At 74.3% G+C, this 81,998-nt stretch carries 65 protein-coding genes, 2 tRNA genes, 8 pseudogenes and 1 riboswitch; of the genes and pseudogenes, 28 read left to right on the forward strand and 47 right to left on the reverse strand.

Annotated elements, in window-relative coordinates; genetic code table 11:
• Together L6E17_RS28435 and L6E17_RS31230 are read right to left on the reverse strand one after the other, a co-directional pair.
• Positions 1-956 (reverse strand): annotated as a pseudogene (locus L6E17_RS28435) (hypothetical protein); the annotation flags it as partial.
• Complete coding sequence (locus L6E17_RS31230) at positions 953-1,483, reverse strand: hypothetical protein (protein ID WP_308315946.1); 531 nt, start codon at positions 1,481-1,483, stop codon at positions 953-955. The gene L6E17_RS31230 and the pseudogene L6E17_RS28435, both read right to left, overlap by 4 nt.
• 125 nt (positions 1,484-1,608) lie before the next feature.
• Between L6E17_RS31230 and L6E17_RS28440 the strand changes: the two genes are divergently transcribed.
• Both L6E17_RS28440 and L6E17_RS31720 read left to right on the forward strand, forming a co-directional pair.
• Positions 1,609-2,148, forward strand: a complete 540-nt coding sequence (locus tag L6E17_RS28440; RefSeq protein WP_236243525.1) for a WcaF family extracellular polysaccharide biosynthesis acetyltransferase — start codon at positions 1,609-1,611, stop codon at positions 2,146-2,148.
• A 207-nt stretch (positions 2,149-2,355) separates the two neighbouring features.
• Positions 2,356-3,294: pseudogene (locus tag L6E17_RS31720) on the forward strand (glycosyltransferase); the annotation flags it as partial.
• Here L6E17_RS31720 and L6E17_RS28455 read toward each other — a convergent pair.
• From L6E17_RS28455 to gmd, 3 genes are all read right to left on the reverse strand, one after another.
• Positions 3,273-4,007 carry a hypothetical protein gene (locus L6E17_RS28455; protein ID WP_236243526.1) on the reverse strand — a complete coding sequence of 245 codons (735 nt, stop codon included), beginning with the start codon at positions 4,005-4,007 and terminating at the stop codon, positions 3,273-3,275. The pseudogene L6E17_RS31720 and the gene L6E17_RS28455 overlap by 22 nt on opposite strands.
• A gap of 20 nt (positions 4,008-4,027) precedes the next feature.
• Entirely contained in the window at positions 4,028-6,745 is a 2,718-nt protein-coding gene (locus L6E17_RS28460; protein WP_236243527.1) for a DNRLRE domain-containing protein, read from the reverse strand.
• Between the two features lie 475 nt (positions 6,746-7,220).
• Positions 7,221-8,234 (reverse strand): GDP-mannose 4,6-dehydratase, encoded by a 1,014-nt coding sequence (gene gmd / locus L6E17_RS28465; RefSeq protein ID WP_236243528.1) that lies wholly within the window; start codon positions 8,232-8,234, stop codon positions 7,221-7,223.
• A gap of 304 nt (positions 8,235-8,538) precedes the next feature.
• Between gmd and L6E17_RS28470 the strand changes: the two genes are divergently transcribed.
• The gene (locus L6E17_RS28470; RefSeq protein ID WP_374109172.1) at positions 8,539-9,525 is read left to right on the forward strand and encodes a GDP-L-fucose synthase family protein; all 987 of its coding nucleotides are present in this window, start codon (positions 8,539-8,541) and stop codon (positions 9,523-9,525) included.
• A gap of 16 nt (positions 9,526-9,541) precedes the next feature.
• On the opposite strand, the gene L6E17_RS31725 is transcribed toward L6E17_RS28470, so the two are convergent.
• From L6E17_RS31725 to L6E17_RS28485, 3 genes are all read right to left on the reverse strand, one after another.
• Positions 9,542-10,330, reverse strand: a complete 789-nt coding sequence (locus tag L6E17_RS31725; protein WP_374109173.1) for an exopolysaccharide biosynthesis polyprenyl glycosylphosphotransferase — start codon at positions 10,328-10,330, stop codon at positions 9,542-9,544.
• A gap of 947 nt (positions 10,331-11,277) precedes the next feature.
• Positions 11,278-11,907, reverse strand: coding sequence for an ATP-binding protein (locus L6E17_RS28480; RefSeq protein ID WP_374109174.1), 630 nt, complete (start codon positions 11,905-11,907; stop codon positions 11,278-11,280).
• Between the two features lie 165 nt (positions 11,908-12,072).
• Positions 12,073-12,441: an STAS domain-containing protein gene (locus tag L6E17_RS28485; protein ID WP_071283264.1), complete on the reverse strand. Its 369-nt coding sequence runs from the start codon at positions 12,439-12,441 to the stop codon at positions 12,073-12,075.
• A gap of 225 nt (positions 12,442-12,666) precedes the next feature.
• On the opposite strand from L6E17_RS28485, the gene L6E17_RS28490 reads away from it, so the two are divergent.
• The gene (locus L6E17_RS28490; RefSeq protein ID WP_236243531.1) at positions 12,667-13,596 is read left to right on the forward strand and encodes an RNA polymerase sigma factor SigF; all 930 of its coding nucleotides are present in this window, start codon (positions 12,667-12,669) and stop codon (positions 13,594-13,596) included.
• A gap of 505 nt (positions 13,597-14,101) precedes the next feature.
• A pseudogene (locus tag L6E17_RS31235) lies at positions 14,102-14,422 on the forward strand (class I SAM-dependent methyltransferase); the annotation flags it as partial.
• A 597-nt stretch (positions 14,423-15,019) separates the two neighbouring features.
• On the opposite strand, the gene L6E17_RS31240 reads toward L6E17_RS31235, so the two are convergent.
• A complete protein-coding gene (locus tag L6E17_RS31240) occupies positions 15,020-16,828 on the reverse strand; it encodes a sialidase family protein (RefSeq protein WP_236243532.1) in 1,809 nt (602 codons plus the stop codon).
• 1,064 nt (positions 16,829-17,892) lie between these two features.
• On the reverse strand, positions 17,893-18,156 hold the full coding sequence (locus L6E17_RS28510; RefSeq protein WP_236243533.1) for a hypothetical protein: 264 nt from the start codon (positions 18,154-18,156) through the stop codon (positions 17,893-17,895).
• A 233-nt stretch (positions 18,157-18,389) separates the two neighbouring features.
• Here L6E17_RS28510 and L6E17_RS28515 point away from each other — a divergent pair, with 233 nt between their 5' ends.
• Positions 18,390-18,569: a DUF6480 family protein gene (locus L6E17_RS28515; protein ID WP_236243534.1), complete on the forward strand. Its 180-nt coding sequence runs from the start codon at positions 18,390-18,392 to the stop codon at positions 18,567-18,569.
• A 139-nt stretch (positions 18,570-18,708) separates the two neighbouring features.
• Positions 18,709-19,574: pseudogene (locus L6E17_RS28520) on the forward strand (oxygenase MpaB family protein); the annotation flags it as partial.
• A 325-nt stretch (positions 19,575-19,899) separates the two neighbouring features.
• Here the strand turns inward: L6E17_RS28520 and L6E17_RS28525 are convergent.
• Positions 19,900-20,475 (reverse strand): fasciclin domain-containing protein, encoded by a 576-nt coding sequence (locus L6E17_RS28525; protein WP_236243535.1) that lies wholly within the window; start codon positions 20,473-20,475, stop codon positions 19,900-19,902.
• Positions 20,476-20,604: 129 nt separating this feature from the next.
• Between L6E17_RS28525 and L6E17_RS28530 the strand changes: the two are divergent.
• Both L6E17_RS28530 and L6E17_RS28535 read left to right on the forward strand, forming a co-directional pair.
• Positions 20,605-21,783: pseudogene (locus tag L6E17_RS28530) on the forward strand (MerR family transcriptional regulator); the annotation flags it as partial.
• 201 nt (positions 21,784-21,984) lie between these two features.
• A complete protein-coding gene (locus L6E17_RS28535) occupies positions 21,985-22,422 on the forward strand; it encodes a hypothetical protein (protein WP_236243536.1) in 438 nt (145 codons plus the stop codon).
• 267 nt (positions 22,423-22,689) lie between these two features.
• Here the strand turns inward: L6E17_RS28535 and L6E17_RS28540 are convergent, their stop codons facing one another.
• The 5 genes from L6E17_RS28540 to L6E17_RS28560 form a co-directional block, all read right to left on the reverse strand.
• Positions 22,690-23,325 (reverse strand): sigma-70 family RNA polymerase sigma factor, encoded by a 636-nt coding sequence (locus L6E17_RS28540; RefSeq protein WP_236243537.1) that lies wholly within the window; start codon positions 23,323-23,325, stop codon positions 22,690-22,692.
• Between the two features lie 402 nt (positions 23,326-23,727).
• A complete protein-coding gene (locus L6E17_RS28545; RefSeq protein WP_236243538.1) occupies positions 23,728-25,101 on the reverse strand; it encodes a deoxyribodipyrimidine photo-lyase in 1,374 nt (457 codons plus the stop codon).
• Positions 25,102-25,659: 558 nt separating this feature from the next.
• Positions 25,660-26,013 (reverse strand): DUF3140 domain-containing protein, encoded by a 354-nt coding sequence (locus tag L6E17_RS28550; protein ID WP_236243539.1) that lies wholly within the window; start codon positions 26,011-26,013, stop codon positions 25,660-25,662.
• Positions 26,010-26,237: a DUF2945 domain-containing protein gene (locus L6E17_RS28555; RefSeq protein ID WP_236243577.1), complete on the reverse strand. Its 228-nt coding sequence runs from the start codon at positions 26,235-26,237 to the stop codon at positions 26,010-26,012. The genes L6E17_RS28550 and L6E17_RS28555 overlap by 4 nt, the downstream gene beginning before the upstream one ends.
• Before the next feature lie 271 nt (positions 26,238-26,508).
• Positions 26,509-26,985: an MSMEG_6728 family protein gene (locus tag L6E17_RS28560; RefSeq protein WP_236243540.1), complete on the reverse strand. Its 477-nt coding sequence runs from the start codon at positions 26,983-26,985 to the stop codon at positions 26,509-26,511.
• Positions 26,986-27,233: 248 nt separating this feature from the next.
• Here L6E17_RS28560 and L6E17_RS28565 point away from each other — a divergent pair, with 248 nt between their 5' ends.
• Both L6E17_RS28565 and L6E17_RS28570 read left to right on the forward strand, forming a co-directional pair.
• Entirely contained in the window at positions 27,234-27,791 is a 558-nt protein-coding gene (locus L6E17_RS28565) for a MarR family winged helix-turn-helix transcriptional regulator (protein ID WP_374109175.1), read from the forward strand.
• A gap of 286 nt (positions 27,792-28,077) precedes the next feature.
• Positions 28,078-30,198, forward strand: coding sequence for an MMPL family transporter (locus L6E17_RS28570; RefSeq protein WP_236243541.1), 2,121 nt, complete (start codon positions 28,078-28,080; stop codon positions 30,196-30,198).
• A gap of 292 nt (positions 30,199-30,490) precedes the next feature.
• On the opposite strand, the gene hutI is transcribed toward L6E17_RS28570, so the two are convergent.
• The 4 genes from hutI to hutU form a co-directional block, all read right to left on the reverse strand.
• Positions 30,491-31,759, reverse strand: coding sequence for an imidazolonepropionase (gene hutI, locus L6E17_RS28575; protein ID WP_236243542.1), 1,269 nt, complete (start codon positions 31,757-31,759; stop codon positions 30,491-30,493).
• Between the two features lie 89 nt (positions 31,760-31,848).
• Positions 31,849-33,201, reverse strand: coding sequence for a formimidoylglutamate deiminase (locus L6E17_RS28580; RefSeq protein ID WP_236243543.1), 1,353 nt, complete (start codon positions 33,199-33,201; stop codon positions 31,849-31,851).
• Complete coding sequence (locus L6E17_RS28585; protein WP_236243544.1) at positions 33,192-34,463, reverse strand: allantoate amidohydrolase; 1,272 nt, start codon at positions 34,461-34,463, stop codon at positions 33,192-33,194. Before L6E17_RS28585 ends, L6E17_RS28580 begins: the two co-directional genes overlap by 10 nt.
• A complete protein-coding gene (gene hutU / locus L6E17_RS28590) occupies positions 34,460-36,124 on the reverse strand; it encodes a urocanate hydratase (protein ID WP_236243545.1) in 1,665 nt (554 codons plus the stop codon). Before hutU ends, L6E17_RS28585 begins: the two co-directional genes overlap by 4 nt.
• A gap of 114 nt (positions 36,125-36,238) precedes the next feature.
• Between hutU and L6E17_RS28595 the strand changes: the two genes are divergently transcribed.
• The 4 genes from L6E17_RS28595 to L6E17_RS28615 all read left to right on the forward strand — a co-directional run bounded on the left by L6E17_RS28595 (position 36,239) and on the right by L6E17_RS28615 (position 40,141).
• Complete coding sequence (locus L6E17_RS28595) at positions 36,239-37,567, forward strand: diaminopimelate decarboxylase (protein WP_236243546.1); 1,329 nt, start codon at positions 36,239-36,241, stop codon at positions 37,565-37,567.
• Positions 37,568-37,999: 432 nt separating this feature from the next.
• Positions 38,000-38,371, forward strand: a complete 372-nt coding sequence (locus L6E17_RS28600) for a hypothetical protein (RefSeq protein WP_071265928.1) — start codon at positions 38,000-38,002, stop codon at positions 38,369-38,371.
• Entirely contained in the window at positions 38,371-39,627 is a 1,257-nt protein-coding gene (locus L6E17_RS31730; RefSeq protein ID WP_374109176.1) for a roadblock/LC7 domain-containing protein, read from the forward strand. The genes L6E17_RS28600 and L6E17_RS31730 overlap by 1 nt, the downstream gene beginning before the upstream one ends.
• Positions 39,628-39,766: 139 nt before the next feature.
• Complete coding sequence (locus L6E17_RS28615; protein ID WP_236243548.1) at positions 39,767-40,141, forward strand: hypothetical protein; 375 nt, start codon at positions 39,767-39,769, stop codon at positions 40,139-40,141.
• Between the two features lie 12 nt (positions 40,142-40,153).
• Here the strand turns inward: L6E17_RS28615 and L6E17_RS28620 are convergent, their stop codons facing one another.
• The 3 genes from L6E17_RS28620 to L6E17_RS28630 form a co-directional block, all read right to left on the reverse strand.
• On the reverse strand, positions 40,154-40,720 hold the full coding sequence (locus tag L6E17_RS28620; protein ID WP_236243549.1) for a hypothetical protein: 567 nt from the start codon (positions 40,718-40,720) through the stop codon (positions 40,154-40,156).
• 80 nt (positions 40,721-40,800) lie between these two features.
• Positions 40,801-41,652, reverse strand: coding sequence for a MurR/RpiR family transcriptional regulator (locus L6E17_RS28625; protein WP_236243550.1), 852 nt, complete (start codon positions 41,650-41,652; stop codon positions 40,801-40,803).
• Between the two features lie 761 nt (positions 41,653-42,413).
• Positions 42,414-43,802 (reverse strand): cystathionine beta-synthase, encoded by a 1,389-nt coding sequence (locus tag L6E17_RS28630; protein WP_236243551.1) that lies wholly within the window; start codon positions 43,800-43,802, stop codon positions 42,414-42,416.
• 154 nt (positions 43,803-43,956) lie between these two features.
• Between L6E17_RS28630 and L6E17_RS28635 the strand changes: the two genes are divergently transcribed.
• The 4 genes from L6E17_RS28635 (at position 43,957) to L6E17_RS28650 (ending at position 48,927) form a co-directional block, all read left to right on the forward strand.
• Positions 43,957-45,006, forward strand: a complete 1,050-nt coding sequence (locus L6E17_RS28635; RefSeq protein ID WP_236243552.1) for an SGNH/GDSL hydrolase family protein — start codon at positions 43,957-43,959, stop codon at positions 45,004-45,006.
• A gap of 184 nt (positions 45,007-45,190) precedes the next feature.
• Positions 45,191-46,414 carry an acetyl-CoA C-acetyltransferase gene (locus L6E17_RS28640; protein WP_236243553.1) on the forward strand — a complete coding sequence of 408 codons (1,224 nt, stop codon included), beginning with the start codon at positions 45,191-45,193 and terminating at the stop codon, positions 46,412-46,414.
• A gap of 399 nt (positions 46,415-46,813) precedes the next feature.
• Positions 46,814-47,755 carry a hypothetical protein gene (locus tag L6E17_RS28645; protein ID WP_268985764.1) on the forward strand — a complete coding sequence of 314 codons (942 nt, stop codon included), beginning with the start codon at positions 46,814-46,816 and terminating at the stop codon, positions 47,753-47,755.
• A gap of 170 nt (positions 47,756-47,925) precedes the next feature.
• Positions 47,926-48,927, forward strand: coding sequence for an IS630 family transposase (locus L6E17_RS28650; RefSeq protein WP_236240391.1), 1,002 nt, complete (start codon positions 47,926-47,928; stop codon positions 48,925-48,927).
• Here L6E17_RS28650 and L6E17_RS28655 read toward each other — a convergent pair whose 3' ends face one another.
• Positions 48,928-49,296: a hypothetical protein gene (locus L6E17_RS28655; RefSeq protein WP_236243555.1), complete on the reverse strand. Its 369-nt coding sequence runs from the start codon at positions 49,294-49,296 to the stop codon at positions 48,928-48,930.
• Between the two features lie 99 nt (positions 49,297-49,395).
• On the opposite strand from L6E17_RS28655, the gene L6E17_RS28660 reads away from it, so the two are divergent.
• Entirely contained in the window at positions 49,396-49,626 is a 231-nt protein-coding gene (locus tag L6E17_RS28660) for a DUF4287 domain-containing protein (RefSeq protein WP_236243556.1), read from the forward strand.
• Between the two features lie 81 nt (positions 49,627-49,707).
• On the opposite strand, the gene L6E17_RS28665 is transcribed toward L6E17_RS28660, so the two are convergent.
• Positions 49,708-50,583, reverse strand: a complete 876-nt coding sequence (locus L6E17_RS28665; protein ID WP_236243557.1) for a Bax inhibitor-1/YccA family protein — start codon at positions 50,581-50,583, stop codon at positions 49,708-49,710.
• A gap of 543 nt (positions 50,584-51,126) precedes the next feature.
• Between L6E17_RS28665 and L6E17_RS28670 the strand changes: the two genes are divergently transcribed.
• A complete protein-coding gene (locus L6E17_RS28670) occupies positions 51,127-51,576 on the forward strand; it encodes a hypothetical protein (protein ID WP_236243558.1) in 450 nt (149 codons plus the stop codon).
• 166 nt (positions 51,577-51,742) lie between these two features.
• On the opposite strand, the gene L6E17_RS28675 is transcribed toward L6E17_RS28670, so the two are convergent.
• Positions 51,743-51,823: transfer RNA gene (locus L6E17_RS28675), tRNA-Leu, on the reverse strand.
• A 392-nt stretch (positions 51,824-52,215) separates the two neighbouring features.
• Here L6E17_RS28675 and L6E17_RS28680 point away from each other — a divergent pair.
• Positions 52,216-52,986, forward strand: a complete 771-nt coding sequence (locus tag L6E17_RS28680; protein WP_374109177.1) for an ABC transporter ATP-binding protein — start codon at positions 52,216-52,218, stop codon at positions 52,984-52,986.
• A gap of 109 nt (positions 52,987-53,095) precedes the next feature.
• Entirely contained in the window at positions 53,096-55,627 is a 2,532-nt protein-coding gene (locus L6E17_RS28685; RefSeq protein ID WP_236243560.1) for an ABC transporter permease, read from the forward strand.
• 318 nt (positions 55,628-55,945) lie between these two features.
• Here L6E17_RS28685 and L6E17_RS28690 read toward each other — a convergent pair whose 3' ends face one another.
• From L6E17_RS28690 to L6E17_RS28755, 14 genes and pseudogenes are all read right to left on the reverse strand, one after another.
• Positions 55,946-57,256 carry a cyclopropane-fatty-acyl-phospholipid synthase family protein gene (locus tag L6E17_RS28690; protein ID WP_236243561.1) on the reverse strand — a complete coding sequence of 437 codons (1,311 nt, stop codon included), beginning with the start codon at positions 57,254-57,256 and terminating at the stop codon, positions 55,946-55,948.
• Between the two features lie 814 nt (positions 57,257-58,070).
• A complete protein-coding gene (locus L6E17_RS28695) occupies positions 58,071-59,450 on the reverse strand; it encodes an NAD(P)/FAD-dependent oxidoreductase (protein WP_236243562.1) in 1,380 nt (459 codons plus the stop codon).
• A gap of 527 nt (positions 59,451-59,977) precedes the next feature.
• A complete protein-coding gene (locus L6E17_RS28700) occupies positions 59,978-60,892 on the reverse strand; it encodes a Ppx/GppA phosphatase family protein (RefSeq protein ID WP_236243563.1) in 915 nt (304 codons plus the stop codon).
• Positions 60,889-61,428 (reverse strand): DUF501 domain-containing protein, encoded by a 540-nt coding sequence (locus L6E17_RS28705; protein WP_236243564.1) that lies wholly within the window; start codon positions 61,426-61,428, stop codon positions 60,889-60,891. Before L6E17_RS28705 ends, L6E17_RS28700 begins: the two co-directional genes overlap by 4 nt.
• A 35-nt stretch (positions 61,429-61,463) precedes the next feature.
• Positions 61,464-61,940 carry a septum formation initiator family protein gene (locus L6E17_RS28710; RefSeq protein WP_236243565.1) on the reverse strand — a complete coding sequence of 159 codons (477 nt, stop codon included), beginning with the start codon at positions 61,938-61,940 and terminating at the stop codon, positions 61,464-61,466.
• Positions 61,941-62,055: 115 nt separating this feature from the next.
• The gene (gene eno / locus L6E17_RS28715; RefSeq protein ID WP_236243566.1) at positions 62,056-63,345 is read right to left on the reverse strand and encodes a phosphopyruvate hydratase; all 1,290 of its coding nucleotides are present in this window, start codon (positions 63,343-63,345) and stop codon (positions 62,056-62,058) included.
• Between the two features lie 299 nt (positions 63,346-63,644).
• Positions 63,645-63,782 carry a LysM peptidoglycan-binding domain-containing protein gene (locus L6E17_RS31735; RefSeq protein WP_374109178.1) on the reverse strand — a complete coding sequence of 46 codons (138 nt, stop codon included), beginning with the start codon at positions 63,780-63,782 and terminating at the stop codon, positions 63,645-63,647.
• A 188-nt stretch (positions 63,783-63,970) separates the two neighbouring features.
• A pseudogene (locus L6E17_RS31740) lies at positions 63,971-64,361 on the reverse strand (transglycosylase family protein); the annotation flags it as partial.
• 3 nt (positions 64,362-64,364) lie between these two features.
• Positions 64,365-64,543: riboswitch (cyclic di-AMP (ydaO/yuaA leader) on the reverse strand.
• A 259-nt stretch (positions 64,544-64,802) separates the two neighbouring features.
• Positions 64,803-65,786 carry a transglycosylase family protein gene (locus tag L6E17_RS31245; RefSeq protein WP_308315947.1) on the reverse strand — a complete coding sequence of 328 codons (984 nt, stop codon included), beginning with the start codon at positions 65,784-65,786 and terminating at the stop codon, positions 64,803-64,805.
• Between the two features lie 178 nt (positions 65,787-65,964).
• A complete protein-coding gene (locus tag L6E17_RS28735; protein ID WP_236243568.1) occupies positions 65,965-67,233 on the reverse strand; it encodes a cytochrome P450 in 1,269 nt (422 codons plus the stop codon).
• 365 nt (positions 67,234-67,598) lie between these two features.
• Complete coding sequence (locus tag L6E17_RS28740; protein WP_236243569.1) at positions 67,599-68,573, reverse strand: nucleoside triphosphate pyrophosphohydrolase; 975 nt, start codon at positions 68,571-68,573, stop codon at positions 67,599-67,601.
• Between the two features lie 48 nt (positions 68,574-68,621).
• Positions 68,622-69,272 carry a SurA N-terminal domain-containing protein gene (locus tag L6E17_RS28745; protein WP_236243579.1) on the reverse strand — a complete coding sequence of 217 codons (651 nt, stop codon included), beginning with the start codon at positions 69,270-69,272 and terminating at the stop codon, positions 68,622-68,624.
• Between the two features lie 124 nt (positions 69,273-69,396).
• Entirely contained in the window at positions 69,397-69,825 is a 429-nt protein-coding gene (locus L6E17_RS28750) for a GtrA family protein (RefSeq protein ID WP_236243570.1), read from the reverse strand.
• Positions 69,822-70,802: a glycosyltransferase family 2 protein gene (locus L6E17_RS28755; RefSeq protein ID WP_236243571.1), complete on the reverse strand. Its 981-nt coding sequence runs from the start codon at positions 70,800-70,802 to the stop codon at positions 69,822-69,824. Before L6E17_RS28755 ends, L6E17_RS28750 begins: the two co-directional genes overlap by 4 nt.
• On the opposite strand from L6E17_RS28755, the pseudogene L6E17_RS31250 reads away from it, so the two are divergent.
• From L6E17_RS31250 to L6E17_RS28765, 3 genes and pseudogenes are all read left to right on the forward strand, one after another.
• Positions 70,756-71,832: pseudogene (locus tag L6E17_RS31250) on the forward strand (YfhO family protein); the annotation flags it as partial. The gene L6E17_RS28755 and the pseudogene L6E17_RS31250 sit on opposite strands and share 47 nt — an antisense overlap.
• 77 nt (positions 71,833-71,909) lie before the next feature.
• Positions 71,910-73,466 (forward strand): YfhO family protein, encoded by a 1,557-nt coding sequence (locus L6E17_RS31255; protein ID WP_308315948.1) that lies wholly within the window; start codon positions 71,910-71,912, stop codon positions 73,464-73,466.
• Entirely contained in the window at positions 73,451-74,416 is a 966-nt protein-coding gene (locus L6E17_RS28765) for a class I SAM-dependent methyltransferase (RefSeq protein ID WP_236243572.1), read from the forward strand. Before L6E17_RS31255 ends, L6E17_RS28765 begins: the two co-directional genes overlap by 16 nt.
• A gap of 180 nt (positions 74,417-74,596) precedes the next feature.
• Here L6E17_RS28765 and L6E17_RS28770 read toward each other — a convergent pair.
• From L6E17_RS28770 to L6E17_RS28795, 7 genes and pseudogenes are all read right to left on the reverse strand, one after another.
• Positions 74,597-76,211: pseudogene (locus tag L6E17_RS28770) on the reverse strand (serine/threonine-protein kinase).
• A complete protein-coding gene (locus tag L6E17_RS28775; protein ID WP_236243573.1) occupies positions 76,208-76,867 on the reverse strand; it encodes a hypothetical protein in 660 nt (219 codons plus the stop codon). Before L6E17_RS28775 ends, L6E17_RS28770 begins: the two are co-directional and overlap by 4 nt.
• Positions 76,868-77,283: 416 nt before the next feature.
• Positions 77,284-78,462 carry a methyltransferase domain-containing protein gene (locus L6E17_RS28780; protein WP_236243574.1) on the reverse strand — a complete coding sequence of 393 codons (1,179 nt, stop codon included), beginning with the start codon at positions 78,460-78,462 and terminating at the stop codon, positions 77,284-77,286.
• A gap of 13 nt (positions 78,463-78,475) precedes the next feature.
• Positions 78,476-78,607: a hypothetical protein gene (locus L6E17_RS30760; RefSeq protein ID WP_268985756.1), complete on the reverse strand. Its 132-nt coding sequence runs from the start codon at positions 78,605-78,607 to the stop codon at positions 78,476-78,478.
• Positions 78,608-78,684: 77 nt separating this feature from the next.
• Positions 78,685-78,781: transfer RNA gene (locus L6E17_RS28785), tRNA-OTHER, on the reverse strand.
• A 105-nt stretch (positions 78,782-78,886) separates the two neighbouring features.
• A complete protein-coding gene (locus L6E17_RS28790) occupies positions 78,887-80,104 on the reverse strand; it encodes an IS110 family transposase (RefSeq protein ID WP_236238829.1) in 1,218 nt (405 codons plus the stop codon).
• A gap of 301 nt (positions 80,105-80,405) precedes the next feature.
• Complete coding sequence (locus L6E17_RS28795; RefSeq protein WP_236243575.1) at positions 80,406-80,981, reverse strand: hypothetical protein; 576 nt, start codon at positions 80,979-80,981, stop codon at positions 80,406-80,408.
• A gap of 108 nt (positions 80,982-81,089) precedes the next feature.
• On the opposite strand from L6E17_RS28795, the gene L6E17_RS28800 reads away from it, so the two are divergent.
• Positions 81,090-81,923 carry a helix-turn-helix transcriptional regulator gene (locus L6E17_RS28800; RefSeq protein WP_236243580.1) on the forward strand — a complete coding sequence of 278 codons (834 nt, stop codon included), beginning with the start codon at positions 81,090-81,092 and terminating at the stop codon, positions 81,921-81,923.
• A partial coding sequence (locus tag L6E17_RS28805; RefSeq protein WP_236243581.1) for a DUF397 domain-containing protein occupies positions 81,920-81,998 on the forward strand: 79 nt, incomplete at its 3' end. The genes L6E17_RS28800 and L6E17_RS28805, both read left to right, overlap by 4 nt.

An 81,998-nucleotide genomic window follows, 5' to 3' on the forward strand; every position in this document is an offset into this window, starting at 1 on the left:
GCGATGGCGATCTTGCCGGTGGCCTGGAGCAGCGGTCCCCGTACGAGGATGAAGGAGTAGCCCGCCACCAGGGGCGCGGTGATGAGCAGCAGGCTGCCGGAGGGCGAGCCGCGCACCGCGCGGCGGGCCACCCGGCGGTCGACGCGGGCCGCGGCGTACCCGAGGGCGGCGAGGCCGACCGTCATGCCCACCGGGCCGAAGTCGATCCACAGCTCGGCCCAGACCGGCGACGACAGGTTCGTGTTCACGGCGCCCATCCACTCGCCCACGGTCACACCCGTGTCGGACGGCTTGTCCTCCCACAGGGAGCGCGGTACGGCGAACAGCAGCGAGCCCGTGAGCTGGTAGCCGTACGAGTGCCCCTGGCCCGACTCGACGTACGTGATGGTGTTGGCGAACATGCCGACCTGGTCGTAGTCCTTGAGGGCCAGCGGCTCCAGGAAGGACGTCGTCTCGATCTGCCGGGTGTTGTTCTCGTCGTACCGGAAGCGGTCCATGAACGGGAAGAGCAGCAGCGCCACGATGACGCCGAGGCTCAGCGACGTGCGGTACATGGCGGCGCTGGCCGGGAAGGCCGTGAAGAGCAGCGCGAACATCACCGTCAGGAACCAGTAGCGGGGGTTCGAGACGGGGTTGTTGACGACGATGTTGAGGACCGCGAGCGCGCCGAACACGGCGACGACGGACCAGGTGCGCCGCGCCCGGCGCGAGGTGATCATCCAGCGCAGGTAGACGAGCAGTGCGATGAGCGGCGGGACCGTGCCGAAGCCGCGCAGGAACGCCTGACCGGCCTGGCCGCCGCCCTCGGTGGCGACGCCGGTGTCCTCGATGGTCTCGATGATCTCCTGGCGGCTGCTGAAGAACACGGAGGGGCCGCCGAGCTTCACGATGAGCAGGGCGCCGCACACGAAGGCGAACAGCGCCAGCAGGTACGTCCGCCGGCGGTGGATCATCACCGGCCGGTCGTCGGGCGCGACCTCCCCGGCGGGCGCGGCTCGCCGGGGGCGCGCCGGCGCCACGGCGGCCGGTAGCGGGCCAGCAGGGCGCCCACGTCGAAGGCGAAGCAGCCCAGCAGCACCAGGGAGACGGCCTGGACGAGGTCCTCCCGCGGGCCGACCACGGGCGTCGGCACCCGGCCCAGTACCGCCTGGGCGAGCGGGGCGACGCCCATGGCCATGTAGCAGAACATCCAGAAGGTGGCCTGGAGCAGCTTGCGGCGGGCGGTGAGGACCATGGCGGAGAGCCGTACGCCGCAGTACACGGTGAGGACGAGCTGCAGCCAGAACGCCGCGTCCCTGGGGCCCTCGCCGGGCTGGGAGACCACCACGAGCGGCAGGAAGCAGGACAGGCCGAGGACGAGGGGCACGGCCAGCGCGCGGGACAGCAGGGTCCGCGGCCGGAACGGCGGCGGCAGCGGCACCAGCCCCCTCCCGGCGGGCGCCGCCGGGCGTACGGCAGGCGGCGTGGTGGTGTCGGCCGTCACTTCTGTTCCCCCCGTCGCCCGCTTCCGGGCGCAGTCTAACGAGGCCCTCGGGACCTGCCGGCCCCGCAGCCGCTAACCTGTTGCTCCGATTTTCACACCGTGCGCACAGGGGGGAGTCCGGCGGTATGCGCGATCTGTCCGCGTTCACGCTGGCCGGGTACGACAAGGGCCGGGGCAAGCTGACGCAGGCCCTGTGGTTCGCCGTGCTCAACCTGGTCTTCATGGCCTGGTGGTGCCCCGCCCGGCTGCGGGTGGCGCTGCTGCGCGCCTTCGGCGCCACGGTGGGGACGAACGTGTTCATCCGCCACAAGGTCCGCGTCCTGTGGCCCTGGAAGCTGAGCATCGGGGACAACACCTGGATCGGCGAGGGCGCCTGGCTGCTCAACCTTGAGCCGGTCACCATCGGCGCCGACGTGTGCGTGTCCCAGGAGGCGCTGCTCTGCACGGGCAGCCACGACCACCGCGCCGCCGACTTCCGCTACCGCAACGCGCCCATCACCGTCGAGGACGGCGCCTGGGTGGCGGCCCGCGCGACCGTGCTGGCCGGCACCCGCGTCGGACGGCACGCCGTCGTGGGCGCCGGAGCCGTGCTGCACCAGGACCTGCCCGAGCTGACCCTGCACACCGCGGACGGCGCCCGCCGCCCCGTCAAGGAGCCCCAGTGAGCGCCGTACCGCCCCGCACGCCCCTGCGCGTGCTGCACGCCGTCACGCTGCACTCCCCACCGGGGCGTTCGGCGGCCCGGTGCGGGTCGCCCTGAACCTGGCGCACGGCCTGCGGGAGCGCGGCCACGAGCCGCGCCTGCTGGCGCTGGCCGACGGCTTCGGCCCGACCCCGCCCGCCGACGTGGAGGGCGTCCCGGCCCGGCTGTACCCGGCGAAGCGGCTGCTGCCGCTCGGCTTCAGCGGCATCACCTCCCCGCCCTGCTGGCCGAGGCGCGCGGCCTCGTGCGGGGCGCCGACGTGGTCCACGTGCACCTCGCACGCGACCTGGTGACCCTGCCGGTGGCGCTGGCCGCGCTGCGCGCCGGGGTGCCGCTGGTGCTCCAGACCCACGGCATGGTGGACCCCAGCGACAAACTGCTGGCGAAGGTGCTGGACGCGCTGGCGGTGCGGCGCGTCCTGCGGGGCGCGGCGGCCGTGCTGCACCTGACCGCGCACGAGCGGCGCGGCCTCGACGCCGTGCTCGGGGAGCCGCTCGGCAACGCCGTGCCGCTCGTCAACGGCGTGCCCCGGCAGGAGCCGCGGCCCGCCCCGGAGGGTGCGCCGCGCATCCTCTACGCGGCCCGGCTGCAGGCCCGCAAGCGGCCCTGCGACTTCGTGGCCGCCGCGCCCGCCGTGCTGCGCCGCCACCCGGACGCCCGGTTCGTCATCGCGGGCCCCGACGAGGGGGAACTGCCCGCCGTGCGGCGGCTCGTCGACGAGCTCGGGCTGCGGGAGCAGGTCGACTACATCGGTGCGCTCGGCTCCGCCGAGGTGCTGGACCAGCTGCGCGCCGCGCACGTGTACGTCCTGCCGTCGGTGGAGGAGCCCTTCCCGATGTCGGTCCTGGAGTCGCTGTCCGTGGGCACCCCGGCCGTGGTGACGGAGTCGAACGGGCTCGCCTCGGCCGTGCGGGACGCCGGTGCGGGCCGGGTCGTGCGGGACGCCTCCGGTCTCGCGGACGCGGTCGTGGAGCTGCTGGAGCCCGCGGAAGCGCGGAAGGCGTCGGCCGCGGCGCACGCGCTCGCGACCGACGCCTTCTCGATCGGCGCCGTGGTGGACGACCTGCTGGAGGTCTACGGCCGGGCCTACGCCCGCAGCCAGGCGTAGCAGCCGCTGGACTCGAACCCGGCCGCGCCGGACGGGATGGTCAGCGTGTGCTGCCCGTCCTTCGCGTCCGGGGCGGGCCCGGAGGTGAGGATGCCGCCCTTGGCGTCCGTGACCTGCCAGGTGCAGGACGGGCCGGACGACGCGGTCCGGTAGCGGCCGGGGGCGGGCTTCTCGTGGCTGCCGTCGGCGTAGCCGCCCTTGGCCGCGTCGAGCACCGGCTGCTGCTCGGGGCACAGGTGGGCGACGGCGTCCTCGGCGTCCCGGACGTCACCGGCGACGACCGCGGCGGCTGCCGCGTCCTTGTCGTGCTTCGCGGTCCGCTCGATCCGCTGGCACGACTCCTTCCCGAGGTCGAGCACGGCGGCGGGCTCCACCGACTCGGGGACGCGCCCGCTGAGGAACTCCTTCTCCTTCTCGGAGAAGGAGCCCGTGGCGGGCTTCAGCTTCCCGTCCGCCACGGTGTCCTTCTTCGGCTTCTGCGACGCCTCGGACGCCTCGGACGCCTTCGGCTCCGGCGCCTCCTCGGCGGGGGCGTCCAGCTCCTTCTCGACCCGTTCGGCCGCGGAGAGGCCGGGCGAGGCCGGCGCCGAGGCGCCGGCCTTCCCGTCCCCGTCCGGGTCGGCAGAGCAGCCGCTCACGGTGAGCGCCGCCGCCAGCAGCAGCGCGGCCGCCGCGGCGGGGCGGCCCGGCCGCCGGAGAGGGGAGATGCGCATGTGTCGCTCCTGCACGCGGGCTAGTTCGGCGTGAACGTGAGGACCAGCTTCGGCGTGCCCGCCGAGGAGGGTGCCTCGCTCGACCACAGCCACAGCGAGTCCGTGCCCTCCGCGGTGAGCGCCAGCTCGTACGTGCTGCCGAGGGCGGCGCCGACGGCGGTCGTGTCGAGCTGGACCGAGGCCCCGGCGTTGGGGCCCGACGGAGGCGTGAGCGTGCCGAGCGTCTCCGTGCCGAGGGCGGGCCGGTTCGCGTAGGTGACGCCGTCCTCGGTCCAGTCGCCGGTGACGGTGGTGACCTTCACCGGGTCGGTCGACCCGGCGTACGAGGAGGAGTCGGTGCGCACCTCCAGTGCCGCGCCGACCAGCTTGGTGCCGGCCGGGGCCGCGGGCAGCGGGAACCGCAGGTACGTCTCGTACGCGGAGCTGCCGCGCACCGCGAGGGACGTGGCGCTGCCGTAGTTGGTGCCGGACGCGCCCGCGTTGACGTAGGTGTCCTCGGCGGCCTGCACCGTGGTGACGGTGTCGCCCGCCACGGCGGCCTTCGCGTGGTGCGCGGCGACCTGGGTGCCGCTGAGCACCGTCGGGTAGACCGCGACCTCGTCGATCTGGCCGGCGAAGTAGTTGCTCGACGGGCGGGACGGCCAGCTGCCGATCTGGTCGCCGCCGACGTGCCAGTAGCCGAGGTACTTCTCGTGGCCGCTGTAGCCGTTGGAGCCGATCTTCTTGCCGTCGACGTACAGCGTCATGCCGTCCGGGCCCTGGGTGCCGACGACGTGGTGCCACTTGCCGTCGTTGTAGGTGCCCCAGGTGGAGAGGGTGCGGGCCCGGCCGTCGTAGGCGCCGAAGTACAGCTGGCCCCAGTTGTTCATGTAGATGTGCTTGTCGTAGCGGCTGCTGAAGCGGGTGGTGTTGTTGCCGAAGCCGATCAGCTTGCCGCCGCGGGACGTGGTGGTCTTGAACCACGCCTCGATGCTGTAGCTGTCGCCGACGCTGACGCGGCGGTCGGTGTACAGCTTGTCGTTGGAGCCGTCGAACGTGTAGGCCTTGTTGCCGCCGGCCAGCGCGCCCGCCTGGCCCTGGGTCGGGCCGCCGTACTGCAGGCCGCTCAGGTCGCCGGCGGAGGAGTCCGCGACGTAGGGGCTGGTGGTGTCGTCGAGCCGCCAGTACATCCCTGCGCCGTCGCCGGTGATGGCGGTCGGGTAGGGCTCCTCGGAGGCGGCGACGGTCGCGGTGACGGTCGCGGACAGGGCGCTGACGTTGCCGGCGCCGTCGGTGGCGGTCACCCGGTAGGTGTGGGAGCTGCCGGGGGCCAGGCCGGTGTCGGTGAAGGACACCTGCGGGCGGTGCCAGGGCAGCGACTCGGCGTCGATCGTGGCGATCGGGGTGGCGGCGCCGTTGCGGTAGAGCCTGTACGTCAGCTTGCTGTCGTCGAGGTCCATGCTGGCGCGCCAGCGCACCTGCACCTCGCCGGGCTTGGTGCTGGCGGCGCTCGCCACGGGGGTGGTGGGCTTGCCGGTGTCGCCGGTGGAGGCGAAGCGGGTGAGGCCCTGCGCGGGGGCGCCGTTGACGGTGGTGAACTCACCGCCGGACCACATGTACTCGACGCCGTCCTTGGCGCTGATGGTCATGACGCGGGGGCCTATGCCCTCGCCGAGGCCGTCGTTGGTGTCGGGGAACCAGCCGAGCTTGCCGGTGGACGTGGTCCGCTGGGCCAGGAAGTGGTAGCGGCGCCCGTCGGGGAACTCGTTCTCGCTGGAGCAGTTGTGCGCGTGGGAGGCGCTGTAGAGGACGCCGCCGTGGGACTCGACGGCCTGGGTGGCGCCGAAGCAGCCGTCACGCCAGCGCTGCTCGTAGGTCCCGAGGTCCAGGGCTATTCGGCCGTCGAAGCCGCCGGTGCCCTCGTTGGCGGTGTAGAAGCCGGTCTCGTCGACGTCGATGTCCTTGACGACCGAGACGTTCTGGATGAAGCCGTCGGGGTACGTCTTGACGTTCGCGCCGGTGGTGGCGTCCACCACGGCGAGGGCGTGCGAGGCGGCGCCGTTGACGTAGAAGAAGTCGCCGCCGAGCAGGACGTGCTTCCCGTCGGGCGTGAGCTCGACGGCGCGGCCCGGCTCGTCGGCGTTCGCCGTGAAGGGGCGCAGGGCGCCGGTGGCGGCGTCGACGGCGGCGAACCGCTCCCGGGTCTCGCCGTTGACCTGGCCGAAGTCGCCGCCCGCGTACACGGTGTCGCCGCTGACGGCGAGCGCCCGCACGGTTGCGGGGAAGACGGCGTGGAAGCCGTCCTTGGGGGTGCAGGTGGCGATGTCGATGGCGGCGGCGCTGGACACCGACTTGCCGTTGACCGCGCCGAAGTAGCCGCCCACGTACAGGGTGCTCTTGTCCGGCGAGACGGCCAGGGCCCGCACGGTGGCCGTGCCCTGGCTGACGGTGAAGGACAGCGAGCAGTCGGTGGGCGCACCGGTCGCGGCGTCCAGCGCCACGAAGTTGAGCGCCTCCTGCGCGGTGCCGGAAGCGCCTTCCGGCGGCCGCACGGCGGAGAAGGTGCCGCCGGCGAAGACCACGCCGTCCGCCTCGGCCATGGCCCAGACGATGCCGTTGGTCTGCCAGGTCGGCAGGTCGTCCGCGGTGAAGCCCACCGGCGGAGTGAGCGCGGTGGCCTGCGGCGCGACGGCCACACCGAGGCCGCCCGCTGCCACGGACAGGGCGAGGGCGACGGGCAGCCCTCTTGTTCTCTTCATGTACCCCCCAAGACGACAACGTCCTGTGCTGTGGGCGGCGGTCCGAGGTCGGCGGCGCGGCTCTCGCGTGCGCTCGGATACGGACGGTCCACCCGGTCAGAATGAATGAGCCGTAGAGTAACGTCTGTTCGGCCAATTCCGGCCATCTGTGACGCAAATCCACAGCTTGGTTGCGTATAAAACGAGTCAATCACGTGATACGACCGCGCGCAGCCCCGCGTTCACCGGCCGCGCCCCGCACGCCCGCGGCCGCTCCCGCCCGCCACCAGCGGCAAGGTCCTCCGGGACGCCGCCGGACGACCGGACGGGCACACAGAGGCGCATGAGAGCACCTCCGCAGCGCGCGAAGGGCACCCGCGCGCCCCCTTGGCGATGACAGACCCACCGCCCCGCCCGTGCCGCGTGCGGCCGGGCGGGGCGGTGGGCCGCGGCGGCGCGGCTGCGGGGCGGCGGGGCGTGCCCGGCCGCCGCCGGCTCAGCGGTCGACGCGGACCGCGACTCCCGACAACTCGTCCTGGACCTGGCGGATATCGGCGTCCACCATGATCCGGGCCAGGTCCTCGACCAGCACCTCGGGCTTCCAGCCGAGCAGCCGCTCGGCCTTGCTCGCGTCGCCGATGAGCGCGTCCACCTCACTGGGGCGCTCGTACTTCGCGTCGTACCGCACGTGCTCTTCCCAGTCGAGCCCCGCGTGGCCGAAAGCAGTCTCCAGGAACTGACGCACCGTGGCCGCCACGCCGGTGGCGACGACGTAGTCGGTGGGCTCTTCCTGCTGGAGCATCCGCCACATCGCGTCCACGTACTCGGGCGCGTAGCCCCAGTCCCGCACCGCGTCGAGGTTGCCGAGGTAGAGCTCCTTCTGGAGCCCCGCCTTGATGCGGGCGACCGCACGCGTGATCTTGCGGGTCACGAAGGTCTCGCCGCGGCGCGGCGACTCGTGGTTGAAGAGGATGCCGTTCACCGCGTACATGCCGTAGGCCTCGCGGTAGTTGACCGTGGCCCAGTAGCCGTACACCTTGGCGACGCCGTACGGGCTGCGCGGGTGGAACGGGGTCTGCTCGTTCTGCGGCGGCGGCGTCGAGCCGAACATCTCGGACGACGACGCCTGGTAGACGCGGGTCTCGATGCCGGAGGCGCGCACCGCCTCCAGCAGCCGCAGCGCGCCGAGCCCGGTGACGTCGCCGGTGTACAGCGGGGCGTCGAAGGAGACCCGCACATGGGACTGGGCACCGAGGTTGTAGACCTCGTCGGGCTGGATCTCGCGCAGCAGGTTCACCAGCGCGACGCCGTCGGACAGGTCGGCGTGGTGCAGCACGAACCTGCGGCCCTCCTCCTGGGGGCCCTGGTAGATGTGGTCGATCCGCTCGGTGTTGAAGGTGGAGGACCGCCGCACCAGGCCGTGCACCGTGTACCCCTTGGACAGCAGCAGCTCCGACAGGTACGAGCCGTCCTGCCCGGTGACCCCCGTGATCAGTGCGGTCTTGCTCATGCGTGGTTCTCCTCCCGGGCGGGCCGCGGACCGGCTCCGTCCCTGGCGTTCAGTTGCGGTGGGTGGGGTGGGTTCTGTGGTGCGGCGCACGGCGGCCCGTACCCGGCGGTGCGCGGCGGCCCGTACCCGGCGGTGCGCGGCGGCCCGTACCCGGCGGTGCGCGGCGGCCCGTACCCGGCGGTGCGCGGCGCGGCCTGCTCCCGGGCCGGGGCGCCGACGCCCGGTGCGGTGTCATATGCACGGACATAGGCGATAGATGCGTCACATCCGGACTCCGGGTGTGGCGCGGGGCCGCGGGCCTGGCATGATCCGGCACATGACCGACTCGCAGGCGGCCACGCCGCCCACCACCCCGTCGTCGCCCCTCCTGCCGGCCCGAGCCCGGATATTCGTGGCCGGGCACCGCGGGCTCGTCGGCTCCGCCATGGTCCGGCGCCTGACCGCCGACGGCCACGAGGTGATCACCCGCGGCCGCTCGGAGCTCGACCTGCGGGACGCCGCGGCCACGGCCGCCTTCCTCGCGGACACCCGGCCGGACGCGGTGGTCCTGGCCGCGGCCAAGGTCGGCGGCATCATGGCCAACAGCACCCAGCCCGTGCCGTTCCTCGAGGACAACCTGCGGATCCAGCTCAGCGTGATCGCGGGCGCCCACGCGGCCGGGGTGGCCCGGCTGCTGTTCCTCGGCTCGTCGTGCATCTACCCGAAGCACGCGCCGCAGCCGATCAACGAGGACGCGCTGCTGACCGGCCCCCTGGAGCCGACGAACGAGCCGTACGCCCTCGCCAAGATCGCCGGCATCTGCCAGGTGCAGTCCTACCGGCGCCAGTTCGGCGCCTCCTACATCTCGGCGATGCCGACGAACCTCTACGGCCCCGGCGACAACTTCGACCTGGAGACCTCGCATGTGCTGCCGGCGCTGATCCGCCGCTTCCACGAGGCGCGCGAGGCCGGCCGGGACGAGGTGACGCTCTGGGGCTCGGGCACCCCCCGCCGGGAGTTCCTGCACGTCGACGACCTGGCGGACGCCTGCGCGACGCTCCTCGCCCGGTACGACGGCGACGCCCCGGTCAACGTGGGCTGCGGCGAGGACCTCACCATCCGGGAGCTGGCCGAGACGGTCGCGGACGTGACCGGCTTCACCGGCCGCATCGGCTGGGACACCTCCAAGCCGGACGGCACGCCCCGCAAGCTGCTGGACGTCTCGCGGCTGGCCGGCCTGGGCTGGAAGCCCGGCATCGCGCTGCGCGACGGCATCTCGTCGACCTACGCCTGGTGGCTCGGGCAGCGCTGACCCCACGGCGCGGCCCTCAGTACGCTCCGCGGCCGTCGACGACGGCGCGGAGCGTACGGCTCATCACATCGAGATCGCTGCTGAACGACCAGTTGTCGACGTAGTGCAGATCGAGCTGGATCGTTTCGTCCCAGGACAGGTCGGACCGGCCGCTGACCTGCCACAGGCCGGTCATGCCCGGCTTCACCCGCAGCCGGCGCAGGGCGGCCGCGTCATAGCCGGCGACCTCGTCCGGCAGCGGCGGGCGCGGACCCACCAGGGACATGTCACCGAGCACCACGTTGACGAGCTGCGGCAGCTCGTCCAGGGACGTCCGGCGCAGGAACCGGCCGACGCGGGTGACCCGCGGGTCGCGCCGCATCTTGAACATCAGCCCGTCGTTCTCGTTGTGCGAGGCCAGCTCCGCCTTCAGCTTGTCGGCGTCGAGGACCATGGTGCGGAACTTCCACATGGTGAACGGCCGCTGGTCCCGCCCGACCCGCTGCTGCCGGTAGAACGCCGGTCCGCGCGAGTCCAGCCGTATCAGCACGGTCAGCAGCAGGAACACCGGCGACAGCAGCAGCAGCCCGGCCGCCGCGCCGCCCCGGTCCATGACGGCCTTCAGGAACGCGTGGACGCCACCGGCGCGCGGCCGCTCCACCCGCAGCACGGTGAGGCCCGCCACGGACGCGGCCGTCAGCCGCTTCGCGGAGGTCTCCACGAGGCCGGGCGCCAACGCGACCTCCAGGCCCTCGTCGTGCAGCGCCCAGCACAGCTCGCGCAGCCGGTCGCCGGTGAGCAGGGGGCCCGGTGCCAGCAGCACCACGTCGGCGCCGTGCCAGCGGGCGTAGCCCACGAGCCGCTCCCCGCGCCGCCCTGGCCCACGTCCAGGCGGTCGCCGTGCCCGAGCGCGACCGGTGCCATCGGGTCGCGGCCCTCCGGCGGGCCGTCGCCGACGACGACGGTGCCCACCACGGCGTAGGGGTGGTCGGTGCCGGAGGCCAGCCGCCGCACGGCGCCCTCCAGCGCGCCGGGCTCCCCGACGACGAGGACCCGGTCGACCGCCTCCGCCGCGCGCCGCACGGCCGTGAGGTGCCGGTGGACGGCCCGGCGGGCGATGAGGGTGCACACGAGCGCGGGCGTGAGCGCGAGCAGCGCCGCGTACGGCTGCGGGGTGCGGGCGGTGGCCACGCTGAGCACCGCCAGCACGGCGACGAGGATGAGCCAGTCGTGCAGCACCGGCAGGGCGCCGCGGGACTCGCCGAGTTCGAAGAGCCGGTAGCGGCGGCGCAGGGCCTGCACGCCCACCCACGCGGAGGCGGCCACGGCCGCGTACCGCACGGGGTGCGGCTGGTCGACCCGGCCGAACACCAGCAGCACCGAGGCGGCGGTGACGCCGGCGTCCACGGCGAGCAGCACCGGCAGGTACCAGCGCGGCTTCGCCAGGCGGCCGGCGGTCACCGGCTGCGTCCCCGCACCGGTGCGGGCACCGATGGGCCGTGCCGTGCGGAAGCCGTGCGTGTGAGTGTTTGCCAAGATTGTCAGCCCCCCCAGGCCAGGAAAAGAGACCGCCGCTCAGGACGCGGCTCCGGTACTCACATTTCCTTCACGGGAGGGCACACTACGGCACACGACCGCCCCGCAGAACACGTTCTCGTGTAAGGCTCCGTATACACAACGTTTCCGGACACCTCGTCGCGGAGGGCGCTCATACGCGGCGCGTACCGCGAGTACGCAGGTGGCCGTGGGGTGTTCGAAAAGCGGCGGCGGCTGCTACGCGGGGGCGGCCAGCTCGGCCCAGACCGTCTTGCCGGGGGCGTCGGTGGCGCGGATCACACCCCAGTCCAGGCAGAGCCGCTGGACGATGAACATGCCGTGGCCACCGGGCCGGCCCGCCCGGTGGGGGGTGCGGGGCGCCGGCTGGCCGGCCCCGTGGTCCGCGACCTCCAGCCGCAGCACGCGGCCGCCGCGGACGACCCGCAGCTCCTCGGGGCCCTCGGCATGCAGGCAGGCGTTGGTGACCAGCTCGGAGACCACGAGCAGGACGTCCTCGGCGGCGGCCCGGCGCTCGGCCGTCGCGGCGGGCAGCCAGCCCCAGTCGTAGAGCGCCTGCCGGGTGAAGTCCCTGGCGAGCGGGACGACGCCGCTGGCCCCGTCGAGCGCGAGCGAGCGCGTCTCGGGGGCGGCGCCGGAGCCGGGGGCGTCCGGGGCGGGAGCCGTACGGTCGTCCGCGGCCGGACCGGGACGCGCGGTGCCGGCGCGGCCCGCGCGGGCACCCGCGTCCGGGCCCGCCGGGGCGCCGGAGGGCATGCCGGAAGGTGTCCCGCGCCGCGAGGACGGAGCACCGGAGCCGCCCGGCCGCGGGCCGAGTCCGCTCGGCGGTTGCTGCTGCGCCGCACCCATCAGCGCGTCACCTCACCGATTCACCAGGTCGCCGCCGTCGTCGACGTCGACATCGTTTAACAGAGAGTGTGAACCCTCGGTGGAGCACCGGGGGTCCTTCCGTGTCCTTCGGCGTGCTTCTGCCCGACCGTTTCCGGGCGACACCCACCAGATGGGTCGACCGCGCTACAGAGTGAGCGCGGCCTCCAGTGAGGGGTGCACGGTGAAGACCGCCTCGGCGCCGGTGATCTCGAAGACCCGGGCCACCGCGGGGCGCATCGCGGCGAGGTGCACGCCGCCGCCTCCCGCCTCGGCTTTCAGCCGGGCACCGAGCAGCACGTTGAGGCCGGTGGAGTCCAGGAAGGCGAGCTGTGAGCAGTCGACCACGAGGCGTGTGCAGCCGCGGGCGAGTGCGGCGTCGAGGGGCTCGCGCAGGAGGTCCGCCGTGTGGTGATCGAGCTCACCCACCGGCGTGAGGATCTCGCTGGGGCCCTCCGTGCGAACCCCGACGCTGAGTCGGCCCTGATGTGCGCTGCCGACCGTCTCGCGGCCCATTCCGCCCCTCTTCGCCGATCCGTTCGGGTCGGGTGAACCCTACGCCGAATCCGGACCGGTCGGTAGTCGAAGCCCCCCGCAAAGGGTATATACGGCATGAACGACACTTGCATCGGTCCGTGGAAACCCGGTAGGGCTAGTAGGGCACACCCGACACGGCCGGCTTGGAGGCGCCGCACACCGCAGGCACACGCAATGGGCTTCGGCGGCCATATGCCGACAACCATGGAGGACACCATGTCACCCCGGCTCGACGAAACGCGTACCCACGACGCGCCGTCGGCAACTCCTTCCCACCCGTTCCACTCCGACACCGACCCCGCGTCCCCGTCCGGCACCGACCTCGGCGCCGAACTGGGACTTCCGGAGATCCCCCCGTACGACGAGGTGGACCCGCTCGACGCGCGAGCCCTGTCCAAGACCCTCTTCGCCCGGCTGGAGAGCCTCGAAGAGGGCACGCACGAGTACGCCTACGTGCGCAACACGCTCGTCGAGCTGAACCTCGCCCTCGTCAAGTTCGCCGCCTCCCGCTTCCGCTCGCGCAGCGAGCCGATGGAGGACATCGTCCAGGTCGGCACCATCGGCCTGATCAAGGCGATCGACCGGTTCGAGCTGAGCCGCGAGGTCGAGTTCCCGACCTTCGCCATGCCGACGATCATCGGCGAGATCAAGCGCTTCTTCCGCGACACGTCGTGGTCCGTGCGCGTGCCGCGCCGGCTCCAGGAGCTCCGCCTGGACCTGGCCAAGGCGGGCGACGAGCTGGCCCAGCAGCTGGACCGCTCCCCGACCGTGGCGGAACTGGCCGAGAAGCTCGGCATCAGCCAGGACGAGGTCGTCGAGGGCATGGCCGCGAGCAACGCCTACACCGCGAGCTCCCTCGACGCACAGCCGGAGGAGGACGACTCCGAGGGCGCGCTGGCCGACCGGATCGGGTACGAGGACCACGGTCTGGAAGGCATCGAGTACATCGAGTCGCTCAAGCCGCTGATCGCCTCGCTGCCGCCCCGCGACCGGCGGATCCTGTCACTGCGCTTCGTGGCCGGCCTGACCCAGTCGGAGATCGGCGAGGAGCTCGGCATCTCCCAGATGCACGTGTCCCGCCTGCTCTCCCGCACGCTCGCGAAGCTGAGAAAGGGCCTCACCCTGGAGCAGTGACCCGCGGTCGCCCCTGACCGAGGAATCCCGGGGCCCCGCTCCCGGACACCCGGACGCCGTCACGGCGCACCACGGGGGTCCGGGAGCGGGGCCCCCGGTCGTGCCGGAGGGACCCGTGAGGCCGCGTCGGGCGATCGGCGTCCGCGAGCGCGGCAGGCCTCGCCGCGGCGCGGGAATCCTCATGGACGGGCCGGGTGGGGCGGCGCACGGTCGGGCCCGCCCGCAGATCCTTCTCCCGGGCCGGGCAGGGTGCGGGGCCCGGTGCGCGAGGCCGGGCGGGGTGCCGGGGCCGGGTGCGGGGCGGGGCGGGGTGCCGGGGCCGGGTACGGGGCGGGGCCGTCGTCCCCTGCTTCGGCGGCCGGTCCCGGCGGGGCCGTACGGTCGCCGTATGACAGCCACACCGCCCTCCGAGGCCTTCCTCCGCTCCTTCCACGCCGCCAGGCCCGCCGTGACCGCCGAGGCGTTCGGCGGTGCGCGCGGGCCTGACGGGCGCTCGGGCTACGAGATGCTGCGGGACCTCGCGGCCGGGAGCCGCTCCGGGCTGGACCTCGGCTGCGGGGACGGGCTGCTGCTGGAGCTGCTCGCCGAGGCGCCGGGGGCGCGGCGGCTCGCCGGGGTGGACCTGTCCCCGGAGGCGCTCGCGCTGGCCCGGGCGCGCACGGCGGGCGCCTCCGCGGACGTCGTGCTGGCCGAGGCGCGGGCGCAGCGCCTCCCCTTCGCCGACGGCGTCTTCGACGCGTGCGTGTCACACATGGCGCTGATGCTCATGGACGACCTCGAGCGCGTCGCCGCGGAGGTGGCCCGGGTGCTGGCGCCCGGCGGTGTGCTGGCCTGCGTCGTGGGCGGCGGCGCGGTGGGCGGCGAGGCGTACGCGCTGTTCTCGCGGCTCGTGCGGGACGCCGTGGCCCGGCTGCCCGAGAGCGCCCGCATCCCCGCGCTGGGCGACCCTCGGGCCCGCAGCCGGGAGGGGCTGGTCGGGGTGCTGGAGGCGGCCGGGTTCGGGCCGGTCGGATGGGAGACCGTGCCCGTCGACCTGAGCGGCCCGCTGGAGGACGTGTGGGAGGCCCTGTCCGGGATCTACGACCTGGGGCCCATGGGGGCGGCGGACGTGGAGGCGCTGCGCGAGGCGTTCTTCGCGGCGGCCGCTGAGCTGCGGACGGGGGCGGGGGCCGTGCCCTGCGGGCTGCGGGTGCATGTGGTGACCGCGCGGCTCGCCGGGCGGGGTGACCGCGCGGCGGGGCCGCGGTCGCGAGACCGCGGCCCCGCCGGGGCGGATGCCGCCTCGGGCTTCGCGCCGGGCGGCGGCCCGGGGCGGCGCGTGCCGCCCGGACGGCCCGGCGGCTGGGGGCCGCCCGGTCGGGGCCGGCAGGGCTGTCCGTGCGGCGCCTGCCGGCGGGGGCGGGTCAGGTCGGGTGGGCGGTCGTCACCACGTCCTCAGTTCGTAGAAGCCCCGGCCGAACGTCGCTGCCACCAGGCGGTTGCGGGACGGGTCGTACTCGATGTCGTCGACCGGGACCCTGGGCATGCCGCGGCCCAGCCGGAACCAGTGGCCGCCGCCCGTGAACGACGTGAAGACCCCCTGGTCGGTTGCCGCGTACAGGATCCCGGCGCGGGCCGCCACCAGGTCGTTCACCGGTGCCTCCGGCAGGTTGCCCGACAGGTCGCGCCAGGTGCGGCCGCCGTCGGTGGAGCCGTACACGTGGGCCAGCGGCGAGCCGGAGCGGTACGCGGAGTGCGTGGTCCACACCCGGTCGGGGTCCTTCTCGTCGACCACCACGCGGGTGACCCAGGGGCGGCCCTCCGCCAGCTTCGTCCACGTCCCGCCGAGGTCGCGGGTCACCCACACCCGGCCGTCGTCCGTGCCCGCGTAGACGGTGCGGCCGTCCCCCGCCGGGGCGAGGGAGGTGATCGTGCCGTAGTTCGTGTAGACGGGGTCGTCGCCCGGCCCGCCGGACAGGTCGCCGCTGATGGCCTGCCAGGTCACACCGCCGTCGGTGGAGCGGTTCACGACCTCGGAGCCGTAGTAGAGGATCTTCGGGTCCCGGGGGTCGAAGACGACCGGGGTGAACCAGTTGCGCCGCTCGTACGTCGTGGCGTCCGCGAAGTACGTGAGGGTGTCGCCGCCGTCGGTGGAGCGGAAGCAGTTGCCGTACTGGTAGCAGGCGAAGACGTTGTCCTTGTCCCTGGGGTTGATCAGGTTCTCCTCCCCGTCGCCGCCCAGGTACTCGTCGAACCCGCCGTCCGGGGCTCCCCAGGAGCGCAGGCTGCCGTTGTCCTGGGAGCCGCCCGAGATCCGGGTGGGGTCCTGCGGGGTGATCGCCGCGCTGTAGAGCTGGGTGTACGGCTGGTGGCGCGACGCGACCCAGCCGCCGTCGCCGCGCGCGTCGGAGCGGTACACGCCGCCGTCGTTGCCGAGGTAGACGCGGCCCGGCCGGCGCGGGTCCCACACCATGGCGTGGTGGTCGACGTGGATGCTGGTGGCGTCCGCCGACCACGTGCGGCCCGCGTCCTTGGTGGTGAGGAGGGGGACGCCCGCGACGTGCACGTGGTCCGTGTCCGCCGGGTCGATCCACACCTTGCCGAACCACCAGCCGAAGCTGGACTGCGACGCCGTCAGTTCGGGGTCGTCGGGGGTGCGCGCCCAGGTGTCGCCGCCGTCGGTCGAGGAGTAGAAGCCCTCGAAGGGGCCGCTCGTCTGGTTGACGAGGGCGTACAGGCGGTCACCGGCGACCGCGAGGCCGATGCGGCCCACGTCGGGGCCTCGGGCGGGCAGGCCGCCGCCGAGGCGCTGCCAGGTGCGGCCGTCGTCGGTCGAGCGGAAGACCCCGGAACCGACGCCGCCGTACGTGCGCAGGCTCGGCGTGCGCCGGTGGTCCCACAGCACCGCGTACAGCCGGTCGCCGTCGACGACGATCTCCGTGGCGCCGGTGAACCCGTTCTCGCCCGCGAGGATGCGCTCCCAACTGGCGCCGCCGTCCTCGGAGCGGTACACACCGCGGTCGCCGCCGGCGTTGTAGAGGGAGCCGGCCGCGGCGACGTAGATGCGGCGCGGGTCGGCCGGGTCGATGGTGATGGCGCTGATCGCACCGGAGTCGCGCAGCCCCAGCCGGGTCCAGTGCGCGCCGCCGTCGGTGCTGCGGTACAGGCCGGTGCCTTCGTACGTGATGCTGCCGCCGCCCGGGTTCGGCTCGCCGGTGCCGACGTACAGCGTGCCGTCCGGGGCCGCGGCCACCGCGCCCATGGCCTGCGTGAGGTCGTCGGGCCAGACGGAGTGGAAGGTGTCGCCCGCGTCCGTGCTGCGCCACAGGCCCCCGCTGGCGGCGGCCGCGTAGAGCGTGTCGGCACGCCGGGGGTCGAGGGCCAGGGAGACGATGCGGCCGCCGATGTTCGTCGGCCCGACGGACTTCCAGCGCCCGCCGACCGCGGGGAGCCGGGCGGCCTCCGCGGCGGCCCGGTCGTACGCGTGGCGGGGCAGCGCCTGGCCGGGGAGCGTCTTCTGGACATAGCGGTACTCGGCGGGCGCCGACGGGCCGCGGACGGGCCGGTAGACGTCCTCCGGCGGGACGTCCGCAGCAGCGGCGGCCGGTAAGGACCCCGCTCCGCGCGGCGCCCCTCGGCTGCGGCCCCGGCGGCCGGCGGCGATCCGGCGGCGGCGGCGCCGCGGTGACCGGTGGCGCCGCGGTCAGCGCCGCTCCGGCGACCGCGGCGAGCAGCCACGGAAGCAGACGTCTGCGCGTCGGTCTGCGCATGGACAACCCTCCCCATCGTCATGCCCGTTTCAAACGGGAACGACGGTACGGGTGGGGAGGGGCGAGCAGAAGAGCGCGTGTCAGCCGCTGCCGGCTGTTGTCGGCGGCTTGTCGGCGGCTGTCCGCGGCTGTCGGCGGCTGTCGGCGGCTGTCGGCCGTTGTCGCTCTGGGCGGCTCTCGGCCGTTGTCAGCCGTTGTCGGCCGTTGTCGGCCGTTGTCGGCCGTTGTCGCTCTCGGCGGCTCTCGGCGGCTCTCGCTTTCGGCGGCTCTCAGCCGCTGCCAGCGGCTGTCGGCTGCTGTCGACCGCTGTGGGCCGCTGCCCGGGAGGGGCGGACACGCCATGGCGCCGCCGGCTCGCGAGGGCGGGCCGGCGGTCGGTGCCGGGAGGTCGGGTGGTGTCGGGTGCGTCCGGCGGGTGGTGTCGGGGTGGGTACCGGGGGCTGCGTCGGGGTGGGTACCGGGGGCTGCGGGCTGCGCCGTTTGTCGTGCCGGACGCCGGACCTGCGCAGTGGGCACCCGCCCCCGCCGGGCCGCGCGCGGTGCCGTGTCAGGCGGCCTGGTGGCGGCTGCCGGGGAACTGGGTGACCTCCGCGGCGGCCTCGTCGCGCTCGTAGTTGGCGAGCGCGAGCCCCAGGGCGAAGAACGTGGGAGCCCACTCGCCGACGAAGATGCCCCACCTGTCGGCCCGCTCAAGGTCCTCGCGCCGGTTGGAGGTCAGCCAGGACACCAGCGACAGGCCGATGGACCCGGCGGCGGCGAGGTAGGCGTGCTCGCTCCGGACGCCGGCGTCGTGCAGCTTCTTCACGAACATGGGTGCCTCCTGGGATCAGTACGACTCGTGCCGGATTGCCTTCACGAGGTGTTCGGGTTCCACACCGAGGACGGATGCGAACAAAAAACTGCGAATCGGTCTTTTCATCACCCGAGTGCGCTCCGGGCGGCAGCGCACCGGTTCGACGCACGAACGCTGCGGGCTGCGCGCCCGCCGCTCCCGGGCCATCGTGGAGCCATCGGCAACGACTCAGCCGCGGGAGAGGAGGAGTCATGTCCGTCCCGTTCGTTCCGCCGCAGGAGACCCCGCCCGTCGAGGGTTCCACCTCGTCGGCCCACACCGAGCCGCCCGACCGGGGGGTGTGGGAGCACCCCTGGCTGCTGATGGCGCTGGTCCTCGTCGGCAGCGTCGCCTTCGCCGGCTTCTTCGCCGCGCGCATCGCCGGGTTCTGAGCCCCGGACCCGCCTCCGTACGCCTCCGCCCCTGTCCCCCCTGCCCCTGTCCGCCCCCGCCGGAGCCCGTGGGCCGTCCGTACGGCGCGGCCGCCCCGCGGGCCCTCCGGCTGTCGGCCGCGCGGAGCATACTGGCGTCATGGTCTGGCCACCACCGGTCGTCGGCAGGGCCCGGGAACGGGCCGGCGAGGTCCTGCTGCAACGGGTCGCGGGCCCGTCGGCCGAGCAGACGCGCGCCCGCGTGCACGCCACCCCGGGGCCGCGCTGGTTCGCCCCCGACCGCCCCGTGCGCACCGTGCACCGGGACGCGTCGATGTACGTCGGCGGCCTCGCCGCGCTGCTGCTCCAGTCGCTGCACCCGGTCGCCATGGCCGCGGTCGCGGCGCACTCGGGGTACCGGGGCGACCCGTGGGGGCGGTTGCAGCGCACCAGCGCGTTCCTGGCCTTCACGACGTTCGGCACGGCCGAGGACGCGGAACGGGCGGTGGAACGGGTCCGGGCCGTGCACGCGCAGGTCCGCGGGCGCACCCCGGACGGCGTGCCCTACCGCGCCTCCGACCCGCACCTGCTGACCTGGGTCCACATCGCGGAGGCCGAGTGCTTCCTGCGGGCCCACCAGCGGTACGGGCGGCATCCGCTGGACCGCGCGGGTGAGGACGGCTACGTCGCGGACATGGCGCGGGTCGCCCGGCGGCTCGGCGCGGACGATCCGCCGGCCACCCGGGCCGGGCTGACCGCGCGCATCGCCGCGTACCGGCCGGAACTGCGCGCCACCGCCGAGTCCCGGGCGACGGCGCGCTTCCTGCTGGCGCAGCCGCCCCTGCCGGCCGCGGCCAGGCCGCCGTACGCCCTGCTCGCGGCCGCCGCGGTGGGCTGCTGCCGCCGTGGGCGAGGACGCTGCTCGACGTGCCGTACGCCACCCGGCTGCTCCTGCCGGTCGCCCGCCCCGGGGGCCGTGCGCTCACCGCGGCCATACGGTGGGTGACGCCGCCGCCCCCGGCGCCGGCACGGGACGTGGCGGACGCAGCGGATGCGCCGGGCGCGCGGGGCTCCGGTGGGGCCGGGGCGGCGCCCCGTCCCCGCCGCCGCCCGGTCGCCGCAGGAGAGCCGGCCGGAGGCCGCGTCACCGCCCGACTGAGGGCGCCGCACCCGCGGGCCCGCCTCGAAGGGCCCGCCTCTGCGGGCCTGCTTCTGCGGGCCCGCCCCTGCCCGACGCGCGCAACGGGGCCCGGTACCGCGGCGAAGCGCGGCACCGGGCCCGGGCGAGGGGTCACTGCCCCGGCCACGGGGTGGGCGGCCGGGCAGCGGGGTCAGTGCCCGGTGCGCGGAGTCACTTGGGAATGAGCACGGTGTCGATGAGGTGCACGGTCGCATTGGACGTGGCCACTCCGCCGCACACGATCTCGGCGGTGTCGTTGACCTCGTACATGTCCCCGGAACCCTGGGTGGTGAGCTTGCCGCCCTCCAGGGTCGTGAACGAACCGTCGGCGAGCTCGCTCTTCTCGACGGGCTCTCCGACCACGTGGTACGTGAGGATGTCGGTCAGCTGCTCCTTGTCGGCGAGGATCGCGTCCAGCTCGGCGTCCGGGATCTTGTCGAAGGCGTCGTCCGTCGGCGCGAACACCGTGATGTCCTGGGCGTCGTTCAGGGTGTCGACGAGGTCCGCCTGCTGGAGGGCGGCCGTCAGCGTGGACAGCTCCGGGTTGGTGGACGCCGCGGTGGCGACCGGGTCGTCCGCCATCTCCTGCGGGCTGCCCTGGCCCTCGCGGGGAAGCGCCGAGCATCCGGGGCCGAACGTGCCCTCGTGCTCGTTCGCCCCCGCGCTGGGCGCCAGGACGACCAGGGAGACGGGCAGGGCCGCCGCGGCGAGGGCGGCGGCTGCACGACGCTTGATCGGGTTGTTCATGACCACTCCTCCCGACGAGTGGGGACGGGGATCGCCCCCGTGGTGCGCGTCGGCTGTCACAAGGGGTTCGCCGGGCGGCACGACCGCGGATGCAGGACAGCGGGACATTACTCGCATCGTTTCTGCGCCATATGCTCGTCGTATGGGCGACAGCACGCACGGACTGACCACGGGCGCCGTGGCCCGGCGGCTCGGCGTCTCCCCCACGACCCTGCGCTCGTGGGACCGCCGCTACGGAATGGGCCCCGCCACCCGCGAGGACGGCAGGCACCGCCGCTGGTCCGCCGACGACCTGGCGGTGCTGGAGGAGATGTGCCGGCTCACCGCCTCCGGGGTGCCCCCGGCCGACGCCGCCCGCGCGGCCCTCGCCGGGGCGGCAGGGCGCAGCCTCCACGGCGGGGCGACTCCGCGGACAGGCGGCGCCCCGCAGCGCGGCGGCGATTCCACGGGGCGGGGCGACTCTGCGAGGCGAGGAGACTCCGCGGGGCGGGGCGACTCCGCGGGGCCGTACGGCACGGCGCCCCCGCGGACGGTGCGGCCCCGGGAGCGGACGCCGCCCCCGACGGCCCCGCCGACCGCCGTGCGCGTCCCGGCGCCGGCGGGGCCCCGGTGCGGCGGGGCGGACCCGGCGGCGGGCTCCCGCTCGGCGACGTACGCCAGGAGTGCCGCGGCCTCGCGCGCGCCGCACTGCGCCTCGACAGCGCGGCCCTCGACGGCCTGCTGCGCCGCGTGGTCGCGGAGCACGGGCTCGTCGACGCCTGGCAGGAGGTCATGATGCCGACGCTGCACGCGGTGGGCCGCAAGTGGGAGACCTCGGGCGACCGCTACGTCGAGGTGGAGCACCTGCTGTCCTGGCACGTCTCCAGCGCCCTGCGCGAGGTCGTCGCGTCGGCGCCGGAACGGGCCGCCGTCCCGCCCGTACTGCTCGCCTGCGTGCCCGCGGAGCAGCACACGCTGCCACTGGAGGCCCTCGCCGCGGCGCTCGCGGAACGCGGCCTGCCGGTCCGCATGTTCGGTGCGGCCGTGCCGCCGGAGGCGCTGGACTCGGCCGTCCGGCGCACCGGCCCGGTCGCCGTGGTGCTGTGGTCGCAGGCGAGGTCCACGGCGAGCCGCGCGCTGGCACGGCACCTGGCGGGGCACGCCTTCGGCGTGAAGGGGGCGCGGACCCGGCCGCTGGTGCTGCTGGCCGGGCCCGGCTGGGCGGGGCAGACGCTGGAGGCGGGCATGGCGCGGCCGGTCGGGCTGCGGGACGCCACGGACGCGCTGTGCCGCCTGTACGAGCCGCTCGTGCAGGCGTCGTCCGCCTGACGCCGCCGTTGCCCGGCGGCCGACGGCACCCGGCCTGAGGCCCTCGCCGGTCCGGCGGCAGCATGCCCCTCAGGGTCTCCCTGTCCGGGGCGGACGTCCGGGATGCGCCGGTGCTGGGCCGACAGGGTGACACCACCGCATCCCACCGGGTCCGTGCGGGCGAAAGAAGAACGCGCCGGGCACAGCGGAGGGAGCGGGCACGTGGGAAACGGACACCTCGATCCGGCCATCCTGGGCGCGATCGCCGCGGGCGTGCGGGCCCCTGCCGGCTACGGCCCGGTGGAGCGGCGCCACCTCGGCGGCTGCCCGTCCTGCGCCGCGGAACTGGCCGCGCTGCGGCGGATCGCCGCGGGCCGCGCGTACCCGGCGCCGCCGGAGCGCGTGTGGTCGGGGATCGTCGGCGGGCTCGCGCGCCCCGGTGCGGCCCTGGCGGAGCCCGCAGGGCGCAGGGCGCCCGCGGCGCGCGCCCCCGCCCGCCTCCGCCCCCTGCTGACCGGCGCCGTGCGCCTGGCCGCGGGGGTGGCGCTGGGCATCGGCGCGGCCGCCGTGGCACGCCGGTTCGTCCGGCCGCGGGCAGCAGCGCGGAGCCCGGCACCGGCGCGGCGCCGATGCGGCCGCGCCCGCCGCCCGCGCGGCTGACGCGCACCCGCGCGACGGGACGGGCCCCCGGACGACTGACGCCCTCCGAGCGCCGACACGGGGGCACGGGCCGGTGCGGGCCCGTGTCGGTACGAGTCGGTGCCAGACCGGGGGCGTTCCTCGCAGCCGCTCTCCGTACGCGGGCCGAAGGTCGCCGGGGCGCGGCGCGTACGCCGAGAAGCCCGCCGGGATCGCTCCCTCGGGCTTTCGCGACACGGCGTGCGCCCGCCCGCCGCCGCGGTGCGGGGGCAGCGGGCGGGGTGGCGCCTACCTGGCCTGCCGGGCGGGTGCCTGCTCGGACTCCAGGCTCTGCCGCAGCCGCTGGAGGCCCCGCCGCGCATGGCTCTTCACGGTGCCGAGGGGCAGGCCCGTGCGCCGGGCGATCTGGGTCTGCGTCAGGTCCGCGAAGAACGCCAGGGCCAGCACGTCCCGCTGCACGCGCGGCAGCCGCTCCAGTTCGTCGGTCAGCAGGACGTGGTCGACGACCCGGTCCGTGTCGTTCGGCGCGACGGCGGAGCCGGGCAGCACCGCTCCGGCCGCGGCGACGAGTGCGAGGCGCCGGGTGCGGGCCGAGAGCGCGTCGGCGATCTTCCTGCGGGTGATGCCGACCAGCCACCCCGGGAGGGCGCCGCGCTCCGGCCGGTAGCCGGCGCGGCCGTGCCACGCCGCGAGGAACACCTGCTGGGTGACGTCCTCGGCCTCCCGGGCGTCGCCGAGCGTGCGGGTGGCGAGGGCCAGGACGAGACCGCCCCAGCGTTCGTAGGCGAGGGCGAGGCACCGCTCGTCACCCCGTACGAGCCCTTCGCCGATCGCCGCGTCGGACACGGCGCCGCGGCCCGCCGCCTCCTGCGCCGACCCGACGGGCGCCGGGGCGTTGCGGTCCGTGCCTCGTGGTGCCGTCATGGCGACTGCTCCTCCCGCCGGTACGGGCCGGCCGGTGGTCCGGGCGCCCCCCTCAGGGCGAGGGCTGAGCGCCCCGGGGGCCTCGATGGGTGCCCCCGGCCCGCCCAGGCTCCGGCGGCCGGCGGGTGGTGCTCCAGTCGCATCGTTCTTGCGTCGTCTTCCGGTGCGGCGGCGTCGGCTGCCGCGGCGACGGAGGTGTGCACGGGCACAGTCACGGTCATGGGCGCGGTCATCGCGGGTCGCCTCCGGGGGTCCGGTCGTGTCGGTCGTCCCCTCATACGGCTGCGGGCCTGCCCGAGTGCGGCCGCGGGTCTGCCCGAGTGCGGCTGCGGAGCCGCGCACCATGGGGACGCGGGGCTGTCCGGGCTGCCACCGGAGGGGGCCGGTGCGGCCGCACGCCGGTCACGTCCGGCCGCGCGCCTGCCGGAAGCGCGCGAGACCGTCGGCCAGGCCCACCACCGGGTCGGGGTAGTCGAGGGCCGCCCGCTCGCGCGCCGCCCACTTCCACGGCTCGTGCACCGCGGCCCCGGGGACGTCCGCGAGCTCCGGGACCCAGCGGCGGACGTAGGCGCCGTCGGGGTCGTACTTCTTGCCCTGGAGGACGGGGTTCAGCACGCGGTGGGGGCGGGTGTCGGTGCCGGTGCCTGCCACCCACTGCCAGTTCAGCTGGTTGTTGGCGATGTCGCCGTCCACCAGCAGGCCGAGGAAGTGCCGCGCGCCCTCGCGCCAGTCGACGTACAGCGTCTTGGTCAGGAAGGACGCGGCGAGCAGTCGGCCCCGGTTGTGCATCCAGCCCTCGTGGGCGAGCTGCCGCATGGCGGCGTCGACCACGGGATAGCCGGTGCGTCCCTCCCGCCAGGCGCGCAGGTCCGCCTCCGCCTCAGGGCCCCGGCGCCAGCGGTCGCCCCTCGGCCGGTAGTCGGCGCGGGACGCGTCGGGGCGGGCGTGCAGCACCTGGTGGTGGAAGTCCCGCCAGCACAGCTGCCGTACGAACGCCTCCGCGCCGGGACCGCCCCGCCCCCGGGCCCGGTGCACCGCCTCCACCGCCGACACCGCGCCGAAGTGGAGGTACGGCGAGAGCCGGGAGGTCGCGTCGCCCGCGAGGTCGTCGTGCCGCTCCTCGTACGCGTCGGCGTGCCGGTCGAGCCACCGCGTCAGCAGGCGGCGGCCCTCCGTCTCGCCGCCGGTGGCGAGGCCCTCCGACACGGCGTGGACGGCCGACCGGGACGGGAGGTCGTCGGACCGTACGCCGGTGGGCACCCGGACCGCCCGGGGAGCCGCGAGCGGGGCGCGCACCGCCTCGCGGGTCCAGCGCCGGTGGTACGGGGTGAACACGGCGAAGTGGTCGGAGCCGGCCGGGGTGACCGCCCCGGCGGGCACCGCCGTGACCACCCCGTCGTGCACGTGGAGCCTGCGCCCGTCGGCCCGCAGTGCGCGCGCGAGCCGTTCCTCGCGGTCCCGGGCGAACCGGCTGTGGCCGGCGGCGACGTGCACGTCGCCCGCCCCGGTCCGCCGGGCCGTGTCGAGGACCTCCGCCACGGGGTCGCCGGTGCGGAGGACGAGCCGCCCGCCGCACCGCCGCAGGCCCGCGTCGAGGTCGGTGAGGCAGTCCGTGAGGAAGGCGGTCCGGTTGGGCGCGGCGAAGCCCGCGCGGTCCACGGCGGGGTCCCGGACGAACAGCGGCACCACCTCGTCGGCGGACGCGAGCGCTGCCCTCAGGGGCGGGTGGTCGTGGAGGCGGAGGTCCGAGGTGAACAGGACGACCGAGGTGTTCATGGCACTACTCCGACGTTCGTGGCACTTCCGGGACGCCCTCCGCGGCGGGTGCGGGGCGGCCCGCGGCGTGCTCCGCGATGTGCTCTGGCGCTGCTGCCGCTTCGGCATCCGGTGACCGGCCGGATGCGGACCGGCGACCGGTCACCTGTCCGGGTGGCCCGCGACGCATCCGGGGCGGCCTCGGGACGCACGGCGGGTGGCGGCGGGTGGGAGCGGGTGGGGGCGCCGCTGCACGCACCGGCCCCACGGCGGGCGAGGTGGCGCCGCTGCACGGCGGCCTGCGGCGGGCGAGGTGGCAACGCTGCACGCGCCGCCCGAGGCCGGGCGAGATCGCGCCGCTGCACGCACCGGCCCGCGGCGAACGTGGTGCGACGCTGCACGCCCCGGACGCACCGCGAGGCCGGACGCACCGCGAGCGCGGTACGCCGCTGCACCCGCCGGACGCACCGCGAGCGCGGTACGCCGCTGCACCCGCCGGACGCGCCGCGGGCGAGGCGAGGTGCGCGGCTGCACGCGCCGGCTCACGGCGGGCGGACACGCCGCCGCGACCCGCCGCCGTCACGTCTTCTTCTGCGGGTCGTGGCCCCAGTTCATCAGCGAGTACCGCCACGGCGTGTCGGTGACATCGCCGTCGGGGCGCTGGGCGAGGTGCCGGTGGACGTAGCCCACCACCTTGCGCATGTGGGCGAGGTCGTCGTCGGTGAGCTCGTCCTTCCGGGTGCGCAGCAGGGCGGCGATGCGGCGTCCCGAGGCGTGCCCGGTGCTCTCGCCGCCGCCGTCCGGCTTCTGGCCGACGCTCTTCGCCTCGTCCGTCTCCAGCCACCTGTCGAGCTCGCCGGCGGTGAGGTTCACCGCCTCGTCGAAGGCCGCCAGCGTCTCGTCCCGCTCCGCACCGCCGTCCCGGCGGGTCACGAGCGCCGTCCCTTCTTCCGCAGCGCCTCCGGCTTGTGGACGGCGGACCGGCCGCTCTTGTCGCTCTCGACCTCGTACTGCGGCTCCTCGGTGGACGCGTCGACGGTGCGGCCCGCGGCCTTCCTGCGGTCGGTGATCTCCCGCTTGACGGTGCCGCTCACCGTGCTGCCGTGGCTCTTCCACGTGATGTCGTCGCCGGTGTGCAGCTTCTTGCGCCGGGCCATCGCGCTCACCTCTCCGGTTCCTGGTTCGATCGACTTCCTCGCGTGTTCCCCGATATGTCCTCTTCGTTCGTTCCGGGAGGTACGGAGGCGGGGGTACGCAGGCGGGGCGGCTCGGCCGTGGCGGCCGACCGCACGCGCGGGGCGTGCGCCGGGGCGCACGCGGACCACGGCGCCGCGGCCAGGCGGCCGGGCGGCCATGCGCCAGGCAGCCGCACAGGGACGCTCCGCCGCCCGCCCGGCCCGGTCGCCCGACCCGGCCGTACGGGCCCGCCTACAGCGCTCCGGGGTCGCGGTCCGACGCGGGCCAGACGTACCCGAGGCCGGCCGGCACACCGGGGAACAGCTCCGCGTAGAACTCCGGGTCCTTGCGCAGCAGCGCCGACTGGTGGCTGGTGTGGAACGCGCTGTCGCCCAGCCACGGCGGCAGCTCACCCCGCGCGGCCAGCTCCTCCTGCTCGCGCACCCCGGCGTCCGGGTGCAGCGCCCGGAAGCCGGCGAGCAGCGACGCGGCGCAGGTGTCCCGGTGGCCGCCGGCCGTCCACGTACCGCAGATCTCAAGGCCGTAGCGGACGAGGGCCTCCTCGTACCCGGCCCACATCCGGACCGCCGGGTGCCGCCGCCAGCCGTAGCCGGGCACCGTCAGGCCGCGGAGCACCTGGAGCGCCTCCACCCGCTGCTTGCCGAGCCGGCGCCGGTCGAGCACCCGGGCGCTCGCCGCGAAGGACGGGTACGGCAGGAAGGTCTGCACCCCCGTGTGTACCGCGCGGCACCGCCCGCCGCATCCGCGCGCCCGCCGCGGCCCCTGCGGAGTGCGCCCGCTCGCCCGTACGCCCCTGTGCGGCTGCCGGGTGCCCGCGCGCCCGTCCGGCCGACTGCCCGTAGGCCCGCGGACGCCCGCACATCGCGTCCGCCCGCCGCCTCGGCCGAGGGCCCCCACCCGCGCCGCCCCCACCGCCCGGGCCGCGGCAGCCGGTGCGGCCTCTATAGGCTGGCGCCGTGACCAGCGCAGAACACGGGACGGGGCCGGAGCGGCGGACGGGCGACGGGCGCCCGGAGCCGGCGGGCGCGGGACCCGGCGCGGGGTCCGGACCGGGGTCAGGCGGGGGAACCGGACCGGCGGCGGTCGACCTGCCGGCCTTCGCCGTGCAGCTGCGGCGGACCACCCGGGAGGTCAACCGCCTGGTCCACGGGTTCGCGGCCGCCCAAGGGCTGCACCCCACCGACATCCAGGCGCTCACGGCCGTGCTGGACAGTCCGGAGCCGCTGACTCCTGGTCGGCTGCGCGAACACCTCGGACTGACGTCGGGGGCCGTCACCGCCTGCCTGGACCGGCTGGAGAAGGCCGGCCACATCCGCAGGTCGCGGGAGAGCGCCGACCGCCGGGTGGTCCACATCCACTACGTCGCCGACGCCCGCACCGCCGCGCGACGCTATTTCCGCCCGCTCGCGGAGGCCACCGGACGGGCCCTGGAACGCTTCGACGAGGACGAACTCGCCGTCGCGCTGCGGTTCCTCGCGGCGCTGAACGAGGAACTGGGCGAGCTGCACCCCTGACCGGGCGCGGCGGCGCCGCATCCGTCCGCCCCGCCCCGCGGGAAGGACCCTCGGCGGAGGGTACCGACGGAACCGGCCGACCGGCCCTTCCGGACGCTTCGGCCGTATCGCGGGGACGGGAGCACGCCGGCCCCACAGGCGCGGCGCACACCCCGACGGCACCCCCTGGGGTACAGACCGGGAAGTGCCCTGTGCCAAGATTTATTTCAATGATTGAGATTGTTAGTCGTTGAGATAGCAGTCGACACAGACCCACACCGCACCGCACCTCACCCCTGGAGCGTCCATGCCCCGCCGACCACGCAGGTTCCGGCTCCTGCTGCCCGCCGTCCTCGCCCTCGTCTGGCTGGTCGTCGGCGGCGCCCTCGGCCCGTACGCCGGGAAGCTCGGCGAGGTCGCCACCAACGACCAGGCCGCGTTCCTGCCGCGCAGCGCCGAGTCCACCCGGGTCATCGAGGAGCAGGAGGCGTTCCGGCAGGAGGAGACCCTGCCCGTCCTCGTCGTGTGGACCGCCGAGGACGGCGGCCGCCTCCCCCAGGAGCGGGCGCGGGAAGCCACCCGCGCCCTGAGCGCCCTCCAGGGCAGCTCCCAGGTCGCGGGAGCGCCGTCGCCCGCACTGCCCTCGGACGACGGCGAGGCGCTGAGGGCCGCCGTGCCCCTGCGCCCCGACCTCGGCGACACCCTGCCCGAAGCGCTGGACACCGTGCGCGACGCGGCGTCGGACGTGCCCGGCACGACTGTCTGGCTCGCCGGGCCCGCCGCCACCCAGGCCGACCTGTCGGGCGCCTTCGCCGGGATCGACGGGCTGCTGCTCGCCGTCGCGCTGGTGACGGTGCTGCTGATCCTGCTCGTCGTCTACCGCAGCGTGCTGCTGCCCCTGGTCGTCATCCTCAGCGCCATCTTCGCCCTGGCGCTGGCGTGCGCGGTCGTCTACGTCCTCGCCGACGGCGGCGTCGTACGGGTCGACGGGCAGGTCCAGGGCATCCTGTCGATCCTGGTCATCGGCGCCGCCACCGATTACGCCCTGCTGCTGACCGCGCGGTACCGCGAGGAGCTCGCCGCACCCGGCGGGGAGCGCTTCGGCGCGATGCGCGCGGCGCTGCGCGAGTCCTGGGGGCCGATCGCGGCCAGCGCCGCGACCGTCGCCCTGGGGCTGCTCGCCCTGCTGCTCAGCGACCTCACCAACAACCGCGCCCTGGGACCCGTCGGCGCCATCGGCATCGTGTGCTCCGTGCTCAGCGCGCTGACCTTCCTGCCCGCCGCCCTGGTCCTGCTCGGCCGCGCCGCCTACTGGCCGGCCCGGCCGAAGCCCGGCGCCGCGGACGGGTCGGCGTCCGGGCTGTGGCAGCGGGTCGCCTCGCTCGTCGACCGCGCCCCGCGCAGGGTGTGGACCCTGACGCTGGTGGGCCTGCTGGCCTGCGCCGCCTTCGCGCCCACCCTGCAGTCGAAGGGCGTGCCCCTCGACGAGATCTTCGTGAACGACGCCCCCTCGGTCGCCGCCCAGGAGACGCTCGGCCGGCACTTCCCCGCGGGGGCCGGCAACCCGGCCGTGATCATCGCGGACGCCGACGCGGCCGACCGCGTCACGGCCGCCGCCCGGTCGGTCGAGGGCGTCGACTCCGCGGTGCCCGTGGACGGCGCGGGGCGGCCCGCCCCGGCCGAGCCCCTCGTGGTGGACGGCCGCGTGCGGATCGACGCCACGCTGAGCGCCGCCGCGGACAGCGACGCCGCCAAGGACGCGGTCGCCCGGCTGCGCACCGCCGTGCACGCCGTGGACGGCGCCGACGCGCTGGTCGGCGGCTACACCGCGCAGCGCTACGACACGCAGGTCACGGCCGAGCGGGACCGCGAGGTGATCGCGCCCGTGGTGCTGCTGACCATCCTGCTGGTCCTCGTCGTGCTGCTGCGCTCGCTGCTGCTGCCGGTGCTGCTGGTCGCCACGGTGGCGCTGAACTTCGCCGCCACCCTCGGGGTCGCCGCCCTCGTGTTCGAGCACGTCCTCGGCTTCACGGGGACCGACCCCTCCGTCCCGCTGTACGGCTTCGTGTTCCTGGTCGCCCTCGGGGTGGACTACAACATCTTCCTGATGTCCCGGGTCCGCGAGGAGTCGCTGCGGCTGGGCCTGCGGGAGGGCGTGCGGGTGGGACTCACCACGACGGGCGGGGTCATCACCTCGGCCGGCGTCGTGCTCGCCGCGACGTTCGCCGCGCTCATCGTGATCCCGCTGGCCTTCCTGGTCCAGCTCGCGTTCATCGTCGCCTTCGGCGTGCTGCTCGACACGCTGGTCGTCCGGTCGCTGCTCGTGCCGGGCCTGGTCCGCGACCTGGGGCGGACCGCGTGGTGGCCGAGCACGCTGAGCCGCCGACGCGAGGCACCGGAGCCGGCGAAGGCGACAGCAGCCCGGTAGGCGACCCGGCCAAAGGCGACCCGGCCGAAGGCAACTCAGTCAAAGGCAGCTCGGCCAAAAGCAGCTCAGCCGAAGGCGACCCGGCCAAGGCAGCCCGGCCAGAAGCGGCCCGGCCAAGGGCGGCCCGGCCGAAGGCGGCCCGGTCCCTACGGTTCCGCGGACGCTCGTCGTCGCCTGCGGGGGCGCCGGGCGGCTCCGTGGCCCCACGGGTCCGAGCCGCCCCTGACACCACGCCCGTTCCCCCCGCCCGCTTCGCCCGGCCGGGGGAACGTGCGTCAGGGCGCGGGCGGGGTCACGCCGGTGCGGCGGCGACCCGCTCGCCCGCGCGCCACACCTCCGACACCAGCGGCACGCCCGGCCGGTACGCCAGGTGCACGTGGGAGGGGGCGTCCAGCAGCGCCAGGTCGGCGCGGGCGCCCACGGTGACGCGGCCGACGTCGGTGCGGCGCAGCGCGGCCGCCCCGCCCGCCGTGGCGGACCACACGGCCTCGTCGGGCGTCATGCCCATGTCCCGTACGGCGAGGGCGATGCAGAACGGCACGGAGGACGTGAAGGACGAGCCCGGGTTGCAGTCCGTGGACAGCGCGACGGTCACGCCCGCGTCCAGCAGGCGGCGGGCGTCCGGCCACGCGGCGCGGGTGGAGAACTCGGCGCCGGGCAGGAGCGTGGCGACGGTGGAGGAGTGCGCGAGGGCGTCGACGTCCGCGTCCGTGAGGTGGGTGCAGTGGTCGGCGCTGGCCGCGTCGAGCTCCACGGCGAGCTGCACGCCGGGGCCGTACGAGAGCTGGTTGGCGTGGATGCGGGGGTGGAGCCCCCTGGCCCGTCCCGCCGTGAGGATCGCGCGGGCCTGGTCGCCGTCGAAGGCGCCCTTCTCGCAGAACACGTCGATCCAGCGGGCGTACGGGGCGCAGGCGTCCAGCATCTCCCCCGTCACCAGAGCGACGTAGGCGGCCGGGTCGTCGGCGAGGTCGGGGGAGACGATGTGCGCGCCGAGGTAGGTGGTCTCGCCGGTGTGGCGGGCCGCGATGCGCAGCGCGCGGGCCTCGTCCTCCACGGTCAGGCCGTAGCCGGACTTGGTCTCGAAGGTGGTGGTGCCCTGGCGGAGCGCCTCGCGGAGGTAGCGGGCGAGGTTGGCTTCCAGTTCCGCGTCGGTGGCGGCGCGGGTCGCGGCGACGGTGGTGCGGATACCGCCCGCCTGGTAGGGCCGGCCGGACATGCGGGCGTTGAACTCGGCGGTGCGGTCGCCCGCGAAGACGAGGTGGGAGTGGGAGTCGACGAAGCCGGGGACGGCGGCCCGTCCGGCGGCGTCGACCCGGTTGTCAGTGGCGGGTGCTTTGCTGGTTTCACCGACCCAGGCGATGCGGTCGCCGTCGATGACGACGGCCGCGTCCTGGATCAGGCCGAGGGGGGATCCGTCACCGAGGGAGGGGTCGTTCGTGACCAGACTGGCGATGTGGGTGATGAGCGTGGTCGCCGTGGCTTTCGGCGCGACGGTGCTGTTCGTCGCGTCGGGACCGGCGGTCGCCGGGGGGATGTTCATCGGCTCGTTGCCGCTGTTCATGACGAGGGGGGTCTCCTTCGGGCGGGTCGGCCGGGTGGGGCGGGGCGGCCGGGCGGTCCCGGGCGCCCCGTCCCGCGGGGCGGGCCGGTTCAGTCGTACAGGGCGGCGATGGACTCCGCCAGCGCCCGCGCCACGTCCGGCACCAGGGCGTGGGCCCCGTCCCGTACGACGTGGCGGCCCGCCACGACCGTGTGCCGCACCTCTGCCGCGGACGCGGCGAATACCGCCGTCTCGGCTGCCAGACGGGGTGGCGGCCCTGCCGTCCTGACGGTGTCCAGCGCGACCGTCGTGAAGTCGGCGAGCGCGCCGGGCTCCAGGCGGCCCGCATCGTGCCAGCCGAGGGCGGCCTGGCCGTCGGCGGTGGCGGCGCGCAGCAGCGCGGCGGCGGTCCAGTGGCCGCGGGTGCGGGTGCGGAGCCGTTCGTCCAGCTCCATCGCGCGCGCCTCCTCCAGCAGGTCGATGACCGCGTGGCTGTCGGAGCCGAGCGACAGGGGGCTGCCCGCCCGCTGGAGCGCGGCGGCCGGGCCGATGCCGTCGGCGAGGTCCCGCTCGGTCGTCGGGCACATGCACACGCCGGCGCCCGCGGCGCCGAGGACGGCGATGTCCTCGTCCGTCAGGTGGGTGGCGTGGACGGCGGTGGTGGTCGCCCGCCAGAAGCCGGCGTCGTGGAGCAGCCGGGCCGGGGTGCGGCCGTACACGGCGCGGCACGCCTCGTTCTCGGCGGGCTGCTCGGAGAGGTGGATGTGCACCGGGAGGCCGTCGGTGCGGTCCGCGAAGACGGCGTAGCCGTCCTCGTCGGAGAAGGCCCGCACGGAGTGGACAGCGGCCCCGATACGGGCGTGCTCGCGCGGCTTGAGCGCGGACCACCGCTCGTACCACCCGTCGGCGGTGCCGTCGCCGAAGCGCAGCTGGGGGCCTTCCAGCGGGCGGTAGCCGTCTGCGGTGAGCCCGCCGTGGAGGTAGGCGGTGTCGAGGAGGGTGATGCGGATGCCCGCCTCGGCGGCGGCGGCGATCAGCGCCTCGCCCATGGCGTTGGGGTCGGCGTAGGGCGTGCCGCCCGGGGCGTGGTGCAGGTAGTGGAACTCACCGACGGAGGTGATGCCGGCGAGAGCCATCTCGGCGTACACGGCGCGCGCGAGGGCGTGGTACGTGTCGGGGGTGAGCCGTGCCGCCGCCTGGTACATGGTGTCGCGCCACGTCCAGAACGTGCCGGAGCCGACCTGGACGCGGCCGCGCAGGGCCCGGTGGAAGGCGTGGCTGTGGCTGTTGGCGAGGCCGGGGAGGGTGAAGCCGCGCAGGACAGCGGCCCCGGGCGGCGGGGCGGGTGTCCCCTCGCGGACCGCGGTGAGGCGCCCGTCGGCGGTCTCCAGGACGACCCCGGGGGCGACGCGGCCGTCCGGCAGCCAGGCGTGCTCGGCCCAGTAGGCGGCGGTCAGCGGCATGCCAGGCCCTCCAGGACGTCGGCGAGGGCGTGGACGCCCGCCACGCAGTCGTCCTCCGCGGCGGTTTCGGCCGGGGAGTGCGAGACGCCCGTGGGGTTGCGGACGAACAGCATCGCCGTGGGGATCGTGCCGGACAGGATGCCCGCATCGTGGCCGGCGCCCGTGCCGAGGACGGGGACGGGGCGGTCGCCGCCGAGGATCGCGGCGAGTTCGTCGCGCAGGGCGTGCGCGAACTCGACGACGGGGGTGAACGACTCGCGGACGACGGCGAGGTCCACGCCCTGGCGGGCGGCGGCGTCCCGGGCGGCGGCCTCGATGGCGGCCGTGACGGTGTCGAGGGTGTCCTGGTCGGCGGCGCGGGAGTCGAGCCAGCCGCGGACGAGGGAGGGGATGGCGTTGACGCCGTTGGGTTCGACGGCGACCTTGCCGAAGGTGGCGACGGCACCGGCGAGTTCGGCTTCCCGGCGGGCCGCGAGGACGGTGTCGGCGTACGGCAGCATCGGGTCGCGGCGGTCCGCGAGCCGGGTGGTGCCGGCGTGGTTGGCCTCGCCGCGGAAGTCGTACCGCCAGCGGCCGTGCGGCCAGATCGCGGAGGCGATGCCGACGGGGTCGCCGGACAGGTCCAGGGCCCGGCCCTGCTCGATGTGCAGTTCGACGAACGCGCCGATGCGGGCGAGGCGTTCCGGGTCGGGGCCGATGGCGGAGGGGTCGTACCCCGCGGCCTCCATGGCCTCCGGGAGGCTGGTCCCGTCGCCGTCGCGCAGCGCGTACGCGGCCTCCTTGGTGAGCCGGCCGGCGCTGAGCCGGGAGCCGACGCAGGCGAGGCCGAAGCGGGCGCCCTCCTCGTCGCCGAAGTTGACGACGGCGACGGGCCGGGTGAACTCCGCTCCCCGGGAGCGGAGTTCGTCGAGGGCGGCGAAGGAGGACACGACGCCGAGGGGGCCGTCGAAGGCGCCGCCGTCGGGCACCGAGTCCAGGTGGGACCCGGTGACGACGGCGTCGCCCGCGGCGGGGTCGCCGAGCCAGGCCCACTGGTTGCCGTTGCGGTCGGTCTCGTAGGCGAGGCCGCGGGCCTGGGCCTGCTCCTGGAACCAGGTGCGGCAGTCGGCGTCCGCGCCGGTCCAGGCGTAGCGGCGGTAGCCGCGGGTGCCGCTGTCGCGGCCGATGCCGCGCAGGTCCGCCCACATGGTGTGGAAGGAGTCGCCGGCAGCCGGGGGGCGGGTAATGCCGTCGGCGGTGTGCCGGTGGTCTTCGACGGTCATCCGGGCTCGCCCTCCCGCATCGGGACGCGGACGCCGCGCTCGTCGGCGACGGACTCGGCGATGTCGTAGCCCGCGTCGACGTGGCGGATGACGCCCATGCCGGGGTCGTTGGTGAGGACGCGGCGGACCTTCTCCCCGGCCAGCGGCGTGCCGTCGGCGACCGTGACCTGCCCGGCGTGGAGGGAGCGGCCCATGCCGACGCCGCCGCCGTGGTGCAGGGACACCCAGGACGCGCCGGAGGCGACGTTGACCATGGCGTTGAGGAGCGGCCAGTCGGCGATGGCGTCGGAGCCGTCGAGCATGGCCTCGGTCTCCCGGTACGGGGAGGCGACGGAGCCGCAGTCGAGGTGGTCGCGGCCGATGGCCAGCGGGGCCTGGAGCTCGCCGGACGCCACCATGTCGTTGAAGCGCTCGCCGGCGCGGTCGCGCTCGCCGTAGCCGAGCCAGCAGATGCGGGCGGGCAGGCCCTGGAAGTGGACGCGTTCGCCGGCCATCCTGATCCAGCGGGCGAGGGGCTCGTTCTCGGGGAAGAGGTCGAGGATCGCCTGGTCGGTCTTGGCGATGTCCGACGGGTCGCCCGACAGGGCCGCCCAGCGGAAGGGGCCCTTGCCCTCGCAGAACAGGGGGCGGATGTAGGCGGGGACGAAGCCGGGGAAGGCGAAGGCCCGGTCGTAGCCGGCGAGCCGGGCCTCGCCGCGGATGGAGTTGCCGTAGTCGAAGACCTCGGCGCCCGCGTCCATGAAGCCCACCATCGCCTCGACGTGCCGGGCCATGGACTCCCTGGCGCGGGTGGTGAAGCCGGCCGGGTCCTTGGCGGCGGCGTCCGCCATGTCCTCGAAGGCGGTGCCGACCGGCAGGTACGCCAGCGGGTCGTGGGCGCTGGTCTGGTCGGTGACGATGTCGATCGGCGCGCCCATGGCGAGGAGCTGGGGCACCAGTTCTGCGGCGTTGCCGAGGACGCCGACGGACAGGGGGCGGCGGGCGTCGCGCGCCTCCACGGCGAGCCGCAGGGCGTGGTCCAGGCTGTCGGCCCGCACGTCGAGGTAGCGGTGCTCGATGCGGCGCTCGATGGCGCGCGGGTCGCAGTCGATGCACAGCGCGACGCCGTCGTTCATGGTGACGGCGAGCGGCTGGGCGCCGCCCATGCCGCCGAGGCCGGCGGTGAGGGTGATGGTCCCGGCGAGCGTGCCGCCGAACTTCTTGGCGGCGACGGCGGCGAACGTCTCGTAGGTGCCCTGGAGGATGCCCTGGGTGCCGATGTAGATCCAGGACCCGGCGGTCATCTGCCCGTACATGGTGAGGCCGAGGGCCTCCAGGCGGCGGAACTCCTCCCAGTTCGCCCAGTCGCCGACCAGGTTCGAGTTGGCGATGAGGACGCGCGGCGCCCACTCGTGGGTCTGCATGACGCCGACGGGGCGGCCCGACTGGACGAGCATCGTCTCGTCGGCCTTGAGAGTGCGCAGCGTGCGCACCATCGCGTCGAAGGAGCGCCAGTCGCGGGCGGCCTTGCCGGTGCCGCCGTAGACGACGAGCTTGTCGGGGTGCTCCGCGACCTCGGGGTCGAGGTTGTTCTGGAGCATCCGGAGGGCGGCTTCCTGCTGCCATCCCAGGGCGCTCAGCTCCGTACCGCGCGGGGCTCGTACCGGGCGGGGTCCTGACATGGCGTGCCTCCTGGCGTGACCGTCCGACTGTCGATGAGGTATTCACATCCTGCTGTAATGAATAGTTGTAGTCAACAGCTGCGCGGCGGCCCGCCGGGTGTTTCGCTGGAGGGCATGGCCTCCGACCACCGCGACCGGGCCGTACGCGCGGCCGTCGCCCACGGGCTGCTCTCCGAGTCCGCGCCCGTCGCCGCCCTCCTGGACGTCTCCGGCGTCCGCGCCTCGGCCGCCGCCCTGCGGGCCGCCTTCGCCGCGGTGACCGCCCCCGGCACGCCCGTGCTGCACGCCTTCGCGGTCAAGGCGTGCCCGCTGGTGCCCGTCCTGCGCCTGCTGCACACGGAGGGGCTGGGCGCCGAGACGGCGAGCCCCGGCGAGCTGGCGCTCGCCCGCGCCGCGGGCGTCCCCGCGGACCGCACCGTCCTGGACTCCCCCGCCAAGACCACCGCCGAACTGCGGGAGGCCCTCGCACTGGGCGTCGCCGTCAACGCCGACAACCCGCAGGAACTGGCCCGCCTCGACGCCCTCCTCGCCACCGGCCCCGCCCCGCGCGGCCCGCTCGGCCTGCGCGTCAACGCCCAGGTCGGACCCGGGACCATCGGCGCGCTGTCCACCGCCACCGCCACGTCGAAGTTCGGGGTCGCCCTGCGCGACGAGGGCGCGCGGGAGTGGATCGTGCGCGCCTTCCTGGACCGGCCCTGGCTCACCCGCCTCCACACGCACTCGGGCTCGCAGGGGCTGGCCCTGCCGCAGATGGCCGCGGGCGTGCGGGCCGTGTACGGGCTGGCCGAGGAGATCAACGCGGCCGCCGGGCACCGCCGCGTCGACACGGTCGACATCGGCGGCGGCCTGCCGGTGGACTTCTCCTCGGACGCGGTGTCGCCGACGTTCGGGCAGTACGCGCGGCTGCTCGCCGCCGAGGTGCCGGGGCTGTTCGACGGGCGGTACGGCCTCGTCACCGAGTTCGGCAGGTCGCTGCTGGCCAAGCACGGCACGGTGCTGGCGCGCGTCGAGTACACCAAGACGTCCGGGGCCCGCCCCATCGCCGTCACCCACGCCGGCGTCCAGGTGGCGACCAGGACCGTCTACGACCCGGTGGCCTGGCCGCTGCGCCTCGCGGTGTACGACGCCGCGGGCGTCCCGCGGACCGGCCCGCCGACCGACCAGGACGTGGCGGGGCCCGCCTGCTTCGCCGGCGACCTGCTGGCCGTGGCGCGGCCGTTGCCCCCGCTCGCGCCCGGCGACGTGGTGGCGGCGCTCGACACCGGCGCCTACTACTTCGCGCACCACTACGGGTACAACTCGCTGCCCCGGCCCGGCGTGTACGGCTACACCGTGCGGCCCGACGGCACCGTGCACTTCGCGACCGTACGGGCGCCCCAGCGGCCCTCCGACATCGTCGACGAGGCGGGCGGCGACCGGCCGGACGCCCTGCTGGCGGAGTAGGACGGACCGGCAGGACCGCCGAACACGGCGGCGGGCGCGGGGCAGATGAACGGCAGGCGCGCGGGGAGCGGACAAGCACGGCGGCGCGCGGGGCAGATGAACGCGGCGGGGCGCGCGGGGCAGACGAACACGGCGGCGGGCGCGGGGCAGATGAACACGGCGGGCGCGCGGGGCGGACAAGCAGGGCGGCGGAACACGGCGGGACGAGGCAGGCGGGCAGGGCGGCGGAACAGAGCGCGGCGGAACGGGGCAGGCAACGGATCGCGGCGGGACGCCGCAACGGGCGGGCAACGGAGCAGAGCGGCGGACCCTACCGCGCCCGGGGCACGTTCCACTGGAAAATGCCCGAAGTCCCTCCCTGAGGCTCGACGTTGCGTAACCTCTCCGTCACCGACACACACCCGTGACGCACACCTGGGGAGGGATTCGCGCGTGCCCGGAATCGACGAATGCCTGCTGGAGGCGATGACCCTACCGGGTGCGCGCGGCGCGGCCCTCGTCGACTGGACCAGCGGACTCGCCCTCGGAGCGGTCGGCGAATCGCCGGTCGGCGACCACGGCCGGAGCGCGGCGGAGGCGGCCGAACTCGCCCGCACCGCAGCGGAGTACGAGTGCTTCGCCGCCCAGGACGCCCCCGCGGAGGACGTCATCGTCGGCTCCGGCAACGGATACCACGTGCTCCGGTTCGTCGTCACGAACTTCGAGAGCAGCCTCTTCCTCCACCTGTGGCTCGACCGGGACACCGGGAACCTCGCCCTGGCCCGCCTGCGCCTGCGGGACCTGGCGGAACGGCTGGTGCTGTGATGACGGCGACCGTCCTCTCCCCCCTGCTGCGGCGGCTGGCCGCCGACCGCGCGACCGGCGCGCTCGTCCGGGACCACGGCACCCTGTACCTCGTCGACGGGGCCGTCGTGCACGCCGAGAGCCCGTACGCGCCCGGCCTCGACGCCCTGCTCGGCACGGCCGCGCCGCGGCCGCCGATCGGCGCGGGCGAGCGGGAGATCTGCCGCCTCGGCGCGCTCTACGACGCGGCGTTCTTCGCCCTGGCCCCCGGCCGCGGCCCCGCCCGCTTCCGGTACGGGGACGCGGCGCCCGGCTACGGGGACGCGGCGCCCGGCGTCCCGGCCCCCGGGCCGGGCCTCCCCGGCGCGGTGCCGCCGGGGCGCCCGGTCTCCGCCGCCGACGTCGAGCGGGAGACCCTGCGCCGCAGGGCCCTCCTGGACCGCGTGTGGCCCCACCCGGCCGTCGACACCGCGCCCGTCGTGCCCGCCCGCATGCCCCGCGGCCGCACCGCCGGCGTCCGCGGGCGCGCCCTGCTGGCCCGCGCGGACGGGCGGCACACCCCCACCCAGCTCGCCCACACCCTGGGCCGCCCCGCCTTCCACACCCTGCTGGAGGTCCGGCGGCTGGCCGCCGCAGGGCTCGTGGAGACCCCGCAGGCCACCGCACCGCCGCCCCCGCCGGCGGCAACGACCCCACCCGCACCGACCCCGCGTGCCCCGCACGGGACACCCGGCACCCCCGCGCCCCCATGGCCCCGACTCTCGCCGCTCCCGACGTCGACCTGCTCCGCCGGGTCCGAGACCTTCTGGAGGCACGCCTGTGAACACCGCCTCATGAGGCGCGCCCTGCGGCAGCGCGCCGAGAAGCGCCAACTGCTGTCCGCCGAGCCGTACGTCCTCGGGGAGCTGCGGCGGCTGCGGTCGCGCGTCCCCCGGCTGACCGGGGCGCTCGCGGCCTGCGACGGCTTCGTGCTGGCCCAGGACGTCCCCGGCGGCGACGCGGACGCGGTCGCCGCGCTCACCGCCGCCGCCGTCGGCGCCGCCCGCGGGCTGGCCGACACCGCCGCGGTCGGGGGCCTGCGCGAACTGCTGCTCCGCGGCGAGCACGGGTACGTCGCCGCGTACGCGGCGGGGGGCGCCGCCGTCCTCACCCTGCTCGCCGAGCCCGGGGTGAACGTCGGCCGGCTGCACTTCGAAGGGCGCCGGTCGGGCGCCCTCATCGGGGAGCTGGTGGACGGCGCCCTCGTAAGGCCGGAGCCGCCCCCGCACGCCCCCTGAAGCCATCCGCACACCGGACACCGAGCCGACCCCACAGGCCGACCCGCCCGGCACACCGAGCACACCCGGCCCACCGGGCGCACCCACCATGCCCGACACCCGGCACACACCCAGCACACGGACGAAAGGAAGCACCACCATGGCCAACGCGGAGACCGCCCTCAAGGAAGCCATGACCGCGATAGACGGGGCGGTCGGCGCCGCACTCGTCGACTACACCAGCGGCATGGCCCTGGGCACGGTCGGCGGCGGCAAGGACCTCGACCTCACCGTCGCCGCCGCGGGCAACACCGACGTGGTCCGCGCCAAGGTGCGGACGATGGAGATGCTCGGCCTCCAGGACGAGATCGAGGACATCCTCATCACCCTCGGCGGCCAGTACCACCTGATCCGGCTGCTCAAGGGACGCGGCACCAGCGGCCTGTTCCTGTACCTGGCGCTGGACAAGGGCCGCGCCAACCTGGCCATGGCCCGCCACCAGCTGCGGCGGATCGAGGCGGACCTGGACGTCTGAGCGGTACGGGCCTCAGCGGCGCCGTGCCCCTCCCGGTACGGCGTCGCCCGCGGCGACGCCCGTGGCCCTGAACTCCTCGACCCTCGCACCGACCGGGGCCCCGCCCCTGGTCAACCGGTCCACCGACACCCACAGCAGCTGCTCGGCCGCGCTCTCCCGGCGCCCGAGCCACAGCGCCTTCAGCCACAGCCCGGTACCCAGCCCGGCCAGCAGCAGGCCGAGCGCGCCCGGCACCGCCACCGAGGACGCCACCGCGGCGGGAAAGGCGAGCAGCAGCCACCAGCGCCGCCCCCGCCGCCAGTTCCGCAGGGTCACGGCACGGTCCTGGAGGATGTCGGCGCGGGCGGCCCGCCCGGCGCCCTCGGCCAGCCGCACGTACCGCCCGCGCCGTACGAGGGGCACGGCGGCCGCCGCGACCAGGAAGAGCAGCGCCCCAGTCAGCAGACCGATGCGCCGCCCGGTCAGCCCGGGCAGCAGCGCCCCGACGGCCGCCCCCGACAGCCCCGCCCACACCAGGGGCGCGGCCCCCGCCCGTACCACCACGGCCACTCTCGCCAGCGCCTGCCGTTCGCGCGCCACTGCTCCGCCTCCTGTCCGGTTCCGTACGTCTCGGCGGCGGAAGGTTACCCGCGTTCGGTGAGAGTCCCCTGAGAAAACCGCTACTCGACGAACAGCCCGCGGGCCGCCGCCCGTGCGTCGAACTCCTCCAGCCGGGCCTGCGCGTCCGGCAGCCCGTCGCACATCGACTCCAGCAGCACCCGGCCCAGCAGCATCGGGGCGCACGCCGTGTCGAAGGCGAGCGCCGTGCCGACGGCCGCGGGCAGCAGCAGGTCGCTGTGCGCGGCCACGGGCGCGAACGCCGAATCGGCGACGGTGACCGTGGTCAGCCCGGCCCCCTTGGCGTACGCGAGGGCGTCGACGACCTCCCGCGGATGCCGCGGCAGCGCGAAGCAGAGCAGCACGGACGCCCCGGCCCGTACGGCGGCGTCGATGCGGTCGATGAGCATCGAGCCGCCCTCGTCGAGGAGCCGCACGTCCGGGTGCACCTTCGCGGCGAAGTACGCGAAGCCCCCGGCCTGCGGCGACGACGCCCGCAGCCCGAGGACGGGCAGCGGACGGGACGAGGCGAGCAGGCGGCCGGCCCGCTCGACGGGCTCGGGGTCGGCGAGCAGGTCGGCGAGGTGGCGTAGGTTCGCGATCTCGGCGCGGACGGCCTTCTGGTACTCGTTGCCCTCGTCTCCGCCGTCGCCCGCCGCGGCCTCGGGCCCGCCCGGCGCGGCCTCCTCCCGCAGGTACTTGCGCAGTGCGGGATACCCGTCGAAGCCCAGCGCCACCGCGAAGCGGGTGACGGACGGCTGGCTGACACCGGCCAGCTCGGCGAGCTCCACGCTGGACAGGAACGGCACGTCGGCGGCGCGCCGCACCATCCAGTGGGCGATGCGCCGCTGGGTCGGCGTCAGCCGGTGGCCCTCGAACAGCGCCTGCAGCCGCGCCCCCGGACCGTCGTTCATGGTGCTCCCCTTCTCCGTCACCGCCTCACGCAGTATTCAGATTCCCACGCCTCTGCATGCACCTATGCAGCCGGGCCCGCACGGCACGGGCACGCACCGCGGCGCGCCGGGGCACCGGGCGCGAAGGGAGGGACGCGGCCGCCGCCAGGGGCCCGGCGGCCGGGAGGAGGGATGCGCTGCCGCAACCGCGGCCGGGCGCGGGCACAGGAGGCGCGGGCGGCGTCAGGCACCGGGCGGGTCCAGGGGCCCGGGACCGGCGCGGGGCGTTGGCGGGGCCGCCGCTGCCGGGCGCGGTCCCCGCTGCGGAGGGCGGGAGGAAGATCGTGCGGGGACCGCCGCACCCCCGGTCTCCGGGGGGCGGGACGACGGCGGTCCCCGCGGGGGACACGGGCCCGGGTCAGGGCCGGTCTCCGCGTCCGGCGGCGTCGTGACGGAGGCCCGGGAGCCGCTCCGGAAGTCCGTGACGCCGACAACTCAAAGGTGCCGGAGGCGTGTTAAGCCGGTGCTGCCGGTACGTGACGTGCGCGTACCGATTGCGCGAAGGCCCGCCGCGGCAGTCCGGCCGGCGCAGGCCCGCAGCCGACAGTCGGCAGTCGGCAGTCGGCAGTCGGCAGTCGGCAGTCGGCAAGATGCTGTCCGCCTCGCAGTTCCCGGTCCACCGCCGCCCGGCCCCGCCCGCCGCCGCACAGCGCGTGCGGCGGCGGGCGAGAAGGCGAAGGGGCCCAGAGGAACCACGCGGGACCGACAGGAACCGCGCGGGATTACTTGGCGTCGCGCGCCAGGAACGCCAGCAGGTCCTGGCGGCTGACCACGCCGGTGGGCTTGCCCTCCACCAGGACGATCGCCGCGTCGGCCCGTCCGAGCACCGCCATCAGGTCCTCGACCGGCTCACCGGAGCCGACCTGCGGCAGCGGGGCGCTCATGTGCTTCTCCACGGGGTCGTTCAGGGAGGCCCGCTGGGTGAAGAGGGCCTCCAGCAGCTCCCGCTCCACCACGGAGCCGACGATCTCGGCGGCCATGACGTCGGGGTGGCCGGCGCCCGGCTTCACGACGGGCATCTGCGACACGCCGTACTCGCGCAGCACCTCGACGGCCTGGCCGACGGTCTCCTCGGGGTGCATGTGCACCAGCGTGGGGATGGCGCCGCCCTGCTTGTCGCCGAGCACGTCGCCGACGCGCGCGGACGGGCCGGCCTCCTCCAGGAAGCCGTAGTCCGCCATCCACTCGTCGTTGAAGATCTTCGAGAGGTAGCCGCGGCCGCTGTCCGGCAGCAGGACCACGACGACGTCGTCCGGGCCGAGCTTCCTGGCCGCCTCCAGTGCGGCGACGACCGCCATGCCGCACGAGCCGCCGACCAGCAGGCCCTCCTCCTTGGCGAGGCGGCGGGTCATCTGGAACGCGTCCTTGTCGGAGACCGCGATGATCTCGTCCGTGACGTTCTGGTCGTACGCGGTCGGCCAGAAGTCCTCACCGACGCCCTCCACCAGGTACGGGCGCCCGGAGCCGCCCGAGTAGACGGAGCCCTCCGGGTCGGCGCCGATCACCTTCACCTTGCCGTCGCTGACCTCCTTCAGGTAGCGGCCGGTGCCGGAGATCGTGCCGCCGGTGCCGACACCCGCCACGAAGTGGGTGATCCTGCCGTCGGTCTGCTCCCACAGCTCGGGACCGGTGGTCTCGTAGTGCGAGCGGGGGTTGTTCGGGTTGGAGTACTGGTCGGGCTTCCATGCCCCCGGCGTCTCCCGCACCAGCCGGTCGGAGACGTTGTAGTACGAGTCGGGGTGCTCGGGGTCCACGGCCGTGGGGCAGACGACGACCTCGGCGCCGTACGCCCGAAGCACGTTGATCTTGTCCGTCGACACCTTGTCCGGGCAGACGAAGACGCACTTGTAGCCCTTCTGCTGGGCCACGATCGCCAGGCCGACGCCCGTGTTGCCGGAGGTGGGCTCCACGATCGTGCCGCCCGGCTGGAGCTCGCCGCTCGCCTCCGCCGCCTCGATCATGCGCAGGGCGATGCGGTCCTTGACCGAACCGCCGGGGTTGAAGTACTCGACCTTGGCCAGGACGGTCGCCTGGATGCCCGCGGTCACACTGTTGAGCTTCACCAGCGGGGTGTTGCCGACGAGGCTGATCATCGAGTCGTGGTATCGCACCGTTAAGTCTCCGGGGTCTCCGTAGTGGTCAAGCCAGCGTAAGCCGAGTGGATGCGTAGGCGGGCGCGGTTACGGGGCAGGAACCTCAGAGGCGGTGTTCACGCACGGTGTGCACAGTGGTACGGAGAGCCGTTACGGGAGGAGGTGACCGCCCATGTCGAGGGCACGGGTGGCACGGCGGATCGCCGCGGGCGCGGCGTACGGGGGCGGCGGCCTCGGTCTGCTGGGGGTGGCGGCGGTGGGGGTGGTGCTGGCCGAGGTGCAGCTGGCGAAGCGCTCGGTGGGCGGCGGGGTGGCCCCGCTGCCCCCTGCCGCGGACGGGCTGTACGGCCGCGTCTTCGACGGCGTACCGCTGCGGCTGGCCATGCTCGGCGACTCCACGGCGGCGGGCCAGGGGGTGCGGCGGGCGGGCCAGACCCCGGGGGCGCTGCTGGCGTCGGGCCTGGCGCAGGTGGCGGAGCGGTCCGTGGAGCTGCGGAACGTGGCGCTGCCGGGGGCGCGCTCGGACGACCTGGAACGGCAGGTCACGCTGCTGCTGGCGCTCCCGGGCCCGGTCCCGGACGTGTGCGTGGTCATGATCGGGGCGAACGACGTCACGCACCGGATGCCGCTGACGGCTTCGGTGCGGTACCTGTCGGAGGCGGTGCGGCGGCTGCGGGACGCGGGCGCGGAGGTGGTGGTCGGCACGTGCCCGGACCTGGGCACGATCGAGCCGGTCTACCAGCCGCTGCGGTGGCTGGCGCGGCGCCTGTCCCGGCAGCTCGCGGCGGCGCAGACCATCGTGGCGGTGGAGCAGGGCGGGCGCACGGTGTCGCTGGGCGACCTGCTGGGCCCGGAGTTCGCGGCGAACCCGCGGGAGATGTTCGGCGTGGACAACTACCACCCGTCGGCGGAGGGGTACGCGACGGCGGCGATGGCGGTGCTGCCGTCGGTGTGCGCGGCGCTCGGCGTGTGGCCGGAGCCGGACGTGCTGGAGGCGGACCGCCGCGAGGGGGTGCTGCCGGTCGCGCAGGCCGCGGCGGAGGCGGCGGCGGAGGCCGGTACGGAGGTCATCGGCGTACGGGCCCCGTGGGCGCTGCTCAAGCACCGCAGGCGCCGGCGGCTGGAGACCCCGGCGCCCGCCCCGGAACCCGCCGGGGCGCACGCCGCGGAAGCGGCGGGACCGGAGCAGCCGGGAGCCCCGTCCTCGGAGCCCGGCCGCTGACCCTTTCTGCCCGTGCGCCGGCGGCACAGGGCGGCGGGCGGGCCGTGTGGGGGCTGGCCTCCGCGGCGTACTGAGCGCATGCTTAGAAGTGCGGTGGGGGTCACACGCTCCGGACGGTGACCCCACGCGCTACGGAGAGGTAACTTCCCTCTCAGTTGCCCACCCCTTCCCCTGGAGAGCCGTGATGCCCGAAGCCGTGATCGTCTCCGCCGCCCGCTCCCCCATCGGCCGGGCCTTCAAGGGCTCGCTGAAGGACCTTCGGCCTGACGACCTGACCGCCACGATCATCCAGGCGGCGCTCGCCAAGGTCCCCGAGCTCGACCCGCGCGACATCGACGACCTGATGCTGGGCTGCGGTCTGCCCGGTGGCGAGCAGGGCAACAACCTCGCCCGGATCGTCGCCGTGCAGATGGGCATGGACCACCTGCCCGGCTGCACGCTGACCCGCTACTGCGCCTCGTCGCTCCAGACGACCCGCATGGCGCTGCACGCCATCAAGGCCGGTGAGGGCGATGTCTTCATCTCCGCCGGCGTGGAGACCGTCTCCCGTTACGTGAAGGGCAACTCCGACACGCTGCCTGACACGCACAACCCGCTGTTCGCCGAGGCGGAGGCCCGTACCGCGGAGCGTGCCGCGAACGGCGGCGATGAGGTCTGGCACGACCCGCGCGAGGACGGCCTCGTCCCGGACGCCTACATGGCGATGGGCCAGACCGCCGAGAACCTGGCCCGGCTGAAGGGCGTGTCCCGGGAGGAGATGGACGAGTTCGGCGTGCGGTCCCAGAACCTCGCCGAGCAGGCCATCGCGAACGGCTTCTGGGAGCGCGAGATCACCCCGGTGACCCTCCCGGACGGCACGGTCGTGAGCAAGGACGACGGCCCGCGCGCGGGGGTGACGCTGGAGGGCGTGCAGGGCCTGAAGCCGGTGTTCCGCCCCGACGGCCGGGTCACTGCGGGCAACTGCTGCCCGCTCAACGACGGCGCCGCCGCGCTGGTCGTCATGTCGGACACGAAGGCGCGGGAGCTGGGCCTGACTCCGCTGGCCCGGGTGGTGTCCACCGGCGTCTCGGCCCTCTCCCCGGAGATCATGGGGTACGGCCCGGTCGAGGCCAGCCGGCAGGCGCTGAAGCGCGCGGGCCTGACGATCGACGACATCGACCTGGTGGAGATCAACGAGGCGTTCGCCGCGCAGGTGATCCCGTCGTACCAGGACTTGGGCATCCCGCTGGAGAAGCTGAACGTGAACGGCGGCGCGATCGCCGTGGGCCACCCCTTCGGCATGACCGGCGCCCGCATCACCGGCACGCTGATCAACAGCCTCCAGTTCCACGACAAGCAGTTCGGCCTGGAGACGATGTGCGTGGGCGGCGGCCAGGGCATGGCGATGGTCATCGAGCGGCTGAGCTGAGACGCAGCGCAGCGGAGTCGAAGTTCAGCGCGACCGTCAGCCAGGGCGGCTGAGCTGAGACGCAGCGCAGCGGAGTCGAAGCTCAGCGCGACCACCGACCGGTGCGGCGCAGTCGGGCGGTGGCTCCGCTGGTGCCCGTGAGGCGTGGGGCGACCTGCGCCGAATGACGCCCGGCTAACCCTTCCGCGTCCCTGCCGTGACCGAATCTCCCCCAGGATGTGACCTACATCCCGGGGGAGATTCGTTTTTGCAGGTCACAGGCGTGGAAGCGGGGAACCGCGGCGGAAGAAACCGGCGCAATTCGTGACGTAAGGCACTGACAAGGGGGCGAGTTCCACGACAAGCTGATGTAGGAAGTGCGGGGGATCGATTGAAACCGGGAGTAAGTCAGTGAGCGCCATGTCTTTCGCCCTGCTGCTGACGACGGCCACCGCCACGGCTGTGGGCGCCGCCGCCTTGTTCACGGCCCGCGGACTGCGCCGGCAGATGGCCGCGCTGCGCGAGGAGCTCGCCGCGGCCCGGCCGGCTGCTGGTCCCCTGCTGCCGTCCGTGCCGCACGCCCGTACGGACGGGGCGCCGGCTGCCGAGGCGGCGGCCACGGCCGACGAGATACGCACCGCCGTCGCCGAGGCGCTGGCCGAGGAGCGGGAGCGCGAGCTGGCCGAGGCCCGGGCGTTCTGGGCGGCGCAGGAGGCGCGGGACGCCGCCGACTCCCCCGCGTCCCTCCTGGGCGGGGCCTCCGCCCTGCAGGCCGCCGACGACGAGGGGCCGTACTTCGTGCCCCGCCAGGCGGACTTCACCGGCCTGGAGGCGCTGGACCTGGACGACCCCGCGTACCCGGAGGGCACGGACCCGCTCGCCGGTCTCGCGGAACTCGCCGACCTGACCGCGGACCCGCTGGCCGACCTGCCGGAACTCGCCGCGGCGGGCGAGGGCGTGACCGACCACCCCGAGGACTCCCCCGAACTGGCCGCGGCCCGCCGCCGCCACCCCTCGCACCCCGACTTCGTGCCGGTGCGGACGCCCGTCGCCACCGACCACGAGCGCACGGTGTCCCGCCTGGAGGAGCTCGCCGCGTCGCGGACGGCCCTCACGGACGTGCGGCCCGGGCCGCTCGGCACCCTGGATGTGTACGTGTTCGCGGACGGCACCACGCTGTGCATGACGCCCGGCCACCGGGAGACCGCCGAGCGCCTCGCGGAGGCGCTGCGCGACGGAGCCACGCCCGTCCTGCTGGGCGGCTCCGGGGTGTCCGGCGCGTACGCCCTGACGTTCTCCTGCGGCGCCGGCACGGACGAGAACGTGTACATCCTCGCGGACCGCGTCATCGCCTCGCTCTGACTACCAGCGCCCTGCCGCCCGGTGAACCTCGTGGATGCGAGACGCCGGAATAGAACTACGGGCAGCTCTATTGATCAGAAACGGTTTGGGTTCTGGGTCGTTGGGTGGGTGTGAGCGATCTGGTGGGGGACGCGCGGCATCTGTCGCCGTCGGCGCAGGAGGCCCTGCGGCTGCGGGCGGTGGCCGCTCTGATGGCGGGGCGGGACCGCGAGGACGTGGCGGCAGTGTTCGGGGTGTCGCTGAAGGCGGTCGACGGCTGGTGGGCGAAGTGGCAGGCCGGTGGTCGGGAGGCCCTGGTCATGCGTCCTCGGGGTAAGCCGGTCGGTGTGCACCAGGTGCTCGGGGAGGCCGAGCAGGCCGCGGTGCGGCAGGCGGTCCTGGACCACCGGCCGTGTGACGTGGGGCTTTCCGGTCAGCTGTGGACACGGCGGCTGGTGGGCGAGCTGATCGCGAAGCTGTACCGGGTGCGGCTGACCGAGGTGGGGGTGGGCAAGTATTTGAAGCGATGGGGGCTGTCCTTCCAGCGCCCGGACAAGCGGGCCGTCGAGCAGGACCCCGAGGCCGTCCGGCGCTGGCATGAAGAGACCTGGCCGAAGATCCGCGTGCAGGCGAAGAAAGACGGCGGCGAGATCCTCTTCGCCGACCAGGTCGGCATCCGATCCGACCAGGTCACCGGCCGCACCTGGGGTGAGAAGGGGAAGACGCCCGTCGTGCGGCGGAGCGGGAACCGGTTCTCCGTGAACGCGATGTCGGCGATCAGCACCAAGGGCCGGATGCACTTCATGGTCTTCACCGAGTCCTTCACCGCCGAAGTGATGTGCCGCTTCCTGGGCCGGCTCGCCGGCCACTTCGACCACAAGGTCCACCTCGTGGTCGACGGTCACTCCGCGCACCGCTCGAAGAAGGTCCGCGACTGGCTCGCCGCCCACCCCGATGATGTAGAGCTGCACTTCCTGCCCCCGTACTCGCCCGAGCTGAACCCCGACGAGCTGGTCAACGCCGACCTCAAGCACAGCCTGCCCAAGCAGCACCGGGCCCGCGACCAGGCCGAACTCGCTGCCGAAACCCGCCGCTTCTTCCGCAGGCGTCAGCGTCAGCCGCACATCGTCCGCGGCTACTTCGGTGGCCCACACGTCCGCTACGTCATGGACGAGAACCCCATGAGTTTCTGATCAATACAGCCCCGCTCTCCTCTTTGCTTCTTTAACCAGTTCCACGGCCTGGGCCAGTTCCTCCCGGAGCCCTTCTTGAGACCCGGCTTCCACGCCGTCCCTGTGCGTGGACGCGGCAGCCCCCAGCCACGCCTCCGCAAAGTCCGCACCGGCAACGAGGAGCTGATCCGCGACAGCGAAGATGCCGGCATCCGGCATCGCCCGAGGTGCTGTTCCCGGGTCCTCTAGCCGCTGCGCACGCGAGGCCAACTCTCGGGCGAGCGCAAGCCCTTCAGCTGCTGCGCCACGCTGGAGGCGGCTCTGTGGGGCCGTACGGAGACGATCCGCAAGACGGCAGATGGCCTCTGTCAGCTCAGTCGTTTCGTGCACACGGCGACCCTACGCGCCGAAAAGGCACTGTTGCCAACGGGCGAACACTCAGGCACCGTGACGTGAAGGAGCACACGCGCACAGCCTCCGGAGGCGCCGATGTCCCATGTCTTCTCCGAAGAGACCCATCAGAATCTGCTCTCTCGCATCCCCCGCTGCACCGGCCGCGAAGTGGCCGAGTGGCTCCGCGCCGTCGAGGAAGGCCCCTCTCTCAGCCGCTTCGAGGAGAAGGTGAGCTGGCTCCGGGTCGAGCACAACCTGGCCTACGGTCACGCCAAAGCGATCATCCACGAGTACGACCTGAGGCGCGCGGCGCGCAAGCTGCTCTGACACCGGGAAAGGACGACAACGGCGGAGGGCCCGCCCGGCGCGATGCCGGGCGGGCCCTCTCACACTTCCGGGACGGGACGGTCAGTCGTCGCCGGAGAGGATCTGGATCAGCCGCAGGAACTCCAGGTAGATCCAGACCAGCGTCATCGTGAGGCCGAAGGCCGCGAGCCACGACTCCTCGCGGGGGGCGCCGTAGGTGATGCCGTCCTCGACCTGCTTGAAGTCCAAGGCCAGGAAGCAGGCACCGAGGATGATGCCGATGATGCCGAACATGATGCCGAGGCCGCCGCTGCGGAAGCCGAGGCCGTCACCGCCGCCGAAGACGGCGAACAGCATGTTCACGGCCATCAGCAGCACGAAGCCGATCGCCGCCGCCATGACGAAGCCGTAGAAGCGGCGGGTCACGCGGATCCAGCGCATCTTGTACGCGATCAGCACGCCGGCGAACACCGACATCGTGCCGAGCACCGCCTGCGGGACGGCAGCGGTGCTGACGTGTGTGGCGACCGCATTGGAGATGACGCCCAGGAAGACGCCCTCGAAGGCGGCGTACGCCAGGATGAGCGCCGGGGTCGGCCTGCTCTTGAACGACTGAACCAGCGCGCAGACGAGCGCGATCAGGGCCGCGCCGATGGCAATGCCGTACGACATGCCGATGTTCGCCGCGTCGACCGGCAGCAGGAACCAGGCGAGCGCGGCCGTGACGAAGACCGTGCCGAGCGTGATGGCGGTACGCGACACCACGTCGTCGATGGTCATGGCGCCGGAGCGGGCCGGGGCCTGCGCCGGGGCGCCGACCATGGCGTCCTGGGCGTAGGGGTTGGTGGCGTACGGATTCGTCGCGTAGGGGTTCGTTCCAGCGGCGGGGCCCCCGGCCTGCTGCTGCGCGTTGAAGTTCGCGTAGCCGTTGTCGCGGCTGAATCCCCGTCGCGAGAAGACCGGGTTACTGCTCCTCATCTCACTCCTCCATGGCCGCCGTGCGCGGCCTTGCGACAAGAGTAATGGGGACGCAAAAGAAACACCCTAGTGCTCCAGGAGGATCTTTCCGGCCGAACGTATCGATCACATATCGGCCGCGGCCCGCGAGCCGCCGCCGGAGGCCCCCGCAGCCACGCAGGAAGGACATTCCGGAATTCGCGGATCCACCCCCGAGGTGACACCCAGTGAGACGCACCACACCCCACCCACCCCGGACTTCCGCTCCCCGCACACCGGCTCCGGCACCGACACGCGGGCCCCCATGCCCGGCCCTCTGCCCTCGGTGCGCGCCGCCCGTTCCACCGGACGCTGGCGGCACCGGCCCTCCCGGTCGGCCGGCCGCAGACGGCTGCCGGCTGCTGCTGCGCGGCGGCACCCGGCGGCGCCGCGCGGGATGCGGCGCCGGGCCGCCGGAGGCACTCTGTCGGCATGGCCCCCGACCGCCCTCCGCCAGGCCCGCCCGCCGGACCCGTCCGCCCCCGGCCGGGAGCGCCTGCCCCGTCCCGCCGGGCCCGTACGGCGGTGACCCACAGCGCTGCGGCCCTGGCCGGTCTGGGCGCGGGACTGCTCATCGGCCTCCTTGCCGCCCCCGGCGGCGACGGGGCCCCCGATGGGCGGCCGACCGCGACGGCCATGGTGACCGCCACCACATCGCCACCCGGGACCTCGGCCACGCGGCCCCCGGACACACCTCCGCGGGCGTCCGGCACACCGGACGGCGAGATCCCTGGGGACGGCACGTTCCTGGTCGGGGAGGACATTGCGCCGGGCGTCTACCGGAGCAGCGGCCCCGCGGACGCGGCGACGGGCTTCTGCTCCTGGTTCCGGCTCAAGGGGACGACGGGCGCGCCGGAGGACATCATCGCCGCGCACACCGGGCAGGGACCGGCCACCGTCACGGTGCTGCCCGGTGACCGGGCTTTCCAGACCCAGGGCTGCGCGCCCTGGAAGAAGGCGGCCGAAGCCGGGTGAGCGGATGCGCACCTCTCGCGGGCGACGCGCTCGCAGTGGGGGCGGGGCGGGCGCTCCGGGCGGGGGTGCGCGGGGCGGGGCCGGGCCCCGGTGGCGGCGGGGCGGGCGAGCGGACGGGAGGCGCGGGGGCGGGCCGTTCGCGCTGGTCACAGCCCTGCGAGAAAAGTGCCCGGAGCCGGACTCGAACCGGCACGGCCAGAGGCCAGCGAGGTTTAAGCTCGCCGTGTCTGCATTCCACCACCCGGGCTACGCGCGGCTCCGCGTCAGCACACGAGCCTATCCGGGCGAGGTCCCCCGAACAGCGGACTTACGGCTCGATGTTGTCTTATTTTATTGAGGTCTGAGGGGGCGTCAGCAGGCGCGGGGGGCGTTGCGCAGCAGCGGCGCGGGGTTCGCGGCCGCACATCCCGCCCCCGGGGAATGACGGAAAGTCGCCGTCCGTCACGGCGCGTCTCGATACGTGACCGACCGCGCCGGGTCTCAGGGTGGCCGTCATACCTCAGGAGGAGGGAGCCGCCGCCCGGTCCGACTCCAGTCGGCCCCGGGAACGGGCACGGGGGCGGACGTGCGGCGGGGTTCCGGCGCGGACGATGGAACACGTCCTCGAAGAACGCCTTGTGTGACAGGAGCCCCCTCGTGATCCCCACCTCGACCGCCCCCCGCGCCGCGACCTCGGTGGCCGCCCGCGCCCAGGATCTGAGCAAGGTCTACGGAGAAGGGGAGACCCGGGTGGTCGCTCTCGACCGCGTCACGGTGGAGTTCCCGCAGGGCGAGTTCACCGCGATCATGGGCCCGTCCGGCTCCGGCAAGTCGACGCTGATGCACTGCGTGGCCGGTCTGGACAGCTTCACCTCCGGTTCGGTGCGCATCGGCGACACCGAGCTGGGGTCCCTGAAGGACAAGCAGCTCACCCAGCTGCGCCGGGACAAGATCGGCTTCATTTTCCAGGCGTTCAACCTGCTGCCGACGCTGACCGCGCTGGAGAACATCACCCTCCCGATGGACATCGCGGGCCGCAAGCCGGACCGGGAGTGGATGGACCGGGTCATCGACATGGTCGGCCTGTCCGGCCGGCTGAGCCACCGGCCGGCGCAGCTCTCCGGCGGCCAGCAGCAGCGTGTGGCCGTGGCGCGGGCGCTCGCCTCCCGGCCGGAGATCATCTTCGGCGACGAGCCGACCGGCAACCTCGACTCGCGGTCCGGCGCGGAGGTGCTGGGCTTCCTGCGCAACTCGGTGCGGGAGCTGGGGCAGACGGTCGTGATGGTGACCCACGACCCGGTGGCCGCGTCGTACGCCGACCGTGTGATCTTCCTGGCGGACGGCCGGATCGTGGACGAGATGCTGCGGCCCACGGCGGACGGCGTGCTCGACCGCATGAAGGAGTTCGACACGAAGGGCCGTACGAGCTGAGCCGCCCCTGCTGAGCCGTACCCGCCGCGCCGTACGGGCCGGCCCCGACCCGAGCCGTACGCGCCGATCCGCACGCCCCGGACCGCCACCCACACCAGGACCCGAAACCATGTTCCGTACCGCTCTGCGCAATGTGCTCGCGCACAAGGCCAGGCTGCTGATGACCGTGCTCGCCGTGATGCTCGGTGTGGCCTTCGTCAGCGGCACCCTCGTCTTCACCGACACCCTCAACAACGCCTTCCGCAACCAGACCGCCAAGAGCTACGACGATGTCGCCGTCGCCGCGACCTCGTACGCCGATCCCGACAGCGCCACCGAGGAGCCCGGCATATCCGAGGCCACACTCGGCAGGATCGAGGGGCTCGACGGCGTCGCCTCGGCCACCGGCCGCGTCCAGGGCTTCGCCGGCGTACCGGACGAGGACGGCAAGCTGATCGGCGTCGGCTGGTCCAACAAGGGCTCCAACTTCGCCCCCGGCGCGGACGGCAAGGACCCGCAGTACGCGTTCGTCGACGGCGGCGGCCCGACCGGGGCCGGCCAGATCGCGCTCGACAAGGCGACCGCCGAGACCGGCGGCTACAAGGTCGGCGACTCCGTGCGGGTCGCCACCAACGGCCCGGTGAAGGAGTACACCCTGAAGGGTGTCTTCACCACCGACGACGGGGCCGTCACCGCAGGCGGCAGCCTGGTGCTGTTCGACACCGCGACCGCCCAGCAGCTGTTCCTCAAGCCCGGCTACTTCGGGGAGGTCACCGTCGTCGCCGCCGCGGGTGCCGACGACGGGAAGATCCTCGACGCGGTCGTGCCGCTGCTGCCCGACAACGCCGTGGCGCAGACCGGCCAGGCGCTCGCCGACCAGCAGGCCGAGCAGATCGAGGAGGGCCTCGGCGCGTTCAACCAGATCCTGCTGGGCTTCGCCGGCATCGCGCTCTTCGTCGGTGTCTTCCTCATCGCGAACACCTTCACGATGCTCGTCGCGCAGCGCACCAAGGAGGTCGCGCTGATGCGGGCCGTGGGCGCGTCCCGCAAGCAGATCACCCGGTCGGTGCTGATGGAGGCCGCCATCGTCGGCCTCGTCGCCGCCGCCGCCGGCTTCGCCCTGGGCATGGGCCTCGCGGTCGGGCTGCGCAGCGCCATGGCCGCCTTCGACCTGAAGGTGCCGGGCGGTCCGCTGGTGCTCTCCGCCACCCCGGTCGTCGCCGCCGTCGCCGTCGGCGTCCTCATCACGATGCTGGCCGCCTACCTGCCGGGCCGCCGCGCCGCGAAGATCCCGCCGGTCGCCGCGATGAACAGCATGCACGCCGCGCCGAGCCAGCGCTCCCTCGTCGTGCGCAACACCATCGGCGCGATCATCGCCGGCCTCGGCGGCGCCGTGGTCGTGCTGGGCGCGGTCAAGGGCAGCGAGGCGGGCCGCTGGCTCATCGCCGGGGGCGCGTTCCTCACCCTCATCGGCATGATCGTGCTGATCCCGCTGCTGTCCCGGCCCGTCATCGCGCTCATCCGCCCGCTGTTCGTCCGCCTCTTCGGCATCTCCGGCCGGCTCGCCGGGCTGAACGCGGTGCGCAACCCGCGCCGTACCGGCGCGACCGCCTCCGCCCTCGCGATCGGGCTCACCCTGGTCACCGGGCTCTCGGTGATCGGTGTGACCGTCGGCCAGTCCATCGACCGGATGACCACCGACCAGATCAAGGCCGACTACATGGTCCAGATGGCCGGCGGCGGCTTCCTCGACCCGTCGGCGCTGACCGCCCTGGAGAAGGCGCCGGGCGTCGCCGCGGTCTCCCCGCAGCAGGCGGCCTACCTGGAGCTGGACGGCCACTTCGCGTCCGCGTCCGCCGTCACCGCCGGCGCCCTCGGGCAGGTGCTGCACGTCGAGACCGTCGACGGCTCCATGGACTCCCTCGCCCAGGGCCGGATCGCGGTCGCCGAGAAGACCGCGAAGGCGCGCGGCTGGAAGGTCGGCGACACTCTGAAGACCGTCTTCAACGACGACAAGAAGGGCGAGCTGACCGTCGGCGCCGTCTACAAGGACTCCGAGCTGCTCTCGCCGGTCGTCGTGGACACCTCCGTCGTCAACCCGCACGACGTGAAGCCGTACATCCCGCAGATCTACGTGAAGATGGACGGCGGCGAGTCCGCGGCCAACGAGAAGGCGCTGATCGGCGCGCTGGGCGACAACCCCGCGATGACCGTCCTGGACAAGAAGGACATCCGCGACCAGATCGGCGGCTTCATCAACATGATGCTGAACATCGTGTACGGGCTGCTGGGCATGGCCCTGCTGATCGCCGTGCTCGGTGTGGTCAACACGCTGGCGATGTCGGTCTTCGAGCGCCAGCAGGAGATCGGCATGCTCCGGGCGATCGGCCTCGACCGCCGCCGGGTGAAGCGGATGGTGCGTCTGGAGGCCGTGGTCATCTCGCTGTTCGGCGCGGTGGTCGGCATCGGTCTCGGCACGTTCCTCGGCTGGGCCGTCGGCGAGACCATCAAGGGCAGCCTGCCGGACTACGCGCTGGTGCTCCCGTGGGGCCGCATCGGGATCTTCCTGCTGCTGGCCGGCCTGGTCGGCGTCCTCGCCGCGATGTGGCCGGCGCGCAGCGCGGCCAGGCTGAACATGCTGAACGCGATCAAGGCCGAGTAGCCGCTGCCGCTCCCCGCGTACCGCAGGCCGAGGGCCGGGTTCCCGTTCACGGGAGCCCGGCCCTCGTGCCGTACGGGCCGGGCTCCCGCGCCGCCGACGCCGACGCGCCTGCGCCGCCGCCCAGGGTCGGCCGGTGCCGCGCTGCCAGGCGGGACGGGCCGCTCAGGCGGTCGGCGCGGTGCGGACCGCCGGTGCGGCGCCGCCGGCCCGGGCCGCGCCGTCAGTCCCCTGGCCGTCCGCCTCGACCGCGGCAGGCCGTCCCTTCCAGTGGCAGGCCGTCCCTTCCGGTGGCAGGCCGACTTTCCACGTGGCAGGCCGTCAGGCGGTGACGCCACCACCCCAGGTGCGGCTGCGCAGCGGCATGCCGGAGGCGCCAGTGCCGGGACCCGCGGCGGGGGTCTTCACGGCGAGGATCTGGTTGACGCCGATCCGGCCCCGTTCGAACGACACGGCCGAGGCCGCCATGTAGAGCCGCCACACCCGGGCGCGGGCCGGGGACGTGAGGCGTACCGCCTCGTCCCAGCGGTCCTCCAGGCGTGCCACCCAGCGGCGGAGCGTCAGCGCGTAGTGCTCCCGCAGCGCTTCGAGGTCCCGGACCTCGAAACCGGCCTCCTCCAGCAGCGCGGTGGTGCGGCCCACGGGCGCGAGCTCCCCGTCGGGGAAGACGTACGCGTCGATGAACGGGTCGACGCGGTACGCTCCCTCGTCCGGCTCCGGGCGGCGGGAGATCTGGTGGTTGAGGAGCCGGCCGCCGGGCTTCAGCAGGCCGTACAGGGTGTCGGCGTACTGCCGGTAGGCGACCGCGCCGACGTGCTCGGCCATCCCGATCGACGAGATCGCGTCGTACGGCCCGTCGCGCACGTCCCGGTAGTCCTGTACGCGGATCTCGATCCGGTCCGCGAGCCCCTCGTCGGCGATCCGCTTGCGGGCGTATCCGGCCTGCTCGGTGCTGAGGGTGACACCGACGACGGTGACGCCGTGGTGGCGGGCGGCGTGCAGGGCCATGGAGCCCCAGCCGCAGCCGACGTCGAGCAGCCGGTCGCCCTCCTTGAGGCCGAGCTTGCGGCAGACCAGTTCCATCTTGTCGTGCTGGGCGGTCTCCAGGGTGCCGCCCTCCGTCCAGTAGGCGCACGAGTAGACCATGGACGGGCCGAGGACGAGTGCGTAGAAGGCGTTGCCGACGTCGTAGTGGTGGCTGATCGCCCGCCGGTCCCGCCCTCTGGTGTGCAGCGGGCCGCGGCGGCGCCGGACCTCCTCGGCCGGCGGCGGGGGCGGCGGCCACGGGCCGGCCAGCCGCAGCAGTTCCGCGGCGGCCTCCCGGACCCGCGGGTCCCGCACGCTCGGCGCGGTGTGCGGCCCCTCCCAGACGGGGCCGGCGATACGGTCCAGCGCGTCGTACAGGTCGCCCTCGACGTCCAGGTCGCCGGCGACCCAGCCCCTGGCCAGGCCGAGTTCGCCCGGCTTCCACAGCAGCCGGCGCAGGGCGCGGCGGTGGCGGACGACCAGGACGGGCACGTCGCCGCCGGGCGGCCCCGCCTCGCTGCCGTCCCAGGCGCGGACCCGCAGGGGGAGCGGAACACCCGTCAGGTCCTCGGCGAGCGCGGCCAGCCGGGAAGCGGTGTCGGACATGGTGCACACCTCCATGACGCCATCGCAGGAAATGCTCAGCACCAACGAAAACACCCCGGGCCGCAGGAAAGCAGTCCCCAAACCACGCGAAGTCGCAGCCCTCCGCACGCCACGCCCCGGAGCGCCGCGCCCCCGCACGCCCGGCTCACCGGGTCCCCGCACGCTCACCTTCACGCCCGCGCACGGGCCGCCCGCAGGTCGGAGCGATCGATCCCCCTCGGCGGCCGGCGCGGGCGGTCGTCCCGGGGCTGGTCCCGGCGGCACTCGCGGGGCCGGCAGGCGGTCGTCCCGGGGCTGGTGCGGGCGGCTCCTCCCGGCCTTCGGTCCGGAGGGTCGTCCCGGGGCCGGGCATGGGCGATCCTCCCCGGGCGCCGAGCGCGGGCGATCCCGCCAGGGCCGGGCGTGGGCGGTGCTGCCGGGGCGAGGCATGGGCGACCCTGCCGGGGCCGAGCACGGGCGATCCCGCCGGGGCAGGCGCGGGCGATCCCACCAGGGCCGGGTGTGGGCGGCCCTTCCCGGGCTCCGGGCGTGGACGCCCCTCCCCGGACGCCGAGCGTGAGCGATCCCGCCAGGGCCAGGTGTGGGCGGTGCTGGTGGGGGCGGTGCTGGTGGGGCCGGTCCGGGCGGTCCGGCGGGTCCGTTGCGGGTGCTGCCCGCGGGTGCCTCCGTACGCCGGCGCCCCGCCGGTCAGCGGCATGCAGCGGCCCGCGGGGGCTCCGTGAGGCGCCCGGGGGCCGGGGCGCCTCGGCGGCCGCGGGTACGCCGAAGGGCCGCCCGCACCACGGATGGCGGGCGGCCCTTCAGAACGGCCGGATCAGGAGGCCTTGGCCTTCTCCGGCTTCGCCGCCGCGGGCGCCGGCGCCGGCTTGGCCGCCTCGTAGAACTCCTCGCGCGGCGACTCGATCGCGCCGAGCGACACGACCTCGCGCTTCAGGAACATCGCGAGCGTCCAGTCCGCGAAGATGCGGATCTTGCGGTTCCAGGTCGGCATGGCCAGACCGTGGTAGCCGCGGTGCATGTACCAGGCGAGACGGCCCTTGAGCTTGATCTTCATCTTGCCCATGACGATCATCGCCACGCCCTTGTGCAGGCCGAGACCCGCGACGGCACCCTTGTTGGCGTGCTCGTACTCCTTCTGCGGGAAGCCCCGCATGCCGGAGACCACGTTGTCGCCGAGGACCTTGGCCTGGCGCAGCGCGTGCTGGGCGTTCGGCGGGCACCAGGCGTTCTCGTTGCCCGCCTTGCGGCCGACGAGGTCCGGGACCTGGGCGTTGTCGCCCGCGGCCCAGATGTAGTCGGTGCCCTTGACCTGGAGCGTCGGCTCGCAGTCGACGTGGCCGCGGGGGCCGAGCGGGAGGCCGAAGCGGGACAGCGCCGGGTTCGGCTTGACGCCGGCGGTCCACACGATGGTGTTGGAGTCGACCTCCAGGCCGTTCTTCAGCACCACGTGGCCGTCGACGCAGGAGTCCATGGAGGTGTTGAGGTAGACCTCGATGCCGCGGCCCTCAAGGTGCTCCCTGCCCCACGTGCCGAGCTTGGGGCCGACCTCGGGGAGGATCTTGTCGGCGGCGTCCACCAGGACGAAGCGCATGTCCTCTCGGGACACGTTCTTGTAGTACTTGGCGGCGTCGCGGGCCATGTCCTCGACCTCGCCGATGGTCTCCGCACCCGCGAAGCCACCGCCGACGAAGACGAAGGTCAGCGCCCTGCGGCGGACCTCCTCGTCGGTGGTCGAGTCGGCCTTGTCGAGCTGCTCCAGCACGTGGTTGCGCAGGCCGATGGCCTCCTCGATGCCCTTCATGCCGATGCCCTGCTCGGCGAGGCCGGGGATCGGGAAGGTGCGGGAGACCGCGCCCAGCGCGACGACCAGGTAGTCGAACGGCAGCTCGTACGCCTCGCCCACGAGCGGGGCGATCGTCGCGACCTTCCGGTCCTGGTCGATGGTGGTGACCCGGCCGGTGAGGACCTCGGCCTTGGGCAGCACGCGTCGCAGCGGGACGACGACGTGCCGCGGCGAGATGCTGCCGGCGGCGGCTTCGGGGAGGAAGGGCTGGTACGTCATGTACGAGCGCGGGTCGACGACCGTGACGGTCGCCTCGCCGTAGCGCATCTTCTTCAGGATGCGGCGAGCTGCGTACAGGCCTACGTACCCACCGCCTACTACGAGGATCCTGGGACGCTCCGTGGTGCTCATGCCATCGAGTATCCACCCCCATCCGAGGGGTCGCTCGTGCGCCCCTTCACAAGGTCCGACGCGACCTCTGCTACACTGCGCCGCCCACGTGACCGATGTCATGGCACGGGCCGGGAACCACGGTGTGACGGAAGACGTTGTCCACCTCCCCCTCACCCCCCGTGAACTGGCCCGGAGAGGTCTTGGCAACCGCGGAGGGGCCCTTCGGTTCACCCGTCGGAAACCCGCTTCCGCTTACGGAACACGGGCGTGAAGCGGCCCTGACAGGTGATCGCAAGGGCCTCCATGACCCCGACGACCCCCTTCAGGGCCCTTTTCCTTGTGAAGAACTTCACGAACCTTTTCCGACGGGCCGTCGGACGGGGGTCAGTACCCCTTTCCCATGGCTGGCGGGCACCCCTGCGGCAGGCCGCGCACGTGTAAGACCACACCGGGGGCGCCGACGCCGGGGACACCGGCAGGGGGTGCCCCCGACCCGCCCGCCGGTGCCGGGCGGACGCCGCCGCCCCGCGTTCCTCCCCCGCCCCCTACACCAGCGAGAGGGCGATCCCGTCCAGGATGTCGTGTTCGGACACGACCACCTCGCGGGCGCCGACCCGCTCCATGACCTCCCGCAGGACCAGCGCCCCGGCGATGATCACGTCGACCCGGCCCGGGTGGATGACCGGGATCGCGGCGCGCTCGTCGTGGGTCATGGCCAGGAGCCGGTCGGTGACCTCCGCGACCTGCTCGGCGGAGATGCGGGAGCCGTGGATGACCGAGGAGTCGTACGCCTCCAGGCCCAGGGCGACGGCCGCGACCGTCGTCACCGAGCCGGCGAGGCCCACCAGCGTGTCCGCCTCGCGCAGCGGCACGGTCTGCTCGGCCAGGTCCAGGGCGGCCCGGACGTCGGCGCTGATCGCCGCCACCTCGTCCCGCGACGGCGGGTCGGTCCGCACGTGGCGCTCCGTCAGGCGGACGCAGCCGATGTCCACCGAGCGGGCCGCCCGCGCGTGTTCCGTGCCGACCACGAACTCGGTGGAGCCGCCGCCGATGTCCACGACGAGGTAGGTGTCGGTGCCGTCGAGCTCCTTGGTGGCGCCCGTGAAGGAGAAGTCGGCCTCCTGGTCGCCGGTGACCACCTCGGGCTCGACGCCCAGGATGTCGCGCACGCCGCGGACGAAGTCGTCGCGGTTCTCCGCGTCCCGGGACGCGGAGGTCGCCACGAAGCGGAGCTTCTGCGCGCCGAGTTCCTCGATGACGGCGGCGTACTCGCGGCAGGCCGCGAAGGTGCGCTCCAGCGCCTCGGGCGCCAGCCGGCCCGTGCGGTCCACGCCCTGCCCGAGGCGGACGATCGTCATCCGGCGGTCGAGGTCGACGACCTCGTCGGTCTCCGGGTCCACGTCCGCCACGAGCAGGCGGATGGAGTTGGTGCCGCAGTCGACGGCCGCCACACGCGTCACCGTGCGCCCCCCTCTTCCGCGCGGTCCACCTGGACGCACGGGCCCTTCGCCCACCACTCCGGGAGCATGGCGAGGGCCTCGTCGCCCAGCGGGTTCACGCCGGGGCCCGCCACCAGGGAGTGGGCCACCAGGACGTGCAGGCACTTCACGCGGTCGGGCATGCCGCCGGCGCTGGGGAAGCCCTCCAGGACCTCGATGGCGTCGCGGCGGGCGAGGTAGTCCTCGTGCGCGGCGCGGTAGGCGGCGGCGAGTTCCGGGTCCTGCTCCAGCCGCTCCGTCATCTCCTTCATGACGCCGTTCGCCTCCAGCGTGCCGATCGCCGAGTTGGCGCGGGGGCACGTGAGGTAGTACGTCGTCGGGAAGGGCGTGCCGTCGGGGAGCCGGGGGGCGGTCTCCACCACGTCGGGCTCGCCGCAGGGGCAGCGGTGCGCGATGGCCCGCAGGCCGCGCGGCGGGCGGCCGAGCTGTTCCTTGAACGCCGCGACGTCGGCCTCGGTCGGCTCGGTGCGTTCGGTCTGCGGAGGGGGCGTTTCCATGCCTGCCTTGTGCCTGCCTTGTTCCTGTGGGCGTACTAGCGGTCCTGCTGGACGGCGCGGTCGACGCCGTCCCAGACGTTCGAGTACCAGGGCCGGCCGCTGCCTTCCTGGTCCTGGCGGCGCTCGGGCGCCGCCTCGGGGTCGTTCATGGTGAAGGCGGTCTCGCCGGGCATCACGTAGTGCAGGTGCTCGCGGGCGAGGCGCCGGATGTAGGCGTCGTCCTGGAGGCGGGCCTTCTCGTCGCGCAGCTCCTCGACGCGGGCCGCGGCCTCCTCGGCGAGCCGCTCCTGCTCGGCGATCTCGCCGCGCTGGGAGACGTACTGCCGCATCGGGTAGGCGAGCGCCACGATCATCGAGCAGACGACGAGGGCGAGGAACGCGGCCCGGCCGGTGAGCCGGGAGCGGCGCGCCTGGCGGCGGTTCTGGGAGCGGTAGACGCGGGCGGCGGTCTGCTCGCCCAGCAGCCGCAGCCTGGTCGCGGTGGAGAACCGGTCCCGGTTCTGCGTCGCCATCGGCTCGCTCCTCCTTCGCCCCCACGTACACGTACGACGTCCCCGGACACGGTACGGGACCGTGGCCGGGGACGTCCGCGAACCACCGGGTCAGCGGACCCGGTGCCCGCCGCGCCTACTGGTTGGCGGAGCGGAACCGCGGGAAGGCGCTGCGGCCGGCGTACACCGCGGCGTCGTCGAGGATCTCCTCGATGCGCAGCAGCTGGTTGTACTTGGCGACGCGCTCGGAGCGGGCCGGGGCGCCGGTCTTGATCTGGCCGCAGTTGGTGGCGACGGCGAGGTCGGCGATGGTGACGTCCTCGGTCTCGCCGGAGCGGTGGGACATCATGCACTTGAAGCCGTTGCGCTGGGCCAGCTCGACGGCGTCCAGGGTCTCGGTGAGCGAGCCGATCTGGTTCACCTTGACGAGCAGGGCGTTGGCGGCGCTCTCCTCGATGCCGCGGGCCAGGCGCTCCGGGTTGGTGACGAACAGGTCGTCACCGACGAGCTGGACCCGGGAGCCGAGCTTCTCGGTGATGGTCTTCCAGCCGTCCCAGTCGTCCTCGAACAGCGGGTCCTCGATGGAGACCAGCGGGTACGCCTCGACGAGCTCGGCGTAGTAGTCGGTCATCTCGGCGGCCGTGCGGGACTTGCCCTCGAACGCGTAGGCGCCGTCCTTGTAGAACTCGGACGCGGCGACGTCGAGCGCCAGGGCGATGTCCTTGCCCGGGGTGTAGCCGGCCTGCTTGATGGCCTCCACGATGAGGTCGAGCGCGGCGCGGTTGGAGTCCAGGTTCGGGGCGAAGCCGCCCTCGTCGCCGAGGCCGGTGGACAGGCCCTTGTCCTTCAGGACCTTCTTGAGGGTGTGGTAGACCTCGGTGCCCCAGCGCAGGGCCTCGGAGAAGGACTCCGCGCCGATCGGGGCGATCATGAACTCCTGGATGTCCACGTTGGAGTCGGCGTGCGAGCCGCCGTTCAGGATGTTCATCATGGGCACCGGCAGCAGGTGCGCGTTCGGGCCGCCGAGGTAGCGGAAGAGCGGCAGGTCGGACGCCTCGGCGGCGGCGTGGGCCACGGCGAGGGAGACGCCGAGGATGGCGTTGGCGCCGAGCGAGGACTTGTCCGGGGTGGCGTCCAGGTCGAACATCGCCTGGTCGATCAGCCGCTGCTCGGTGGCGTCGTAGCCGACGAGCTCCGGGCCGATCTGCTCGATGACGGCGAGCACGGCCTTCTCGACACCCTTGCCGAGGTAGCGGTCCTTGTCACCGTCGCGGAGCTCGAGGGCCTCGAACGCTCCGGTGGAGGCACCGGACGGCACGGCAGCACGGCCGGTGCTGCCGTCGTCGAGGCCGACCTCGACCTCGACCGTGGGATTGCCTCGGGAGTCCAGGATTTCCCGGGCTACGACGACGTCGATGGACGGCACGAGCATCTCCTTCTGGGATGTGACGCGTGGAGTGCAGGATCTTTGGCCTTGCGGCAAGAGCCTAACCGGCGGGGCCGCCGCGCCCGGCGACTGCCCGCCCCCTGGGACGAAAAAGGACACAAAGACCGGTGGTTCCGGACGAATGGACACCATTCCTACCAGCGGGTAACCCCGATGAGCAGGGCTTTTCTCATCCGTCCTGGCCCGTTTTCTGATGGTTTGCCATGGACGGAAGGAGGCCCCGGCCCGACGCGCACGGGGGAGGGCGCGTCGGGCCGGGGCCGGTCCGGTGCGGCCGGTCAGCTCAGGTGGAGCTGCTGGCCCGGGTAGATGAGGTCGGCGTCCTCGACGATGTCCTCGTTGAGCTCGAAGAGCTTCTTCCAGCCGCCCTTCACGCCCTGCTTCTCGGCGATGGTGCCGAGGGTGTCGCCGGCCACGACGGTGTACTCGCCGTCGCCCTTCTTGACCGCCTTCGGCTTGGCCGGGGCGGTGGACGGGGCGGACGAGCGGGTCTCGGCGCGCGAGGCGCGGTCCTCGGACTGCGCGGCCTTCGGCTGCGCCTTCGGCGCGGCCTGGGCCTTGGGCTGCGCCTTCGGCTTGGGCTGGGCCTTCGGCGCGGCCTGGGCGGCACCGCCGCCGTACGCGGCGTTGGACAGGCCCACGCCGCAGTGCGGCCAGGCGCCCTTGCCCTGGCCCGCGAGGACCTTCTCGGCTATGTCGATCTGCTGGGACTTGCTGGCCAGGTTGGCCGTCGGGGCGTACTTGGTGCCGCCGTACGCGGCCCAGGTGGAGGCGCTGAACTGCAGGCCGCCGTAGTAGCCGTTGCCGGTGTTGATGGACCAGTTGCCGCCGGACTCGCACTGGGCGACGCGGTCCCACTCCGCGGCGGTGGCGGCGTTGGCGTTGGTGGCGGCCATCAGCGGCGCGGCCACGGCGGCGCCGGTGATCCCGGCGAACGCGGCGAATCGGACGGCCTTGGACGGGCGACGGTGCTTGCCCTTGCCGGAAAGCAGCATGGCGTATCTCCTCACCGACGCCTGCGAGGTGAGCTGTCGGGTTCGGGCGGGGAGTCGCCCGGCCGCGTGTGCGCCCTGTCGGACGCGCGGCTTCACCCCAAGCCGGTGGCCGGCCGTCTCTCGACGGCCGGACCCGGCACTTACCTTGGGTCCCCCGCTCCTGCCTGCGGCGCGCGAAGCGTCGACTGTTCCCGTCGGCCGTCGGCAGGATTCGGCGTACCGGTCGGCGGGGCCCGCGGTGGCGAGCGGTCATGACCGTAAACAGAAAGCCGGTGCGAGTTCAAAGGGGGACATCGGGCTCAAACCCGGCGCGTGCGCCCCCTTTTGTCGTGCATTTGTGCAGGTGAGCCCTGGACTGCGGCGACTTGGGGGCGACTGGGAGCCACTTGGAGCGAAGAGACTCTTGTCTCACTTCGACGGAAGCGGACATTCCGCCCGTAACTACCCTTGTTCCTGCCCCAGATCGAGGCTCTGACCAGGCAGGATGAGGTCGGGGTCATCACCCACGACCTCGCGGTTCGCGCCGTAGAGCGCCGTCCAGCCGCCGGGCACCTCGTGGGTGTCCGCGATGGCCCACAGGTTGTCGCCCGGCTGCACCGTGTACGTGCCGTCGGCCGGGGCGCCGTCGAGGCCCCGTGCCGCGGCGTCGCCGCGCGAGGCGTGCCGCCCGGTCCCCGCTCCTCGGCCACCGCTCCCGGAGCGGTCGCCTCCGCGCCCTCGGTGCCGGGTGCCTCGGAGTCCTCCGCGGCCTCCTCCTTGGCCGGTTCGCCGCGGTGCTTGCCGGTACCGGGCGCGGGGTCGGGGCGGTGCCGGGGGCGGGCACCGCGCTCCCCTCGGCGGCGGCCTCGGTCCCGTCCTCCTCGGCGGGCGCGGTGGAGGGCTGCGCGGACGGGGAGGCGGGGGCGGAGGCGCCGGGAGCGGCGGACCCGGTGGAGGCCGCGTCCGGTCCGGCGGCGCCCTCGGCGGCACCGGACGATTCCGACGTGTCGGAGGTGCCGCCCTCACCCCCTGGTCGGCCGTGTCGTCGGCCGCGCCGGCCTCGGCCGTGTCCTCGCCGGTGGCGGTGGTCTCCTGGCCGCTGCCCGGCGGGGTCGTGGCGGCGGCTCCGCCGCCGACCGCGGTACCCAGGCCGGCGATCGGCGCGCAGGTCTCCCACGCCTTCGCGCCCTGCGCCGCGAACACCCGCTCGGCCACGGCCATCTGCTCGGCGCGGGTGGCCAGGTCGGCGCGGGGCGCGTAGTCGGTGCCGCCGTACGCCTGCCAGGTCTCCTGGGAGAACTGCAGCCCGCCGTAGTAGCCGTTGCCGAGGTCCGCGCTCCACAGCCCGCCGGTCTCGCACTCGGCGACCCGGTCCCAGGTCGCGGCGTCCGCCGCCGACGCGGAGCCGGCACCGAGCAGGGGCAGGGCGATCGCTGATCCGGTCACCCCCGCCGCGACGACGAGGGCAGGAGCCTGACGGGGGCGACGGTGTCGTCCGTTCCCGGAGCGCATGCGTTGGGCCTTTCGCGTGACTGCTGAGGTGACGGTGAACGTAGGCCATTCGCACGTGCATCACAAGTCGATGCAGAGGAGATCACGCGTAGATCACAGCCTTGACGGAGTGTCACGGCCTTTCCGGGGTGAACCGGACAGGTAGGGTGCGCAGCCCCCGCATGATGAGCCCGCCGCGCCACCGGAGTTCGTCCGGTTCCACCGCGAGGTCGAGGTCGGGGAGGCGGGTCAGCAGGGTCGCCAGCGCGGTCTGCCCCTCCAGCCGGGCGAGCGGTGCGCCCAGGCAGTAGTGGATGCCGTGCCCGTACCCCAGATGCTGGTTGTCGGTCCGGGCGAGGTCCAGGGTGTCGGGGTCGGCGAACCGCTCCGGGTCGCGGTCGGCGGCGGCGAGCACGACGAGGACGGGGTCGCCGCGTCCGATCGCCTGCCCGCCGAGGGTGAGCGGCTCGGTGGCGAACCGCCAGGTGGCGAGCTCCACGGGCCCGTCGTAGCGCAGGAGTTCCTCCACACCGGTGGCGAGCAGGCCGGTCTCCCCCGCGGCCAGGGAGCGCTGGAGGCGCGCGCGCTGCGCGGGGTGGCGCAGCAGGGCGTACGTGCCGTTCCCGATGAGGTTGACGGTGGTCTCGAAGCCGGCGAACAGCAGGATGAACGCCATGGCGGCGGCCTCGTTCTCGGTGAGGTGCTCGCCGTGGTCGGAGGCGCGGATGAGCCCGGAGATCAGGTCCTCCGCCCCCTCGTGCCCCCGGTCCTCGCGCTTGCGGTGGATGAGCTCCACGAGGTAGGCCCGCATCCGCTTCACGGCCCTGGCGACGCCGCCGCGGGGGGCGTTGCCGTGCCGGATCATCTGGCCTGCCCAGTCGCGGAAGTCGTCCTGGTCCTCCCGCGGCACGCCGAGCAGGTCGCAAATCGCGTAAATGGGGAGGGGGAAGGCGAAGTCGTGGATGAGGTCGGCCTCGCCCTTTGCGGCGAAGTCGTCGATCAGCGAGTCGGTCAGCTCCTGCACGCGGGGCGCGAACGCGGCGACCCGGCGCGGCGTGAACGCCTTCGACACGAGCCGGCGCAGCCGGGTGTGGTCCGGCGGGTCGATGTTGAGCAGGTGCGTCATCAGCTCGGCCTTGCGCTCCCCCGGGATGCCCGTCCTGCCCTTGGCGTGGGCGGGCTCGTCGTGGTGCGCGGGGTTCTTGCTGAGCCGCTGGTCGGCGAGCGCCTGCCGGGCGTCGGCGTACCGGGTGACCAGCCAGGCGTCGACGCCGCTGGGCAGCCGCGTCCGGTGGACGGGCGCGTGCTCCCGCAGCCAGGCGTACGCCGGGTACGGGTCGGCGGCGAACTCCCAGGTGAAGAGCTCGGGCGGGGTGTCGGGGCCGTGGTGCGGGACGTTCACCCCCCGACGGTATCCGCCCGCCCGGCAGCCCGGACGGGCACGCCCCGCGCCGGAGGCCCGCCGCCCGCCGCCCCAACGGGACGCCCTGCCCCAGAGGCCCGCCGCCCGCCGCCCCAACGGGACGCCCTGCCCCAGAGGCCCGCCGCCCGCCGCCCCAACGGGACGCCCTGCCCCGGAGGCCCGCCGCCCGCCGCCCCAGCGGGACGCCCTGCCCCGGAGGCCCGCCGCCCGCCGCCCCAGGGTCCTTGGGACGTCCTAGGGTCCCAAGGACCCCAAAGGCCCCAGGCGTCGCAGGGGCCCCAGGCGTCGCAGAGGGCGCCAGGCGTCCCGGAGGTCCCGGGCGCCCGGGGGTCCCGACGCGGGGGTCACGCCTGCGGGCGTTCCGCCGTGCGGATGGCGTCGCGGTAGGCGCGGGCGGCCGCGCGAAGGGCGGCCTCGGGGTCGACGCCGTCCGCCTCCGCGCGCACGGCCATGGCCAGCAGCTCGTAGCCGACGCCCTGCCCGCCGGGCAGCGGGACGTCCAGGCCCGCCGTGCGGACGCGGCTCGCGAGCTTGGCCGCCAGGGCGAGGCCGGGCTGACCCAGCGGGATGCCGTCCGTCACGGACGTGCGCTGCTTCTCCGCCGCCTTCGTGCGCAGCCAGTGCGCCTTGACCTCCTCGGGCGTCTCGGCGTGCTCGTCGCCGAAGACGTGCGGGTGGCGGTGGACGAGCTTGTCGACGAGGGTGGCCGCCACGTCGTCGAGCGAGAACGGCTCCTCCGGGTCCTCCTCCGCGATGCGGGCGTGGAAGACCACCTGGAGCAGGACGTCGCCGAGTTCCTCCCGCAGCTCCCCGCGCTCGCCGTCCTCGATCGCCTCCACCAGCTCGTACGCCTCCTCGATGGCGTACTTGGCGAGGCCCCGGTGGGTCTGCCGGGACGACCAGGGGCACGCGCGGCGGATGCGGTCCATGACCTCGACGAGGTCCAGCAGCCGGGCCCCCGGCAGGTCGTACGAGCCAGGGAGCAGCTCCAGGTCGGGCAGGGCGGCGCGGCCGGAGCCGGCGAGGCGGGCCAGGCCGTCGGTGAGCGCCCGGTCGCCCTCGCCGGACGCCAGGACCACCGCGGTGCGGGCGCCGTCCGCGCACCAGGCGGCCAGGTCCTGCGCCGCGGGCTCCGCGAGGTCGACGGTGACGCCCGCCTCGCGGAGGTACGGCAGCTGCGGGTGGTGCGGGTCGGCGCAGAGCACCCGGTCGGCGGCGTGCAGGACCTGCCAGGCGGGCCAGGACAGCAGTCCGGGGGCCACCCGGTGGCTGGCGGTGAGGAGGACGATGCGGCCGGCTGCGGGGGCTTCGACGTTCACCCCACGAACCTACCGCCCGCCGCCGCGCGCCCCCGCGCCCGGCGGGGTCTACAGCCCTTCGGGGCCCGTCGCCGGGTCGCGGGTGAGCTGCCGGATCCAGGGCGCCTCGTACCGGCCGAGCTGGATGTTCTCGTCGTCCCAGGTGCCGTAGCGCGGGTTCACCTCGATGTCGAGGGACTCGGAGGCGGTGGAGAACAGCTCCATGAGCTTCTTCTGGCCCTCGGGGCTGTTGGTGATGCCGTGCTTGTCGGCCACCTTGTTCATGAGGATGTTGCGGCGGACGACGGTGTCGATCTCGTCGGGGGCGATGCCCTGCTGCTGGAGGAGCATCGCGGCGAACTGCGCGTCGCCGCCGTACTGCTCGGCGGCGGTCTTGCGGGTCTGCTGGACCTCCTTGCGGGTGGCGCTCACCCCGGCGTCCGCGGCGACCTTCTCGACCACCCGGTCGAAGATCATGCCGTTGAGCTTCTCCCGGCTGAGGTCGCCCGTGGCCTTGATCAGCTGCTCGGCCTGGGGTGACGCCTCCTGCGCGGCGCGGACCTCCCGGACCTGGGCCTGGAGCGCGGCGGTCTGGATGCGGTCACCGCCCACCACGGCCGCCGCCCCCGGGTGGGCCTCGCTGCCGCAGGCGGTGAGGAGCGGGGCCGCGACCAGGGCGGCGGACACGGTCAGGATCGCGGTGCGGCGGCGACGGTGCAGGCGGTGCAAAGGGGGCCTCCCGGCGTGGGTCGTACGTCGGCTGGGGGTCCGGGGGCGTCCCCCGGGGAAACGCGGTAACGACCTTGCGGTGATCGATGGTAAGCAGTGGTTGTGGCCCAGGCCACTACTTCGGAGCCACTTCTGCCACATCTGCCAACGATTCACGGTCCCGGGGGGTCTCGGGACGCAGCATGATCGTCCGGGAGACGACGAAGGTGATCGGGATCGCCGCGGCCGCCGCCAGCAGCGGCGCGTACGTGTCCGCCATCCCGGCCACGTCGACCAGCAGGTACACGCCCACCGTGGTGATCACGAAGTTCGCCGCGTTCGTCAGCGGGAACAGCAGGAACTTCCGCCACGTGGGCCGGGTGCGGTAGGTGAAGTGGCTGTTCAGGAAGAACGAGCCCACCATCGACAGCAGGAACGCGACGACGTGCGCGGCGACGTACGGCAGGCCCAGCGCCAGGAACAGCAGGTACATGCCGTAGTACGTGCCGGTGTTCACCACCCCCACGAGGGCGAACCTGACGATCTGGCCGCTGACGCCGGTCATGTGCGCGTGAGCTCCTCTGCGGACGGTCGGCGGACCCGGCGGGCCGGCCGGCGCGCCGGCGCGGCGTCGGTCTCCTGCACCAGGAAGTGCGGGCGCCGCTTCACCTCGTAGTAGATACGGCCCACATACTCCCCGATGACGCCGAGCATCACCATCTGGACCCCTGCGAGGGCGGTGACCGCCACCAGGAGGGTGGTGTATCCGGGGGTGTCGACACCGTTCACGAGGGCGTCGCCGACGATCCATGCCGCATACACGCAAGCCGCGGCGACCAGTGCCATTCCGAGGTAGAGCGCGGCCCTGAGCGGTTTGTTGTTGAAGGACAGCAGGCCGTCGAGGCCGTAATTGAGGAGTTTCCCGAACGTCCATTTGGAGCGGCCCTGCTCGCGGGTGGCGTTCTCGTACGAGAAGGTCGCCGTGCGGAATCCGACCCAGGCGAAGAGGCCCTTCGAGAAGCGGTTGTACTCGGTGAGGTCCAGGACCGCGTCGACGGTGCGCCGGGACAGCAGCCGGAAGTCGCCGACGCCGTCGACGAGCTCCACGTCGACGAGCCGGTTGATCACCCGGTAGTAGGCGCGGGCCAGCAGGGTGCGGGTGACGCGGTCGCCGGTGCGGCTGCGGCGGGCGATCACCTGGTCGTGGCCCTCTGCGTGCAGCTCCAGCATGCGGCCCACCAGCTCGGGCGGGTGCTGGAGGTCGGCGTCCATGAGGACCACCGCGTCGCCCTCGGCGTGCCGCAGCCCGGCGAGGATGGCGGCCTCCTTGCCGAAGTTCCGGCTGAAGGAGACGTAGCGGACGCGGGGGTCCGCGGCGGCCCGCTCGCGCAGCAGGGCGAGCGTCCCGTCGCGACTGCCGTCGTCGACGTAGACGAGCTCGCATTCCACTCCGTATCCGGAGATCTCCTCGGTCACCCGCTCGTGGAAGCGGCCGATGATCTCTTCCTCGTCGAAGCACGGCACCACAATCGAGATCAGCACGGCGTTCACCACATCCCCGGCGCGTGTCGGGTGCGCGGGCGTCCCATTGCGCGCAGACGGACATCCGGTGAACTCGCCTGCGGGCGGGCGATTTCCCCGTCAGCGCGCTGGCATATTTCGGGGCGTGGTTCCGTCCCCGACTTCCGCCGCGACTCCCTCCGCCGCACCGCCCTCCGCCGCCGGGCCCTCCCCCGGGCGCCGGCCCCGCGCGGCCGCCGCCCGGGTGGGCGGTCCCGCCGCGTTCCTCGTCGCGCTCGCCGTGTGCGCGGGCGACGCCGCGGCCCGCACCTTCCCCTTCGGGGAGCGCACCCGCGCCGTGAACGACCTGGGCAACCAGTTCGTGCCGTACCACGCGTACCTGTGGGACCTGCTGCACGGGCGGGCCGGCGGGCCGCTGCTGAACTGGCGGGCCGGGTTCGGCACCAGCCTGCTGCCCGACCTGGGCACGTATCTGACCAGCCCGTTCGCCCTGCTCGTCGGGGTCTTCCCGCGGGACCGGATCGACCTCGCCGTGTACGTCGTCACGGTCCTGAAGACGTCCGCGGCCGCCGCGCTCATGGCCCTGCTGCTGCTGCGCCACGGCAGGGGGGCCGGCAGCCGGTGGGCCGCCGCCGTGCTGGGGGCGTCCTACGCGCTGTGCGGCTGGTCGGTGATCGAGGCCGCGTACAACCCGATGTGGCTGGACGGGCTCGTCGGCTTCCCGCTGCTGTGCCTGGTCGCGGAGTGGGGGCGGGAGGGCCGCCGGCCGGTGCTGGCGCCGCTGGCCGTGGCCCTGGTGTGGACGGCCAACTTCTACACCGCCTACATGGCGACGATCGGCGCCGCCCTGGTGCTGGCGGCCCGCGGCGGGCTGCGCATGCCGCTGCGGGTGTGGGGCAGGGCCGCGGCGACGGTGCTGCTGGGTGTCGGGCTGGCCGCGCCGGTCCTCGCGCCCGTGTTCCTGGGGTCGCGGCACGCCTACCCTGGCTGGACGCGCGCGTTCTCGCCGGCCGACTGGACCGACCTGGCGGCGCGGGCGCTCCCCGCCACGTACAGCTTCTTCACGCCGGCGCTGTTCCTGGGCGCGGGGGCGCTGCTGCTGGCCGCGGCCCTGCCCTTCCACGGGGCGTGCCGGTGCGCGAGCGGTGGGTGTGGGGCGGGCTCGCGGCGGGCGCCCTGCTGTCGCTCCAGTGGGAGCCGACGCACCTGGTGTGGCACGTCTTCGCCACGCCGAACGGCAGCCCGTACCGGCAGACGTTCGTGGTGGCGGGGCTGGTGGTGCTGGCCGCGTGGCGTGCCGCCGCCCACGGCTGGCCGGGCGCGCGGGCGCTGCTCGGCGGCGCCGGCGTACTGGCCGCGGTGGCGCTCGCCGCCGTGTACAGCCCGCTGTCCACGGGACCGGCGTTCGCGCTGTTCGGCGGCGGCCTCGCGGTGGCGGCGTGCGGGGTGCTGCTGCTGCGCCGGCGGGGCGGCGCGCGGGCCGTGCGGGCGGCGGGCGGGGTGCTGCTGGCCGGCGCGCTGGTCGTGCAGGCCGCCGCCACCACGGCGTACGCCGACCGGGAGCGGCCCGCGCGGCTCGACCACTACCCGCCGTGGGGCGCGCGGCACACCGAGCGGGCCGGCGCCCTGGCGGCGGCCGACGGGTGGCCGCGGTACCGCACCGACCCGGGGCGGCCCGAGATCACCGGCAACGACCCGCTGCTGCTCGGCGGCCAGGGCGCGTCGTACTACAGCAGCCACACCCCGGACGTGTGGACCAGGACGCTGGCCGCGCTCGGCGGCGGCTGGACGTCGAACGGCCGCAATGTGCAGAGCCTCGACAACCCGGTCACGGACGCGCTGTTCTCGGTGGGCGCCCGCTGGCGGGAGGGGGACGGGATCGTCCGGAACGCGCGGGTGCTGCCGCTGGTCACCGTGCGGACCGGCCTGTCGGAGGGGGCGCGGCGGGCGCTGCGGTACGGGCCGTCCGCGTTCCGCAACCAGGAGCTGCTGCTCGGCGCCCGCGTCTACGACCTGCCCACCGACGGCGTGTGCCCGGTCGGCAGCGACGTCTTCGTGTGGGCGCCGGACTTCACCGGCACGGCCCGCCTCGGCACCGGGGGCCGCACGGCCGAAGCTGCGCGGCGGGCTGCCCCGGCGGCGGGCCGCCATGGAGGCGCTCGGCCCGCAGGTCGCGGCGGGCACGAAGGTGGCGTGGCGCGGCAGGGGCGCGGTGCCGCAGGGCAGTGTCGGCTGCCTGGACCGCGGCCGGTTCGCGGCGGCGGTCGCCGCGCTGGAGGCGGCGGCGGGCGGTGCTCCGGCGGTGGACGTGCGGAGCGACGGGGTCCGCGCCGTGTTCCCGGCGGGCGCGGACGGTCTGGCCGTGCTGGCGGCGCCCCGCATCGCGGGTTGGCGGTGCCAGGGCAGGCCGGCGGGCGAGTACCTGGGCCTGGTCGCCGTGGAGCTGTCCGGGCGGACCGCGCTGAGCTGCACGTTCCGGCCGCCGGGGCTGCGTGCCGGGCTCGCCGCCGGGGTGGGTGCGCTGCTCGTCTGGGCGGCCTGGGGCGTCCTGCGGGCGCGGCGGCGCGCCGGGGCTGCGGGCGCCGCGCCGGAGGCGGCCACGGGGAGTTCACCCGTACGACACCGTGCCGTCGGCCGGGAGCCGATCGACGCGGCGTAGCTTGCCCGGCATGGCCTCTCTTCTGAGTAACCGGCTGGTGACGCGGGTGCTGCGGCCGGCGTTCACCCTGGTCGAGCAGCGTATGGAGCGTGTGACGCACGCGTTCCAGAAGGATCTGGACGCCCTGCACCACGAGGTGGCCGATCTGCGGCGGCAGAGCTACGGGCTGGGCCTGCTGCTCGGCGAGCCGGGGCGGGACGGCCACCGCATGCCGACGGCCCCTCAGGTGGACCGGCTGGTGGGCGAGGTGTGCGCGGTGACGGGTGCGCCCGCCGAGCGGGCGCGGGGCGATGTCGCGGTGGTGTACCGGCAGGTGGTGGCGCTGGAGGCCCTGGGTGTGGGGGCGGTCGGCGGGGCCCTGTCGGACGTGTGCGGGCGGCTGGCGGCGGTGCCGCTGCTGGCCGGCCGGGGCGGCGGGGACGTGCTGGAGGTGCTGGAGGCGGGCGCCGGGCACGGGCTGTTCGCGGCGGCGCTGCGGCGGATGCTGGGGCGCGGGGGCGTCGAGGCGCGGCTGACCCTGGTGGACGCGCCGGAGGGGGCGGCGCCCCGCGAGGAGGCGGTGCGGGCGAACCTGGCGCTGGGCGGCGCCGACGGCGGGGCCGCCCGGCTGGTGCGGGGCGCGCTCGCGGACGCGGAGGTGCGGGCGCGGCTGGCGGACCGGCGCTACGGGGTGGTGCTGCTGGCCGACGCGCGGGACGCGGAGGCGGTACGGGACCTGGCGGCGCCGGGCGCCCTGGTGGTCGTTCCCGCGGGGGCGCCGGGCCCGGACGCCGCCCCTTCCGCTCCCGGCGGCGGCGCGGGGCTCCCCGACCACCGGGCGGCCGCGGGCGGTCAGGGCGCGGCGGACCCGGTGCGGGCCGCGGGCACGACCCTGGTGGAGGACAGGCCCCCGTCCGAGGACGGCCCGACCGGGTCTGCGGTGCGGGGCACGCACCTCGGCCGGGTCGCGGACTCGGCGTACTTCCGGACCGTCTGAGGCGTCCGGCCGGGGCGTGCGGCCGGGGCGTGCGGCCGGGCCGTCCGGGGCCTGCGGCCGGGCCCGCTGAGGCCGCGCCGCTCCCTGGTCACCGGCCGCCGACGACCGGGTCCCCCGACGGCCCGCGGCCCGCCGGTCACCAGCCGCTACGGGGCCCCTGACGGCCCGTGGCCTTCCGGGTCACCGGCCGCGGACCTGCTGCTGGTGGTGGAGGGCGCGGCGGAGCTCCGCCGGGAGCGGGTGGTAGGGCCCGTACACCCGCTCCGTGTCGTACAGCAGGTTCTGGAACTGCTGGTGGGCCGCGCTGTGCTCGCCGGTGGTGAGCAGCAGGTGGCCGATGCGGTGCCGGATGTCGAAGGCCCTGGACGGGTCGCCGCCCGGCTGCCGGGCGCTGCTCTCGTGGTACGGCAGGAGCGCCCGGTACTCCGCGAGCGCGGCGGCGGCCTCGCCGAGCTGCTCCAGGCAGAGGGCCGCGTCGTACCGGTACCGGAGGGTCTGCGGGTCGCCGGGGCCGGCCTCGGCGGCGCGCTCGTCGGCGAGGCGGCGCAGCTCGGGCAGGGCCCGCCGGTACTGGCCGTCGTCCATGAGCGTCGTCGCGTACTGCCGGCGCAGGATCCGCACCACCGCCGACTGCTCGCCGTGCTCGGCGGCGGCCGCCGGGAGGATCGCGCCCAGCAGGTCGACGGCCTGCGTGATGCGGCCCTCCCCAGCAGGCGCTTCACCTCGTCGACGGCCGACGCCACGTCGGTGCGGGACGCGGCGGGGGCGGGCACGGACGGCGGCCGCGCCGGCGGGGCGGCACGGGCAGCGGCGTCCGCTGCGGGGGCGGGGTCCCCTGCGGTACGGGCTGGGGAGCGGGGACGGGGGCGGCGGGGCCCGCGGGGCGGTCGGGCCAGGGGGCCAGCGGCCGCAGGAACGGCCGCGTCGGATCCATCGGTGCCGGCACCGGCACCGCGGACCGGTCCGGCAGGAGCGGCGCCAGCGCCTCGTACACCTCCTGCGCGCCGGACGGCCGGTCCTTCGGGTCCTTGGCGAGGAGCCGCAGCACCAGGGCCTCCAGCGGCTCGGGCACCTCGGGGCGCAGTTGCCGGACGGGCGGCGGCGCCTCGTACAGATGGCGGTGCAGCACGCCGAGGACGGTGGAGGCGGCGAAGGGCACGTTGCCGCTGAGCAGTTCGTGCAGCAGCACCCCGAGGGCGTACAGGTCGGTGCACGGGCCGACGGCGCCGCCCATGGCCTGCTCGGGCGCCATGTAGGCGGGGCTGCCGATGGGCGATCCGGTGTGGGTGAGCCGGGTGGTGTCGGTGTCCAGGACGGAGGCGATGCCCAGGTCGAGCACGGTGACGGTGCCGTCGGGCTTCACCATGACGTTCCGCGGCTTGAGGTCGCGGTGCACGATGGGCACGGCGTGCACGGCGGCGAGGACCGCGCACAGCTGGGCGGCGACGGCCACCGCCCACGGCCAGGGGTAGGGGTCGTGCTCAGCCAGGTGGTCGGCGAGGTCGGCGCCCTCGACGTACTGCATGACGAGGTACAGGTCGTCGCCGTCGCTGCCCGCGTCGTGGACGGTGACCAGCCCCGGGTGGGCGACCTGGGCGGTGACGCGGCACTCGCGGACGAAGCGGCGGCGCATCTCCTCCGCGGCGGTGGCGGGCGCCATGTGGTCGGGGCGCAGCAGCTTGACGGCGACCCGGCGGTCGAGCCGCCGGTCGTAGGCCGTCCAGACCTGGCCCATGCCGCCCTGGCCGATGATGCCGGAGAGTTCGTACCGGTCGGTGATGACCCGTCCGTTCACGGGCGCTCGTCTTTGCGGAGGAGGTCGCTGAGCTCGTCGAGTTCGGCGCGGACCTGGTGGATGCGCGACGACGGCGGGCCCTGCGGCCGGGGCGTCGCCTGCGGCTGCGGGGTGGCGTGCGGCGGGGTGTGCGCATGCGGGGCCGCCGACGTGTGCGGCGGCGGTGTCCGCGTGTGCGGGGGCGTCTGCGCGTACGGGTTGGGCTGCGGCGGCCGGGCCTGCCCCGCCTGCTGCGGGTAGCCGTAGCCGCCCGGCGCCGGAGTCTGCGGGTGGGTGCGGGCGTACGGCGACGGCGCTGCGGGGACGCGCGCCGGGGCGGTGCTCCCGGTGTCGTGGTGGCGGATGTCCGCGTACAGGAAGTACCCGGTGAACAGCGCCGCGTTCAGCAGCATGGCGCCGGCGGCGAAGCTGTTGCGCACGGACTCCGGGTCGGAGCTCGTGAGCATCAGGCAGCCGATCGTGGTCACGATCGACAGGCCGAACAGCCACCAGTCGCGGGGGCGCCGCGTGACGATCGCCAGCCGCAGCATCGCGGCGCCGGTGAGGAAGCCGATGCTCAGCAGCGGCAGCACGGCGAACAGCACGCGCCACACGACGACGTGCGTGGGCGTGCGCCGTGGCGGCGGGGTGCCGGGGCCGTGGCCGTAGCCGTACATGGCGCCCTCCTGACGACGTGTGGGTGACGTGGTCGAGGGTATACAGCCACGCCGACATCCACCCCGACCTGTACCCGACCTGTGACCCTGCCGCGGGCCCGCGGCCCTGGCGGGGCCGCGGGGGCGTGCGCGGGGTGGGGCCGGCGGGGTCGAGGCCGCGGTGGGGACCGGTCGGTGCGGCTCGGTCGGCGGGGGTCTGCCGTACGGGCGGAGCGGAGCCGCGGCCCCGCCCAAGGGCGGCAGCTCCGGTACGGGTACCGGCCCCGGCACTCGGTGCTCGGTGCTCGGCGCCCGGCGCTCGGCGCCCGGCGGGGAGGCGACCGCGCCTCGGGCGCGCCGCCCGAGCCGAACCCGTGTGAGCGAGGCCCCGCTCGCGCGCCACGGGCAGCGCGCGAGCGGGGCGGTCGCGGAGGTGGTCAGACCGGCCAGGGGTCGGCCAGGTCGTCCAGCCAGGCGCTCTGCCCTTCCGCCGTCACGGTGAGCCCGAAGCGCTCGTGACCGGGCTCGCCCCTGTCCCGCCACCACTGGTGGGCCGCCTCGGCCTCGTCCCACAGGCGGCGGGGGCCGGACTGCCATACCGACGCCGTGCCCGCGTCGCGGAACAGCACGCACGCCCACGACCGGTCACCGAGGCCGTACAGCCACACGGGCCGTGCGCCCTCGCGCTTCTCGGCCACCACGTGCACGCAGTCGCGCACGCGCAGCCCCACCGCGAACCGCTGGAGGCTGAACCTGCTCTCCCCCAGGAAGGCCGCCTCCGACAGCTCGGTGGAGGACGTGGCACGGTCCCCCACGCCCCCGGTCACGTACTCCCCGTGGACCGGCGGGGCGATCCGCTGGGCCCGCAGCTTCATGAACTCCACCGGCCCGGTGAACGCCCCCGACGCGCTGCGCCCGTCCCCGGCGACCACCAGCCGGGCCACCGCGTCACCGTTCCCCCAGGGCGTCCCCCACGGGGCCACGATCACCCCGTGCGGCCGGCACTGGTCCACCCACGCGTACGGGATGGTCCGCAGCCCGCACGTGGCGGTGATCCGGTCGTACGGCGCGGCGTCGGGCCAACCCGCGGAGCCGTCGCCGTGGATGACGCGGACGGGCAGGCCGAACCGTTCCAGTGCCGTGCGCGCGGCAGCCGCCACAGCCCGGTCCACCTCGACGGTCACGACGTTCCCTGCGCCCAGCCGGTACGCCAGGAGGGCGGCGTTCCAGCCGGTGCCGGTACCGATCTCCAAGGTGCGGTGGCCCGGGGAGGCGTCCAGGTCCCGCAGCATGCGGAAGACGACGCTCGGCATGGACGCGGACGAGGTGGGCTCCGCCCCCGGTGCGGCGCCCCGGTGCCGGCCGTCGTCCCACTGGGTCACGATCGGCACGTCGGCGTCCGCGTAGCCCTGCCAGGTCTGCGGGTCGTCGCTCCGGGAGACGGGCACACTGCGCCCGGACGCCATGTCGAAGGGCCACATCAGGTCCGGCAGGAACGCCGCGCGGGGGACGTTCGTGTAGGCGGGCGCCCAGTCCGGGGAGAGGGCGCCGCCGGTCATGAGGACGCGCCCCAGCTCCGTGCGGCCGGGGCGGTCCTGGTGTGCGTGGGTGGTCACGGTGGTGGCGGCCCTACTTCTTGGGCGGGTTGGGGACGCCGGGCCCGCCGTCCGGGGTGGGCGGCTGGTGGGGGCCGAGGTAGGGCTCGCCCGGCAGGCCGTCGCCGCCGACGCCGGTGCGGTGGGTCTTCTCGGAAAGGGTCATGGCGTGTCTCCTTTGTCTCTGTCTGCCGGGTGCGCGGCACTTGCCGGCCGACCGTCACACGGCCGCCGGGTGGGCCGTCCCCTGGCCCGGACTCGAACCGGGGTCTCCGCGCGCTTCACGGGTGAGGTGTACGAGCTCCCGCGCGCGGGCTCTTCCTGACTGAGCTACCAGGGGTGGTGCCACCCCCGTGCCGGGCCGGTCCCGGCGGTGGGGGGGGTGCCTCTATGTCTTTCGTCAAGGCACCTCTGTCGGGTTTCGGGTGGTTCGGGCTTGCTGAAGCTATGCGGCGAGTTCGACGTCCGTCGGTGTCCGGGGTTCGTAGAAGGTGCCGTCGCGGAGCATGGCGAACAGGACGCTGATGCGTTGGCGGGCGAGGCGGAGGAGTGCCTGGGTGTGGGTTTTGCCGCGGGCTCGTTGCTTGTCGTAGTAGGTGCGGGAGGCCGGGTCGGCGTTCATGCAGGCGAAGGCCGAGAGGAACATCGCCCGTTTGAGCTGCCGGTTTCCGCCTCGGGGTGCGTGTTCGCCGTGGATCGAGGTCCCGGACTGCTTCGTGGTGGGTGCGAGGCCGGCGTAGGAGGCGAGGTGGGCGGCGGTGGGGAAGCTGGTGCCGTCGCCGACGGTAACCAGCAGGACGGCGGCGGTCCTGACGCCGACGCCGGGCATCGACGTCAGGACCGGGGAAAGAGGGTGAGCCTCCAGCAGAGCGTTGATCTGGGCTTCCATCGCCCGGCGCTGGGTGTGAACAGCGGTGAGCGAGGCGGCCAGGGAGGGGATCACGATGTCGAGGGTGCCGGTGCCCGGGACCACGACGGTCTGTTCGTCGAGCGCGTCGAAGACGTCGTCGATCAGCCGGGTGGCCATGCGCGGGGCCTTCGGGCGGATCAGCTCCACGAGTCTGCGGCGGCCTGCCTTGCGCAGGGCGGCCGGGGATCCGTAGCGCTCCAGCAACCAGGTCACGGCCTGGTGGTCCAGGCGCGGGCCCAGGACGCGCTCCAGCGAGGGGTGGAACTGGGTGAGCAGACCGCGTATCCGGTTGGAGGTGCGGGTGGCCTCGGCGGCGAGGTCCTGGTCGAAGCCGACGAGCACGGTGAGCTCGGCAGTGATCTCGTCGGTCAGTTCCAGCGAGCGCAGGGTGTGCGGCATAGTCCGTGCGGCGTCCGCGATGACGGCGGCGTCTTTGGCGTCGGTCTTGGCCTCGCCCGGGTAGAGGTCGGCGATCCGGCGCATCGCGAGTCCGGGCAGGTAGGCGACCTGGCAGCCGGCGTCGCGGGCGACGGTCAGCGGCAGGGCGCCGATGGAGGCGGGCTGGTCCACGATCACCAGGACGGTGCCGAACTTGTCGCGCAGCTTGTCGAAGACGGCCCGCAGCCTGGGCTCGCTGTTGGGCAGCGGTTTGTCGAAGACCTTCTTCCCGCCCGGGGTGAGCCCATGACCGTGGTGGGCACTCTTGCCGACGTCCAGGCCCAGGAACACGCCCACGTCTTCGATCTCGAACATCGTGCCCCTTCCCAGGGGGTGTTGGCGGTGCCGGCCTCGGCTCGGGTGTCGTGCTCGCGCATCCACGTTATGCAGACCTGCCGCCCGCGAACTGTCCGGCATTGCGCCGGACCGGACGGTGGCCGGACCTCTGATCAGCGTCTCCGACGAACACCCCCGGACCCGGTGACACCACCCCCCAGGTCATGCCTTCGACAGGGGGCAACAGTCATGCCGGGCCCGGAGGCCAGCGGCCCCGTTGCGGAGCCGCAGAAAACATAACGGGGAACCGGTACGGGGCATCCGGCACGGGGGCGGCGGTCTACCGGTGGATCCCTTTGAGCCGCTCGCGATGGAGTCGGGCCAGGCCCCGCAGCTGGTCGCGCTCCCGGTCGGTGGCCGGCCGCAGCCGGTTCCAGTAGGCGTCCCACTGCCGGCCGGTCGGGCGGACGAGCCGCACCCTGGGCCCGTGGCATCCGGCCACCACGCCGGGCATCTCGTCGCCCAGGTCGTACACGGCCGCCCCGGGCCGCAGGTCGGAGGGGCGGGTGAAGGGGGACGGGCGGGCCCCGGCCACGGCGGTGGCCGTCCTGACCGCCGGTCGGGTTCGCTCGTGCGGATGACTCGCCAACTCGCGGTTGCACTCCTCGACTTCGCCGCGGCGGCCGGCGGACCGGGCCTCCTCCCGCTGCCTGGCGAGCGCCCCGCACACGTCGCAGCCGTCCACGGGGACGGGCTCCAGGACGGGGAGCGGCGCGGCCGACCGCTCCAGCCCGGCGAGGACCCGTGCCGGCAGTTCGGGGGTGGGCGGGGTGTGGTGCGCGTTCGAGTTCCCGGCAGTGAGCGGTGCCCATCCGGCGAACGTGCGCCCCTGCCCCGAGAAGTACGGCAGGCTCATAGCCCGCTCCTCTCCGTAGTGGCGTCACTACTCAGGGAGGTTCAGCGTGGCCCATGGAGGGGAACCATTCAACCAATCGGAACCGAACGAAGGGCTGGTGAAAGTCCCCTGAACCGCAAGGAGTTACACCCGGACAGCTCACCTCAGGCGGCGTACGGGGCACGTTTGCGCAGCTTGCGGGAAGCGCAGCGCTGGACACAGGATGAGCTGGCTGAGCGCACGGGATATTCCAGCGTGCACGTCTCGGCAGTGGAAACTGCTCGGAAGCCTCCAACCCTCCGGTTCGCACGCAGCCTGGACCGCGCCTTCGGCATCGAGGGCACGGAGACCTTCGAACGCCAGTGGCGCGAACTCCGCCAGGGCAGCCTGCTGGAGGGCTTCCCGGAGTACGTGGGCTACGAAGGCCGGGCAGCGGAGATCCGGCTCTACGAGGTGGGCGTCATCCCGGGGCTGCTCCAAACGCCGGAGTACGCGGAGGCTCTGGCGGCTGATGCGGTACGACGGGGGGCCATCACCGCCGAACAGGCAGCTGAGCGCGTCGATGTCGTAGCGCGACGGCAAGCCGCGCTTGCGCGCACTCCCTCGCCCTTGATCCTTGCCGTGCTCGACGAAAGCTGCATCCGCCGGCCGATCGGCGGCGCCACGGTCATGGAAGCACAGTGCGAGCGCCTGCTGAGGTTCGCCGAGCAGCCCAACACCCTCTTGCAGATCGCGCTGTTCTCCATCGGAGTGCGACGACCGATGAACCTGCCGGTCTACATACTGACGATGCCTGACCGCTCGCTCATGCTGTACTCGGAGTCTGCGCAGCAGGGCCACCTTGAGCGGGAAACCGCCTCTGTAGTGCCCATGCTGACGGCATACCATCAGTTGCAGGCGGAAGCACTGTCCCAAGCGGCATCCGTGGCCGTGATCGAGCAGCTTCGAAAGGGCACCCCGTGACGACCGTATCTCTCCGTTGGGTCAAGTCCTCCTACAGCGACAACGGCGGCGCCTGCGTCGAGGTCGCCATGCTGC

This window comes from Streptomyces sp. CC228A (assembly GCF_021390935.1).
Lineage (GTDB): Bacteria > Actinomycetota > Actinomycetes > Streptomycetales > Streptomycetaceae > Streptomyces.

Bases quoted from the DNA above. Each gene is read 5' to 3' on its own strand.
- L6E17_RS28440 (WP_236243525.1), top strand. From the start codon at position 1,609: ATGCGCGATCTGTCCGCGTTCACGCTGGCCGGGTACGACAAGGGCCGG.
- L6E17_RS28455 (WP_236243526.1), bottom strand. From the start codon at position 4,007: ATGCGCATCTCCCCTCTCCGGCGGCCGGGCCGCCCCGCCGCGGCGGCC.
- L6E17_RS28460 (WP_236243527.1), bottom strand. From the start codon at position 6,745: ATGAAGAGAACAAGAGGGCTGCCCGTCGCCCTCGCCCTGTCCGTGGCA.
- gmd (WP_236243528.1), bottom strand. From the start codon at position 8,234: ATGAGCAAGACCGCACTGATCACGGGGGTCACCGGGCAGGACGGCTCG.
- L6E17_RS28470 (WP_374109172.1), top strand. From the start codon at position 8,539: ATGATCCGGCACATGACCGACTCGCAGGCGGCCACGCCGCCCACCACC.
- L6E17_RS28480 (WP_374109174.1), bottom strand. From the start codon at position 11,907: ATGGGTGCGGCGCAGCAGCAACCGCCGAGCGGACTCGGCCCGCGGCCG.
- L6E17_RS28485 (WP_071283264.1), bottom strand. From the start codon at position 12,441: ATGGGCCGCGAGACGGTCGGCAGCGCACATCAGGGCCGACTCAGCGTC.
- L6E17_RS28490 (WP_236243531.1), top strand. From the start codon at position 12,667: ATGGAGGACACCATGTCACCCCGGCTCGACGAAACGCGTACCCACGAC.
- L6E17_RS28510 (WP_236243533.1), bottom strand. From the start codon at position 18,156: ATGTTCGTGAAGAAGCTGCACGACGCCGGCGTCCGGAGCGAGCACGCC.
- L6E17_RS28515 (WP_236243534.1), top strand. From the start codon at position 18,390: ATGTCCGTCCCGTTCGTTCCGCCGCAGGAGACCCCGCCCGTCGAGGGT.
- L6E17_RS28525 (WP_236243535.1), bottom strand. From the start codon at position 20,475: ATGAACAACCCGATCAAGCGTCGTGCAGCCGCCGCCCTCGCCGCGGCG.
- L6E17_RS28540 (WP_236243537.1), bottom strand. From the start codon at position 23,325: ATGACGGCACCACGAGGCACGGACCGCAACGCCCCGGCGCCCGTCGGG.
- L6E17_RS28545 (WP_236243538.1), bottom strand. From the start codon at position 25,101: ATGAACACCTCGGTCGTCCTGTTCACCTCGGACCTCCGCCTCCACGAC.
- L6E17_RS28555 (WP_236243577.1), bottom strand. From the start codon at position 26,237: ATGGCCCGGCGCAAGAAGCTGCACACCGGCGACGACATCACGTGGAAG.
- L6E17_RS28570 (WP_236243541.1), top strand. From the start codon at position 28,078: ATGCCCCGCCGACCACGCAGGTTCCGGCTCCTGCTGCCCGCCGTCCTC.
- hutI (WP_236243542.1), bottom strand. From the start codon at position 31,759: ATGAACAGCGGCAACGAGCCGATGAACATCCCCCCGGCGACCGCCGGT.
- L6E17_RS28580 (WP_236243543.1), bottom strand. From the start codon at position 33,201: ATGCCGCTGACCGCCGCCTACTGGGCCGAGCACGCCTGGCTGCCGGAC.
- L6E17_RS28585 (WP_236243544.1), bottom strand. From the start codon at position 34,463: ATGACCGTCGAAGACCACCGGCACACCGCCGACGGCATTACCCGCCCC.
- hutU (WP_236243545.1), bottom strand. From the start codon at position 36,124: ATGTCAGGACCCCGCCCGGTACGAGCCCCGCGCGGTACGGAGCTGAGC.
- L6E17_RS28595 (WP_236243546.1), top strand. From the start codon at position 36,239: ATGGCCTCCGACCACCGCGACCGGGCCGTACGCGCGGCCGTCGCCCAC.
- L6E17_RS31730 (WP_374109176.1), top strand. From the start codon at position 38,371: ATGACGGCGACCGTCCTCTCCCCCCTGCTGCGGCGGCTGGCCGCCGAC.
- L6E17_RS28615 (WP_236243548.1), top strand. From the start codon at position 39,767: ATGGCCAACGCGGAGACCGCCCTCAAGGAAGCCATGACCGCGATAGAC.
- L6E17_RS28625 (WP_236243550.1), bottom strand. From the start codon at position 41,652: ATGAACGACGGTCCGGGGGCGCGGCTGCAGGCGCTGTTCGAGGGCCAC.
- L6E17_RS28635 (WP_236243552.1), top strand. From the start codon at position 43,957: ATGTCGAGGGCACGGGTGGCACGGCGGATCGCCGCGGGCGCGGCGTAC.
- L6E17_RS28640 (WP_236243553.1), top strand. From the start codon at position 45,191: ATGCCCGAAGCCGTGATCGTCTCCGCCGCCCGCTCCCCCATCGGCCGG.
- L6E17_RS28645 (WP_268985764.1), top strand. From the start codon at position 46,814: ATGTCTTTCGCCCTGCTGCTGACGACGGCCACCGCCACGGCTGTGGGC.
- L6E17_RS28660 (WP_236243556.1), top strand. From the start codon at position 49,396: ATGTCCCATGTCTTCTCCGAAGAGACCCATCAGAATCTGCTCTCTCGC.
- L6E17_RS28665 (WP_236243557.1), bottom strand. From the start codon at position 50,583: ATGAGGAGCAGTAACCCGGTCTTCTCGCGACGGGGATTCAGCCGCGAC.
- L6E17_RS28685 (WP_236243560.1), top strand. From the start codon at position 53,096: ATGTTCCGTACCGCTCTGCGCAATGTGCTCGCGCACAAGGCCAGGCTG.
- L6E17_RS28690 (WP_236243561.1), bottom strand. From the start codon at position 57,256: ATGTCCGACACCGCTTCCCGGCTGGCCGCGCTCGCCGAGGACCTGACG.
- L6E17_RS28695 (WP_236243562.1), bottom strand. From the start codon at position 59,450: ATGAGCACCACGGAGCGTCCCAGGATCCTCGTAGTAGGCGGTGGGTAC.
- L6E17_RS28705 (WP_236243564.1), bottom strand. From the start codon at position 61,428: ATGGAAACGCCCCCTCCGCAGACCGAACGCACCGAGCCGACCGAGGCC.
- L6E17_RS28710 (WP_236243565.1), bottom strand. From the start codon at position 61,940: ATGGCGACGCAGAACCGGGACCGGTTCTCCACCGCGACCAGGCTGCGG.
- L6E17_RS28750 (WP_236243570.1), bottom strand. From the start codon at position 69,825: ATGACCGGCGTCAGCGGCCAGATCGTCAGGTTCGCCCTCGTGGGGGTG.
- L6E17_RS28765 (WP_236243572.1), top strand. From the start codon at position 73,451: ATGGCCTCTCTTCTGAGTAACCGGCTGGTGACGCGGGTGCTGCGGCCG.
- L6E17_RS28775 (WP_236243573.1), bottom strand. From the start codon at position 76,867: ATGTACGGCTACGGCCACGGCCCCGGCACCCCGCCGCCACGGCGCACG.
- L6E17_RS30760 (WP_268985756.1), bottom strand. From the start codon at position 78,607: ATGACCCTTTCCGAGAAGACCCACCGCACCGGCGTCGGCGGCGACGGC.
- L6E17_RS28790 (WP_236238829.1), bottom strand. From the start codon at position 80,104: ATGTTCGAGATCGAAGACGTGGGCGTGTTCCTGGGCCTGGACGTCGGC.
- L6E17_RS28795 (WP_236243575.1), bottom strand. From the start codon at position 80,981: ATGAGCCTGCCGTACTTCTCGGGGCAGGGGCGCACGTTCGCCGGATGG.